At 65.3% G+C, this 114,458-nt stretch carries 100 protein-coding genes, 2 tRNA genes and 1 pseudogene (2 of these 103 only partly in view); 70 read left to right on the forward strand and 33 right to left on the reverse strand.

Annotation, left to right across the window (positions count from 1 at the left end):
• The 22 genes and pseudogenes from AC1DZT_RS04380 to AC1DZT_RS04485 all read left to right on the forward strand — a co-directional run.
• Positions 1-261, forward strand: partial view of a DctP family TRAP transporter solute-binding subunit gene (locus tag AC1DZT_RS04380; protein WP_478005381.1) — the 3' portion only. It extends 759 nt beyond the left edge of the window; the window shows 261 of its 1,020 coding nt (coding positions 760-1,020); its start codon lies beyond the left edge, outside the window; its stop codon occupies positions 259-261.
• Between the two features lie 82 nt (positions 262-343).
• A complete protein-coding gene (locus tag AC1DZT_RS04385; protein WP_478005382.1) occupies positions 344-838 on the forward strand; it encodes a TRAP transporter small permease in 495 nt (164 codons plus the stop codon).
• The gene (locus tag AC1DZT_RS04390) at positions 835-2,106 is read left to right on the forward strand and encodes a TRAP transporter large permease (protein WP_478005383.1); all 1,272 of its coding nucleotides are present in this window, start codon (positions 835-837) and stop codon (positions 2,104-2,106) included. The genes AC1DZT_RS04385 and AC1DZT_RS04390 overlap by 4 nt, the downstream gene beginning before the upstream one ends.
• Positions 2,103-2,591, forward strand: coding sequence for a gluconokinase (locus AC1DZT_RS04395; protein WP_478005384.1), 489 nt, complete (start codon positions 2,103-2,105; stop codon positions 2,589-2,591). Before AC1DZT_RS04390 ends, AC1DZT_RS04395 begins: the two co-directional genes overlap by 4 nt.
• A 159-nt stretch (positions 2,592-2,750) precedes the next feature.
• Complete coding sequence (locus tag AC1DZT_RS04400; protein ID WP_478005385.1) at positions 2,751-6,284, forward strand: calcium-binding protein; 3,534 nt, start codon at positions 2,751-2,753, stop codon at positions 6,282-6,284.
• A 180-nt stretch (positions 6,285-6,464) separates the two neighbouring features.
• Positions 6,465-9,011, forward strand: a complete 2,547-nt coding sequence (locus tag AC1DZT_RS04405; protein ID WP_478005386.1) for a calcium-binding protein — start codon at positions 6,465-6,467, stop codon at positions 9,009-9,011.
• Positions 9,012-9,247: 236 nt separating this feature from the next.
• Positions 9,248-9,451, forward strand: coding sequence for a Flp family type IVb pilin (locus AC1DZT_RS04410; protein WP_478005387.1), 204 nt, complete (start codon positions 9,248-9,250; stop codon positions 9,449-9,451).
• Between the two features lie 271 nt (positions 9,452-9,722).
• Positions 9,723-10,547 (forward strand): Flp pilus assembly protein CpaB, encoded by an 825-nt coding sequence (gene cpaB, locus AC1DZT_RS04415; protein ID WP_478005388.1) that lies wholly within the window; start codon positions 9,723-9,725, stop codon positions 10,545-10,547.
• A 76-nt stretch (positions 10,548-10,623) separates the two neighbouring features.
• Positions 10,624-12,114 carry a pilus assembly protein TadG-related protein gene (locus AC1DZT_RS04420; protein ID WP_478005389.1) on the forward strand — a complete coding sequence of 497 codons (1,491 nt, stop codon included), beginning with the start codon at positions 10,624-10,626 and terminating at the stop codon, positions 12,112-12,114.
• Complete coding sequence (locus tag AC1DZT_RS04425) at positions 12,089-12,604, forward strand: TadE/TadG family type IV pilus assembly protein (RefSeq protein WP_478005390.1); 516 nt, start codon at positions 12,089-12,091, stop codon at positions 12,602-12,604. Before AC1DZT_RS04420 ends, AC1DZT_RS04425 begins: the two co-directional genes overlap by 26 nt.
• A complete protein-coding gene (locus AC1DZT_RS04430; RefSeq protein WP_478005391.1) occupies positions 12,601-13,257 on the forward strand; it encodes a TadE/TadG family type IV pilus assembly protein in 657 nt (218 codons plus the stop codon). Before AC1DZT_RS04425 ends, AC1DZT_RS04430 begins: the two co-directional genes overlap by 4 nt.
• A gap of 46 nt (positions 13,258-13,303) precedes the next feature.
• Entirely contained in the window at positions 13,304-14,611 is a 1,308-nt protein-coding gene (locus AC1DZT_RS04435; RefSeq protein WP_478005392.1) for a CpaE/TadZ family protein, read from the forward strand.
• A 3-nt stretch (positions 14,612-14,614) separates the two neighbouring features.
• Complete coding sequence (locus tag AC1DZT_RS04440) at positions 14,615-16,009, forward strand: CpaF family protein (RefSeq protein WP_478005393.1); 1,395 nt, start codon at positions 14,615-14,617, stop codon at positions 16,007-16,009.
• Positions 16,006-16,974, forward strand: a complete 969-nt coding sequence (locus AC1DZT_RS04445) for a type II secretion system F family protein (protein ID WP_478005394.1) — start codon at positions 16,006-16,008, stop codon at positions 16,972-16,974. The genes AC1DZT_RS04440 and AC1DZT_RS04445 overlap by 4 nt, the downstream gene beginning before the upstream one ends.
• An 11-nt stretch (positions 16,975-16,985) precedes the next feature.
• Entirely contained in the window at positions 16,986-17,987 is a 1,002-nt protein-coding gene (locus AC1DZT_RS04450) for a type II secretion system F family protein (RefSeq protein WP_478005395.1), read from the forward strand.
• A 262-nt stretch (positions 17,988-18,249) separates the two neighbouring features.
• Positions 18,250-19,104: a helix-turn-helix transcriptional regulator gene (locus tag AC1DZT_RS04455; RefSeq protein WP_478005396.1), complete on the forward strand. Its 855-nt coding sequence runs from the start codon at positions 18,250-18,252 to the stop codon at positions 19,102-19,104.
• A 10-nt stretch (positions 19,105-19,114) separates the two neighbouring features.
• Positions 19,115-19,582, forward strand: coding sequence for an A24 family peptidase (locus AC1DZT_RS04460; protein WP_478005397.1), 468 nt, complete (start codon positions 19,115-19,117; stop codon positions 19,580-19,582).
• Positions 19,583-19,690: 108 nt separating this feature from the next.
• The gene (locus tag AC1DZT_RS04465) at positions 19,691-21,643 is read left to right on the forward strand and encodes a hypothetical protein (RefSeq protein ID WP_478005398.1); all 1,953 of its coding nucleotides are present in this window, start codon (positions 19,691-19,693) and stop codon (positions 21,641-21,643) included.
• Positions 21,633-22,619, forward strand: a complete 987-nt coding sequence (locus AC1DZT_RS04470) for a hypothetical protein (protein WP_478005399.1) — start codon at positions 21,633-21,635, stop codon at positions 22,617-22,619. Before AC1DZT_RS04465 ends, AC1DZT_RS04470 begins: the two co-directional genes overlap by 11 nt.
• A gap of 472 nt (positions 22,620-23,091) precedes the next feature.
• Positions 23,092-28,059, forward strand: coding sequence for a M10 family metallopeptidase C-terminal domain-containing protein (locus AC1DZT_RS04475; RefSeq protein ID WP_478005400.1), 4,968 nt, complete (start codon positions 23,092-23,094; stop codon positions 28,057-28,059).
• 510 nt (positions 28,060-28,569) lie between these two features.
• Positions 28,570-30,336, forward strand: coding sequence for an adenylate/guanylate cyclase domain-containing protein (locus AC1DZT_RS04480; RefSeq protein WP_478005401.1), 1,767 nt, complete (start codon positions 28,570-28,572; stop codon positions 30,334-30,336).
• Positions 30,337-30,440: 104 nt separating this feature from the next.
• A pseudogene (locus AC1DZT_RS04485) lies at positions 30,441-30,602 on the forward strand (IS5/IS1182 family transposase); the annotation flags it as partial.
• Between the two features lie 92 nt (positions 30,603-30,694).
• On the opposite strand, the gene AC1DZT_RS04490 reads toward AC1DZT_RS04485, so the two are convergent.
• Positions 30,695-31,729: a LacI family DNA-binding transcriptional regulator gene (locus AC1DZT_RS04490; protein WP_478005402.1), complete on the reverse strand. Its 1,035-nt coding sequence runs from the start codon at positions 31,727-31,729 to the stop codon at positions 30,695-30,697.
• Positions 31,730-32,034: 305 nt separating this feature from the next.
• On the opposite strand from AC1DZT_RS04490, the gene AC1DZT_RS04495 reads away from it, so the two are divergent.
• The 8 genes from AC1DZT_RS04495 to iolG all read left to right on the forward strand — a co-directional run bounded on the left by AC1DZT_RS04495 (position 32,035) and on the right by iolG (position 39,052).
• Positions 32,035-33,042: a sterol desaturase family protein gene (locus AC1DZT_RS04495; RefSeq protein WP_478005403.1), complete on the forward strand. Its 1,008-nt coding sequence runs from the start codon at positions 32,035-32,037 to the stop codon at positions 33,040-33,042.
• A 146-nt stretch (positions 33,043-33,188) separates the two neighbouring features.
• Positions 33,189-34,154 (forward strand): substrate-binding domain-containing protein, encoded by a 966-nt coding sequence (locus AC1DZT_RS04500; protein ID WP_478005404.1) that lies wholly within the window; start codon positions 33,189-33,191, stop codon positions 34,152-34,154.
• A gap of 60 nt (positions 34,155-34,214) precedes the next feature.
• On the forward strand, positions 34,215-35,222 hold the full coding sequence (locus AC1DZT_RS04505) for an ABC transporter permease (RefSeq protein ID WP_478005405.1): 1,008 nt from the start codon (positions 34,215-34,217) through the stop codon (positions 35,220-35,222).
• Complete coding sequence (locus AC1DZT_RS04510; RefSeq protein ID WP_478005406.1) at positions 35,222-36,043, forward strand: ATP-binding cassette domain-containing protein; 822 nt, start codon at positions 35,222-35,224, stop codon at positions 36,041-36,043. Before AC1DZT_RS04505 ends, AC1DZT_RS04510 begins: the two co-directional genes overlap by 1 nt.
• Positions 36,044-36,135: 92 nt before the next feature.
• The gene (locus AC1DZT_RS04515) at positions 36,136-36,447 is read left to right on the forward strand and encodes a MocE family 2Fe-2S type ferredoxin (RefSeq protein ID WP_478005407.1); all 312 of its coding nucleotides are present in this window, start codon (positions 36,136-36,138) and stop codon (positions 36,445-36,447) included.
• A gap of 1 nt (position 36,448) precedes the next feature.
• On the forward strand, positions 36,449-37,222 hold the full coding sequence (locus AC1DZT_RS04520; RefSeq protein WP_478005408.1) for a TIM barrel protein: 774 nt from the start codon (positions 36,449-36,451) through the stop codon (positions 37,220-37,222).
• 2 nt (positions 37,223-37,224) lie between these two features.
• On the forward strand, positions 37,225-38,034 hold the full coding sequence (locus tag AC1DZT_RS04525; protein ID WP_478005409.1) for a 3-methyl-2-oxobutanoate hydroxymethyltransferase: 810 nt from the start codon (positions 37,225-37,227) through the stop codon (positions 38,032-38,034).
• A gap of 16 nt (positions 38,035-38,050) precedes the next feature.
• Positions 38,051-39,052, forward strand: coding sequence for an inositol 2-dehydrogenase (gene iolG / locus AC1DZT_RS04530; protein WP_478005410.1), 1,002 nt, complete (start codon positions 38,051-38,053; stop codon positions 39,050-39,052).
• Between the two features lie 68 nt (positions 39,053-39,120).
• Here iolG and AC1DZT_RS04535 read toward each other — a convergent pair whose 3' ends face one another.
• Both AC1DZT_RS04535 and AC1DZT_RS04540 read right to left on the reverse strand, forming a co-directional pair.
• A complete protein-coding gene (locus AC1DZT_RS04535; RefSeq protein WP_478005411.1) occupies positions 39,121-40,764 on the reverse strand; it encodes a bifunctional AfsR/SARP family transcriptional regulator/alpha/beta hydrolase in 1,644 nt (547 codons plus the stop codon).
• A 513-nt stretch (positions 40,765-41,277) separates the two neighbouring features.
• On the reverse strand, positions 41,278-42,177 hold the full coding sequence (locus tag AC1DZT_RS04540; protein ID WP_478005412.1) for a LysR family transcriptional regulator: 900 nt from the start codon (positions 42,175-42,177) through the stop codon (positions 41,278-41,280).
• Between the two features lie 113 nt (positions 42,178-42,290).
• Here AC1DZT_RS04540 and AC1DZT_RS04545 point away from each other — a divergent pair, with 113 nt between their 5' ends.
• From AC1DZT_RS04545 to AC1DZT_RS04555, 3 genes are all read left to right on the forward strand, one after another.
• Positions 42,291-42,749, forward strand: a complete 459-nt coding sequence (locus AC1DZT_RS04545) for a VOC family protein (RefSeq protein WP_478005413.1) — start codon at positions 42,291-42,293, stop codon at positions 42,747-42,749.
• Between the two features lie 70 nt (positions 42,750-42,819).
• Positions 42,820-43,773 carry an SDR family NAD(P)-dependent oxidoreductase gene (locus AC1DZT_RS04550; RefSeq protein WP_478005414.1) on the forward strand — a complete coding sequence of 318 codons (954 nt, stop codon included), beginning with the start codon at positions 42,820-42,822 and terminating at the stop codon, positions 43,771-43,773.
• Between the two features lie 39 nt (positions 43,774-43,812).
• Positions 43,813-44,739, forward strand: a complete 927-nt coding sequence (locus AC1DZT_RS04555; protein ID WP_478005415.1) for an oxidoreductase — start codon at positions 43,813-43,815, stop codon at positions 44,737-44,739.
• A gap of 31 nt (positions 44,740-44,770) precedes the next feature.
• On the opposite strand, the gene AC1DZT_RS04560 is transcribed toward AC1DZT_RS04555, so the two are convergent.
• The 3 genes from AC1DZT_RS04560 to AC1DZT_RS04570 are packed head-to-tail and all read right to left on the reverse strand — an operon-like array spanning position 44,771 to position 48,020.
• Positions 44,771-45,379 carry an Isoquinoline 1-oxidoreductase subunit gene (locus tag AC1DZT_RS04560; protein WP_478005416.1) on the reverse strand — a complete coding sequence of 203 codons (609 nt, stop codon included), beginning with the start codon at positions 45,377-45,379 and terminating at the stop codon, positions 44,771-44,773.
• Positions 45,376-47,544 carry a xanthine dehydrogenase family protein molybdopterin-binding subunit gene (locus tag AC1DZT_RS04565; protein WP_478005417.1) on the reverse strand — a complete coding sequence of 723 codons (2,169 nt, stop codon included), beginning with the start codon at positions 47,542-47,544 and terminating at the stop codon, positions 45,376-45,378. The genes AC1DZT_RS04560 and AC1DZT_RS04565 overlap by 4 nt, the downstream gene beginning before the upstream one ends.
• Positions 47,544-48,020: a (2Fe-2S)-binding protein gene (locus AC1DZT_RS04570; RefSeq protein WP_478005418.1), complete on the reverse strand. Its 477-nt coding sequence runs from the start codon at positions 48,018-48,020 to the stop codon at positions 47,544-47,546. Before AC1DZT_RS04570 ends, AC1DZT_RS04565 begins: the two co-directional genes overlap by 1 nt.
• 258 nt (positions 48,021-48,278) lie before the next feature.
• Here AC1DZT_RS04570 and AC1DZT_RS04575 point away from each other — a divergent pair, with 258 nt between their 5' ends.
• Complete coding sequence (locus tag AC1DZT_RS04575) at positions 48,279-49,184, forward strand: LysR substrate-binding domain-containing protein (RefSeq protein ID WP_478005419.1); 906 nt, start codon at positions 48,279-48,281, stop codon at positions 49,182-49,184.
• Positions 49,185-49,582: 398 nt separating this feature from the next.
• On the opposite strand, the gene AC1DZT_RS04580 is transcribed toward AC1DZT_RS04575, so the two are convergent.
• On the reverse strand, positions 49,583-49,780 hold the full coding sequence (locus AC1DZT_RS04580) for a hypothetical protein (RefSeq protein WP_478005420.1): 198 nt from the start codon (positions 49,778-49,780) through the stop codon (positions 49,583-49,585).
• Between the two features lie 172 nt (positions 49,781-49,952).
• Between AC1DZT_RS04580 and AC1DZT_RS04585 the strand changes: the two genes are divergently transcribed.
• The 3 genes from AC1DZT_RS04585 to AC1DZT_RS04595 all read left to right on the forward strand — a co-directional run bounded on the left by AC1DZT_RS04585 (position 49,953) and on the right by AC1DZT_RS04595 (position 51,942).
• A complete protein-coding gene (locus AC1DZT_RS04585) occupies positions 49,953-50,723 on the forward strand; it encodes an AraC family transcriptional regulator (protein ID WP_478005421.1) in 771 nt (256 codons plus the stop codon).
• 93 nt (positions 50,724-50,816) lie between these two features.
• The gene (locus AC1DZT_RS04590; RefSeq protein ID WP_478005422.1) at positions 50,817-51,209 is read left to right on the forward strand and encodes a cupin domain-containing protein; all 393 of its coding nucleotides are present in this window, start codon (positions 50,817-50,819) and stop codon (positions 51,207-51,209) included.
• A gap of 43 nt (positions 51,210-51,252) precedes the next feature.
• Entirely contained in the window at positions 51,253-51,942 is a 690-nt protein-coding gene (locus tag AC1DZT_RS04595) for a GNAT family N-acetyltransferase (RefSeq protein WP_478005423.1), read from the forward strand.
• Positions 51,943-52,008: 66 nt separating this feature from the next.
• Here the strand turns inward: AC1DZT_RS04595 and AC1DZT_RS04600 are convergent, their stop codons facing one another.
• Both AC1DZT_RS04600 and AC1DZT_RS04605 read right to left on the reverse strand, forming a co-directional pair.
• Positions 52,009-52,104, reverse strand: coding sequence for a recombinase family protein (locus AC1DZT_RS04600; RefSeq protein ID WP_478005512.1), 96 nt, complete (start codon positions 52,102-52,104; stop codon positions 52,009-52,011).
• Between the two features lie 78 nt (positions 52,105-52,182).
• Positions 52,183-52,665 (reverse strand): ParB/Srx family N-terminal domain-containing protein, encoded by a 483-nt coding sequence (locus tag AC1DZT_RS04605; protein ID WP_478005424.1) that lies wholly within the window; start codon positions 52,663-52,665, stop codon positions 52,183-52,185.
• Between the two features lie 257 nt (positions 52,666-52,922).
• Here AC1DZT_RS04605 and AC1DZT_RS04610 point away from each other — a divergent pair, with 257 nt between their 5' ends.
• Positions 52,923-53,447, forward strand: coding sequence for a serine hydrolase domain-containing protein (locus tag AC1DZT_RS04610; RefSeq protein WP_478005425.1), 525 nt, complete (start codon positions 52,923-52,925; stop codon positions 53,445-53,447).
• A 1,200-nt stretch (positions 53,448-54,647) separates the two neighbouring features.
• Here AC1DZT_RS04610 and AC1DZT_RS04615 read toward each other — a convergent pair.
• Both AC1DZT_RS04615 and AC1DZT_RS04620 read right to left on the reverse strand, forming a co-directional pair.
• A complete protein-coding gene (locus AC1DZT_RS04615) occupies positions 54,648-55,547 on the reverse strand; it encodes a DUF2189 domain-containing protein (RefSeq protein ID WP_478005426.1) in 900 nt (299 codons plus the stop codon).
• 648 nt (positions 55,548-56,195) lie between these two features.
• Positions 56,196-57,170, reverse strand: a complete 975-nt coding sequence (locus AC1DZT_RS04620; protein WP_478005427.1) for an SDR family NAD(P)-dependent oxidoreductase — start codon at positions 57,168-57,170, stop codon at positions 56,196-56,198.
• A gap of 115 nt (positions 57,171-57,285) precedes the next feature.
• Between AC1DZT_RS04620 and AC1DZT_RS04625 the strand changes: the two genes are divergently transcribed.
• The 3 genes from AC1DZT_RS04625 (at position 57,286) to AC1DZT_RS04635 (ending at position 60,522) form a co-directional block, all read left to right on the forward strand.
• Positions 57,286-57,924 (forward strand): TetR/AcrR family transcriptional regulator, encoded by a 639-nt coding sequence (locus tag AC1DZT_RS04625; RefSeq protein WP_478005428.1) that lies wholly within the window; start codon positions 57,286-57,288, stop codon positions 57,922-57,924.
• 772 nt (positions 57,925-58,696) lie between these two features.
• Entirely contained in the window at positions 58,697-59,521 is an 825-nt protein-coding gene (locus AC1DZT_RS04630; protein ID WP_478005429.1) for an oxidoreductase, read from the forward strand.
• Positions 59,521-60,522: an AraC family transcriptional regulator gene (locus AC1DZT_RS04635; protein ID WP_478005430.1), complete on the forward strand. Its 1,002-nt coding sequence runs from the start codon at positions 59,521-59,523 to the stop codon at positions 60,520-60,522. The genes AC1DZT_RS04630 and AC1DZT_RS04635 overlap by 1 nt, the downstream gene beginning before the upstream one ends.
• A 43-nt stretch (positions 60,523-60,565) precedes the next feature.
• Here the strand turns inward: AC1DZT_RS04635 and AC1DZT_RS04640 are convergent.
• Positions 60,566-60,653 (reverse strand) — tRNA-Ser (locus tag AC1DZT_RS04640).
• A gap of 571 nt (positions 60,654-61,224) precedes the next feature.
• Between AC1DZT_RS04640 and AC1DZT_RS04645 the strand changes: the two genes are divergently transcribed.
• The 7 genes from AC1DZT_RS04645 to AC1DZT_RS04675 are packed head-to-tail and all read left to right on the forward strand — an operon-like array spanning position 61,225 to position 67,694.
• Positions 61,225-62,103 carry an SPOR domain-containing protein gene (locus AC1DZT_RS04645; RefSeq protein WP_478005431.1) on the forward strand — a complete coding sequence of 293 codons (879 nt, stop codon included), beginning with the start codon at positions 61,225-61,227 and terminating at the stop codon, positions 62,101-62,103.
• A 12-nt stretch (positions 62,104-62,115) separates the two neighbouring features.
• Positions 62,116-63,267, forward strand: a complete 1,152-nt coding sequence (locus AC1DZT_RS04650) for a D-alanyl-D-alanine carboxypeptidase family protein (RefSeq protein WP_478005432.1) — start codon at positions 62,116-62,118, stop codon at positions 63,265-63,267.
• Between the two features lie 4 nt (positions 63,268-63,271).
• On the forward strand, positions 63,272-63,931 hold the full coding sequence (tmk, locus tag AC1DZT_RS04655) for a dTMP kinase (protein WP_478005433.1): 660 nt from the start codon (positions 63,272-63,274) through the stop codon (positions 63,929-63,931).
• Positions 63,928-65,049 carry a DNA polymerase III subunit delta' gene (locus AC1DZT_RS04660; RefSeq protein ID WP_478005434.1) on the forward strand — a complete coding sequence of 374 codons (1,122 nt, stop codon included), beginning with the start codon at positions 63,928-63,930 and terminating at the stop codon, positions 65,047-65,049. Before tmk ends, AC1DZT_RS04660 begins: the two co-directional genes overlap by 4 nt.
• Positions 65,050-65,052: 3 nt before the next feature.
• On the forward strand, positions 65,053-65,895 hold the full coding sequence (locus AC1DZT_RS04665) for a TatD family hydrolase (RefSeq protein ID WP_478005435.1): 843 nt from the start codon (positions 65,053-65,055) through the stop codon (positions 65,893-65,895).
• Positions 65,896-65,905: 10 nt separating this feature from the next.
• Positions 65,906-66,712 carry an MBL fold metallo-hydrolase gene (locus AC1DZT_RS04670; protein WP_478005436.1) on the forward strand — a complete coding sequence of 269 codons (807 nt, stop codon included), beginning with the start codon at positions 65,906-65,908 and terminating at the stop codon, positions 66,710-66,712.
• Positions 66,713-66,758: 46 nt separating this feature from the next.
• On the forward strand, positions 66,759-67,694 hold the full coding sequence (locus tag AC1DZT_RS04675; protein ID WP_478005437.1) for an AEC family transporter: 936 nt from the start codon (positions 66,759-66,761) through the stop codon (positions 67,692-67,694).
• An 85-nt stretch (positions 67,695-67,779) separates the two neighbouring features.
• Here the strand turns inward: AC1DZT_RS04675 and speB are convergent, their stop codons facing one another.
• From speB to AC1DZT_RS04715, 8 genes are all read right to left on the reverse strand, one after another.
• Positions 67,780-68,736, reverse strand: a complete 957-nt coding sequence (gene speB, locus AC1DZT_RS04680; RefSeq protein WP_478005438.1) for an agmatinase — start codon at positions 68,734-68,736, stop codon at positions 67,780-67,782.
• Positions 68,736-69,656, reverse strand: a complete 921-nt coding sequence (locus AC1DZT_RS04685) for an ABC transporter permease (RefSeq protein WP_478005439.1) — start codon at positions 69,654-69,656, stop codon at positions 68,736-68,738. The genes speB and AC1DZT_RS04685 overlap by 1 nt, the downstream gene beginning before the upstream one ends.
• 11 nt (positions 69,657-69,667) lie before the next feature.
• Positions 69,668-70,933, reverse strand: a complete 1,266-nt coding sequence (locus AC1DZT_RS04690; RefSeq protein WP_478005440.1) for an ABC transporter permease — start codon at positions 70,931-70,933, stop codon at positions 69,668-69,670.
• Positions 70,934-70,988: 55 nt separating this feature from the next.
• Positions 70,989-72,062: an ABC transporter substrate-binding protein gene (locus AC1DZT_RS04695; RefSeq protein ID WP_478005441.1), complete on the reverse strand. Its 1,074-nt coding sequence runs from the start codon at positions 72,060-72,062 to the stop codon at positions 70,989-70,991.
• Between the two features lie 99 nt (positions 72,063-72,161).
• Positions 72,162-73,298, reverse strand: a complete 1,137-nt coding sequence (locus tag AC1DZT_RS04700; RefSeq protein WP_478005442.1) for an ABC transporter ATP-binding protein — start codon at positions 73,296-73,298, stop codon at positions 72,162-72,164.
• Between the two features lie 203 nt (positions 73,299-73,501).
• A complete protein-coding gene (locus AC1DZT_RS04705) occupies positions 73,502-77,530 on the reverse strand; it encodes a Hint domain-containing protein (protein ID WP_478005443.1) in 4,029 nt (1,342 codons plus the stop codon).
• 316 nt (positions 77,531-77,846) lie between these two features.
• Positions 77,847-77,933 (reverse strand) — tRNA-Leu (locus AC1DZT_RS04710).
• 60 nt (positions 77,934-77,993) lie between these two features.
• On the reverse strand, positions 77,994-78,380 hold the full coding sequence (locus AC1DZT_RS04715; protein ID WP_478005513.1) for a VOC family protein: 387 nt from the start codon (positions 78,378-78,380) through the stop codon (positions 77,994-77,996).
• 66 nt (positions 78,381-78,446) lie between these two features.
• Between AC1DZT_RS04715 and soxR the strand changes: the two genes are divergently transcribed.
• From soxR to ctaD, 4 genes are all read left to right on the forward strand, one after another.
• On the forward strand, positions 78,447-78,935 hold the full coding sequence (gene soxR, locus AC1DZT_RS04720; RefSeq protein WP_478005444.1) for a redox-sensitive transcriptional activator SoxR: 489 nt from the start codon (positions 78,447-78,449) through the stop codon (positions 78,933-78,935).
• 64 nt (positions 78,936-78,999) lie between these two features.
• On the forward strand, positions 79,000-79,677 hold the full coding sequence (lipB, locus tag AC1DZT_RS04725; RefSeq protein WP_478005445.1) for a lipoyl(octanoyl) transferase LipB: 678 nt from the start codon (positions 79,000-79,002) through the stop codon (positions 79,675-79,677).
• 148 nt (positions 79,678-79,825) lie between these two features.
• A complete protein-coding gene (locus AC1DZT_RS04730) occupies positions 79,826-80,251 on the forward strand; it encodes a c-type cytochrome (protein ID WP_478005446.1) in 426 nt (141 codons plus the stop codon).
• Between the two features lie 298 nt (positions 80,252-80,549).
• The gene (ctaD, locus tag AC1DZT_RS04735; RefSeq protein WP_478005447.1) at positions 80,550-82,220 is read left to right on the forward strand and encodes a cytochrome c oxidase subunit I; all 1,671 of its coding nucleotides are present in this window, start codon (positions 80,550-80,552) and stop codon (positions 82,218-82,220) included.
• Positions 82,221-82,355: 135 nt separating this feature from the next.
• On the opposite strand, the gene AC1DZT_RS04740 is transcribed toward ctaD, so the two are convergent.
• Positions 82,356-83,057, reverse strand: coding sequence for a gamma-glutamylcyclotransferase (locus AC1DZT_RS04740; RefSeq protein ID WP_478005448.1), 702 nt, complete (start codon positions 83,055-83,057; stop codon positions 82,356-82,358).
• Between the two features lie 424 nt (positions 83,058-83,481).
• Between AC1DZT_RS04740 and AC1DZT_RS04745 the strand changes: the two genes are divergently transcribed.
• Together AC1DZT_RS04745 and AC1DZT_RS04750 are read left to right on the forward strand one after the other, a co-directional pair.
• On the forward strand, positions 83,482-84,045 hold the full coding sequence (locus tag AC1DZT_RS04745; RefSeq protein WP_478005449.1) for a hypothetical protein: 564 nt from the start codon (positions 83,482-83,484) through the stop codon (positions 84,043-84,045).
• A gap of 70 nt (positions 84,046-84,115) precedes the next feature.
• Positions 84,116-84,601 (forward strand): DUF2244 domain-containing protein, encoded by a 486-nt coding sequence (locus AC1DZT_RS04750; protein ID WP_478005450.1) that lies wholly within the window; start codon positions 84,116-84,118, stop codon positions 84,599-84,601.
• Between the two features lie 182 nt (positions 84,602-84,783).
• Here AC1DZT_RS04750 and AC1DZT_RS04755 read toward each other — a convergent pair whose 3' ends face one another.
• Entirely contained in the window at positions 84,784-85,236 is a 453-nt protein-coding gene (locus tag AC1DZT_RS04755; RefSeq protein ID WP_478005451.1) for a GatB/YqeY domain-containing protein, read from the reverse strand.
• Positions 85,237-85,423: 187 nt separating this feature from the next.
• Here AC1DZT_RS04755 and carA point away from each other — a divergent pair, with 187 nt between their 5' ends.
• The gene (gene carA / locus AC1DZT_RS04760) at positions 85,424-86,581 is read left to right on the forward strand and encodes a glutamine-hydrolyzing carbamoyl-phosphate synthase small subunit (protein ID WP_478005452.1); all 1,158 of its coding nucleotides are present in this window, start codon (positions 85,424-85,426) and stop codon (positions 86,579-86,581) included.
• A gap of 220 nt (positions 86,582-86,801) precedes the next feature.
• Positions 86,802-88,676: a glycosyltransferase gene (locus tag AC1DZT_RS04765; protein ID WP_478005453.1), complete on the forward strand. Its 1,875-nt coding sequence runs from the start codon at positions 86,802-86,804 to the stop codon at positions 88,674-88,676.
• 3 nt (positions 88,677-88,679) lie between these two features.
• Here AC1DZT_RS04765 and AC1DZT_RS04770 read toward each other — a convergent pair whose 3' ends face one another.
• The gene (locus AC1DZT_RS04770) at positions 88,680-89,315 is read right to left on the reverse strand and encodes a GntR family transcriptional regulator (protein WP_478005454.1); all 636 of its coding nucleotides are present in this window, start codon (positions 89,313-89,315) and stop codon (positions 88,680-88,682) included.
• Positions 89,316-89,414: 99 nt separating this feature from the next.
• Here AC1DZT_RS04770 and AC1DZT_RS04775 point away from each other — a divergent pair, with 99 nt between their 5' ends.
• From AC1DZT_RS04775 to AC1DZT_RS04785, 3 genes are all read left to right on the forward strand, one after another.
• Entirely contained in the window at positions 89,415-90,056 is a 642-nt protein-coding gene (locus AC1DZT_RS04775; protein WP_478005455.1) for a pyrimidine 5'-nucleotidase, read from the forward strand.
• A gap of 66 nt (positions 90,057-90,122) precedes the next feature.
• Complete coding sequence (locus tag AC1DZT_RS04780; RefSeq protein ID WP_478005456.1) at positions 90,123-90,341, forward strand: hypothetical protein; 219 nt, start codon at positions 90,123-90,125, stop codon at positions 90,339-90,341.
• Positions 90,342-90,395: 54 nt separating this feature from the next.
• Positions 90,396-91,592, forward strand: coding sequence for a UbiH/UbiF family hydroxylase (locus AC1DZT_RS04785; protein WP_478005457.1), 1,197 nt, complete (start codon positions 90,396-90,398; stop codon positions 91,590-91,592).
• A gap of 148 nt (positions 91,593-91,740) precedes the next feature.
• Here AC1DZT_RS04785 and AC1DZT_RS04790 read toward each other — a convergent pair whose 3' ends face one another.
• From AC1DZT_RS04790 to AC1DZT_RS04800, 3 genes are all read right to left on the reverse strand, one after another.
• A complete protein-coding gene (locus AC1DZT_RS04790; RefSeq protein WP_478005458.1) occupies positions 91,741-92,874 on the reverse strand; it encodes an aminotransferase class V-fold PLP-dependent enzyme in 1,134 nt (377 codons plus the stop codon).
• A 71-nt stretch (positions 92,875-92,945) separates the two neighbouring features.
• Positions 92,946-93,404 carry an Lrp/AsnC family transcriptional regulator gene (locus AC1DZT_RS04795; RefSeq protein ID WP_478005514.1) on the reverse strand — a complete coding sequence of 153 codons (459 nt, stop codon included), beginning with the start codon at positions 93,402-93,404 and terminating at the stop codon, positions 92,946-92,948.
• A 37-nt stretch (positions 93,405-93,441) separates the two neighbouring features.
• On the reverse strand, positions 93,442-93,900 hold the full coding sequence (locus tag AC1DZT_RS04800; protein WP_478005459.1) for an Lrp/AsnC family transcriptional regulator: 459 nt from the start codon (positions 93,898-93,900) through the stop codon (positions 93,442-93,444).
• A 124-nt stretch (positions 93,901-94,024) separates the two neighbouring features.
• Between AC1DZT_RS04800 and ilvC the strand changes: the two genes are divergently transcribed.
• Entirely contained in the window at positions 94,025-95,047 is a 1,023-nt protein-coding gene (gene ilvC / locus AC1DZT_RS04805) for a ketol-acid reductoisomerase (protein WP_478005460.1), read from the forward strand.
• Between the two features lie 167 nt (positions 95,048-95,214).
• Here ilvC and AC1DZT_RS04810 read toward each other — a convergent pair whose 3' ends face one another.
• Complete coding sequence (locus tag AC1DZT_RS04810; RefSeq protein WP_478005461.1) at positions 95,215-95,613, reverse strand: hypothetical protein; 399 nt, start codon at positions 95,611-95,613, stop codon at positions 95,215-95,217.
• Positions 95,614-96,031: 418 nt separating this feature from the next.
• Here AC1DZT_RS04810 and AC1DZT_RS04815 point away from each other — a divergent pair, with 418 nt between their 5' ends.
• Both AC1DZT_RS04815 and AC1DZT_RS04820 read left to right on the forward strand, forming a co-directional pair.
• Positions 96,032-96,325 carry a PepSY domain-containing protein gene (locus AC1DZT_RS04815; protein ID WP_478005462.1) on the forward strand — a complete coding sequence of 98 codons (294 nt, stop codon included), beginning with the start codon at positions 96,032-96,034 and terminating at the stop codon, positions 96,323-96,325.
• Positions 96,303-96,896, forward strand: coding sequence for a cytochrome b/b6 domain-containing protein (locus AC1DZT_RS04820; protein WP_478005463.1), 594 nt, complete (start codon positions 96,303-96,305; stop codon positions 96,894-96,896). Before AC1DZT_RS04815 ends, AC1DZT_RS04820 begins: the two co-directional genes overlap by 23 nt.
• Before the next feature lie 60 nt (positions 96,897-96,956).
• Here AC1DZT_RS04820 and AC1DZT_RS04825 read toward each other — a convergent pair whose 3' ends face one another.
• Positions 96,957-98,741, reverse strand: a complete 1,785-nt coding sequence (locus AC1DZT_RS04825) for a serine protease (protein ID WP_478005464.1) — start codon at positions 98,739-98,741, stop codon at positions 96,957-96,959.
• Between the two features lie 189 nt (positions 98,742-98,930).
• On the opposite strand from AC1DZT_RS04825, the gene AC1DZT_RS04830 reads away from it, so the two are divergent.
• The 8 genes from AC1DZT_RS04830 to glmM all read left to right on the forward strand — a co-directional run bounded on the left by AC1DZT_RS04830 (position 98,931) and on the right by glmM (position 109,626).
• A complete protein-coding gene (locus tag AC1DZT_RS04830) occupies positions 98,931-99,872 on the forward strand; it encodes a glycine--tRNA ligase subunit alpha (protein WP_478005465.1) in 942 nt (313 codons plus the stop codon).
• Positions 99,869-100,357 (forward strand): DUF6446 family protein, encoded by a 489-nt coding sequence (locus AC1DZT_RS04835; protein WP_478005466.1) that lies wholly within the window; start codon positions 99,869-99,871, stop codon positions 100,355-100,357. The genes AC1DZT_RS04830 and AC1DZT_RS04835 overlap by 4 nt, the downstream gene beginning before the upstream one ends.
• Positions 100,358-102,670, forward strand: coding sequence for a glycine--tRNA ligase subunit beta (gene glyS / locus AC1DZT_RS04840; RefSeq protein ID WP_478005467.1), 2,313 nt, complete (start codon positions 100,358-100,360; stop codon positions 102,668-102,670).
• A 121-nt stretch (positions 102,671-102,791) separates the two neighbouring features.
• Positions 102,792-105,350 (forward strand): putative PEP-binding protein, encoded by a 2,559-nt coding sequence (locus AC1DZT_RS04845; RefSeq protein ID WP_478005468.1) that lies wholly within the window; start codon positions 102,792-102,794, stop codon positions 105,348-105,350.
• Between the two features lie 198 nt (positions 105,351-105,548).
• Complete coding sequence (locus AC1DZT_RS04850) at positions 105,549-106,223, forward strand: cell wall hydrolase (protein ID WP_478005469.1); 675 nt, start codon at positions 105,549-105,551, stop codon at positions 106,221-106,223.
• A gap of 96 nt (positions 106,224-106,319) precedes the next feature.
• Positions 106,320-107,228 carry a dihydroneopterin aldolase gene (locus AC1DZT_RS04855; protein ID WP_478005470.1) on the forward strand — a complete coding sequence of 303 codons (909 nt, stop codon included), beginning with the start codon at positions 106,320-106,322 and terminating at the stop codon, positions 107,226-107,228.
• A 44-nt stretch (positions 107,229-107,272) separates the two neighbouring features.
• Positions 107,273-108,283: a dihydropteroate synthase gene (gene folP, locus AC1DZT_RS04860; RefSeq protein WP_478005471.1), complete on the forward strand. Its 1,011-nt coding sequence runs from the start codon at positions 107,273-107,275 to the stop codon at positions 108,281-108,283.
• Positions 108,280-109,626: a phosphoglucosamine mutase gene (gene glmM / locus AC1DZT_RS04865; protein ID WP_478005472.1), complete on the forward strand. Its 1,347-nt coding sequence runs from the start codon at positions 108,280-108,282 to the stop codon at positions 109,624-109,626. Before folP ends, glmM begins: the two co-directional genes overlap by 4 nt.
• Positions 109,627-109,704: 78 nt before the next feature.
• On the opposite strand, the gene AC1DZT_RS04870 is transcribed toward glmM, so the two are convergent.
• The 5 genes from AC1DZT_RS04870 to metZ all read right to left on the reverse strand — a co-directional run.
• On the reverse strand, positions 109,705-110,640 hold the full coding sequence (locus tag AC1DZT_RS04870; RefSeq protein WP_478005473.1) for a DUF1152 domain-containing protein: 936 nt from the start codon (positions 110,638-110,640) through the stop codon (positions 109,705-109,707).
• 174 nt (positions 110,641-110,814) lie between these two features.
• Positions 110,815-111,903 carry a GTP cyclohydrolase FolE2 gene (folE2, locus tag AC1DZT_RS04875; RefSeq protein ID WP_478005474.1) on the reverse strand — a complete coding sequence of 363 codons (1,089 nt, stop codon included), beginning with the start codon at positions 111,901-111,903 and terminating at the stop codon, positions 110,815-110,817.
• Between the two features lie 147 nt (positions 111,904-112,050).
• The gene (locus AC1DZT_RS04880) at positions 112,051-112,860 is read right to left on the reverse strand and encodes a DUF2182 domain-containing protein (protein WP_478005475.1); all 810 of its coding nucleotides are present in this window, start codon (positions 112,858-112,860) and stop codon (positions 112,051-112,053) included.
• Between the two features lie 9 nt (positions 112,861-112,869).
• A complete protein-coding gene (locus AC1DZT_RS04885) occupies positions 112,870-113,511 on the reverse strand; it encodes a DUF1326 domain-containing protein (protein ID WP_478005476.1) in 642 nt (213 codons plus the stop codon).
• 107 nt (positions 113,512-113,618) lie between these two features.
• Positions 113,619-114,458, reverse strand: the 3' portion of a protein-coding gene (gene metZ, locus AC1DZT_RS04890) for an O-succinylhomoserine sulfhydrylase (RefSeq protein ID WP_478005477.1). The gene runs 342 nt beyond the window's last position; the window shows 840 of its 1,182 coding nt (coding positions 343-1,182); its start codon lies beyond the right edge, outside the window; the stop codon is at positions 113,619-113,621.

The following is a 114,458-nucleotide window of genomic DNA, read 5'->3' on the forward strand; positions in this document are numbered from 1 at the left end:
GCTTGGGAGAAGATCCCGGCCGAACATCAGGCCGCCGTCCAAAGCGCGGCCACCGAGATGATCGCCGACCACGACGCCGGCGAGATCGCGCAGGAGGCAGCGATCATCGACAAGCTGCACGCGGCGGGCATGCAGGTGAACCAGCTGGCCGAGGGCGAGCTGGCCAAGATCCAGGCCATCGCCCGCGGCATCTATCCCCAGTTCGAAGCGCAGATCACGCCCGAGTTCATGAAGAAAAGCATCGACTTCGTGGCCGCCTGACCCCAGTGCAGGGGCGCCGCGCGCGCCCCTGCCCCGCGCATCCCTTGCGCGGACCTGCACCAATGACATGGGAGGATTCCTGATGAATTCCATCGACAGATGGATCTGGCGGCTTGTCGATGCCGTCCTTTTGCTTGCCATCCTTGGCATGATCGTGCTGATCGCCGTTCAGGTCATCTCGCGCCAGACCGGCCATTCGGTGCCCTGGACCGAGGAATCCTCGCGCTTCCTCTTCATCTGGACGATCTGGTTCGGCGTGGCGGCGAGTTTCCGCAACGGGCAGCACCCGGCGGTCACGCTGCTGACCGACCTCGTCCGCCACCGCGCCACACGGCGGGTGCTTGACCTGCTTCCGGCGCTGGCGGCCGCACTTCTGTTCTTCCTCGTCGCCTATCACGGCTGGGACCTGATGCTGCAGCAGATCCGCTTTGGCGAGACCTCGCCCATCCTGCAGGTCGGCATGTGGCTGGCGACGCTGCCGCTCGTCCTCGGCTCGGGCCTCGCGGTGCTGGGCGCGCTGGTGCATGGCCTCGGCGGCGGCACCCCTTCCAATTCGATCGAGGAAACCCTGTCATGAGCCTGACCCTCATCCTGTGCTTTGCGGGCCTTGCCGCCCTTGGCGTGCCGCTCGCGGTGGCGCTGGGGCTTGGCACCGTCATCACGATGCAGCTTTACGGCCTGCCCCTGTCGATGATCACGCAGACCCTTGCCACCTCGATCAATTCCTTCCTGCTGATCGCGGTGCCGCTGTTCATCCTCGCCGGCCAGATCATGGAGCGGGGCGGCCTGTCCGAACGGATCTTCGATGCGGCCGAGTCGCTGGTCGGGCGCTTTCGTGGCGGGCTGGGACATGTGAACATCGTGTCCTCCTTCGTCTTCGGCGGCATCTCGGGGTCGTCGGTGGCCGATATCGCCAGCCTCGGGCCGATCACCATCAAGTCGATGACCTCGCGCGGCTATCCTTTGTCCTATGCGGCGGCGCTGACGCTGATCACCTCGACGCTGGCCACGCTGGTGCCGCCGTCGATCCTGGTCATCGTGGCGGCGGCAGCGGCGGGCCAATCGGTGGGCGGCGCCTTGGCCGGCGGCCTCGGGCCGGGCATCCTTCTGGCCGTGGCGCTGGCCATCTACAACTATGTCATCTCGCGCAAGCATGGCTATGGCAGCGTGGTCAGCTTTGACCACAAGCGGATCACCCGGGCCATCCTGCGCGCGATGCCCTCGGTCGGTGCGCCGATCATCATCCTGACCAGCATGTTCTCGGGCATCGTCACCCCGACCGAGGGCGCCGGTCTGGCGGTGCTTTACACCATGCTGGTCGGCGGGCTGGTCCACCGCGAGATCGGCTGGCGCGACGTCATCACGCTGTCGATCAAGGCCGGGCAACTGGCCGGCACGGTCCTGCTGATCCTGATGGTGGCCTCGGCTGCGACCTTCATTTTCACCGTCGACCTCTTGCCGCAGAAGGCGGCGGGGCTTCTGTCGCTGATCAGCGGATCGCCCTTCATCACGCTGATGATGATGGGGCTGATCTTCCTGATCGTCGGCATGCTGATGGATATCGTGGCCGGCGCACTGATGCTGATCCCGGTCCTGATGCCTGCGGCGGTTGCGGCCGGGGTCAACCCGATGCACTTCCTGATCTTCATGGTCACCTGCCTCGCCATCGGTCTTGCGACACCCCCGGTCGGCACCTGCCTCTTTGCCACCGCCTATGTCGCCAAGATCCCGACCGAGCGCCTGGTGATCGCGAGCCTGCCCTTCTATGCGATCAACATCGGGGTGGCCGTCCTCGTCGCGGCCTTCCCGCAGATCGTGATGTGGCCCATAGCGCTTCTGACATGAGGGCGAGGCGGATCGTCGTGATGGGCGTGTCGGGCTGTGGCAAATCCACCCTCGGGCAGGAACTTTCGCAGCGCCTTGGCTTTGGCTTCCTCGAGGGGGATGGCTTCCATCCCCCCGCCAATATCGAAGCCATGGCGGCGGGCAGGCCGCTGGATGATGCGATGCGCGCGCCCTGGCTTGCCGCCCTGGCCGAGGCGCTGCATGGGGCGCCCTCCGGCGTGGTGGCAAGCTGTTCCGCCCTGCGCCGCAGTTACCGCGATGCCTTGCAGAGCGGCGGGCCGGTGGTCTTTGTCCACCTCGCCATCGCCCTGCCCGAGGCCCGCGCCAGGATGGAAGCCCGCCCCAGCCATTTCATGAACCCCGCCCTCGCCGAAAGCCAGCAGCAGAGCCTCGAGCCGCTGGAGGCGGACGAGACCGGCTTCACCCTCGATGCCACCGCCGCCCCCGCCGCCCTGCTGGCCGAGATCCTGCGCCGCCTGGGCTGACGCGCCCCGATAAGCCCCCCGAAGGCCGGCCCGGTTCAACCAGACGCAGAGCGGGCGCTTTTTCGGACAGCCTGAAGATAAGTTTGTTGCGAAATGTCGCGAACCTGATCAGGTAGGCGCAAGGGTTTTGGTTGGAACGAGTCTTGCGAGGAATAAGTGATGTCGACGCTTTACACCCATGGCAAATGGGCGGTCATTTCTGCGGCGAAATTCGACACTTACGACACCATCCAGGTCTCGAGCAGCGACAGCCTCTCTTCCGTGCGCCTGGCGCTCAGCACGGCGGGCACGATCGATTTCACCACGAAGCTCGGCCTGCGCGCGGCAGAGATCTACGGCACCGCGGGGCGCGACAACATCACCTCGGGCGATGGGGCGGACACGATCTGGGGCTTTGGCGGCAAGGATACCCTGGCGGGCGGCAATGGCGATGACCTTCTGTTCGGCGACTCGGGCAACCCCACGGTCCTCGGCGACGATGTGCTTTACGGCGGTTCGGGCAATGACATCCTGGTCGGCGGCGCCGGGCGTGACGGGCTTTATGCCGGAGCGGGCGACGACTTCTTTCTGATCACCAACCCCACGCCGGGGCAGGATTCCTTCTTTGGCGGCACCGGTCGTGACATCCTGGTGGTCAGCGACGACTTCAATCTGGGCTATGACAAGGTCGTGTTCACCTCCCTGATCCTCGATTCCGCGGCATCGGTGGAATATTTCCTGATGGACCTGACCAAGCCGGTCACCCTCTTCGGGACGGCGGAGAACAATTTCTTCGACCTTTCGGGCACATTCGTCGGCAATACCGGCTCGGGTGGTCTGGGCGTATCCGTGCTGTTCGACCTGAGCACCGGCAGCGACACCCTGTTTGGCGGCGACGGCAAGGAGACGGTCGTGCTGCACGACGGCAACGACCGGGTCGAACTGGGCGACGGCGACGACAGCCTGATCGTCGCCGATGGCAATGTGGCCGGCGATACGCTGAACGGTGGCGGCGGCAGCGATCTGATCATCTTCCAGACCACCAATCCCGGGGACGAGCTGATCTTCCAAAGGCTCGACCTCTCCTCCGGCGCGGGGTTCGAAGGCGCGCAATTCGCCACGGACTCCCTCTACGGCACCGCCGGGGCGGATGTCTGGGACATGACCGGCCTGGTGTGGAGCGGAACAGGGACGGGCTATTTCGTCTATGGCATCGAACTGCGCGACGGCAATGACCTGTTCAAGGGGGCGATGTCCGGCGAACATGTCGAGGGCGGCGCGGGCAATGACACGCTCTACGGCAATGATGGCAGCGACGGGCTTGACGCCGGCACCGGGATCGACGCGCTTTATGGCGGCGATGGCGACGACTGGCTGTCCTTCGACGACTGGCAGGTCGGCGACACCTTGGATGGCGGCCGCGGCAACAACGGGCTGACCATCGGGCGCGCGCTTCTGCCCGGCGGCACGATCACGACCCTGAACTATGAAGCGATCCGCGGGTTCTCTGCGGCGCATATCAGCGCGCTGACGGTGCTGGGCGATATCCGCATCATCGGCACGGCCGCCTCCGAACAGATCGACCTTTCCTTCATGACCCGCCTGCGCATGGAAAGCGCCATGCAGCTGCTGGAGGGCAACGACCGCTACACCGGTTCGGCAGATGGCAACAATGTCGACGGCGGGGCGGGCAATGACACGCTTTACGGCGGCGCGGGGCTGGACACGCTGCTCGGCGGCGCGGGCGACGATCTGATGGTCGGCGGCGAGGGCGGCGACACCTACGAGGTCAACTCTGCCGGCGATGTGATCATCGAGACCGGGACCCAGGGCATCGACGTGATCCGCACCCCCTTTGCGACCTGGAAGATCACCGGCCCCTTCGAAGGCGTGCAGGCCGAAGGCCCGGGCGGCCTGCGCGCCACCGGCAATGCCGAGAGGAACTGGATGGCCGGCGCCGAAGGCGATGACAAGCTGATCGGGCTGGACGGCATGGATACGCTGGTCAGCAGCGGCGGCCATGACACCCTGATCGGGGGCGAAGGCCGCGACCTTTATATCCTAAGCAACCTTGATGCCGTGATCGTCGAAGTGACGGGCGGCGGGCGCGACACGGTGTCCACCTCCATTTCGGGCTATGTTCTGGGCAAGTATCTGGAAGACCTGATCGGCGGCGCCGACGGGCAGGATTTTTTCGGCACCGGCAATGGGGCTGCCAACAAGCTGATTGGCGGCGCGGGCAATGACACCCTGGTCGGCATGGGCGGCGATGACACGATCGACGGCTCTGGCGGCGATGATGTGATGAAGGGCGGCTGGGGCGACGACGATTACTATGTCTGGCAGACCGGAGACGTGATCGTTGAAGCGGCAAATCAGGGCATCGACAAAGCTATCGTCCGAAACGCACCCAGCTATGTCTTGCCCAACTTCGTCGAGAACGCCGAACTCGGGTCGCGCTATGCGGAAAATGACACGTTCCACGATCACCCGCTCGGCGTCGCCCTGACCGCAAACACGATGAACAACTTCATCAGCGGTTCGGAGGCGGCAGACACCATCGATGCCAGGACCGGCGCGGACAGCGTCTATGCCGGGGACGGCGACGACCAGATCTATTTCGGCGACTGGACCCCTGGTCTTGACCTTCTCTACGGCGGCAATGGCACGGATACGCTGCATTTCGGCGATCCTTCCGGCCAAGGCGCGCCGGTGACCTTGGTGCTGCACGATCTGGCCTTCCTCGAGAAGTCCAGCATCGAGCGCCTTGTCATTGAAGACAATGTCGTTCTGACCGGCACGGAGGGCAATGATGGCTTCTATTTTCCCAGTGTTTCGGGAGAGGTCTTGGCCTCTACAATCGATCTTCTGGGCGGCAACGATGGCTTCAGCGGCGGAGCGGGGGATGACAGGGTGGACGGAGGGGACGGCAATGACGTTCTTGGCGGCAATGACGGCAACGACCTGCTGATCGGTGGCGATGGATACAATACGATCTTCGGCGGCCAGGGCAACGACACGCTGGACGCCAGCGCCGCGGACTGGGACCAACTTTACGGCGGCAATGGCGACGATGTGTACATCGTCGGGCCCGGTACGGTGCAGATTTTGGAAAGCTATTCGGGCGTCGGCGACACGAGCTTTGACACTGTCGTCACCTCACGCAGCATTTTCAGCCTGAGCGACGGGCTGGAGGCGGTGGTGGCCGTCGGCTCGGGTGGTTTGTACTCCTGGGGCACGTCTTTCGACAATCTGATGCAGGGCGCCGAGGGCAACGATTACTTCAGATCGCTGGAGGGCACCGACACCCTGATCGGGGGAGAGGGTCAGGACAGCTTGTTCAGCGGCGAGGGCAACGACATCTGCGAGGGCGGTCTGGGCGCCGACCTGTTCGTCTTCGACACGGCGCCGGGCAGTGCCAACGTCGATCACATCCGCGACTTCACCCATCTTGAAGACAAGATCGTGCTCTACGCCCCGATCTTCACCGCTCTTTTGACCGGAGCCACCCTCGCCTCCTCCGCGTTCCGGAACATCTCCGACACCGTTCATGCCGGGGCCGACAGCCGTATCCTTTACGAGGCGACATCGGGCAGGATTTTCTATGACAGCGACGGCAGCGGCGCGACCCAGCGCATCCTGATCGCGGTGCTGGACACCCACCCCACCCTGTCCGCGGCGGATTTCGTCGTCACCGACAGCACTTTCGACTGACAGTCGCGACCGAAGGCGCCCGCGCGCAGCAGGCGGGCTTTCTTGGGCTCCGGACTTGCGGCGTGAGCAGGCGCAACAATCCACATCCTCTGGTGGAAATCATTTGCCTTGCAGGCCCTTGCTTCCTAACCTTCCCCCATTCCACGCCTGCGGGCTGGGGGCGTTTTCATCGGGGTTTGCATGCCTGTTCTTTACACCTATGGCGCCACGATCACCGCCAGCATTGCCGAGTTCCAAAGCTATTCCGCCATCCGCTATTCGCCCACCGACAGCACGACGCCCGTCTCTCTCGTGGTGACCGGCACCGGCTGGATCGATCTCTCCAAACTGCTGGGCCTTCAGGCGGCCCATATACAGGCCGGCGAGGGCGTCTATACGATCACCGCGGGCGGCGGCAATGACGTGATGGTCGGATCCTCGGGTTTTGACGACCTGCGCGGAGTTGATGGCGACGACAGGCTTTATGGCGGCGAATGGCAGGACTTCCTGAGGGGCGGCCTCGGCAACGACCTGCTTTACGGCGGCGCGGGCAACGACACGCTGGATGACAAGGATGGCTCCAACCGGCTGTTCGGTGGCGAGGGAGATGATCTGCTTTTCGTGGGCGAAGAGGCCGGTCTTCTGCGCGGCACGTCCACGCTTTATGGCGGTACGGGCAACGACCGGATCTCGATCACGCAGGCATATGGCTCGCTGGATCACATTTTTGGCGGCAAAGGCTGGGACACGGTGACCCTCGTCGCCACCCACGAGCCGTGGCATGGCTTCGTGGTGCCTGCGGGGATCGACATCGAGGTCTTTACCGGGGGCTTGTCGGGTTCCGCCGAACTGGTGAACGATGTCTACGACTTCAGCCGGACCATCGTTGACCACATCATCGTTTCCGGCGGAGGCGGCGACGATGTGATCCGTTTTGGTCGCGGCTATGGTTCGGCCTATGGCGGCGATGGCAATGATACGATTTTTTGCGCCGATGAGGGCGGCGGCATTGATCCCGGTGCCGGGCGGGACGTGATCCACGGCGGCGCGGGCAACGATGACCTTTACGAGACTGTCAGCGACTTTCTCGAGGACAGGTTTTACAGCGGTGGCGGTCACGACATCCTTTATATCTCCGGCAGCGAGACGATCCTGACCGGATTCGACTTCGGCAGGCTTGGTCGCTGGTCCGAGATCTGGATGAACGGGCGGCACCTCGGCGACGAGAATGCCAATCTGATGGATGCTTCGGCCGTACACAGCGAAGGCGACGAGCTTTGGATTCTGGGGAATGGCGGCAATGACACCATCACAGGCTCGCGCTATGACCATAACGCGCTGAACGGCGGCGACGGCGACGATGTGCTGACGGGAGGACGCAGCGACGATTTCTTCTGGGGCGGCACCGGCGCGGACCGGATGGCCGGCGGCAGGGGCGAGGATTCCTATGTTGTGGACAATTCCCGCGACGTGATCATCGAAACGGCGCAGGGCGGATATGACATCGTCAAGATCTCGGCGAAGTTCTATCGCCTGTCGGCCAATGTCGAAGGCTGGAACCTGATCGGCGACCAGAACACGACCCTGATCGGCAATGATGGCGCGGAATATGTCACGCTGGAGTCCGGCACCGGATCTGACCTGATCCGTCTGGGCGGCGGCAATGACACCTTGATGAGAGGCGCGCGCGGCGGCGATGGCCTGGTGGCCTATGGTGGGCTCGGCGATGACCGGATGCTCGGCAGCCTCTCGGCGGCGACGCTGTATGGCGGTGGCGGCAACGATTCCCTCCTCGGCGGTGCGCACGACGCTTTGCTGTTCGGCGGGGATGGCGATGACACGATCGACGGTTCCGGCGGCAATGACGTGCTGCGCGGCGGGGCCGGTCACGACCTTCTCTACGGCGGAGGCGGAGATGATTTCTATTTTCTCGATGCCGACGACACGATCTTCACCGATTTTCCCGACCCCGGCATCGACACCGTAGAGGCCGATTTCCGCAGCTGGACCATGGTGGGGGGGATCGACAGCTTCATCTCGTCCGCGAAGGGTGCCGTCACCATCACCGGCAATGATCTGGCCAACCGGATCGAGACCACGAAATATGCCGATACGATCTTTGGCGGCTCCAATGACACGATGGCGGGCGGCGCGGGCAACGATTTCTATTACGTCAACGGCGGCGGCATCAAGGTGATCGAGGAGGCCGGGGGCGGCTATGACCATGTCGTGATCTCCGGCCCGGGCTACAGGATGAACCCCAATGTCGAATGGCTGACCTTCTCGGACTGGGCGCGGCCCGGCACCCGCGTCGACATCGTCGCGGGCAACCGGCTGAACAACCTGATCGAGATCCAGAACTGCGCCTTTCTCGTCAAGCTCGATGCCGGCGCGGGCAACGACACGCTGCAGATCGGCGTCGGAGAGGTGGAGATCACCGGCGGCGCCGGGGCGGACGAGATCGCGATCCTCGATCTCTTCGTGGACCAGATGCACTTCACCTTCACCGATTTCGAAACGGGCACGGACAGGATCATCCTGCAGGGCAGGTATTTCGGCTTGCAGAAGGGTCGGCTGGATTCCGACCTGTTCCACCTTGGCACCGGCACGCGGCATGGCTTTGTCTATGATCAGGACTCGGGCCTGTTGTATTTCAATTTTCCCGGCAATGACCCGGATTACAGCTTTGCCGTCGCCCAGTTCAGCGACCATGCGGCGCTGTCGGCTTCGGATTTCTCCGTCGTCTGACCGCGGGGGCCCTGCCCCGCTTGATTCGCAGCCACGGTGATTTGGCCTCGCCGCCCCGAAACATTGGCGCGGCGCGACGATAAATCAACCCATGCGCGAATTTCTCATCTGTTTCGACGATGCGGAAATGCGGAAATTAAGGAAAGTTAATGGGGAGCCGTGAGACTGCCCTTTCGGTTCGGCACCGCCGGAATTTCCCGGTTCATCCATTAAACCTGCCTCATGGAGATTTGGAAATGTTCACTAAAGTCCGCAGCCTCATGTCCCGCTTTCATCGCGACGAAGAAGGCGTCACCCTCGTCGAATATGGCATCGCGCTGGTCCTTGCCATCACCCTCGGCACCGGTGCCCTGATCGCCCTGTCCGACAGCGTCGGTGGCATCATGGGCACCGCCAGCGGCCAAATGGATACGGCCGTCACCACCGCTGCCGGGGGCTGATCATCGCCCGGATATCCTCACCCGCCGGCAACATCGCGCCCCGGATCGGCGATTGGAATTCTGGCGAAAGCCAGTACTTGACCGAAGCAAGGTGCGCATGACGGCTCTGAATAATCAGTTGGATATTTTAAGCTGTGATGTTCTGTCAATTTCGAACTTCCACCGACTGCCGGGGCGTGGCTCTGCGCCCCGGCAATTTCCACCAGAAGCTTGAGAGATCAAGCCTCGGGGCGAGTCTGTCCTGCCAGACCGCGTCAAAAGGAGACACAGCATGAATTTCCGCTCTTTCCTTGTCTCCGTGCTTGGCTTTGCAATTGCCGGGGGGTCGGCCTATGGCGCCCGGCAATATCTGGCCCAGCAATCGGCGATGACGGCCGCCCATGCCGCCCCGTCCAATCCGGCGATGGAATTGGTCAATGTCGTCGTGGCGTCGCAGGATCTCGGCTATGGCCAACTGGTCGAAGCCCAGATGCTGCATTACCAACCCTGGCCGCGCCTTGCGGTGCCGCCGGGGGCCTTCACCAAGATGGAGTCGCTCCTGCCCAAGGCGGGGGGCGAGCCGCGCCGGATGAAATTCCCGCTGGCGAGCGGGGCGGTGGTTCTGGCCTCCGAGGTCTCGGGCTTTGGCGACAAGGTGACGCTGGTGCAGAACCTTGGCCCCAATGCGCGGGCCATGGCGATCAAGGTCGATGCGGTGACGGCGGTGGGCGGCTTTGTCACCCCCGGCGACAAGGTCGATATCCTGCTGACCCAGGGCGCCAATGACGACCTGCGCTCGGTCACCATCCTGCAGGCGATCCGCGTGCTGGGCGTCGATCAGGACAGCGACATGCAGAAGGACAAGCCCACCGGCACTGCGCGCACCGTCACGGTCGAGGTCTCGCCCGAGGACAGCCAGAAGCTCGCCCTCGCGCAGAGGGCCGGCACGCTGAGCCTGACGCTGCGCACCCTGGACGGGGTCAGCGACAAGCAACTGGATTACACCAGCCTGCGCGACCTGATGCAGGACAAGAGCCCGGTGCCGGTGAACACGCCCAAGCGTACCGTCACCGTGCGGCGCGGCACCACGACCGAAGTGGTCGAAGTCAACAACTGAAGCGATCCGCCTTCGGGCCTGCCGCGGGCACCCGCCTGCCTTGGGCTGCGCTGCGGCGCTCAACCGGGAAAGTGTCATGCGAAGCCTGCGCCAGATCACAGCCATCCTGCCGGAGGAAGAGGGTGTCATCCTCGTCTTCTGGGCGGTGGCGCTGGTGGCGGTGCTGGGCATCGTGGCGCTGTCCTTCGATTTCGGCCAGAGGGCCGCGACCCAGTCCGAACTGCAGTCCCATGCCGACCAGGTGGCCCTGGCCGCCGCGGGAGAGCTGGATGGCAAGTCCGACGCAATCACCCGGGCCACGGCGGCGGCGGCCTCATTGATCGAGGACCAGCAAACCTTTGCGACCGGAAGCCGGGCGCTGGACTCGAGCGCCGATTACACCCTGACCTTTTTCAAGAGCCTGCCGGCCAGCGACAGCGCCAGCATGGCAGCCGGGGTGACCACCGACCCGGCCAAGGCCGTCTATGCCCGGGTGGTGATGACGCCCCGCACCGTGCCGCCGATGTTCCTTGCGGCCTTCGACGCACTGCGTGGCGCCACCACGGCCAATCCGGCACTTGGTGCCGCGGCGGTGGCGGGTTTCACGCAATATGCCTGCGACATCACCCCCCTGATGTTCTGCATCCCCTCCTCCTCGTTCAAGGCCAAGGACAATATCGGCAAGATGATCCTCTTGCGGTCGGGCGGCCAGGGCGCGGCCTGGGGGCCGGGCGATTTCGGCTTTCTCGACCTTGCCACGGCGGGGCTGGACAGCGCAGGCCCCTGCGCCGGGCTGAACGGGGCGCAGCAGACGCGCTGCCTGATCGGATCGCAGGGCGCCCTGACCCAGTGCTTCTCGCAGCGCGGGGTCGATACCGAGCCGGGCCAGAAGGTCGGGATCGAGAACTCGGGCTACAATGTCCGCTTCGACATCTTTGCCGGGGGGATGAGCTCGAAGAAGAACGACGCCAGTTATCCGGCGGCGCCCAATGTCATCAAGGGCATCGTGCCCAACGGCGGCGGGTCCAGCTGCATCGGCAACAATTCCAAGACCTCGCCCAATACCGTGGCGCTGCCGCGCGACGACTGCTTTGCCACGGCCAGCTGCGCCAATGGCAACCGCTTCGGCAATGGCGTCTGGACCAATGCGACGACAGGGCGGCCGAATTATGTGGCCAAGAACTACGGCGCCAGCGTCGCCGATCCGCATCCGACCGCGACCACCCGCTATCAGTATTACAAGGCCGAGATCGCCTCGGCCGGCGGCGGTGCCTCGACCACGGCGATCCTGCCCGCTGGCCGGGCCGAGACCGGCCGGCCGCAATGCACCAACAAGCAATCCTCCGATCCCGACCGCAGGGTGGTGATCGCGGCCGGCATCGATTGCAGCGCCAACCCGATCAATGGCCGCGCCAGCAACGTGCCGGTCAATGAATTCGTCCGCCTCTTCCTGACCGAGCCGGTCGGGGCCGGCACCGGCAACAGCTTCGACATCTATGTCGAGGTCGTGGGCTCGGCCGAAAGCGGCAGCAGCGGCAGCAGTGGCGCGGGAGGGATCTTCCATGATGTCGTCCAGCTTTACCGCTGAGCCCCTGTCCCGCCGCCTCGCCGCCTTCTGGCGCGACGAAAGCGGCGTGGCGCTGGTCGAATTTGCCCTGGTGCTGCCGATGATGCTTCTGGTCTTCGCCGTGATCATCGAGGGCAGCCGGATGATGCTGTCCTATCAAAGCACCATCATCGGCACCCGCGACGCTGCCCGCTACCTCGCCCGCACGGTCAATGCCGATATCTGCACCACCGGCGGCACGGTCGGTGGCTATGCCACCAAGCTCAGGACGCTGATCCTGCAGGGCGCCACGGCCTATTCGGTCTTTCCGCAGGATGTGGTGGTGGGCACCGTCACCCCCAGTTACCGCTGCGTCGCCGGCAGCTTCCGGGCAAGCCCGGTGGCCATCGCCGAAGTCTCGGCCGAGGTCACCATCCGCTTTCCCTTCGCCGGTCTCTTCATCCTGGCCGGGTCCAGCCGGGCCGACATCACGACGCGGGTCAGCAATCAGGCGCGGGTGTTCGGATCATGACAGGTCTCCCCCCCCTTCGCCGCAAGATCGTCGCCGCCGGGCAGCGGTTCCTGCTGCGCGAGGATGGCACCACGCTGGTCGAATTTGCCGTGGTCATGCCGATCTTCCTGCTGCTTTTCTTCGGCCTCATCGACTTTGGCCGGCTCGGTTATGAATATGTGATGGCCAACAAGGCGATGCAGATGGCCGCCCGCACCGCCGTCACCCGCCCGCCAGCCTGCCCCGGGGTGGCGCAGACCAATCTGCGCGGCGCGCTGGTCGCCGGGGCGGTGCCGCCCTATTTCGGCACCAACTGCCGCGCGGGCGCCACGGTCTGCGCCGATCCCGGCACGATCACCTGCGCCGGAAGTGCCGCCAATGCCACGGCGGCCGAGATCTGGGCGTCCATCTCGGTCCTGATGCCCAGCGATGCGAGCGTGGCCAACCTGCATTTCACCTATGCCTTCAACCCCGACCTCGGCTTTCTGGGCGGGCCTTACGAGCCGATGGTCACCGTCTCGATCCAGAACCTCGACTTCCAGTTCATCACGCCCCTCGGCGCGCTGGCCACGCTGGCGGGGGCCGTGGGCAATGACCTGCCCTCGAGCCTGCCCTTCCCGGCGCTCAGCGTCTCCTTGCCGGCCGAGGATCTGGCCCTGGGCGAGGCCGGATGATGGCGCCCGTTTTCCCGCATTCGTTTTTTGAGAGAAAGAGCCTGACATGACCGCGACGGACAAATCGATCCTGCTGATTTCCCCCGATGCTGCGGTGACCGATGAGATCGGCGTCTCGCTTGCCGGGATGGAGGGGGTGCATCTGCGCACCGAGCCGTCGCGTCTTGCGGCGCTCAATGGCAAGGCCGCGATCATGGCCGCCGACAAGGATGTCATCATCTTCGAGACCAGCGACGATGTCGGCGCCGACATCGCCTCGATCCGGGCGCTGAAGGCCAACCGCAAGGCGGGGACGCTGCTGCTTGCCGTGGCCGATGGCGAGATCACGCTGAGCCGGATGCGCGCGCTGAGCCAGGCCGGTGTGGATGACGTGCTCCCCAAGGAGGGCGCCGGGGCCGAGGTCGAGCTGCGGGTGGCCGAACATTACCGCGCAAGGCTGGCCGCGGCGAAGGACGCCGCACCCTTGCGGCGCGGGCGCATCCTCGCCGTGGCTCAGGCGCGCGGCGGTGTGGGCGCCACGACGGTGGCGGTCAATCTGGCCAACGATCTGGTCGGGCGCAGCGGGTTCCTGCGCCGGGTCGAGCCGAACGCCGTGGCGCTGGTCGATCTGGATGTGCAGTTCGGCTCGGTCGGGACCCTGCTGGACCTCGGGGAGCAGAATGCCCTGCACCAGCTGGCGCTGGATGGCACGATCCCGGATGCGACCTATCTGTCCTCGACCATGGTCCGGCTGCCCAACGGCTTGTCGGTGCTGGCCGCGCCGTCGAAATTCATGCCGCTGGATTCGCTGCAACCGCGCCAGATCGGCGCCATCCTGGATACGTTGCGGGCCGACAATGACTTCGTCGTGGTGGACCTGCCCCATGCGCTTGGCCGCTGGATGGAGCCGGTGCTGCACCGCGCCGACGAGTTGATCATCGTCAGCGATACGGCCGTGCCCTCGGTGCGCCATTGCCGCCGCCTGATCGAGTTCTTCACCGCCGACAATCCCGACCTGCCGGTGCGCATCGTGATCAACCATGAAAAGCGCGCGCTGCTGCAGACCGGCGCGCAGAAAGAGATCCAGAAGGCGCTGAACCGCAAGCTTGACCACTGGCTGCCGCATGACCCGGTCGCCGCCCGCACCAGCGCCGACCGTGGCCAGCCGCTGGCCACCGTCGCCCCGCGCTCGGGCCTTGGCAAGGCGATCGCCCGGCTGGCCCGCGACACGCTGGCCGAATTTCCTTCCACCCACGCCCCGGGGACCGGCAAGGCCCAGGCCCTCAAGCCCCCCATCCTGAAACTCGGCGCCCCCCAGGTCGCTGTCGCCCGCCTTGCCGCCCCCGCCGCGGCCTCTGGAAAGCTGGAGAAATAACCCATGTTCGGACAATTCACTCGGCCCACCAAACCCGCGGCGGACAATGTGATCGGGATCGGCAAATCCCCGGCCCCCGACCCCGCCATCGCCGCCAAGGCCGCCAGCATCGCCGAGGCGGAGCTGATCGCCCGGCTCGACCTCAAGAGCCGGCTGCATGACGTGCTGCTGGACCGGCTGAACCTTTCGGCCATCGACAAGGTCAACCGCGAGGATCTGCGCCGCGAGGTGGCGGGGCTGGTGACCCAGGTCCTGGCCCAGGAAAACACCGCGATGCGGATCGAGGAATTCAAGCGCCTCGTCGACGAACTGCTGGACGAGGTGCTGGGCCTTGGGCCCCTGGAGCCCCTGCTCGCCGACCCTTCGATCAACGACATCCTGGTCAATTCGCACAGCTCGGTCTTTGTCGAACGGCACGGCGTGCTGGAACGGACCAAGGTGCGCTTTCGCGACGAACGCCACCTTCTGCGCATCATCGACAAGATGGTGTCGCGCGTCGGGCGGCGGGTGGACGAATCCCAGCCCTGGGTCGATGCGCGGCTGGAGGATGGCAGCCGGGTCAATGCGATCATCCGGCCCTGCGCGATCGACGGCCCCTCGGTCTCGATCCGCAAATTCTCGGCCACACCGCTGACCATGGCGCGGCTGGTGGAACTCGGCGCGCTGTCGGCCCCGGCGGCGGCCTTGCTGAAGGGCCTCGTCGAGGCGCGGCTCAACGTGCTGATCTCGGGCGGGACCGGGTCGGGCAAGACCACGATGCTGAACGCGATTTCCTCCTTCATCGGCTCGCGCGAAAGGATCGTCACCATCGAGGACGCGGCCGAGTTGCAGCTGCAGCAGGCCCATGTCGTCCGGCTTGAGACGCGCCCCCCCTCGCCTTCGGGCACCGGGGCGGTCACCCAGCGCGACCTCGTGCGCAACGCGCTCCGGATGCGGCCCGACCGCATCATCGTGGGCGAGGTGCGCGGGGCCGAGGCCTTCGACATGCTGCAGGCGATGAACACCGGGCATGACGGCTCGATGACCACGATCCACGCCAACACCGCCCGCGACGCCCTGAGCCGGATCGAGCAGATGGTCACGATGATCGGCATGGATTTCCCGATCTCGGCGATCCGCCAGCAGATCGCCTCGGGCATCCATGTGGTCGTCCAGCTCAACCGCCACAGCGACGGCAGCCGCCGCGTCACCTCGGTCTCGGAACTGGTGGGCATGGAGGGCAACATCATCACGATGCAGGACATCTTCGTCTACCGCAAATCCGGGCGGGCAGCGGATGGCACGATCCTGGGCGAGTTCGTCGCCACCGGCATCCGCCCGCGCTGCACCGAGGCGCTGCTGCAGGCCGGGGTCGACCTCAGGGATGACATGTTCCTCAAGGAAAGGCAGAAGCCATGATCAGCATTCCGCAATTCGGCCTTGGCTCGATCCTTTATGTCGGCGTCTTTCTCGGCGTGCTCCTGGTCTTCGAGGGCCTCTGGCAGATGCTGTTCCGCGGCGAGGCGCGGGTCGATGCGCGCAACCGTCGCCTGCGGCTGATCGCGGGCGGCGCCTCGACCGAACAGGTGCTGCAGATCCTGAAACCGAAGGAGGCGGCCTGGGCCTTTCACGCCCTGCCGCTGATCGGCAGCCTGCCGCAGGACATGCGCCGCGCCGGTTACCTGATGAAGCCGGGGGTTCTGCTGACCCTTTGCCTTGGCGTCACGCTGACCCTGGGCATGGCCCTGTCGCTGCGGCTCAACCCGGCGCTGGCCGCCGCCATCGCCTTTGCCCTCGGGATCCTGCTGCCGGTCTTCATCCTGCGCCGCAAGCGCGACAAGCGGATCAAGACCCTCGTCGCCCAATTGCCCGACGCGCTGGACCTGATGGCGCGCGGCTTGCGCGTCGGCCATCCGCTCAACGCGACGATCTCGGCGGTGGCGCGCGACATGGTGGACCCGATCGCCTCGGAGTTCGGCATCATGGAGGACCAGATCGCCTATGGCGACGATCTGGTCGGCGCCTTCCGCGACTTCGCCGACCGGATCGGGGTGGAGGATGTCGCCTATCTGGCCACCGGCGTGGCGATCCAGAACGGCACCGGCGGCGATCTGGCGCGGATCCTCGGCACGCTGGCCAAGGTGATCCGCGGCCGGATCACCATGCGCAGACGTATCCTCGCGATTTCCGCCGAGGGGCGGCTGACCGCGGTCTTCATGTCGCTCTTGCCGGTCTTCATCTTCGGCATGACCTCGGTCACCTCGCCGACCTATTACATGGGGGTCAGCGATGACCCGATGTTCCGCCCCATCGCGATTGCCGTCATCGTGCTGGTGGTCAGCAATTACCTCGCCATGCGCCGGCTTGTCGCATTCCGGATCTAGAGAGGCTGCCGATGTTCACCTCCTTGCAAACCCTGCTCTCGGCCTATGGGCTGTCGATCCAGAGCCTGATGGCCATTGGCGTCGGTCTTGGCGTCCTCCTGGCGCTTTACGGCATCGCCGGCAGCTTCACCGCGCGCAACCCGGTGTTGAGCCGCCTGTCGCAGCAGGCGGTCCATCGCCCCGGTTCGGCCTTCGAGGCGGGCCTGCTGCGGCCTTCGGATGCCGATCCCACGGGGCTGATGCGCAGCCTGATCCCGGTGGACCGCAAGGAGCGCACCCAGATCCAGCGCCAGCTTGCCGATGCGGGGATGAACGGGCCGCATGCGGTGCGCAACTTCTACCTCGTCCGGCTTTGCATCGGCATCGTGCTGCCCTGCGCGCTCTTTGCCCTGATCGCCGCCTCGCGGGCGAGCCTGATCACCCTGCCCGCGCCCCTGGCCCAACAGTTCGGCGGGATGAGCCAGCTGTTCCTGTTGCAGATCCTCTGCGCCCTGGTCGCCGTCGGGTTCTTCGGCCCGGTCTACTGGCTGCGGGCCCAGGTCACCAAGCGCCAGCGCGCGATCGAGGAGGCCTTCCCCAATATCCTCGACCTCCTGCAGATCTCGGTCGAAAGCGGGCTTGGCCTTGACGCCGCGATGATCCGGGTCGCCAACGAGACCGCCGCCACCGCCCCCGCCATCTCGGAGGAATTCACCATCACCCAGCGCGAGATCCAGGCCGGGCGCAGCCGCGACAAGGCGCTTTTGGACATGGCCGCGCGCACTGGGGTGGCCCAGGTCAATTCCTTTGCCAATGTCGTGCTGCAATCGCTCAATTACGGCAGCAGCATTTCCGATGCCCTGACCGTCTATTCCGAGGAAATGCGGCAATGGCGGGAATTGCGCGCCCAGGAAATGGCCAACCGCCTGCCGGTCAAAATGTCGGCCGTCATGGCCACGCTGATGCTGCCCGCGCTTTTGATGCTGGCCCTTGGTCCGATCGTGATTCGCTTCATCCATTTCATGCACCGCTGAGCGCAAGACGCCTGTCGGCATTGGTTTCATTTGCGAAACAATCCGGCATCACCGGGCCGGACGTCGATCCACCGGCACCGCGGGCTTTTCGCGAACTCCCCTTCAGATTGTAATTTCAAACGGAAGATGGCGAAAATATGACATTCTCTTGACTAAATTTGAGGCTGTGGAAAAGTTTGAATTCCAAGGTGCCGGCAAAGAGCACCCCTGTTTTTGGTCGTCCGTCTGGTAGCTGGTCGAATTGATTGGGGAGGATTGAAGGATGCGGCGCGAGATTGAATGCGACAGTGAGGGCCATTTCGGCCACGGGATCACCAATTCCAGCATCATCCACGCCATCGTCACCTGGTCCGAAGCGCTGAACGGCAAGATCTCGCTGCAGGACGCACTGGTCGACCTCGCCACTGGCCTCGGCGCCGAGGTCGCCACCATCGTGCGCACCCAGATCGCCGATCAGAAACCGGTGCGGATTGCGGCCTGCGATCTGGCGAAGGATGTGGCGGGAAAGCGGCCGCTGCGCCGCACCTTTGCCGATGCCTTCTTCGGCGCCCCGATCCTGCATGCCCGCGCCGCATCGCTCTGGCAGGCCAGCAGCCATCTCGACGATGCGACCGGCGATCCCTCGCTGTCCGAATGGCAATCCGCGCGCCGCCTGAAAGAGTTCCTCGTGCTGATCCTCGCCTCGGGGCAGAAGACGCGCGACCATATCGAGCTGCATTTCCGCGAACCCCTGGCCCCGCAGGCCGAGGCTCTGCTTCACGCGATGCTGCCCGACATGGCGCGGGTCTGGTCCAACCGCAAGGTCGGCCTCATCACCCGCACCATTCTGAACCACCGCAGCGACCCCTGGGAATTCCGCCACACGACCAAGGCCAGGATCCTCGATTCCGACAATCCCCTGCGGTTGAGCCGGGCGGAGTTCCGGGTTTGCCTGCTGCTCAGCCAGGGTCTGGTCATTCAGGCCGTGGTGCGCGAACTCGGCCTGTCCGAGCCGACGATCCGCACCCATCTGCGCAACATCTATGCCAAGGTCTCCTGCGGTTCGCTGGCCGAACTGGTCTTCCACCTGATGGACAGTGACAAGAGGCAGGACGCCCCCTCCGTCCGCTTCGCCTGAGGAGGAGGCCATGACCCTGCTGCCGCTGATCCTTCTGGCGCCGGTGCTCTTCGCCGTGGCCTATTGCGATCTGCGCTTCATGCGGATCCCCAATCTGATCAGCCTTCTGGCCATCGCCCTCTTCGTGCTTTGCGCGCTGGCCTTTCCGCCGGCCGATCTTCTGACGCGCCTCGGCGGCGCCTCGGCGGTGCTTGCCCTGGGTCTTCTGGCCTTTGCCTTCCACCTGGTCGGCGGCGGTGATGTGAAATTCCTCGCGGCGCTGATGCTCTTCATCCCGACCAGCGCCCTGGTTCTCTTCGCCAATATCTTTTCGGCGGCGCTGTTGACCGGGATCGTGCTGATCCTCGGCTTGCGGCGCATCCCGGCCACCCGGACCTGGGGCTGGAAATCCTTCGACGGCACTAAGAAGTTTCCGATGGGCCTTTCGATCGCCCTGGCCGGCCTCGCCACGCCGATCACCCTCTTGTGCCTGACCTGACGGCATAGCGCGCCACCGGCCCGGCGCGGTTGGACGTTGCCTTTGAAGGGGCTAGTCCATATGATCCTTGCAACTGCAAGTGATCCATTGACGCGGGGCCGTTGAGCAATGGGCATCAGAATTGGCCAGGCACCCAGCCGGTTCGAGCTGATGGGGTGGCACGAAGCTGAGGCGGGCCGCGTTCGCCGCCGGTTCATCAACCGTGAGGAAGCCCTGCGCTTCCTGCGCAGCCAGACCCTCCCCGACGAGGTCATGTCGAACGCGCGGCGGTGGGCGCGCGATTTCGGCGTCTCTCATCCGACGCATCGGGGCTTTCTGCAGCTTCTCGCCGCAGCGATCGTCGATGGCGAGGTCTGGGTCGCCGAGCTCGACCATCCTGCCGCCGACCATGGTGGCGGAGGGGGTGGCGGCGGCGGTGGTGGCGGGGACAACCCGCCTGCCCCGCCCCCGGGCCCGACCCCGCCACCGCCCAAGCCCAAACCCGTCTGCCCGGCCAGCGTCTCCATCGAGGCCAAGTGCCGCATCCTGATGGTGGGCGAGGCGAAGACCTTCAAGGCGATCGATCCGGACGGGTCCAGCTCTGGCAGCTACAAATGGACCTCGACCAGCGGCAAGGTCACGCTCTCCAACGACAGCACGCCCACGGTCACGGTCACGGCCGGCGCCAATGCCTCTGCCATCCACGAGGGCGAGACGCTGAAGGTCGTCCGCTCGCAGGCGGGCTGCCCGGATGTGACGGCAGAGGTGAAGCTGACTGTCTTCAAGTTCACCAAGATCAAGGTCACGGTGAAGCCGACGCCGCCCAACACGGTGCGCGCCGGTTTCGCGGCCCCCGCGGATCATGTGCTGGAGATCACCAGCGCCTCCACCGACTTTGCGGCCAACCTGCCGATCGTGCTGATGAAGACCAAGGACCTTCAGGCCAAGCTGGAATTGACCGCCGCCCCGGCGGGCCTGCCGATCCACTGGCATGTCGAAAGGAACGCCGCCGATCACGCCTCGCTGGGCGCTGCCGGCTCCTTGCCGACCGTCACGCCGGAGGGCGATGTGACCAAGGCCACGCTGAAGGCCGACAACAAGGGGTCGTTCCACATCCGGCCCTTCGTCTCCTGCACCGGCGATGCCAAGTTCGACCCCCAGCACGCGCCGATCTGCCTGAACCTGGTTCTGGCCAATGCGACGGTGGTTCAGGACAAGTCGGCGGCCTATACGGCGAACCTGAATGTCGTCCGCGGCAACACCAACCTGCGGGTCGACAATGGCGCCTGGGGACCCGCCCCGCTCAGCGCCGCGACGCTGGCCGCGGCGGGCTGTGCGATGGAGCTGATTTCGGATGTGACGGGGGGTGGCGCCGATGGGCGGCTCGGGCTGGACCAGGTCTTCTGCGGCCTGATCAACAATGTGGCGATCCGCAACGTCCTGTTCATGTACCGCGACACGACGGTGGCGCCGCCGACCGATCACCGCTACAGCCTGAATGCGGTGTCGAACCCGGGGGCCGCGACCGGCGCCGGGGGGACCTTCCTGCCCGGCGACCCGGCGCCCGTGCTGTTTGGCCTGCCGCTTCTGGACAGCGGCCTGACCCCGCATGGTGAGGGCGCCGACACCGCCTTGATGACCCGAAGCCAGGCCGATCCCTCGACCCGCGTCAACCGGCCGGTCGGCATCCGCTTCACCACGCGCTGCATCGACTCGCCCGGCACGCCGGCGCCGCGCACCCATGCCGCCAATGCCAATGCGGTGATGAACCGGATCGACTATCAATACCGCTTCGTCGCCTGTTTCGCCTTCTGGACCAACCGCGACAAGGCAAGGGGCAAGTCCGACAAGATGGCCGAACGCGTCTATGCCGCGCAGCGCATGTTCACATGGGAGATCCGCGGGGTCTGGGATGTCGTCTGGCCGGCGGGGTCCCCCGCGACCCTGACCGTGACCACGCCCCATACCATCACGATCTCGGGCGCCAGCACCAAGGACCCGATGGAAGACGCCCAGGCCAATCACGTCGAGGTGCGCCCGCCTTCGGGCGTCGCAGCAGGATTGTCCTGGAATGCGCAGTAATATTCTGGCGGCCGCCGCCCTGGCATTCCTTGCCGGCGCGCTGGCCTCCGATCAAGGGAGAACGGAAGTCGTGCCCGCAGCAAATACCCATTGGCAAAGCCCTGTCGATCCGGCGGCAAGTTCGGCGCTGGTCTCGGCGACCCATCTCTTGGAGTTTCAACTGACCGCGCTCAACACCGAAGAGACGCAGGACCCCGCAGGCGGCCTTGTGCGCGAGATCATCCTGCGGGTCGCCATCACGCGGATCTTCAAGTCGGACGCGCCCCTGCCCGCGCTTGGCCATGCCACCGTGACGCTGCGGCAGACCGGCCTCGACCCGCTGGGCATGTCGGCGCCCCCGCCGATCGACCCCGAGATGCTGGTGCGCGGCCAGACCTACCTGCTGGATGCCGTGGCCCCCGCTGCCGCCTCGCTCGACGCGATCTTTGCCGGTGCCCGCGGCGTCTATCCCGCCGATTTCGCCGTGGACGCGGCCATGGCGCAGAAGGTCGAGGCGGAAGAGACGCCCCAGGATGCCGCGCAGCTGTTGCAGATGACCGAGGAAGCACGGCACAGCGCGCATGACCTCTGGGGTGATTATTTCCTGACCCGGTACCGCGACCAGATCCATGAAACCCCGCAAGAGGCGATCCCCGCCGTGGCCCGGATCGCGCTGGACCCCGACACCAACTCCCGCCTCGCCATCACCCTCCTCGCCGACATCGATATGGAGATGCTTGACCACGCCGATGATGCAAAGCTGGTGGCGAGGCTGGGCCAGACCCTCCTGCGCGCCCTGCCGCATATTCCCGACCCAAAGGTCAGATCCTACGTCGCCAGCCGCAACATCCATGGCCTGGTCTTCGATGGCGATCAGCTGCGCCCGGGCCTCTCCAGCCACTTCGGCGCCGATGCCCCAACCCTCGCCGCCGCCCGCGAAGCGATTGCAACCTCACCCGACCCGCGGGTCCAGGCGGTCTATCGCTGGCTGCGCTAGAAACGTCCTTTCTCCCATGGGGCTGGGGGCATTGGTTTCCCGAGCGGAGCGCAGCAGGCGCGATCCTCTGGCGCGCGTGCCTTGGTGCAAAGACCCCATGCCCTGACGCCGCATGGTGAGGTCTCGGACCTCTCACCGAATCGTGACCAGAACGTCGCCAGCCGGCGGCGAGCGCGATGGGCGCGGTCCATGTGACGCTTGGACGCAGCGCCGCTGACCGGCGGGGCCGACCCTCTCGGGCCAGTGCCTGCGAGGGGAAGGCGCCTGCAACCCCATGATAAGAAATCGTTCTTCGGGCATAAGCATCTGCTTAGGGCGGATCAGCACGGATTAGGCCGAAAGGTTAGGCGGCCCGGTCAACCCCGGGGCCACGGACCTCTATCCGGCGTTGATTGACCGGCAACAGGGCCGTTCCGCATCTGGCGCAAAGGGTCGTGATCACAGGACCCGATCGGCTGTCACAGGAGTCGCCATGCCCATCCCCGACAACAAGGTCCAACTTGCAACCTCCCTCGCGCAGGGCGGCGGCACCTCGATCCTGATCGCCGCGAAGGGCGATCTGACCGCGACGCCGCTGGGCGTGGTGGGGCCCGCCTCGATCGGCGCGGTGAGCGATCTGAACGGGGATGGCGTGGCGGATCTGATCATCGGCACCCCGGGAAGCGATGACAAGGCGGTGGATGCGGGGCGGGTTTTCGTCTCGCTCGGGGCGGCATTGCCGGGCAGCACGCTGGACCTGTCGCACAGCTCGGCGGATGTCTATGTCATCGACGGGGTCGCGGCGGGCGACATGGCCGGTTTCGCGGTCGGCGCCATTGCCGACCTCAACGGCGACGGGCTGGGCGAGGTCCTAGTCGGCGCGCCGGGCATGGCGGCGGGAGGCAAGAGCGATGCCGGGGTCGGCTTCGTCGTCTGGGGCAAGGCTCTGGGCGGTGCGGCGAGCGGGGTGGACCTTGCCGACCCCTTCAGCGGCGCCGGTGGCGGCTATGCGATCAAGGGTCAGGCGGCGGGCGATCTGGCGGGCTATTCCATGACCGCGGTCGGGGATCTGAACGGCGACGGCAAGGCCGATATCCTGATCGGGGCGCCGGGTCAGGATGCCGGCGGGGCCGATGCCGGGGCGGCCTATGTCGTCTGGGGCAAGGGCACCGGGTCCAGCACGCTCCTGGCCAATGTCGCCGCAGGCACCGGCGGTTTCCGCATCACCGGGGCCGCGGCGGGCGACGGCATCGGCAAGGTCATCGCGGCGCTCGGCGATCAGAACGGCGATGGCAAGGCCGAGATCGTTCTGGGCAGCGCCACCGCGCATGGCGGGGCGGGCGCGGTCTATGTCGTGGACGGCAAGGCGACCGGCAGCGCCATCGACCTTGGCACGCTGACCGCCGGTTACGAGATCACCGGGGTGGCCGGCGATGGCGCGGGATCGTCGGTCGCCGATATCGGTGATGTGAACGGCGACGGGCGGCATGACCTGTTGATCGGGGCCGCGGGGTCGAATGCGGCCTACCTCGTCTATGGCCAGGCCGGCCATGCCGCCGTCAGCCTCGCCGATGTGGCAGCGGGGATCGGCGGGGTGAAGATCACCGGAGGTGGCAACCTGTCGGGCATGGTGGTGCTGGGCGGCGCCGACCTCAACCACGACGGCATCGCGGATCTGGTGATCGGCACGCCGCATGACGGCGAGGGCGGCGTGGATGCTGGCGCCGTCTATGTGATCTGGGGCGATCAGACCTATCGCCCGATCTCGCTGTCCGAGGTCGCACAGGGCATTGGTGGCGCCAAGATCGTCGGCAGCGCCGGCAGCCTGGCCGGATCGGAGCTCGCGCTTGCCGGCGACCGCAATGGCGACGGTACGGTCGATCTGATGATCGGGGCGGCGGGGACCGGCGAGTCCATCAAGGTGCTCTACACGCCCGCGAGCTGGCTTGCCGACGGCAATGTCTATGGCTCTTCCGGCGCGGATCTGATCGGCGCGGGCTATGGCGGGCCTTTCCATGCCATCGGCGCCGGCAATGACGCCATCCTCGGCCTTGGCGGTGCGGATACGATCGACGGCGGCGCTGGCAATGACCAGATCGAGGGCGGCGCGGGCAATGACAGCCTCCTCGGCGGGCTTGGCGACGACCTGCTGGACGGCGGCACCGGCACCGATGTGATGACGGGCGGCGCCGGCGATGACACCTATGTCGTCGACCGCGGCGCCGATACGGTGGTGGAACTTGCCGGCGGCGGGCTCGATACCGTGCAGGCCTCGGTCGACTATACGCTCGGGGCCGAGGTCGAGACCCTGATCCTGACCGGCGCGGCGGTGTCGGGCACCGGCAATGCGCTGGCCAATGCGATCACCGGCACCGATCTGGCCAACCGGCTGGATGGCGGCGCGGGTAATGACACGCTCACCGGTGGCGCGGGCAATGACGATTACTACGTGGCCGATGCCGGCGACACGATCGTGGAAACCGCCACCGGGGGTCTGGACAGTGTCCATGCCGCGCTGAACTGGACCCTCGGCGCCAATCTGGAGACGCTGATCCTGACCGGCACCGCGCTGCAAGGCACCGGCAACGGGCTGGCCAACACGCTGATCGGCACCGATGGCAACAACCGGCTCGACGGGCGCGGCGGCGCGGACACGATGCAGGGCGGCCTTGGCGACGATACCTACCTCGTCGACACCGCGGGCGATCAGATCATCGAGGCGGCCGGCGGCGGCAATGACACGGTGCGCGCCAGCGTGGATTACACCTTGGGCGACGGGGTCGAGACGCTGATCCTGACCGGCGCGGCACGGCATGGGGTGGGCAATAGCCTCGACAACGCGATCACCGGCACCGCCTTCGCCGATACGCTGGACGGGGCTGCCGGGGCCGATGCGATGACCGGCGGCAAGGGGGCCGATCTCTACCTCGTCGACAACCTCGGCGACAAGGCCGTCGAAGCACTCGGCGCCGGCACCGACACCGTGCGCGCCGCACTGGACTGGACGCTGGGCAGCAACCTTGAAAACCTCGAACTGACCGGGGCGGCGCGGCATGGCACCGGCAACAAGCTGGCCAATCACCTCACCGGCACCGATTTCGCCGACACGCTGGACGGTGCCGCCGGGGCCGACACGATGACCGGCGGCGCCGGGGACGACACCTACCGCGTCGACAATGCTGGCGACACGGTGGTCGAGCTGGCGGGTGGCGGCAAGGACAGCGTCCTCGCCTCGGTCAACCATGTCCTGGCCGACGGGGTGGAGAACCTGACCCTGACCAAGGCCGGGCTGACCGGCACCGGCAACAGCCTCGACAACCTGCTGACCGGCAGCGCCGGCAATGACAGCCTGCTGGGGATGGAGGGCAATGACACGCTCGACGGCCATGGCGGCGCGGACACGCTGATCGGCGGGCTAGGCGACGATACCTATGTGATCGACGACGCCGGGGATGTGATCGTGGAGCTTGCCGGCGGCGGCCATGACATCGCCGTGGTGATGCGCGACGGCTTGACCGTGACCGGCGATGTCGAGGTGATCCGCTTAGGCGGCACCGCCCATACCGCCACCGGCGATGCGACGGACAACGTGCTGGAGGGCGGCAGCGGCGGCGATACGCTGGATGGCGGCGCGGGCAACGACCTTCTGCTGGCCGGGGACGGCAACGACCTGCTGGTCGCCACCTCGGGCCAGGACCACCTCTCGGGCGGGTCGGGCGATGATGTCTACCACATCCACGGCGCATCCGCCGATATCGAGGATTTCCTCGGCCATGACCGGATCGACGCGACCGACGGCACTGCCAATCAGCGCATCGACCTCTCCGGCGAAACCGACAGCGAGATCGAGAACGAGATCGTCCATATCACCAAAGGCGGCACCACGGCGGGGCCGCTGGACGTGCAGTTCCTGCAGGACCTCACCGGCTCCTTCGGGGATGACATCGCCACGGTGCGCGGGCTGGTGCCGCAGATCGTGACGGCGGTGGATGCCATCCAGGCGAATTCCACCTTCGGCGTCTCCTCCTTCGTCGACAAGCCGGTGTCGCCCTTCGGCGCGGCGGGCGAATGGGTCTATCAGCAGGAACAGGCGCTTTCCGCCGATGGTGCCGCGCTGGCCGCGACCTATGGCCGGCTGGTCAATCTGAACGGCGCCGATGCGCCGGAGGCCCAGCTCGAGGCGCTGATGCAACTGGCGCTGCATGCCGCCGATGTGGGCTTCCGCGCGGATTCGGCGCGCTTCGTCGTGCTTTTCACCGACGCGCCCTTCCATGTCGCGGGCGATGGCGCCCTGGGCGGCATCCTGACGCCGAACAATGGCGACGGGCTGACCCCCGGCAACGGCGCTTTCGAGGATTATCCCCTGATCGCGCAGGTCCAATCGGCGCTGGTCGCGGCCAATATCATCCCGATCTTCGCCATCGCCGGCGGGTATGAGAGCACCTATCAGGGCCTTGTCGACCAGCTTGGGCGCGGGACGGTCGTCACCCTCACCGCCAACAGCTCCAACATCGTCAGCGCCATCACCGCCGGCATGACCGCCGCCACGACGACCCATATCGAGGACGCCAGCGCCGGGTCCGGCGATGACACCGTCACCGGCGGCCTCGAGGACAACCTGTTGCGCGGCAATGGCGGGAACGACAACCTCGATGGCCGCAGCGGGGCCGACCGTCTGGAAGGCGGCGCCGGCGACGACCTTCTGACCGGCGGCGCGGGCAATGACCTGCTGATCGGCGGCGCGGGTCATGACCGGGTCGCGCTGACCGGGGCCTTTGCCGATTACGCCATCACCGTGACGGCGGAGGGCCTCCGGATCACCGATCTGCGCATCGACAGCCCGGATGGCACCGATACCGTCACCGGGGTCGAGTCCTTCGGCTTCAGCGATGGCGACCGGGCGGGTTCGGCGCTCTGGGGCGTGGTGGTGACGACGACGCTGACCAGCGCGGGGAATGTCGTGACGGTCAGCGATACCGACCACCACAGCATCGCAGGCCTTGGCGGGGCCGACAGCCTGACCGGAGGCGACGGTTTCGACACGCTTCTGGGCGGGGCTGGTGCGGACACGCTCTCCGGTGGCGGTTCGGATGACATGATCAACGGGGGGGCGGGCAGCGATGTGCTGAGCGGCGGAGCGGGCTCCGATGTCTTCGTCTTTGCCAGCACAGCCGACAGCCCGCGCCTCGCATCGGACCTGATCGTCGATTTTGCCACCGGCTTCGATGCGATCGACCTGTCCGCCATCGACGCCGACAGCACGACCCTGGGCGACCAGGCTTTCACCTTCCTCGGATCTGCCGCGTTCGGCCACCATGCCGCCGAACTGCGCCTGGCCACGGCGGGGGCCGGCGTCGTGCAGCTTCTTGGCGATGTGAACGGCGACGGCATCGCTGATTTCGCGCTCCGCTTCGACGTGACAACGGGCACCGCACCCAGCCTCGCCGACCTGATCCTTTGAGGCAGACCCCGGGCAAGGCCGGAAGAAATCCCGGCCTCACCCACCCCTCCCCACGGGTGCGGGCCAAAGATCACCACCCGTGCCGATGCGGCCGCCATCCGCCGACCGTCGCCAGGATGGCGATCTCGGACCAGAGGCTTTCCCAAATCGGTAGCGAAAGGGCAAATGGCCGAACACGCTCCTGTGGCCAGAGCAACCTCGCCCCTCTCCTCCCCCGGCAAAACAGCGCAGAATCCGAGCGCGGGCGGATCAAGCTTGAGTTTTCACGGGATGTGCTGGCCGAGGGAACGTGACTGCGGTCGAACCTTCTCTGCCCGTACCGAAGGTCAAATCTTCCGCTCCTGGCTGCGCCTTCTGTCGTCAAGATATCGCAAATCCTTCCGTCGAAGGGATCGCACGGGTGGGACCTCATCGAGACCAGCCCCAACTTGCGTAGGGAAATAATGGTATTCGACAGGAATTGGCGAGATGCTGTAGTTTCCGACCCATCGGATCGGGAGGCCGCGCCGCATGCCAGAGCCCAGGACCCAGCGCCGCCTTGCCGCCATTCTGGCCGCCGATGTCGTGGGCTATTCAAGGATGATGCAGGTTGACGAGGCCGGAACCCTCGCGGCGCTGAAACTGCGATGGCGGGACGTGCTTCAGCCGGGCGTTGCGCGGCACCATGGCCGGGTCGTCAAGGTGATGGGCGACGGGGTTCTGGTGGAGTTCGGCTCGGCCGTGGATGCGGTGGACTGCGCGCTCGATCTTCAGGCACGGTTTGCGCAGGCCAACGCGGATCTGCCCGAGGCAGCCCGGATCGTCCTTCGGATCGGGATCAACCTTGGAGACGTGCTTGTCGAAGGCGGCGATATCTTTGGCGACGGCGTCAACATCGCCGCGCGTCTGGAAGGGATTGCCGCGCCCGGTGGCATCAGCGTCTCGGCCAAAGTCCATGCCGAGGTGCAGGGCAAGGTCCGGGCGACCTTTGCCGATGCCGGCCCCGTGGCGCTGAAGAACATTGCCCAGCCGATGCAGGTCTTCACCGTCACGCTGCCCGCGCAGGGGTCCGCGGTCGCAGCCAGACCAGCTCGGTCACCGCCGGGAAAGCCGTCGATCGCAGTCTTGGCGTTTCAGAACATGAGCGGCGATCCCGGCCAGGACTACTTTGCCGATGGCGTGGTGGAGGACATCACCACGGCCTTGTCGCGCCGCAAGCAGCTGTTCGTCATCGCCCGGAATTCGAGCTTCAGATACAAGGGCCAGGCGGTCGACATCAAGCAGATCGGGCGCGAACTTGGCGTGCGCTATGTGCTGGAAGGCAGCCTGCGGCGCTCGGGCGACCGGTTGAGGATCACCGCACAACTGATCGACGCCACAACCGGCGCGCATCTCTGGGCCGAACGCTATGATGGCGTTCTGGCCGATGTCTTTGACCTGCAGGACCAGATCACCAGTCGCGTGGCCGGTGCCATCCTCGCGAAGGTCGAACTCTGTGAAGTCGAGGAGGCGCAGCGCAGGGCCCCCGGCAACCTCGACGCCTACGACCACTATTTGCGTGGGTTTGCCTGCCACCACAAATGGACATTTGAGGCCAGCGCCGAGGCGCTGTCGCATTTCTATCGGGCCATCGCACTCGATCCCGGCTATGCGCCTGCCTATGCATTCGCGGCGCAATGCTATGTGATGCGCAAGATCGTTGCCTGCGGGATCATCAGCGAAGAGGATGTCGCCGAGGCAGAGCGCCTGGCCTTGCGGGCGGTGGCCCTCGACCCGGCAGACGACGTCGTGATGCAAATGGCATCGAGTGCCATCGGCTATGGTGTTGGCGACGTCCGCCGTGGCCTGCTTCTGGGCGAGCGCGCGCTGGAGCTGAACCCCAATTCTGCGCAAGGGTGGTTCATCCAAAGCTGGAACCGTCTCTATGCCGGTCAGTTCGATGCCGCCATCGAACATTGCGAGCAGGCAATGCGTCTCAGCCCGCAAGACCCCCTGCTCTTCCAGATGGATGTCTGCATCGCCCATGCCCATTTCACGGCTGGACGAAATGCCGAGGCGCTCGCCTGGGCCGAACGCTCCCTGAGCAAGCGCCCCGCAAACCCCGACGCCCTGATCGTCCAGGCCGCCAGCCTTGTCGATCTGGGCCGGCAGGAGGAGGCGCAGGCCGCTTTCCGGCACTATCTTGCTCTGGACCCAGGCTGCAGGCTGGGCGAAGTGCCCAAAGGCATGCCCTTTACCGACCCACGGCATCTGGCGCGGTGGACCTCTGCTCTGCGGCGGGTTGGCATGCGCGAATGATCCAGCGGGGCATGGCGGGTCCGACAAAGACGCCTATTCTGCGCAAGCGGCTCATCGACGGGATCTGAACCGCATCCTATCGCGCCGCAGGTTGGGGCGGGAGGCTCCCCGGCAAGGGGGTGCCGTGTGGCAAGACCGCCGCCGACTTTCGGCGCGACAAGGGGCCGCCCATCTGCAAGGTAAGTGCGCAGTTCGTCGAACTTTGCCGGCGGATCGGCGCGCTTCGCGGGGCGGGCGAGGCCATCGACGGCAGCATATTCAAAGCTGAACGTTCCACGGCTCAGGACCCCGAACGACTCATGTTCGCAGCAGACTTCCACAAAGCCCCCCGTCACGACGTTCCGCCCGAACGACGGCTTCAGATGTTCTCGCGCGTGTAGATCTGGAACGGCACGATCCTTGTGTGGTTGACCCCGTCCTGCGGTGACCTTGCGGCGCGGACCATGCCTCGGATCAACTCCTCGGCCAGTTGCCGCAGGGGATGCGAGATGACGACTTTCAGCGTGCCGTCCAACAGCCCGGCCCGCGTGCTGTCCATCAGGTCATAGCCCACCACCACCAGATCCTGCGCCCGCCCCGAGGCCCGCAGGGCCGCCATCGCCCCGGTGATCCCGCCGCCCGAGACGAAAAGCGAGGTCAGGTCCGCGTGCTGGGCCAGCAGCTTTTCCGTCATCTCTTCCGCCACGGCGCTGGACTCGAAGGTCGACAGCGGCTCCAGCAGGGTGAAATCCGGGGCATGTTCGCGAAAGTAGGAGCGAAAGCCGCTTTCGTTCATCTCCTGGTTTCGGTAGCGCGGGTTGCCCATCAGGATGCCGATCTTGCCGGGTTTCCTCCCCAGCCCCTCGATCGCCCAGGCGGAGGTGCGGCCCACTTTCCAGTTGTCCAGCCCGATGTAATGCACAAGCCCCGCGGTCGAGAGTTGCGCGATCAGGGCAAAGACCGGCAGTCCGCGCGCCTGCAGAGTTTCAACCGCCTGGATCACCACCGGATGAACGGCGGAGGTGATGCAGATCGAATCGCATTCCGCCCCGAGGGCCAGCGCACGGGCGGCGGTGTTCTGCGGCGAAAGGTCGTCCAGAAACTCGATCCGCAATTCGATGTCGACGCCGGTGTCGCGGGCGGCGGCGGCAGCCTCGCGGATCGCGGCGGCGCAGTTCTGATAGAATTGCCGGTGCGGCTGCAAGAGAAGGACGCCGAAGCGATAATGCGGGAGGCTGGCCGCGACCTTGGCCTGAATGGTGCCAAGTCCATAAAATCCAATGCGTTCCGCCGCCTCCTGCACCAGATGTCGCGTCTGTGGGCGGACATTCCCGGCCCCCGCCAGCACGCGGTTGACGGTGGCGACCGAGACTCCGGCGGCGAGGGCCAAATCGGGGATGGTTGGGCGGGGCATGGCGGATAATCTCATTTCATATCATCTTCCGCCTCATTTCTGATACGTTGAGACGAAATACTTGCGACATAATATCTCATCTTGATCAGGCAGGCGTCAAGCTGGCATGTTCTGCCCTGTGAGGAGGCAGCCTTGGTCCAAGGGTCGGGATCTGCCTCGGGGGAAATCTGAAGACAGGTCGAAGAGCCGTACCGCCCGGAACCTCTGTTCCGGCGCCAGGATGGTCATGCCCGCCGCAACCTGCGGCGGCCTTCGAAGACCTGTCCGAACGGGATGCGGCGTGAAAACCGGGTGTGAGGGATGCGATGGACGATTTGAAATTCGGGACGCGCAACAAGCGGGGCGACTGGGCACCCAGCACGCCGCTCCAGACAGCCTCCAGCTGGGCCTGGCCGTTCAGCCCGTTGAAATTTTTGCACTTCCTGATCGGCTATGTCTGGCCGTGGAATGCCTTCCACATGGCGACGACGCTGCTGTACTGGGCCTATGTCGTGCCGCCGGTCGCGGTGATGCAGAGCCTGTCCTGGGGCTGGGCCCTCTGGCTTTACGCGGTCAATGCGGCGGCGATCTTCGTGATGTATGGCTCGGTCGAGTTGTTCTGGTATGTCCGCCGCAAGCAGGGCACCCGCTTCAAATACAACGGAAAGTTCCCGTCTGACCAACCCTCGGACGTGTTCTGGTTCAAGAGCCAGAACATCGACAACTTCCTGCGGTCCTTCTGCTTCTCGATCCCGCTGTGGACGCTGGTGGAGGTCATCTTCCTGCATGCCTTCGCCAAGGGCTATGTGCCCTGGCTGACCTGGGCCGACCATCCGGTCTACCTCGCCATCCTGACCCTCATGGTCCCGGCCATCCACGAGGTGCATTTCTTCTGCATCCACCGCCTGATCCACACGCCGTTCCTGTATAAATGGGTGCATTCGGTTCACCACAACTCGGTCAATCCCTCGCCCTGGTCGTCGCTGTCGATGCATCCGGTGGAAGGCTTTCTCTACCACGCCGTGGCCTTCTGGCACCTGATCATCCCGTCCAACCCGATCGTGGCGCTGTTCCAGTTGCATTCGGCCGGCTTCGGCGCGGTCAACGGGCACATCGGTTTCGACAAGCTGGAGATCACCGAGGACACCCCGCTGCACAGCCACGCCTATGCCCATTACCTGCACCACAAATACTTCGAGGTGAACTACGGCGGTGACGGGCTGATCCCGCTCGATAAGTGGTTCGGCTACTGGCACGACGGCAGCAAGGAAGGCGAGGCCCGGATGGAGGCCCGCTTCCAGAAGAAGAAGGCCCGGCTGAACGCCGCCAAGTGAAGCTGGGGCCAACCCCTGAAATTCAAAGATCCGTCGGCGTCCTGCAGGAGACAGGGTGCTGCTGGTACGGGCGATCCGGGAGCGGACGCCCTCGCCTGAAACCAAGGTTTCAAAAACAGCCGCAAGGCAAATGGGAGGAGACAGACATGACACGCGTGAAGACCCTCATCAAGGCAACTGCCGTGATGGCCCTGATGGCCACCACCGCCAATGCCGCCACCATCGCCGTGATCGGCGGCTCCAATGACGACGCGTTCTGGAACATCATCAAGAAGGGGATCGACGATGCGACCCCGGCGGTTGTCGCCAATGGCGGTTCGGTCAACTACCTGCGCCTGGTCAACTACGACAATTTCGCCCCGGACGTGGTGCAGCTGATCCAGACCGCGATCAGCCAGAAAGTCGACGGGCTGGTGATCCCGGACTGGGTGACCGACGCCGAAGATCCGGCGATCAAGCAGGCCGTCGCGGCTGGCATCAAGGTCATCCTGATGAATGCGGGCGGCGCCGACAAGGCCAGGGAATTGGGCGCGATCAACTATGTCGGGTCGGATGAATATGTGGCCGGCCAGGCCGGTGGCGCCTATTTCGGCAGCCATGGCCAGAAGAACGTCCTGTGCATCAACACCCTGCCCGGCACCGCCAATATCGAGGCGCGCTGCAAGGGCGTGATCGACGGCATCACCGCCGCCGGGGGCAAGGGCGCGCAGCTGCCGCTGCCCTCGACCTCCTTCGGCGACCCGACCGCCGTGGCCGAGGCGATCAAGGCCGAGATGATCAAGGATGACACGATCGACGGCGTCATCACCATCTCGGCCGGCGATGCCGACAGCGCCGCCATCGCCATCGAGCAGGCCGGCAAGACCGGCAAGACCATGCTGGGGACCTTCGACCTCAACCAGGCCGGTCTGGACCGCATCAAGGGCGGAACCCAGCAATATGCCATCGACCAGCAGCCCTACCTGCAATCCTACCTTGCGGTGAGCCTGCTGGCCTCTGCCATCGACTTCGGCACCTCGCTGCCGACCTTCCCCGTACTGACCGGCCCGGGCATCGTGGACGCCTCCAACATCGACGCCACGCTGGCCGGTGTGAAGAAAGGCGCCCGCTAAGCCTCTGACCCTGGCCCGCCGCTCGGGCGGCGGGCCGCATCCGAAATCCGGGGGAGCTCCATGAACAGCAATTCCTTGTTGGGCGGCCTGTTGCGCCGTCCCGAAGCCGGGGCCTTCCTTGGCCTGATCGCCGTCCTCGCCTTCTTTGGCGTCTTCGGTGGGCTGACCTTTCTGCAGCCCGCGGGCATGGCCAGCTGGTTGAACGTCGCCGCCAACCTGGGCGTCATCGCCATCCCGGTCGGCCTTCTGATGATCGCCGGAGAGCTCGATATCTCCGTCGGTGCCATGGTCCCCTTCGGTGCCATGACCGTCGCGGTGATTTCCGGCCATTACGGCATGCCGATCTGGCTTGGCATCGCCGTGACCCTGACCTTTGGCGTCCTGATCGGGCTTTTGAACGGCTATCTGGTGATCAAGACGGCCGTGCCCTCGCTGATCGTCACGCTGGGCAGCCTCTTTGCCGTGCAGGGCGTCGTCCTCGGTCTGACGGTTCTGATCACGAAATCCACCAGCGTCGCCCTCAAGGTCGAGGGCCCGGCCAAGGCGCTGTTCGGCAATTTCGTCTGGGGGGGCCAGGTGCAGGCCATGGTCCTGTGGTGGTTGGTCATCGCGGTCGCCTATATCTACTTCGTCCATTTCTCGCGCTTCGGGAACTGGATCTTCGCGATGGGGGGCGACAAGGTTTCCGCCCGCAACGCCGGCATCCCGACCGAGCGGATGACGATCATCCTCTTCGTGCTGTCCGCCACCTCTGCCGCCTTTGTGGGGATGTGCCAGGCGATGCTCTACAACTCGGCGCAGGTCGCGGGCGGGCAAAGCTTCATCTTCAACGCCATCATCTCGGTGGTGGTGGGGGGTGTGCTGCTGACCGGGGGTTTCGGGTCGATCATCGGGATCTTTTTCGGCACGATCACCTTCGCCATCGTCAACCAGGGCATCTACTATACCAATTTCGACCGCAACTGGTCGTCGCTGATCATCGGCGTGCTGCTACTTGTCGCGGTCCTGATGAACAACACCTTCCGCAAGATGGCGCTGTCCTATGCGCCCAAGAAAGGGGCCAAGTGATGGGCGCGACGATCCTTTCCCTGCAAGGCATCAACAAGAGCTTCGGCCCGATCGATGTGCTGCATGACATCAACCTCGAGGTGAAGGCGGGCGAGGTTCTCTGCCTGCTGGGAGACAACGGCGCGGGCAAGTCCACCGTGATCCGCCTGCTCTCGGGGGTTCACCAGCCGACCTCGGGCCAGATGGTGATGGACGGCAAGCCGGTCCTCTTCCGGAACCCCAGAGAGGCCGCCGACCACGGCATCGCCACCGTCCACCAGTTCGGCGGCACCTTTCCCCTGATGTCGATCGGCCGCAGCTTCTTTGTCGGCCGCGAGCCGACGCGCTGGTTCGGGCCCCTGAAGATCTACGACCGCAAGAAGGCCAACGAGATCGCGGTCAAGGCGGTGCAGAACTTCGGCATCACCCGCATCGACGACGGCGACCGGCTGGTGGGCGGCTTGTCGGGCGGCGAACGCCAGGCGCTTGCCATTGCCCGCGCTGTCCACTTCGGCGCCCGCGTGCTGATCCTCGATGAACCGACCGCCGCCTTGGGGGTGAAGCAAGCCACCCATGTCCTGCGGATCGTGAACGAGGCGAAGAAGCGCGGGCTTGCGGTGATCTTCATCACCCATCAGGTCATGCATGCCATGGCCGTGGGCGACCACTTCGCCGTGCTGATCCGTGGCGCCGTCGCCGCCGATTTCCGCAAGGGCGAACGGACGCGCGAACAGATCACCGACCTGATGGCCGGGGGTGAGACCATGGCCGACCTCGAAGCCCAGATCGAGACCTACATGGCAAGCCATGACGGTCATCCGCCTGTCGCTGCAACCGCCTGAACCCTCTCCCCGCCAGAAGGATCGCCCCGACTGGCCCTGCCTTGGCCCCCCGAACCCCGGGGGCCACGGCGCCCAAACCCAAGGAAAAGACCATGCCCACCTGGATTAATGCCTGTGCCACCGATGCCATCGATCTTGAGGATCTGATCCGCTTTGACCACGGCGGCCAGTCCTTCTGCATCTACAGATCGCCCGAGGATACCTTCCATGCCACCGATGGCCATTGCAGCCACGAAAAGGTGCATCTGGCGGACGGGCTCGTGATGGATTTCACCATCGAATGCCCCAAGCACAATGGTGTCTTCGACTACCGCACCGGCGAGGCCAAGCGTGCCCCGGCCTGCATCAACCTGCGCGCCTATCCCGTCAAGGTCGAAGACGGCCAAGTCTATATCGAGGTGTGACATGACGTTCCAACTTGCCGCCTGCGCCGAAATGCTCTGGCGCGACCGCCCGATCGACTGGCGCGCCGCCCGTCTGAAAGAGATGGGTTTCGGCGTCGGCCTGTGGAACTGGCCGACCTGGGACCTGGCCAGGCTCGAAGCCACCGGCGCCACCTTCACCATCATGAACGGGTATCTCGAAGGCCGTCTGACCGACGCCGAAGGCTGCGAGATGCTGCTCGCCTCCGCCGCCGAGACGGCGAAGGTCGGAAAGCGTCTGGGCGTCCATCGCCTGAACCTGCATGGCACCGGCCTTGGCGACAGGGGCATCCCGATCCCGCATATCGGCGCCTTTGCCCCCGGGATGGAGCAGCGCGCCCGCGACACCCTGCACCGCCTCTGCGATCTGGCCGAGGCTTCGGGCCAGGTCTTCACCCTGGAAAACCTCAACCCCATCGATCACCCCGGCTGCCCCTTCGGGTCCACCGCTGCCGTTCTGGGTCTGGTCTCTGCGGTCAACCGGCCTCAGCTTCGCATCAATCTCGACCTTTATCACACCCAGATCGGCGAGGGGGACTTGGTCCGCTGGTGCGAGGCCTGTTTGCCCTGGATCGGCGAAGTGCAGGTGGCCGACAATCCGGGCCGCTGCGAACCCGGTACCGGCGAAATCAACTATGCGGGCGTGGCCCGGGCGCTGAAGGCCCTGGGATACACCGGCCCGGTCGGGATGGAGGCCTTCGCGGCGGGCGATGACGAAGCCGCCCTCGAAGCCTTCCGCAGCGCGTTTTCGGTGTAATCATGGTCCAGTTCCACAAACGCCCGAACGTCGCCGACATCCGCGCCATGAAGGCGCGCGGCGAAAAGATCTCGATGCTTTATGTGACCACGCTGGAAGAGGCCGCAGCCGCCGATGCGGCAGGCATTCACATGCTCTCGATCGAAAGCCGCTTCTTCTCACCCGAAATGCGCGAGGCGGCGGGACGCTGCTTTGTCCAGGTCGGCTTGCCGTTCGGCCCCTATGGCGGCCTTGCCACCGCCGAAGACTATCTGCGCGCCGCCTTCAAGTTCACCGCGATGGGGGGCGACTGCTTCTATTGCGCGGCCTCGCTCGAGATCCAGAAGGTGCTTTGTGACAACCATGTGCCGATCGTGGCCCATGTCGGCCTGATCCCGAGCTATATCACCTGGACCGGCTGGCGCGCCGTCGGCAAGACCGCCGAGGAGGCCCGCGCCGTCTGGGACCATGTCAAACGGCTGGAAGCCATCGGCTGCTTTGGCGCGGAACTGGAGGTCGTGCCGGATCGCCTGGGTGAGCTCATCTCGAAACACACGCCGATGATCATGCTCGGGATGGGGGCTGGCCCCGGCGCCGACGCGCAGTACCTCTTCGCCGAGGATGTTCTGGGCTGTACCTCCGGCCACAAACCGCGCCACGCCAAGACCTACCGCAACTTTGCCGCCGAATATGCCCGCCTGCACCAGGAACGGGTCGCAGCCTTCAAGGAATTCATCGCCGATGTGAACACCGGCGCCTATCCCGAAAGGCAACACAACGTCCCCTGGCCCGACGCCGAATTTGACGCCTTCAAATCCGCGCTTGGCCTTTGATCTCCAAGGAAATCCCATGCTGAACACTGCCCTCCTCGGCGCCGGCCGAATCGCCGGCGTCCATGCCACCGCCATTTCCACCAACCCCGGCAGCCGGCTCGTCGCCGTGTCGGACATCAACACCGAGGCCGCCGCCAAGCTGGCCGCCCAATACGGGGCCGAGGCGCGCACGACCGAGGCCATCCTGGCCGACCCAGGCATCGACGCCGTCCTGATCGCCACCTCCACCGACACCCATTCCGACCTGATCGAGCGCGCCACCGCCGCCGGCAAGGCCGTCCTGTGCGAAAAGCCGGTCGATCTGTCGCTGGCCCGCGCCCAGGCCTGCCAGAAGGTCGTGGCCCAGAACGGTCGGCCGGTGATGATCGGCTTCAACCGCCGTTTCGACCCCAACTTCGCCGCCCTGAAAGCCGCGCTCGACAAGGGCGAGATCGGCAAGCCCGAGCTGCTGGCGATCACCTCCTTCGACCCCGCGCCGCCGCCGGTCGCCTATATCAAGGTCTCGGGCGGTCTCTTCCGCGACATGATGATCCACGACTTCGACATGGCGAATTTCCTGATGGGTGCGGCTCCGGCCCAAGTTTCGGCGGTGGGCGCCTCAATCGTCGATCCGGCCATCGGCGCGGCCGGGGACGTGGATACCGCCGTGGTCACCCTGACCTATGACGATGGCCGCATCGCCGTCATCAAGAACTCGCGCCGGGCGGTCTATGGCTACGACCAGCGCGTCGAGCTTCTGGGGTCCGAGGGCCTGCTGCAGGCACAGAACATGCTGGAAAACACCCTGGTCAAATCGACGACCGCAGGGGTCACCGGCGCCAAGCCCACCTATTTCTTCCTGGAACGCTACATGCCCGCCTACAAGGCCGAATGGGCGGCCTTCGTCAGCGCCGCCGATGCCGGCACCGCCTTGCCCGTCACCCTCGCCGATGGTGTCGCAGCCCTGGCCATGGCCGAAGCCGCCACAAGGTCGCTGAAACTGGGCGCCCCGGTGCGTCTGCAGGACGTCCTGGCCTGACGGAAACGACGAAGCGGTCGTAAGGGTTTCGACGCCGAACGACCGCTTTGCGCCCGGTGATGCTATGCTCACACCTCCCTTGCCCCAAGATCCTCGATGAACCGCGCGACTGCATCGAGGATCGCCCGGTTGTCCCCGGCCCAGATCAGGTGATCGACGCCCTGAAACTCGGCATAGCTTGCGCCCGGAATCCTCTCGGCAAGATAGCGTCCCTCTTCGACCTTCACCCAACGGTCGCCGCTGCGATGAAGCACGAGCGTTGGCACGCGGATGGCGCTCAGCATGTCGCGAAGATCGGTTTCAGCCCCCCAGCGCCAGAGGACGACCGCGTCCTGCAGGCTGGCCGCAGCCCGGCTGAACGCGGCGAACCAATCCCGCTCGGCGGCATTCCCGTCCAGGCTTGGCGCCCCGTTGCCCAGATCGAACGGCCCACCCCATTCGCGCGCAAGGGCTGCGAGCTCGGCCTCCAGTTGGGCCGGCGTCTTGGCCCAGGGGTAGTCTTCCGCCCAAAGCCCCCTGGCATAGGCCCCATAAAGAACGAGCCCCGCAATCCGGTCGGGATAGGCGCTTGCGCACAACATGGTCAGAGCGCCCCCTTCCGAGGTGCCCAGAAGCACAGCCCGCCGCGACCCGGCCGCATCCATGACCGCGACCAAGTCTTCCATCCGCTCGGTCAGGTCCGGCAGACCCACATCGCGGTCGGAAAGCCCGGTCCCGCGCTTGTCGAACCGGATCAGCCGGGCGATGCTGCCCAGTCGGTCAAGGAACTGGACGATGGCGGGATGGGTCCAGGCAAAATCGAGATGGGAAACCCAACCCTGAACGAGGATAAGGTCAACCGGCCCCTCCCCGGTCACCTGATAGGCGATGTTGTGACGCCCGCTGCGGGCATAGCGCGTCGGAGGCGGGGCGCGACCCGCAAGGCCCGGCGGATGCGACGAAGAGGGCCCTGCGCCGGCGTCCGCCCTCCCCCGTTCCTGCCGCTTGGCGCGGATGGACCTTGCCAGGTCCTGCGTCGCCTGCTCGGGCGCTTCGGCCAATTCCTCCTGCAGCATCGCCCGAAGCCGCTCGTAGTGGCGAAGCGCCTCGGCATGCCTTCCTTGGGCGGCGTGAAGCGCCATCATGCGGCGGTGAGCCGCCTCATCGAAAGGGTCGATCTGCAAGGCCTGCCCCAGAAGCCGCGCCGCCACGCCGAACTGACGCCGCCCCGCAGCCTCTTCCGCCAAAGCGCCAAGCCGCTGGCGCAAGAGGTCGGACACCGCGGCCTGCTCGGCTGCGCGCCAGGCATCGAAGTCTGTGGAAAAACCGGTCAAGCCTTCAAGGAGCGTCACCTCGGCGGGCAAGCCCTCCGCGGACCTCTCGTGCAACAGGCCCAGGTCGGTTTGCACGCCTGAGGCCTGAAGTGCCACAGTGTCCCGCGTGGCAAGGACCAGGGCCGCGACCTCTGGGCCAAGCGCCCGCCTCAGGGTGCTCAGGGCCTGTCGAAGGCTGGCGCGCCCGGCGCCCGCCGCCGCATTCGGCCAGAACAGATCGACAAGCCGATCGCGCGACACCGGGGCGCCCGGATGCAGCGCCAGAAACACCAGGAGCGCCTGATGCCGACGCTCTGCGATCCGCACCAACGAGCCGTCAATCCGCCGGAACTGCGGCACGCCCAGAACGCGCATTTCAAGCAGCGGTCCGCCCGCGCGATCCCGATATTGCGTTTCCATTACGGCCCCATGCCGCCCGCCTTGCGCAACCGGCTCAAACTGGCCGCACCAAGGAATCGAGGCCCGGAAAATGTATCCCACATACGACATGAACCCAATTGCCATCGAACATATGCAGCGCGCGCGTCTTGAGACGGATATCAGATTCGTCGACGGGGCCAGGACATCGGGTCCCGGCCTTTTGTCGCGCCTGCTTCGCATGTCGCATGGCATGGGAATGCGCAGGCCCCTCGGCGCCCTGCACAACATGCGCGATCCCGCTGCAGACCCATTGCCTGACGAGTAGACGGCCAAGGCGGATGTGCCCTGTCCCAGTGTGGATCGCGTGCCGTGTGACGGCGCCGGTCCAAGTCGGCGAAGACCTGATGTCGCAGGACATTTCTCCGCGCACCAATGTCAGGCAGCCTTCCGCCCTTTGCGAGGCCACTCCTGAGCCAACCGCGCCAGAGGATTCCTGACGATCACCGCCTGCCACTGCCTGACCCTCCCGGCGGGCAATCGCGGGTCGGCCGTTCATCCTGCGCCCGACCCTGCGCGCAAGGCCTCGACCACGGCACGGAGGCCAGCCGACATATGCCGGCGCGATGGATAGTAAAGATACAGCCAATCCTCCGCCTGACACCAGTCTGACAGACACTCGACAAGGCGGCCGCTCTCCAGATGGGGCCGTGCCCTCTCGTGCCAGACATAGGCCAAGGCAGAGCCGGAGAGTGCCGCCGCGACCATCAGCTCGTGGTCGTCCAGGGCCAGTGGCCCGGTGGAGTCGAAATCGACCACCTGCCCCCCTTTGGAAAAACTCCAGGCATAGGCAGCCCCGCTTGGATAAATATTGCGGATACAGCTGTGCAAGCGAAGGGCCGCAGGATGCGGCGGTGGCGGATTCTGCGCGAAATAGTCTGGCGAACCCACCACCGCAAACCGCAGACCCGGCTTGATCCGCACGGCGGTCATGCCGTCGCGCAGGCTTTCGCCCAGACGGATCCCGGCATCGAACCCCTCGGCGACGATATCGACCAATCGGTCAGTGGCGACGATCTCCAGTTGCAAGTTCGGGTTTCGCGCCAGAAGCGGGCCCATGACCGGACCGAAGACGAAGGGAGCGATCGAGTTGGGCGCATTGATCCGCACCTTGCCGAAGGGCGTGTCGCGGAACTGGTTCAGGGCATCCATTGCCCCGTTGATATCGGCAAACGCGGGCGTCAGCCGTGCCATCAGCATCGCGCCTGCATCGGTCAGCGACACGCTGCGCGTGGTGCGGTGCAACAGGCGGATGCCGACACGCGCCTCGAGGTTGCTGACCGCATGGCTGATTGCCGAGGCTGTGACACCCCGCTCCTCTCCCGCACGGCGAAAACTGCGCAGGCGCGAGACGGCGTCGAAAGCGGCAAGTTCGGTCAGGTCAGATGCGCGCATTGCTGATTTTTGCTCATGAGTGACTGGAACACTATTGCGCTAATAAAACGAGTCGAGAAAGCGCAAATTGTGATCACCGGCCACCAATGGCCCGAAATTTACAGGAGATCACGATGCCCGACTTCGTCCCCCCCACCGCCAACACGGCTTCGGCCTTCGCAGACATGCGCGGCCATCACGTGGCGATCCGCACCCCGGAACTCGCCGCGGCGAAAGACTTCTACGTCGGAAAGCTGGACTTCCGCATCGTTGCCGAATGGGACTATGCCGATGAAAAGCTGGCCTATCTGGCGCCGCCGAATGACGATCACTTCTACATCGAAATCCTCGGCGGCGGCGAACCCGCGCCTCAGGACACGCGCCCCTATACCGACCTGGGCGACAGTCTGAAATATGCGGGCTACCACCACTTCTGCCTGAACGTGTCCGACGTGGAGGCGACAGTCGCCAAGCTGCGCGCGCGCGGCGTCACCATCGTCACCGAACCCTTCGTCCTGCCCGCGATCAGCCGGAAGCTGGCCTTTTTCGCCGACCCGTTCGGCAACTTGATCGAGCTGGCTGAAGTCCTCTGACCGAGGCCCCTCCCCTGGTCGAACCCGCCACACAGCGGGCGACCAATCCTGTCACGAAAGGAATCTCTCGATGAAGAATTCGATCATGATCATCGGTGCTGGCCCCGGCATAGGCCAGGCCGTCGCACGGCGGTTCGGTCGCGAGGGCTGGACCGTGGTCCTGACCAGCCGCAGCGCGGCGCACCTCGCGCCGCTTGTGGCGGACCTTGCGGCCGAGGGGATCACGGCCCACGCCGTCCCTGCCGACGCCACCGACCCTGCAAGCCTGCAAGCCGCCATGCGCACGGCCGAAGAGCTGACGGGTGGTCTGGGAACCGTCCACTTCAACGCGGCCGTCGTGCGGCAGCAGGATCTGTTCAGCATGACGCACGCGCAGATCGACAGTGATCTGGCGATCAACGTGGGCGCAGGGCTGTACAGTATCAGGGAAGCCGTTTCCCTCTTCGGCCAGCGCGGCGGTACGATCCTTGTCACCGGCGGCGGGCTGGGCGTGGTCCCGCATGCAAGCTATGCCAGCCTTGGCGTTGGAAAGGCCGCATTGCGCAATATCGTGCAGGCCCTCGCCGAGCCGCTGGCCGCGTCCGGCATCCGCATCGCGACGGCCACCGTGGCCACTTTGGTCGGCCAAGGCTCTCGCGAGGCGGCCGAAGTTGCCGATGTCTTCTGGCGCCTCGCCACCGAGCCTGATGCAAGCTGGGAGGCGCACTACCCGCCTCCCTCCCCCCAGGCTGAGGCCTTGACCGTCGTCGCCCGCCTGACGGCAAAACCCGGAATGTCCGAGATCCTCGGCGACGGCCTTCGCGCATTGATTGCTCCCAGCCTCAAGGAAGAAGGCGCCATCGCCTACCGTTTGCACCGCGACAACGCCGATCCCGACGCCTGGATCCTCTACGAGACCTGGCGCAGCAAGGCCGACCTCGAAGCGCATTTCGCGCAAGACTACACAAGGGCGATGCTCGACCGCTTTCCCCAGCTGCTTGCTCGCGACATGGAGCTGCGCTTTGCCACGGAGTTCGGCGCCTGACCGACGTCTCCCCTTCGACCAACAGGCCGCAACAGCCAGTTGAGCGGCAATCTCGAGGCCTGGTCAACAACCCTGCCGGTGCCGGACGATCCCGGCACCAGCGCATCCCGAAATCAACAAAGGAATGCCGGAATGAAAACCTGGTTCATCACAGGGGCGTCGCGTGGTTTTGGCGCCTTGGTGGCGCAGCGCGCGCTTTCTCGGGGCGACACGGTTGTCGCCACCGGCCGCAACCCCAAAGCCGTCATCGACCGGCTGGGGACACATCCCAACCTGCTGGCGCTTGCGCTGGATGTCACGGACGGTGCAGCCGCCCTTGCCGCCGCTGACGCCGCCGTGCAGCAGTTCGGCTCCGTCGACGTCTTGCTGAACAATGCGGGCTACGGTCTGATGGGCGCCGTCGAAGAGTCCACCTCCGCCGAGGTCGAGGCCGTCTACCGTACCAATGTTTTCGGCCTTCTGAACGTGACGCGGGCGATCCTGCCGCATATGCGGCGCGCCCGGAACGGGCGTATCCTGAATATATCCTCGATTGGCGGATATCGCGGGGCGGCGGGGTTCGGGATCTATTCCTCGACCAAGTTCGCCGTCGAAGGCCTGTCCGAGGCCTTGCACGACGAACTCGCGCCCTTGGGAATCCATGTGACGGTCGTCGAACCCGGCTATTTCCGCACGGATTTTCTCGATGCCTCGTCGTTGAGCGTCAGCCCGTCGCGGATCGCCGACTATGATGCGACCGCTGGCCGGGTGCGCGGGATCGCGGCAGAGCTCAGCCACAACCAGCCCGGGGACCCGGCACGGCTTGCCGAAGTTCTTGTTGCCTTCGCCGAAGCCCCGAACCCGCCCGTCCGACTGCCGCTTGGCAGCGACACGGTTGCCGCAATCGAGGCTAAACATGCCTCGGACCGCGCCATACTGGCGAAATGGCGGGACCTTTCCGTTTCCACGGATTTCCAGCAGCCGTGAAGATGTGAGGGCCATCGTGGCCCTCACGCCGTCAGCCCTTCGGACAGGCAGCCCCGGTTTCGATCCATGCCTCGATCAGGGCGCCGAACTCTTTCTGCGTCCCCGGAGCAGGGTTCCTGCCCTGTCCCGGGTCCCAAGCCCAGCCCACCAGCGGGTCCTCGGCCAAGTGGTGCTTGATATCAGCCAGGGAGCGGTTGCCGTTGCGCGCCCTGTCCTTGATGCTGTCGCAGATCTGACTGACCGACAGACCCTGCCACGCCATGCTGGGCGGCGCGAGACGCCAGTGGTCATTTCCGGGGACGCTTCCGATCGACGCGCCGCGCAGCGGGAGGTTGTCCGATCCATGACAGGCCGAGCATTGCAACCCCGGCACCCCCAGCCCGCTCTCTCCCGCCATGACCGGCGGCACATGGGGGTGTAGGTCATCCCCCTGCGTCGGTGAGCGGGTCGCGGGATGGCAGTTCATGCACCTTGGACCGGTGATCACCCGCCCGGCTTCCATGAAGATCGCGGCCGAACGTGCGGCCTGATCTTCGATGGAGGCAAAGTCGGACGGGCTGCGCAAACTCTCTTGCGCCATGCTGACGGATGCGTGGCAAGCCAACGCAAGGGATGCGCCAAAACGGAAAAGACGTCTCATGCTTGCCCCTCCAGACGGATGCTTGGCACTCTCCGGGGATCGATCGGCAAGGTTCGGATACGCTCCCCCGTTGCATCGGCAATCGCATTCAGGACCGCCGGCATGATCACCGCCGTTCCCGGCTCTCCAACGCCACCGGGTTCCCCCGTCGCGTCGAGGATGACGGTTTTCATGCCCGGCATCTCTGCCATGCGCAGAAGCCGATAGTCGTGGAAGTTCGACTGGTCGATCCGCCCGCCATGCACCGTAACCTTGCCGAACAGGACAGCGGTCAGACCGAAAACGATACTTCCTTCAAGCTGTTGGGTCACGAGGACCGGGTTGATCGCGAGGCCGCAGTCGATGACGCAGGTGACATGGCTGACGCGAACGAACCCTTCAGGGTCGACGGTGACTTCGGCCACGGCACCGATGTGGCTGCCGAAACCGGAGCCCAGGGCGACCCCGCGCCCAAGGCCCGCGACCTTTGGATTGCTCCAGCCGGCTTCAGATTCCAGCCGGTCAAGCACCGCCCGAAGGCGCGGTTCAGTCAGCCGTTGACGACGCCACGCCAGAGGGTCGGCTCCTGCCATCCGCGCGATGTCATCGACCACGCCTTCCGTGATGACCCAGTTCCGGGTTGGCCCAACACCACGCCAGTTGCCCGTCATCAACCCCGAAGGCGCTTCGCTTCGCACGAAATCCACGCGTTGATTGGCAATAGTGTAGGGCGCGGCTGCGCCGTCCACCGCATCGAGGTCCACCCCGTCCCGGGTATAGCCCGGCAGAAAGCGGAACATCACGCCGGGCGCCGCCACATGGTGATGCCATGCCACGGCTTCCCCCGCGGCGTCGAGAGCGACCTGCACACGGCTGTGGTTGTGGAAACGATAGGCATCGTTGCGCATATCTTCCTCACGGCTCCACATCACCTTGACCGGCGCACCCACCGCCTTGCCAATCTCGACGGCCTGCGCAATCCAATCGGTCTCCAGCTTCCGGCCGAACCCGCCGCCGATGAGATGCGAGTTCACGCGCACATTCTCTTCCGGCAGGCCAGCGGTTGCGGCGGCCACCTTGCGCACATGTCCGGGCACCTGAGTGCCCAGCCAAAGCTCGCAAGATTTCTCCCCCACCGCGACCGTGCAATTGATCGGTTCCATTGCGGCGTGCGCCAGCATTGGCAACCGATAGGTCGCATCGTAAATCTTGGCCGCGCTGTGCATTGCCGCAAGGACATCGCCCTTTTCAAGGGCCTGGACGGATGGCCCCGTCAAGGCACGGTCACTCGCCGCGATCAGCGCTTCGGTCGATATCGCACGGCCTGCGGTCTGGTCCCAAGTCGGGGAGAGCGCCGCCAATCCCTTGAGTGCTGCCCCGGTATGGCTGGCAACCACGGCGACGGATGTGTCCAAGGGTATGACGCGCAGAACATCCTTCACCACCAAGGCCGGGGCAGGATCGACGGAGATCAGCTTGCCAGCGATGACCGGCGCATTGGCGACCGCAGCGAATACCATGCCGGGCAGGCGGACATCGCAGCCATAGATGGCGCTTCCGTTCACCTTCGCCGGGGTGTCAAGGCGATGCGCAGATTGCCCGAGAACGCGCCAGGGCCCCGTTTTCAGCGCAACATCCTGCGGAACCGGGATGGCCGCGGCGGCACCGAGCAGTTCCCCATATTTCAGCACGCGCCCGTCGGGATGCAGAATTTGCCCAAGCTCAGCACGGCAGGTTGTTGGATCGACCGTCCATTTTTGCGCCGCCGCAGCGATCATCATGCTGCGCGCTGCAGCGGCGGCCCGGCGCAGCGAAATCCATCCCCCCATCATCGAGCCGGAGCCGCCGGTGATCTGATCTCCGAAAAGCGGGCTCCCATAAAGCCCGTCATCGCCCGGCGCGAGTTCGACCCGCACAGACGCGAGGTCGACCTCCAATTCCTCTGCAATCAGCATGGCGCAACCGGTCAGAATGCCCTGACCCATTTCGGCAAATGGCAGGATCAGCGTGACAGATCCGTCGGTCTCCATGCGCAGAAACTGGTTCGGCGCGAAGGCCTTCGCATCCTGGGCCGCGGCCGGCGCCGCCGGTATGATGCCCATCACCAAAGCTCCGGCCGCGAACCCGGCCGTGAACAGGAAACCGCGTCGGCTGATCCTTGATCCGTTCCCGTGCTGGATGTCCATCAATTTGACCCCTTGGTTGCAAGATCGGCGGCGGCAAGATGAATCGCCTGGCGAATGCGCCCATAGGTCCCGCATCGGCACAGGTTTCCAGACATCACGGCATTTATCGTGGCATCATCCGGGGTGGGTTCGGCTGCAAGCAGGGCCGCGGCCTGCATGAGTTGGCCAGACTGGCAATATCCGCATTGAATGACCTCAGCCTCCAGCCAGGCCGCCTGCACCGCGCGCCCTTCGGTCTGCTCCGACAGCATTTCGATCGTCGTGATCGCAGCGCCAGCGACGCTACCGGCCGGCGTCACGCACGACCGTTTCGCCTGGCCATCCACATGGACCGTGCAGGCTCCGCACATCGCAATGCCACAGCCATACTTGGTCCCGGTCAGACCGATGATGTCGCGGATCACCCAAAGAAGCGGCGTATCGGCGTCCGCGTTCACCTCGTGCATCGAGCCATTGACGTTCAAAGTGAAGCTCATTCATATCCTCCCACCACGAAAATTGAGATCTGCACACCAGCGACCCTGATCGGAATCCGGTCATCGGACTGCGGCTTCCGGCTGTTTTTGGAATGGTTCACTGGACGCATTGAACTTGCCTTCTGATCATGCAATGCGGTTCGCCGCACGCGTCAAACCCTGGATTTCACAGTGATCCGGGGGCCATCTGGCGTCCAATACTTGTTGGATGCCGATGACAGACGCATTAGGTATGGAAGCGTAAGCCAGGAGCAAATGATGGAACATCGGCACTTGAGGTTCTTTATTGCTGTCGCCGAAGAATTGAGTTTTTCGCGGGCTGCAGAACGATTGAACACGGCTCAGCCGCATCTGAGCCGGGAGATCCGCCGTCTGGAAGAGGAAATGGCCGTCACTCTATTCAACCGGGATCAAAGGCGCATCTCCCTCACCCCCGCCGGGACGGTGTTTCTTCACTATGCCCGAAGGGTGGTTGAAGCGACATCAGAGGCCATTTCCGCTGCCCAGAGGGCACATATCGGCGAAGCGGGAACGATCCGGGTCGGATGTTCGAGTTCGGCCATCTTCGGATTTCTGCCGAACGTCGTTCGTGATTTTCGCCAACAACATCCCGAAGTGGAACTTAAATTGACCGAGCTGAACAGCGATATGCAGCCGGATCTGATTTACAAGAAGAAATTGGACGTGGGTCTGCTCTATGCGCCCAGAAACATTTCTGGCGGGCTGAACCAGGCGGTCGTCGCAATGGACACGCTTGTTGTGGCCTTGCCCAATGGGCATCCCCTGACATCACTTGAAATCATTGGACCGGAAGCACTGCGATCCGAGTCATGGGTATACTTCCCGCAACCGATTGCCTCATTGCTGCACGAGACCATCCGTAATTTCTGTGCACGCGCCGACTTCACGCCATCCATCGCGCAGGAAGCGTCAAAACTGTCCACCATCGTCAGCCTCGTCGCGGCCGGTGTGGGCATTGCGCTCGTTCCTGTTGCCCTGCAGCGACTGGCGCTTCCCGGTGTGGTATTTCGCCCCTTGGCGGCTCCCGCGGTGACAATTCCCTTGAGTATTGTCTGGCGCAAGGACGATCAAAACGTGGCTCTGAAGGCGTTTCTCGATTCAGTGCTGGGCTCCGCCGATCTTTCCGCAGGGCATGTCATTTGAGGCGAGGTCCAGCCGCACTGTCCTGTGCCCGAAGGCACCGGCAAAATCGACCTGGACAAGCACACGGCACGCATCGAGACGCATGACGACTGTCCCGCGCCGAAGCACAAAGCACTAGCGCACGTGATCCACAAGATCATCGATGGCCGAAATTCTGTCCGAGGCGCCTGATCGCTTGCCGTTCCACAAGGTGGGTCTTTCACGAGAGACCAGTGGTCAGTTCTGCTCGTGTCAGCCTCTCCATAAGGTTTCGGACATTCGGCACCTGCCAATGGCTACCACGGGTTTTCACGCGCCGCCGGTTGAGCCCGGCAGCCACCGCCCGAAGCACGGTCTGCTCCTTCGCCCGGATATCCGCCAACACCGGCACCAGCCCCTCCGCAAACCGATAGGCGTTGTCACTGACAGCCTGCCTGAGCGCCACAGCGCCCTTCCCAGTGCGTTTGAGGGCGTCCGGCGCCGTTCGGGTTGCCGAGCTTGACCCCGCGCGCCTCGGCCACGGCCAGCGCCTCCTTGGTGCGGCGGGAGATTGCCTCACGTTCGGCCTGGGCCTCGGGGGCCATTAAGCCCGCAGCCAGGTCGTTGGTCTCAGGCATCTACCCTGCGTGGGCATTGAACGTCGCTTTCGGCCCAAAACCAACAGTCGCACCCCTTGCGCAGCGATGCTTCCACGAGCCAGTTCCGAGCGCAATTGCCAAGGGTCCAGTGGGCGATTACTTTTGCAGTATGACGCCAGAACCTATGTTCTTATCGCCAGAACGACAGACGATGATCGACCGATACGAGCGCGCGGATCGTGCTGCGGTCGGCTTTTCGATGGATTATCCCGACGGGCTGTCGTCGGGCATGCACAGCCACCCCAAGGCGCAGCTTGTCTATGCGATTTCGGGAATGATGCGTGTCGAAACTGCGGAGGCCAGCTTCCTGCTTCCCCCCACGAAGGCGCTGTTTCTGCCCGCGGATGTCGCGCATTCCATCTGCATGGAAGGCGAAGTCGCGATGCGTGAGGTGTTCATCGACCGCCGCCTCGCCGATGCCATCCCTTCGGCTCCCCGGGTCGTGACGGTCGGTTCTCTCATGCGCGAACTCATCCTTGCGATCTGCGCCGAGCCGGTCGACTGGCCCATCGACGGGCGATCCCCACATCTTGTAGCCTTGATCATCGACGAGATCCGACGTGCCAAGACCGTGATGACGCGCTTGCCGCAGCTTCGCGAACCGCGCCTTGCGCGCCTTGCCCGCGCCATCACGGATGACCCTGCCGATCCGCGCACCCTCGACGACTGGGCAGAGGTGTGCGGCGCATCGGCGCGGACGCTGGCACGCCTGTTCGTTCAGGACACCGGCATGACCTTTGGACAGTGGCGTTTGCAAGCGCGGCTGAACGCGGCCTTCGTCCTCTTGATGACAGACGGTGAGATTGCCCGCATTGCGCGCAAAGTCGGCTTTGGCAGCCAATCGGCCTTTGGCGTCGCCTTCCGCCGCACCTTCGGGCTGACTCCGGCGCAGGTGAGGACGCTCCACCTCGATCCGTCGTGAGTTTGTCCGTTTCGCGACAAAACTTGTCCTCCTGTTTTTCGAATAGCTTGCAATAATGCGAGGCGGATCACCATTGCTGCAAAAAGACACCGGATGGGCAAGGCACTGTTTACGGAAATCGGCGTCGTGCGGGCGGACGAGCTTGAAGAGGGGCCGATCACGCCCGGCCAGATTCGGCGCAAGGCGCTTGCGGTGGGCGATCTCTGGGTCGGCGAATGCCATGTGACCGCGCTGGACCAGCCGAGCCAGTGGCACCACCACAAGGATTTCGACAGCGTCATGTATATGCTGTCGGGCCGCATCCGGGTTGATCATGGCCCGGGCGGGACACAGTCATTCGAGCTTGGCGCGGGCGATTACGCCTATTTCCCCCGCCGCGTGATCCACCGCGCACAGATCCTGCAAGGTGGGGATGACGTGCGATATGTCTTCCTCCGCGTGGGTCAAGGCGAAACGCTGGAAAACGTCGACGGTCCCGACGCCTGAGGGCTGCCGGGCCCGTCATTTGAATTGCAAGAAGGAGCCTGAAATGGCCGAAGACCTGTCCCAGTGGACCCCGCGCCTCAAACCCCGAACCCCGCCGATGGAAGGGCGTTTCGTCCGGCTGGAAAAACTCGATGCCGCGCGCCATGCCGAAGGCCTGTTTGAAGCCTCGGCACAGCCGGACGGGGACGCGCGGTTCCGCTGGTTGCCCGATGTCCCGCCGACCGACAGAGACGTGTTTCGCAACTGGGTGGAACAGTCCGCCGCCAGCGAGGATCCGATTTTCTTTGCTGTGATCGACAAGATCACGGGCAAGATCGCGGGGCGGCAGACCTTCATGCGCATGGATACGGCGAACGGGGTCGCCGAAATCGGCCATATCTATTGGGGCCCCCTGGTGTCGCGCAAACCTGCGGCGACCGAGGCGCTGTTCCTCTTTGCCCGCCATATCTTCGACGATCTTGGCTATCGCCGCTTCGAATGGAAGTGCAACAACGAGAACCTGCCGTCCAAACGGGCGGCCTTGCGCTTCGGCTTCCGGCACGAGGGGGTGTTCCACCAACATATGATCATGAAAGGCCGAAACCGCGACACTGCATGGTTCGCGATGCTCGACAAGGACTGGGCAAAGCTCCGGCCGGCCTATGAGGCATGGCTGGCACCTGGGAACTTCGATGCAGCGGGAGCCCAGCGACGCAAGCTGGAGGAATTCCGCGCGGGCATGGGAGCTGAATAACCAACTGAAAAAGCGGCCCCGCCGGCTGGGGCGAAGGGCCGCTTTCCGCCCTTTGCAACGCGCATTCTAAGCTAGCCGCTTCAGAAGATTTGTCACATTCGACACCTGCCACGTCCCGCCGCGACGCGTCCTCATCCCACGGCGGTTCAGTTCCGCCGCCATCGCACGCAATCTGTGTGTCCTTTGGCCCGGATATAGGCCAAAACTGCCACCAATCGGTCCGCAAACCGATCCGCGTTGTCACGGACAGCCTGCCTGAGCGTCACAGCGCCCTTCCCAGCTCGTCTGAGAGCCTCGGCGCCGTTCGGGTTCCCGAAGCAGATCGTCCAGCTCCCTGCCGGTGAACCCGAGATCCAGCATGTCGACACCAAGGCTCTGCAGATCCCCGACCTCCAGCGCCAGCATCTCCAGATCCCAACCGGCCCGCTCGCCGAGCTTGTTGTCGGCCAGCACATAGGCCCGCTTCTGCGCCGCGCTCAGATGCGACAGTTCAATCACCGGCACAGATCCAAGCCCGAGCTTGCGCGCCGCCATGACCCGCCCATGGCCGGCAATTATGCCATTCGCCCCGTCGACCAGCACCGGATTGCTAAAGCCGAACTCCCGGATCGAGCCAGCAATCAGCTCCAAATGACCCTCGTCATGCGCGCGCGCGTTGCGGGCGTATGGGATCAGAGCGCCGAACGGGCGGGAGGGAATTACCAGTTGGTTCGCGCCGTCCATGCACACCTCCGTAGCGGCCAATTTGGCCGCACGGGCTTTGCAACACACGACTAAGCCATTGTCTTACCGAAATAAATTATACGAGGCGACAGGTTTGGTGCGCGCCCCCGATTGCTTTTTGAGCAAGAGGTCCGAACGGCGATCCATGACAGCAAGCATTTTTTATGAGATATTGATCGGGAACATATGGGACGTCGCCGGGACCGCGACTTCAATAGCCTTCAGCGACTGCCCAACCGGAAAGGGAGTGGCATGTGATGGGCCAGGTTGCACCAGAGCCGGTTCGCGATCCCGCACGGCTTGGATTTGATCCGGAACGGCTCTCGCGGTTGAAGCCTTGGATGCAGCGCTACGCGGACAGCGGGCTTTGGCCCGGGGGCGCGGTGCTGGTTGCGCGACATGGCGAACTTGCCTACTTCGCCTGCGCCGGGGTGTCGGATATTGCGACCAGGAGCCCTTGGCGAAGGGACCTGATCGCACGCATCTGGTCCATGGCCAAGCCGATCACGGCCGTCGCGGCGCTGATGCTTTACGAAGAGGGCCGGCTGCACCTCGACGATCCGGTGTCGATGTATCTGCCGGAGTTCAAGGATCAAAGCCTGCTGGTTGAGGGCGCCACATCGCTGGACCAGGTGATCCCCGTGAACAGGAAGATGACAATTCATCACCTTCTGACCCACCGGGCGGGATTGAGCCTGTTCACCAATCCGCGCAGCCCGGCGACTATGGCTGGGGCGGAGCCGCTGGCACCTTCTTCTGGGTCAGCCCGGTCGAAGACATGATTGTCATTCTCTTCACGCAAATTTGGCCTTCCAGTGCGATCCCCGTACGCAAGGAACTCAGGGCTCTCGTCTATTCCGCACTGGTTGGACCTTGATCCAAAGGCGAATTATGCGTAACCCGCCTCTTCGCGTCAAAGACGTCCTATCTGGACATGTTGAATTTCGAATGCCGAATTGCCGTAACAGCAATTCCGAACCAGTGGGAAGCAATCTGTTTGACAGGCCGCGCCGCGATGAGGATGCGGTGGAAAATTGTCCTGAGAGACCTCTGGCTACTTTGCTGTGCGATTGGCATTTGCGGGGCCAGCGGCGGAAAACGGTGTGTCATTGGAACCTTGAACCTTACAAATAAACGATGCCACAAGCGGCAGACTCGGCAAACCGAGCCCGGTTCTGCCGGGCTCGATGCAACAGATTTTAGATCGCCAGCCTTGGCTTCTTAGGTCAAGGCTGGCTTCTCACGTGCACTCCACCCGCAAGAAAATGGGGAGAGTCAACAGTAACGCACTCGCACTACACACCCACAATCAATCGCAACTTTTTCTTATGTACCATTAGCACATCTTAATGTGGCAAAAGCAAGGCAGTTTTCATCCGAATTATCAATGTTGAACGGACGGTCTGTTGCCCGAGCGGAAACCCACCGAGAGCTCCCAAACGGGGTGTCCGCAACCTCAGCGCAGTGAAGCGTGCCCGGGCATTGGCCAAGCCTGCTGGCGGCCCTCGTCAAGCGTCCTTGCCATGCATGGATATGGGATCAGATCGCCGATTGGGCGGCAGGTCATTGCCAGGTGCTGTCCGCCGTCCATGCACGCCTTAGCTCCGCGAGCGATCTGGCCGCAAGAGCGGTACGCGATCGAGATAACACATTGTCTTTACGACACGAAATGACAGGGAGCGTCTTGGGAGAGCCCTTGGGTGCTTTCAGACAGTCAGACTGATCAATTCGAAGGAAGAAGCTCAATCATTTTAGCAAAAACGTGCCACGCAGGCGTGTGGCTGCGTTGAGCACCCGCGACCTCAACCACCCGAACCGATCCGCCCCAGTGATTTGGCTGCGCCGGTAGGGCAAGTTTTCCATCCTGAAAGACCGGTTCGCAACTCGTCTGCGGACATCAGTTTCCCGATGGCCTTATGCCGGCCAGACGTACCAACTCCGTTGATGTGGCTCCGCAACCAGCCGATTATGTTTGACCGACCTCAGGAATTTTGAGGCACCGCTTGCGTCGATGTGGTCCTGACCGGGGCGGCCACAGCACGGCGATAGAGATGCCAACTGGCATGGCCCAGGACCGGAAGCACGAAGATCAGGCCCACGAACAGGGTGGCGACACCCAAGCCCAATGCAACCACCACGATGGCTCCCCACGCGGCGACCGCAACAGGACTGCGGCGCGCAATGGTGATCGAGGTCACCACGGCTTTGACGACACCCACATGGCGATCCAGAAGCAGCGGGAAAGAAACCAGGCTCATCGTAAGTACGGCACAAGCAAAGACGAAGCCGACAGCGCAACCCACGATCAGCATGACCCAACCGGCCTGCGTGGTGAAGGTTTCCCGCAGGAAGGCCGCGGTCGAAACTGGCGGCTCCGGGCCAAGCGTCAGGTTGTAGATCGAGTTCGCGAAGAGCAGCCAGACCATGAAGGCCGCGAAAAGATAGAACCCGAGCGTCAGGATCGGAAAGATCGACGGCGACTCGAAAACCCCAAAGGCATCGCCCCAAGAGGTCTTCAAACCCAGTTCGCGCCGGCGGCTCATTTCGTAAAGGCCAACCGCAGCCACCGGCCCGATCAGGGCAAATCCTGACACCATCGGCAGGATCAAGGGCAGCAATCCGTGGTTCACCGCCAACCCCATCAACATCAGGCCGACGATCGGATAGATCACCACGATGAAGATCACATCGGTGCGCAGGGCCATGAAATCGTCCAGACCGTATTGCAGGGCGAGGCGCAGGTCGGCGAGGCGCAGGCCCGTCACGACAATGGGCGCAGTGTCTTCGCCAGCAATTTCCTTGGTACCTTCCCCAACCAGGCGCGCGCCAACCCCGACCTGCTTCGCGACCCATGAAATGGGGTTGCCGATTGTCTCGACCATCACATTTCCTCCACCAGTTTCGGTGCACTGCACGCGGCGAGGCGGACAGTTTCCAGGACGTTCACGTCCATGCATCATATCACGAATTCCGCAGCGAGTCCCGTTGCAAGCGGCCAGGCGGCAGCATGTTGCAGGCAGGGGGCCGCCTGCCTCGATGGAGCACGATCCCCCTGTTCCGCATAATCTTTGGTGAAACCCTCTCCACTGGCTGTTGGCAGCCCGTCCAACGTCCGTGCGCTTGCGAAACGATGCAGCGGTGTCGATACCTGATCAGGCACCCGGTTGGCCGGTGACCCGACAGCTGCTTCTAGTAGGGATCGGGTCTGTTCGGCAGAACCTCTGATTCAAAACACGCGTTGCCAGCCCCAACCACCTCCGCCGACCCGATCTGCAGCCGATTCAACCGTCATTCCCCTATATCAATTCCTTATAGGGTTTTGACGGTTAAATCCCTCTCGCCGATGCTCGGGGAAAAGCACCGTCTGGCCTCGGTCGATCCCCTCGATGTAACCCGCCATCATCGCCCTCCATCTTCAGAGAAAGCGTATCATAGTAGGGGTTTCCACACAGCCTCGGCGGAAAGCGGTCGTTCGCCGCACGAGTCCCCAAGGTCTGTTGTGCGGACGAAGCTGCCATTCGCTTCGGCGCTTAGGAGACCGCGCCCAAAGACGTTGGCTGAGACATGTCGACGCCGGAGACCTTGACGACGGCCCGCCACGCGGCTTCCTGGCTGGCGCGATCGTGAAGGTGAGGCTCGCGCTGGAGCTCCATCGGGCCCGAGAACTTCCCCTTGGCCGAGGCGAAGAAGTGCCCTGAAAGGTCGGTTCCGAACTCCGACGCCTGGATGTAGCGACGGGCCGCGACCGCCGGCGCCTGGTTCATGCCGGGAATGAGGTTCACGATGGGAATCATCAGATACTTCAACAACGGGCCCGCGTTTCGCGCCACGTTGGTGGCGTTCGACGCGCCGGGCGAGACGGCGTAGACAGCCATGCCGGAGGGCAGACGGCGTGCCAGCGCCTCGGCCCACCATGCGATCATCAGCTTCGCGTCGGCATAGGCGGTGTTGGGGGAGTATTTCACGCTTCGTCCGCTGCGGATCAGGGCTTCAGCCGCCGCGGTATGGTCGCCCCCGTGGTATTTCGCCGCGAAAGCCGGCAGGTCGGTATATTTGAACATGGGCACGCCCCCGCGGGCAGGCTCTGCGCTGGTGATCACAATCCGCGCGCCGGAGCTCAGCAGGTTGGCATTGAGCAGCCCGACAGCCAGGTGATGATGTCCGATCAGCGGAGCCTGAGACGCCTCTACGCCCTCCACAGTGATCACCCGCGCCTTGGTTGGGACCAACCCCGCATTGAGCAGCAGGAAATCGATGGGTTCGCCCCGCTTGACGAGATCTGCAAGCGCGGACTGAACGCTCCCGGAAGAGTTCAGATCAATCTCCAGCGGCGTAAAGACCTGTTTTTCGGTTTCCGCCGCAAGCCGAGCGGCCGCTTCCTTGGCCTGGGCCAGGCTGCGCCCAGTAACGATCACCTCCTGCCAGTCCCCGTCGGCGAGCAAAAGTGCAGCGGCATAGCCGAGCCCCGAAGTGGCGCCCGTGACCAGGGCGATTGCATGTTTCATGTTTGGTTCCACGATGAAAGAAGTTCGGGTCGCAAGGCCGGGAGCCCGCTTGCTATTTTTGGACTGTTTCCTCATATATTCGCGAGGGTCACAGGGTCAAGGATTTTTGGACTAAATGCTAAATAATTCGAACAGACCGCGCGGGCGGCCGCGAAGCTTCGATGAAGGCGAAGCGCTGGACAAAGCAACGCAGATCTTCTGGTCGAAAAGCTACGACGGCGTCTCGATCGATGATCTCATCGCGGGCATGGGTGTGGGTCGGCAAAGCCTGTATTCCGTCTTCGGGGACAAGCGGACCCTCTTCCTGCGTGTCCTCAGGGCCTACGCCCAGCGTAAGGGTGCCGGCGCGGCGGAGGCGCTCTTGTCGCCGCCTGCTCTTCGCGACGGGGTAGCCGGTTTCCTGAGGCACGCCGTGGAATTTGCCACCCAGGAAGGGTCTGTCCCGGGGTGCCTTATGGTGTGCGTCGCGCCCCTGGTGGACGACGCTGAGGTCCGGCGGTTCTTGAAGGACACGGCAGCTGGCGGCCTGGCGCTCGTGGAACGCCGTTTCTGCGACGGGATCAGCGCGGGAGAAATCCCGTCAGACTTTCCTGTCGCCACGCGCGCGCGCCAGGTCCTCGACCTTGCCCGCGGTCTGACGATGCATGCGCAGATCGGCGCGCCGCGCATGGCGCTTCTGGAAGATGCCGAAGAAGCAGCCGACCTGGTGCTCCAGCCGCCGCAAATTGCGGGGCAGAAGTTTGGCGCTGGATGACAGGGGCGCATTGAGCTGGCGGCGAAATCGGCGCCGACCTATTGGTTCCACAGTCGCGGGCGGGATCAACTCAGGCGCTCTGGGCGAAGGCAATCGCGCACGCCCCCTACCGTCTGAGGTCGGCAATGACCTCAGAGCGGACCTTCGCTGCCAATGTCATGAAAGTCCAGTTTGGGCCGACCGCCTAGCCGCTGTGCAGATCAAGGTACGGTTGACCTCGGCTGCGCCGCATCATGTCGAATATGTGGATAGACCCCAGTACTGCCTGTTGCTGGTCACCGAGGTAAAGAAGCATTGCAGAGCGGCCTTGACGTGGATGCCACCAACAGTTGTTCGATGCCAGTCGCGCCTGCTAAGCGGGCGGCAACCACAAACCGCAAAAATGTTCGACAAATTTTCCTGTTCAAAAGCAATGCCTTGGAAGTTGAACACCAAATCCACGCAGTCATCAGCTCCAGAGAGAAAGTGTCGAGGGAGAGCGTTTGGAGCATTATGGCAGAGACAGAAGTGTTCAGCCTTCTGCCTATAACCCCCGAATATAACGGCAAATTTCGGCTGTCAGGCAGAGCGGAGAATGTTTGCTTCAGGCAAGTGCCGGAGGAAGCGCGATCGCGGTCGAACCTTATCTGGCTATGGGGCCCCGCCCCCGATGTGATCTTGGTTTCGCTTGGCGTGATCCGATTGAACATTGGCGCGATCCGGTTTAGCGTTGGCGCATATCCCCCTTATCTCCATCCCATCGGCAATGGGCCGGCAAACATGGAGAATGGAAATGGCACGCAAACAGACCGCCCTCGTCACCGGAGCGTCTTCCGGGATGGGCAAGATCATCGCAAAAAAACTGTTGCAGGATGGCTATGAAGTCATCGTCGCGGCCCGCAGGGTCGAAAACATGCAGGACCTCGAGGCTTTGGGCGCTCATCCCGTCTCGCTCGATGTCTCGGATGAGGCGAGCATCATCGCGGCCCATGCCCAGATCGAAGGCCAGTTTGGCGGCGTCGATGTCCTGGTGAACAATGCCGGTTTCGGACTTTATGGCGCGGTCGAGGACGTGCCGATGGCCGAGGTGCGCTATCAGTTCGAGGTCAACCTCTTTGGCATGGGCCGCCTGATCCAGCTGTTCACGCCCCATATGCGGCAAAGGAAGTCGGGCAAGATCATCAACATCGCCTCGATGGGCGGCAAGATCTATACCCCGCTGGGCGCATGGTACCACGCCACCAAACACGCTGTCGAAGGCATGTCCGACGCTTTGCGGCTGGAACTGGCGCCCTTCGGCATCGATGTGATCGTGATCCAGCCCGGCATCATCCTGACCGATTTCGGCGCGGTTCTGGATGGCCCGCTACAGAAGTTTTCGGGCAAAGGCGCCTATGCCGATCTTGCGGCCAAGGTCGCCCGCGGCACGGTTGAAACCTATGCCAAGGGGGACGGATCGTCGCCGCAAGTCGTGGCCGACGCCGTGTCGGATGCGCTGAAGGCGCGCCGACCCAAAACGCGTTATGCCGTGGGTAAATATGCGAAGCTTCTGATGGGCATCCGCAACTGCCTGGGAGACCGCATGTACGACCGCGTCATCATGAGCCGGGTCCGCTGATGGAGGCGCGCTACACCATCGACATGGGCTGGGGTCTGATGTTGGGAAACCTTGGCATCAGACCCGCCGATCTTCTGCGTCATGCGCGTTTGCCTCTGGACCTGTTTCAGCGCAAGACCGCCCAGGTGACCAGCGAGGAATATTTCCGCCTCTGGCAGGCGATTGAGGCCGTCTCGGGCGATCCGCTGGTGCCGATCCGGCTGGTGGGCCAGATGACCGCCGAAACCTTCAGCCCGGCGCTGTTCGCCTGCCTGTGCAGCGAAACGCTGGACGCGGCCCTGATGCGGCTGGCGCATTTCAAGCCGCTCGTCGGGCCGATGCGGCTGCAGATCACCAAAGGGGCCAGGGAAACCGTGGCCGAGATCACCGGCCCTCCGACCGACATACCGCCCCCTGCCGTCATGCTGGCGGGCGAACTGGCGTTCTTTACACAGCTTGCCCGGCTTGGGTTGCGCGACCGGATCGTGCCCGCCTGGATCGAGGGTCCGGCGATATTTCCCGATGCAGCCGCCTATGCCGAATGGTTCGGCTGCCGCCCGCGCCGGGGCGACGTCACCCGCGTCGCCTTTCGCCGTCTGGATGCCGAACGTCCCTTTCTGACCGCCCATCCGGCCATGTGGGCGGCGTTCGAGCCGTCGCTGCGGCAGCGGCTTTCGGATGCGACGCGCAGCGCAACGACAAGCACGCGCGTCAACGGCTGGCTGATCGAGACCATCGCCTCGGGTCGCACCGGCATTGACGACGCCGCGCGCGGCCTTGGCGTCAGTACGCGGACGCTGCAACGGCGACTGACGGGCGAGGGCACCAGCTTTCAGACCCTGCTGGCCGAAACGCGCCTGAAGCTGTCGCGTCACTACCTGACCCAGACCAACCTGAGCACGCCAGAAATCGCCTTTCTGCTGGGCTATTCCGAACAGAACTCCTTCTACAGATCATTCCGCGACTGGACCGGCCTGACCCCCGACGAGGCACGACAGCGTCCAACCAAGGCATTCGCCTGAGCAGGACTGGCAATCTCGTCCAGAATTGCGATGACGGTCGAGTTGGCGGAAGGGGTGGGATTCGAACCCACGGATGCTTGCGCATCGCCGGTTTTCAAGACCGGAGCAATCGACCACTCTGCCACCCTTCCGGAGGGGCTTGGGGCCGAGGTCCCTTGCCGCCTGGTCGCTGTCTGCCGGGGGGATTTGCGAAAGGAGCGGGATGTCGTCCCGGGTTGCGCAAATCTTTGGCCCTCTGGCAGGCCTGAGGGGCATAGCGAAGGCTTCGCGATTCTGAAAGGGGCAGTTCTGTTTGGGGTTGGGCCGCCCCTTTGCAGCGATCGGGTGACGGGAGTCCGGGCGCTGGCGAGGGGTATTGGCTAAGGGGCTTCGGGCCCTCGGACTTCGACCTTTCGGGTGGCGGGTGATTTCCGCCATGCGGGCGGTGGCGCCAAGAGCCGCCCTTCCCTGCACGACTTTCTGCCGCTATGATGCGGCAGGAGACGGGGGTCCGGGTGCGGGCGCCCGGATTGCGGCCCGGATCTCGGGGTTGGGGCTTTGTCGGGATGTCCGGGCGGGAACGGCCCGTGGCAGGACGCGGGGGCCAAAGGCGGATGGGGGCTCAAGCCCTTGATCCGTCGACCAGATCTGGTTCGGACGAGTGATGTGGCAGGTAAGCGCGGCGACAGACTGCGCGAGAGCATGGGGCTTGGAATGGCAGGAATGATGCTGAAATCATGGATCGTGGCAGGCGTGGCCCTGTGGGGACTTGCGGGCTGCGAGCTGGGCACCGGGAACACCCCGGCGACCGAAGACATCGGAGAGGGCAGCGCAAGCTCTGCCACCTCGGTCCGGCTGGTCGACCGCGATGTCGAGGCGCCGGATGTCTTTCAGGCCACCGACAAGGCGCTCTGGGATGGCCGCCCCTCGCTCGGCGGGGTCTGGGTCGCCTCGCCGAATGCCAAGAACCCCGAGCGCGTCATCATGCGCAACCCGGCCAATGGCAAATTCGTCATCGGCGGGCTGTTCCAGCGCGATGCCACGCTGCCGGGACCGAAATTGCAGCTGTCCTCCGATGCCGCCGATGCGCTTGGCCTGCTGGCCGGCCAGCCGGCCGCGATCAGCGTGACGGCGCTGCGCCGCGAGGAGGCTTCCTCCAAGGCGCCCGATGCCACGAAGCCGCTTCTGGATGCCAATGAAGCCGTCCAGCTTGGCGCGGGCGATGTGGTGGCCACGGCCTCCAATGCCATCGACGCCGCGACGGCCAAGCCGGGCAAGGCTGCTCAGCCCGGGCAGAAGCCTGCGGCCCAGCCTGTCATCACCGAACCCGCAGCCGCCGCCCTGCCGGCGCCTGCCGCACCCGCCGCCAAACCTGCCGCCACCGCAACCGGCGGCAGCCTGATCCAGGTCGGCATCTTCTCGGTCGAGGCCAATGCCAAGCGCGCGACCTCGGTCCTCTCCAAGGCCGGGATCACCGGCGCCACCTCGCAAGAGGTCAGCCATGGCAAACCCTTGTGGAGCGTCACCGTCCGCGGCGATGCTTCCATGCTGGCCAAGATCAAGGGCGCGGGCTTTGCGGATGCCTTTGTCCTGAAACGCTGAAAGGACTTTCCCATGACCTTCTTCCGACGCTTCTCCTGCCTTGTGGCCTTTGCCGTCCTGGCAACCGGCCCGGCCCGCGCGTTCGAAACCGCCGCGACCCATGCCTGGGTCTATGACATGACCACCAACACCGTGCTTCTGGACAAGAACGGCGAGGAGGCGGTGCCGCCCGCCTCGATGTCCAAGCTGATGACGGTCGAGATGCTGTTCGAGGCGCTGCAGGATGGCCGGGTCCAGATGGACACGACCTTTGGCGTCTCGGCCAAGGCGGTCAGCTATACCGCGCTCGGCGGTTCGACCATGTATCTGCAACAGGGCGACCGGCCGACGGTGCAGGAACTGATCCAGGGCATGATCGTGAACTCGGGCAACGATGCCTGCACGGTTGTGGCCGAGGGGTTGGAAGGCTCGGAAGAGGAATTTGCCCGCAAGATGACCGAAAGGGCCAAGACCCTCGGGCTGGAGAACTCCTCCTTCGCCAATTCCTCCGGCTGGCCCGACCCCGGCCAGCGGATGAGCATGCATGACCTCGGCATGCTTTCGGTCCATATCATCGAGACCTACCCCGAGCTCTACCCGACCTTCTCGGAGACGGATTACAACTACAAGAACCGCTCGCCGGCCAATGCCAACAACCGCAACCCGCTTCTGAAGCTGGGGATCGGCGCGGACGGTCTGAAGACCGGCCATACCGAGGAGGCCGGCTATGGCATGGTCGGTTCGGTCAAGCAGGGCGAGCGGCGGATCGTCTTCGCCTTCAACGGCGTGACCTCGGACAAGGACCGCGCGCAAGAGGCGGAGCGGATCGCCAACTGGGCCTTTCGCCAGTTCGCGCTGAAGACCGTGGTCAAGGCCGGCACCGAAGTGGCGCAGGCGCAGGTCTTCCTCGGCAATGCCGGCACGGTCGGCCTGGTTCCCGCCGCCGATCTGCGCCTCTTGATCCCGGCGGGGGCCGCCGATGGCGTCTCGGCCGATGTGGTCTATACCGGGCCGATCAAGGCGCCGATCGCCAAGGGCACCAAGCTGGCCGATCTGGTCGTCCACCTGCCCGACATGCCCGATCACCACGTCGACCTTCTGGCCAGCGCCGATGTCGGGGCCGCAGGCTTCATGGACCGCGTCATGGTGGCCCTGACCCAGCTGCGCAGCCGCTACGGCGTGTGACGGGATGGGCGGCAGGTTCATTTCCTTCGAAGGCATCGACGGTTCCGGCAAATCCACCCAGGCGCGGCTTCTGGCCGAGGCCTTGCGTGCCGCGGGCCACGAGGTCGTCCTGACCCGCGAACCGGGCGGCAGCCCGGGCGCCGAGGAGATCCGCCGCCTCGTCCTCGAAGGCGCCGCGGACCGCTGGTCGGCCGAGACCGAGATCCTGCTCTTCACCGCCGCCCGCCGCGACCATCTGGAAAAGACCATCCGCCCCGCCCTCGCCCGGGGCGCCGTGGTGATCACCGACCGCTTTGCCGACAGCACGCGGATGTACCAGGGCATCTCGCGCGGCGATCTGGCCGAGGTGGTGGACCGCCTGCATGGCCTGATGATCGGCGTCGAACCCGACCTGACCTTCCTCATCGACCTGCCCGCCGAACTGGGCCTTTCCCGCGCGCAAAGCCGCGCCGGGGCCGAGATGCGCTTTGAGGACATGGGCCTCGACCTGCAGAAACGGATGCGCGCCGGCTTCCTGATCATGGCCAAGGCGCCGCGCTTCCGGGTCATCGACGGCAACCGCCCGCAGGGCGAGATCGCCGCCGAAATCGCTGCTCTCGCCCAGTCGCATCTGGCCCAATCGCATCTCGCCCCGTCGCATCTGGCCCCGTCACCAGCGCCATGAGCGATACGCCAGAACCCGACCGGCTGGAGGGCGCCCCCCACCCGCGCGAGACGCGCCACCTTTTCGGCCATCAGGCCGCCGAGGAGACCTTCCTCGCCGCCTTCAACTCCGACCGGCTGCATCACGCCTGGCTGATCTCGGGCGCCAAGGGGGTCGGCAAGGCCACCCTCGCCTGGCGTCTGGCGCGCTTCCTCCTGGCCACGCCCGAGGGCGACGGCGGCTTCTTTGCCGCGCCCAAGCCCGAAACGCTCGACATTCCCGACAGCGACCCGGTGGCGCACCGGATGCTCGCCATGTCCGAGCCGCGGCTGTTCCTGCTGCGTAGGCCCTATGACGAGAAGGCCGAGCGTCTGCGCGCCGATATCACGGTGGACGAGACGCGCAGCTTGCGCAACTTCCTGGGCCTGTCTGCCGCCGACGGCGGGCGCCGCGTGGTGATCATCGATTCCGCCGACGAGATGAACCGCTCGGCCGCCAACGGCATCCTGAAGCTGCTGGAGGAGCCGCCCGCCAAGGTCACCTTCCTGATCATCAGCCACCAGCCCGCCGACCTTCTGCCCACGATCCGCTCGCGCTGCCGCGACCTGCGGCTGGCCCCCCTGTCGCCCCCCGATCTGGCCGAGGCACTGGCCCAGGCCGGGGCCGACATCTCCCCCGAAGACCGCGAGGCGCTGGCGCAGCTCGCCGGCGGTTCGGTGGGCGCGGCCTTTCGCCTCTCCAACCTCGACGGGCTGAAGCTTTATGCCGCCATCGTCCGCCTGTTTTCCACCGTGCCGCAGATGGACCGCAGCCTTGCCCGGATGCTGGCCGAGGCCGGGGCCAACCGCAAGACGCCCGAGGCGTTCGACCTGACCGTGACCCTGATGGATGCCTTCCTCGCCCGCCTCGCCCGCGCCGCAGCCATTCGCGCCCTGCCGCCCGAGGCCGCAAGGGGCGAGGCCGCGCTCATCGAACGGCTTGCCGCATTTCCGGGCGCAGCCGGGCTCTGGGCCGATCTGGCGCAGCATTTGGGCCTCAGGGCGCGCAAAGGCAAGGCGGTCAATCTTGACCCTGCCGCCCTTCTCATGGATATGGTCCTGAAGGTCGACGAGACGGCGGCAATGGTCGCCCAAAGGTGACAGATGAATACCCCGATTGAACGTGTCGCCCCCTTTGAACTGGTCGCCCCTTTTGAATTGGTGGACAGCCACTGCCACCTCGACTTTCCGGACTTCGACGGCGAGCTGGACGCGCTGATCACCCGCGCCCGCGCCGCCGGTGTCACCCGGATGGTGACGATCTGCACCAGGCTGCACAAGGAACCCGAAGTCCGCGCCATTGCCGAGGCCTATGAGGGCGTCTTCTACGCCGCGGGCATCCACCCGATGAGTGCCGCGACCGAGCCGCCGGTGACCGTCCAGCAGTTGGTCGATTATGCCAAACACCCGAAATTCGTGGGCCTCGGCGAGACGGGGCTTGATTATCACTACACCGCCGACAGCGCCGAGGTGCAAAAGACCTCGCTGCGCCTTCATATCGAGGCGGCGCAGGAAACCCAGCTGCCCTTGATCATCCATGCCCGCACGGCGGATGAGGATATCGAGGCAATCTTGACAGAGGGCATGAAGATCGCCCCCTATCCTTGTGTCCTGCATTGCTTTTCCTCGGGCCCGCGTCTGGCGCAGGCGGCGCTGGAGATGGGGTTTTACCTCTCGATGTCGGGGATCGCGACTTTCCCGAAATCCTCGGAACTCCGCGAGATCTTCGCCGCCGCCCCGCTGAACCGCATCCTGGTGGAAACCGACAGCCCCTATCTCGCCCCGATCCCCTATCGCGGCAAAAGGAACGAGCCCGCCTATACCGCCTTCACCGCCAGGACCGGCGCGCAGGTCTTCGGCGTGACCGAGGCCGAGTTCGCCGCCGCCACCTCGGCCAATTTCGACCGGCTCTTCACCAAGGCGGCGCGCGCTGCCCATGCAGCGTGACGGGGGCGTGATGGCGACCTTGCGTTTCACCATCCTCGGCTGCGGCTCTTCCGGCGGGGTGCCGCGTCTGGGCGGCGACTGGGGCGACTGCGACCCGACCAATGCCAAGAACCGCCGCCGCCGCTGTTCGATGCTGGTCGAGCGGATCGTCGGCGACCTGCGGACCCGCGTCCTGATCGACACCTCGCCCGACATGCGCGAGCAGTTGCTGGATGCCGGGGTCGGCCTGCTGGATGGCGTGGTCTTCACCCATGCCCATGCCGACCATACCCATGGCATCGACGACCTGCGCCAGATCGTCTTCAACACCCGCCAGCGCCTGCCGGTCTGGGCCGATGGCCCGACCGAGGCCGCGCTGATCTCGCGCTTCGGCTATGCCTTCGTGCAGCCCGAGGATTCGCCCTATCCGCCGATCCTGGAACTGCGCAGCATCGGCCATGGCCCCTTTGCCGTGCCGGGGCCGGCGGGCGCGATCAGCTTCACCCCCTTCGTGGCCGACCACGGCGCCATCGACGCGCTGGGGTTCCGCATCGGCCCCCTCGCCTATCTGCCCGATGCCGTGGCCCTGCCCGAGGCGGCCTGGGCGCATCTGCAGGGCCTTGGCACCTGGGTCGTCGACGCGCTGCGCCGCAAGCCGCATCCGACCCATGCCCATCTGGACATGACCCTCGGCTGGATCGCCCGCGCCCAGCCCGAGCGCGCGGTCCTGACCAACATGCACCTCGACATGGATTACGAAACCCTGCGCGCCGAACTGCCGAAAGGCATCGATCCGGCCTATGACGGCATGGTCCTGACCTTCGAGAACCAAGCCTGAGACCCTGCCCTGACTTTCGGGCCAAGCCAAGAAACGGACCTGCCCCATGGGATTGCTGCTGGACGTCATCCTCCCCGTCTTTCTGGTGATCGGGGGAGGCTATGTTCTGGCGCGCTGGGGCGGGATGAGCGACGGGGCGGTCGACGCGCTGATGCAATTCTCGCAAGGCATCGCGGTGCCCTGCCTTCTGTTCCGCCAGATCTCGCAGCTGGATCTGAAGACGAGCTTTGACCCCGGCTTGCTGATCAGCTTCTACGCCGGCGCCTTCCTGTGCTTTGCCGCCGGTTTCTTCGGCGCCTGGAAGCTGTTCAAGCGGCCCCTGGAAGAGGCGGTGACCACCGGGTTCGCCTGCATGTTCTCGAACTCGCTGCTGATGGGTCTCTCGATCACCGAGCGCGCCTATGGCACCGCGGCGCTGGCGGGCAATTACGCGATCATCGCGATGCATTCGCCGATGTTCTATGCCTGCGGCATCGCCCTGATGGAGATGGTGCGCAACCACGGCAAGGGTCTCAGCGCCTCGGCGCTCAGCCGCAAGGTGGTGAAGGCGATCTTCTCGCAGTCGCTGGTGCTGGCGATCTCGCTGGGCTTCGTGGTCAACCTCCTGCATTTTCCGATGCCGCAGGCGGTGGATGCGGCGACCGACATGCTGGGCAAGGCGGGGCTGCCGACCGCGCTCTTCGGCCTCGGCGGGGTTCTGTTCCGCTACCGGCCCGAGGGCGACAAGGGGCTGATCGCGCTGATCGTCGGCGTGTCGCTGTTCCTGCATCCGGTGGCGACCTATGGGCTGGGCCGGCTCTTGCAGCTGGACGTGGCGGCCCTGCGCTCGGCCACCGTCACCGCCGCCATGCCGCCCGGGGCCAATGCCTATCTCTTTGCGCATCTTTATGCGGTGGGGCGGCGGGCCAATGCCTCGGCCGTGCTGATCGCCACGGCGCTGTCGGTGGTGACGGCGTGGTTCTGGCTGCAGGTTCTGCCGTAGCGCCTTGTTCCGGCGTGGAAGCGGGGGTTTCACACCCCCGCACCCCCGTGGGATATTTATGGACCAATGAAGGGGGGCGCGGTTGTTAGCGGCGGCCCTTGGCGTGGAAGATGAAGCCGAGGAAGTTCAAGAGGATCTGGGCGGTGAGGATCGCAGTGGATTGGCTGTGGTCGTAGTCGGGGGCGACCTCAACCAGATCCATGCCGACGACCTCGTGGCTTTGGGCCACGGCCTGCAGAAGCTCGAGGACCTCGTAGTAGAGGAAACCGCCGTGGCTTGGCGTGCCGGTGCCGGGGGCGATCGAGGGGCAGAAGCCGTCGATGTCCAGCGTCACATAGACCCGCGCGCCTTTGGGGATGCGGGCGGCGACGGCTTCGGGGCCAAGGGCACGGAACTGGCGGACCGAGAGGATATCCGAGCCCATGGCGCGGGCGGCGTCGTAGCCGTCCTTGGCGGTGGAGGAGACGTTGCGGATGCCGACCTGCGTCAGGCCCGTGACATAGGGCTTTTCCGCCGCGCGCCGCATGGGGGAGCCGTGACCGGTGCGCACGCCGTGGCGTTCATCAACGAAATCGAGATGGGCGTCGATCTGCAGGACATGGATATCGCCCTGGCCCGCGAAAGCCTCGATACAGGGGATGTTCACCGAATGGTCGCCGCCGATCACCACCGGCAAGGCGCCGGCCTTCAGGATCGCCTCCACCCCCGCCCGGATATTGGCGTGGCTTTTGGCGGTGTCCGTATGGACGATATCGGCATCGCCGATGTCGACGATGCGGACCGATTGCGGCAGATAGGTCGCGTCATCCTCGTGGTCATAGGCCCCGGCATGGCCGAAGGAGAACAGAGTCGAGGCCTCGCGCACCGCGCGGGGGCCGAAGCGGGCGCCGGCGCGGAACTGGGTGCCGAAGTCGAAGGGCGCGCCCATCACCGCGACATCGGCGGCGATCGCCGACCAATCCTCGACATAGGGCCTTTTGCCGAAGGTCGCGATGCCGACGAAGGGCAGGTTCAGGCGGCCGGTGTCGTAGGAATTGGCCATTATTGCGGGCTCATCCCGCGCAGGCGTTCGGAGCGGCGGCGCAGCAGTTCCAGCGTCGCCAGAAGCGCGATCGAGATCACCACGAGGATCGTCGCCACCGACAGGATCGCCGGGCTGATCTGCTCTCTGATGCCGTTCCACATCTGGCGCGGGATGGTCTGTTCGTCATTGCGGCCGACGAACAGCACCACCACCACCTCGTCAAACGAGGTGACGAAGGCGAACAGCGCGCCCGAGATCATGCCGGGGGTGATCAGCGGCATGATCACCTTGAAGAAGGTGGTCGAGGGCGAGGCACCGAGGCTCGCCGAAGCGCGGCTCAGCGAATGGTCAAAGCCCAGAAGCGTCGCCGTCACGGTGATGATGACGAAGGGGATGCCCAGCGTCGCATGGGCCAGGATGACGCCCAGATAGGGCACGCCCCATTTGTTGATCTCGATATCCGAGTAGAAGAAGAACAGGCCCAGCGTGATGATGATCAAGGGCACGATCATCGGCGAGATCAGGACCGCCATGATCAGCTTGCGGTAGGGCATGTCGGGGCGCGACAGGCCAAGTGCGGCCAGGGTGCCGAGGACGGTGGCGATCAGCGTCGCGAAGAAACCGATGATGACCGAGTTCTGCGCCGCGATGACCCAGGCGGCGCGGTGCCAGACCGTGCCCCACCAAGCCCAGTCGCGCGCCACATCGGTGGGAACGTCCGGGAAGGTCAGGATCAGGTCATACCATTTCAGCGAATAGGCCGCGGGATCAAACTCCAGCATGCCCTTGGTGAAGGTGAAGAAACTGTCCGCGTTGAAGCTGAGCGGGATGATCACCAGGACCGGCGCGATCAGGAACAGGAAGATCGCCGCGCAGATGCCGCGGAAGGTATAGTACCAGACCCGTTCGAGGGGCGAGGCATAGATCGGAAGTGCCATGGTTGTTCCCCTTACCCGAGCTTCATCTTGTCGATGCCGACGATCCGGTCATAGAGCCAGTACAAGAGCATGATGGCGACCAGCAGGATCGTGGCCAGCGCCGCCGCCAGCGACCAGTTGTTCGACTTGTTCACATGGAAGGCGATCATGTTGGAAATCAGCGTGCCGGTCGAACCGCCGACCAGGGCCGGGGTGATGTAATAGCCGACCGAGAGGATGAAGACCAACAGCGTCCCCGCCCCGATGCCCGGCACCGTCTGCGGGAAATAGACCCGGCGGAAGGCGGTCCAGGAGCTGGCACCAAGGCTGCGCGCGGCGCGGACGTAAGACGGCGGGATCGGCTTCATCACCGAATAAAGCGGCAGGATCATGAAGGGCAACAGGATATGCGTCATCGCAATCGTCGTACCCATCCGGTTGTTGATCATCTCGAGCCGCCCGTCATTCGAGATGATGCCAAGCGCCACCAGGATCGAATTGACCACGCCGCCGCCCTGCAACAGCACCATCCAGGCGGTGGTCCGCACCAGAAGCGAGGTCCAGAAGGGCAGAAGCACCAGGATCATCAGAAGGTTGGAGGTGCGGATCGGCAGCACGGCCAGAAGATGCGCAATCGGATAGCCGAGGATCAGGCAGAGCGCGGTGATCAGCGCCGACATGGCAAAGGTGCGGATGAAGAGGGTGACATAGACGCGCTCCTCCGGCGGGGCCTGCACGATGGCGCCGCTGGCGTCACGCTTCAGGTCAACCGCGTTCAGGAAGAAATCGGTCGTATAGGCATGCGAGGCCTGGCGCATTGCGCCCCAGAGATCGGGGCTGCCCCATTGCGGGTCGAGCGCGGTGAGCGATTCCTTGAAGGGCGGGGTCAGGTTCTTGGCCTCGCGCCCGGCCTTGGTGAACAGGGACCGCGTGCCTGGCAGCGCGTAATTGACCCGCTCGCCCGCGACGGCGACGGTCTTGGCGGCGGCGGCGGCCTTCAGGTCATCGACCAGCACGGTATAGGCGGCCTCGTCCGGCTCGGTTCCGACCGGGTGGCTGGCGAACCATGCCGTCATCCCCGGCATGTTTTCGGCAAATCTCGGGTTGTAGACCGATTGCTGCAGGACCTGCACGATCGGCGAGACGAAGGTGATCAGGATGAAGGCCAGAAGCGGCAGCACCAAGAGGAAAGCCCGCCATTTCGCCCGCCGTTGCGCCGAGGCCAGCGCCTCTTTCAACGGGCGGCCGTCGGCGGTGGTCAGCACCTGAACGCTTGAAGCCTCGATCGCAGCCATCATCATACCTTCATCAGACAGAAAAAGGGCGGGCGCCGCAGGGGCGCCCGCCGGAAAATCAGTTCGCGGCCAGCCAGGCGTTGAAGCGATCGTTCAGTTCCGCGTCATGGTCGACCCAGAATTCGTAGGAGGACGCCACGGCGTTCTTCAGGTTGTCCGGGTTGGTCGGCATGTAGGGGGCCATGTCGGTCTTGCCGTCGTTGAACTTGCCGACGAGCGCCGAGGAGGACTTGCGCGCCGGACCATAGGAGATCCAGGCGGCCTGATCGGCCAGCGCCTTGGTGGAGGTCGCGAACTTCACGAAGTTGATCGCGTCTTCCTTGTGCGGCGCGCCTTTCGGAACGACGAAGAGGTCATATTCGTAGACCTGGCCATCCCAGACGGTCTTGAAGGGCTTGCCATCGGCGATCGCGGCCGAGAAGAGGCGGCCGTTGTAGGCGGTGGTCATGGCAACTTCGCCGTCAGCCAGAAGCTGCGGAGCCTGGCTGCCGGCTTCCCACCAGACCATGTCCTTCTTGATGGAATCGAGCTTCTTGAAGGCGCGGTCCACGCCTTCCGGGGTGCCGAGGGTCTTGTAGACATCGGCCGCCGGAACGCCATCCGCCATCAGCGCCATTTCCAGGTTCGCCTTGGCGCCCTTGCGCATCGCGCGCTTGCCCGGGAACTTGGTGGTGTCGAAGAAGTCGGCAATGGTGGTCGGGCCGCCATTGGGGAACTTGGTGGTGTCATAGCCATAGACGGTCGAGAAGACGATCGTCGAGACGGCGCAATCGGTCACGGCGCCCGGCAGGAAGTCGTCCTTGGCGGGGGTGCCATCGTCACCGGGGGGCAGCGCGTCGATGCCGATCGGCTCCAGCATGCCTTCGTCGCACAGACGGATCGCGTCGGAATATTCCACGTCGGCCACGTCGACCGTGACGTTGCCGGCCTCTTCCTGGGTCTTGACCATCGGCGCCGGGTTATCGGCATCGACCGAGACGACATTGATGCCGGTCGCGGCGGTGAAGGGCTTGTGATAGGCTTCCACCTGGCTCTTGGTGTAGGCACCACCCCAGGACACGACCGTGATATCGGCGCGGGCGGCAAAGCCGGCCACCGACAGAGCGGTCGAGAGGATAAGAAGCTTCTTCATAGAGACGTCTCCCGTTGTTGGTTTTCTTGTGTTGGTTTTCTTGAGTTGGTGTGTCTGGCCCGTGCCTTCTGGACACGGCACCCCGGTTGTCCGGGGGTCCTATAGATCGAGCGCGCGCGCATCCGCGGGCGCCCAACCAATCCTGATCTTCTCGCCGGGCTTCAGCACCTGCTGGCCCTGCGAGTTGCGCGATTTCATCACGAAATCATCCGCGCCGGCAACTGACAAGACCGTGCGGAGCAGATCGCCCATGTAAATGACCTCGCGCACCGTGGCGTCGATCATCTGCGCGCCCGGCGGCAGAAGCTCGGTCTTGAACTCCACCCGTTCGGGGCGGATCGAGACGACGGTCTCGGCCCCGGTCGTGGTCACATTGACCGGCGTGGCATCGATCAGCTCGCCCGTCACCAGACGCACCTTGCAGGTATTGCCCGAGATCGCCTCGATCTTGCCGCGCAGCTTGTTGTTCTCGCCGATGAACTGGGCGACGAAGCTGTTCTCGGGCCGCTCGTACAGGTCCTGCGGGCTGGCCAGCTGCTGGATGCGGCCATCGTTGAAGACGGCGACGCGGTCCGACATGGTCAGCGCCTCGCCCTGGTCATGGGTGACGTAAACCACGGTGATGCCGAGGTTTTCATGCAGGTGCTTGATCTCGAACTGCATATGCTCGCGCAGCTGCTTGTCGAGCGCTCCCAAGGGTTCGTCCATCAGAACCAGCGCCGGATCGAAGACCAGCGCACGGGCCAGGGCGATCCGCTGCTGCTGGCCGCCCGAAAGCTGGGCCGGGCGGCGGTTGATGAAATTGCCCATCTGCACCATGTCGAGCGCGCGCTTGACCTTGGCCTCGCGCTGATCCTTGCCCATGCCGCGGACTTCCAGCGGGAAGGACAGGTTCTCGCCCACCGTCATATGCGGGAAAAGCGCGTAGTTCTGGAACACCATGCCGATGCCGCGCTTGTGCGGCGGCACCTGGTTGATCGGACGGCCGTCGAGGGTGATCTCGCCATGGGTGGCGGTCTCGAAGCCTGCGAGCATCATCAGGCAGGTCGTCTTGCCCGAGCCCGACGGCCCGAGCATGGTCAGAAACTCGCCCTTGCCGATCCGCAGATTCAGGTCTTTGACGACCAGAGCGACGCCATCATAGCTTTTCTGCACATGGTCGAAGACGACGAATGCGTCATTCGCGACCGCGCCAATGCTTGCCGCTGCGCCAGTGGATGCCCCAGTGGATGCCAAGCCGTTCTCCCCGTTTTATCTGGTCGTTCGCCGACCTTGTTGCTCAAGACTTAAGCCGTTGCCTGAGTTGATTGCAATTGCCTTCTTGAGCGACAAGTCTAGGCGGAGGAAACCGGGAGAAATGTGGAATTTTCCGCCGGAAATGGCCAAAATAACGACAAGGCGGGTACAAAAGTGGCACGTCGCACCTGCGTTCCTGCCCCTCAGGCGGGCTGGGTGGCGCGAATCTGCCCCGGCAAACCGGTCGGATTCTGTCCCTGAGCCGACAAAAACGACTCCTCCTTGCGCCCGAGCGCCCTGCGTGCCGCCCGCCCGGTCAGAAGCGGCAGGCAGCGCGGGCCATAAAGGGCGGACAGCTCTGCCGCCGGACCGGGGGGCTGTGGCCCGGCCCCGGCGCGGATCACCTGCGCAAGCGTCAGGCGGTCGGCCCAGCCCAGCGCGCGCAAGGCCTCGGTCCCGGGGTAGAAGCTTTCGCTCCAGCCGCCCTCGGCCCGCAGGAGCGCGTGGCGCGGCAGAAGGATGTGGTGATAGGTGACGGCGCGGATGCCGCGGGCGACATGGGCGCCACGCCCCGCCTCGGCCAGATGGCGGGCGCGGATCAGCACCTCTCCCAGAGGAACGCCATGCTGCGGTGACAGGATCAGGTCACGCTCCAACCCGAAATGCCCCTGCTTCAACCGGATCGGGCGCAATTCCGGCCGCGCCTCCAGATCGGCAGGCGTCAGATGGCGCTGCCCGTGCCAGAGCACCGGTGCCGTGCCGTCCACGGTCAGGACCAGATCGCCGGGGCGCAGATCCTCGACAAGGGTCAGGCCGCCGGGCGTGGCGATCCTTGTGCCGCTGGCAAAGCAGGGCACCCCCATCGCCTGCAACATGCCGGGGGCGGCCACCGTCGCCGGGCTGATCCCGCTCAGCAGCAGGGTCTGGCCATCGGGGAAGGTCAGCACCGCATTGCCATGCCCGTCGTCCGAGATCGCGATGTCATAGGCCTTGACCGGCGTGCCATCGGCGTTGGTCAGGCCCGAGACATCCAGCTGGTCGGCGGTATGGCCATTGGTCAGAGCCATGCCAAAATCGCTGATCTGATCCGCCCCGCCCAGCGCGGTGAAATGGAACAGGTCGTTGCCGTCGCCGCCGCTCAGCGTGTCATTGCCGGTGCCGGCGTCGATCGTGTCATTGCCGGTGCCGCCGAAGATCGCGTCATTGCCCGAGCCGCCGGCCAGGTTGTCGTCGCCGAGATCGCCGTAAAGACTGTCCTCGCCCGAGCCGCCGGTCAGAACGTCGTTGCCGTCGCCACCGGCCAGCAGGTCATTGCCGCCGCCGCCCATCAGCGCATCGTCGCCGAGGCCGCCATAGGCGCTGTCGCTGCCCGCCCCGCCCGAAAGCGTGTCCTTGCCATCGCCGCCATAGAGCAGGTCGTTGCCGGCATCGCCGTTCAGGCTGTCATTGTCGGCGCCGCCGAACAGCGTGTCATTGCCATCGCCGCCCCAGATCTGGTCATTGCCGGCATCGCCCGTCAGCTGATCGTCACCCGCCGCCCCGTACAGCTGGTCCGCGCCATCGCCGCCGGTCAGAAGGTTCGCCCCGCCGTCGCCGGTCAGCACATCGGCAAAGGCCGAGCCGGTGACATTCTCGATCCCGCTCAGCGTGTCGCCCGCCGCATCGCCGCCCGTGCCAAGGCCGGTGGTCAGGTTGACCGTGACCCCGGCGCCCGAGGCCGTGTAATCGGCCAGGTCGGTGTCGGCGCCGCCGTCCAGAAGATCGGCCCCGGCGCCACCGACCAGCGTGTCATTGCCCGCCTCGCCCGCCAGATAGTCATTGCCGCTGCCGCCGCTCAGGCTGTCATTGCCATCCCCGGCGAGCAGGCTGTCATCGCCAAGCCCGCCGCCCAACAGATCGGCGCCGGTGCCGCCATAGATCAGGTCATTGCCATCGCCGCCGCTGACGAGGTCATTGCCCGCCCCGCCCAGCAGGGTCAGCGCGCCGCCGCCACCGCCGGTGATCGTGTCGTTGGCACTGGTGCCCGAGATGACCTCGATCTCCCAGAACTGGCCCGAGCCGCCGCCGGCATAGGTATAGGTGCCATATTCCCAGCCGTTGAAGGTGACGTTGACCCCCTGCCCCGTCCCGCCATCCGAAAGGCTGAGCGTGTCCGAATCGAGCCCGCTTTCACCGCCGAAAAGCAGATCGCTGCCCTCGCCCGCGGTGACATAGATCAGGTCGGAATCGCCGCCGCCCTGCACCATGTCATTGCCCAGCCCGCCCGACAGCGTGTCATTGCCATCATCGCCCCAGAGCGCGTCATCCCCGGTGCCGCCGTCGATCAGGTCGGCGTCGTTCTTGCCCGAAAGCTGGTCATTGCCGGCCCCGCCGCTCAGGCTGTCATTGCCGTCGCCGCCGTAAAGCTGGTCGTCGCCGGCATCGCCCGCCAGCGAATCCTGGCCAAGGTCGCCGTAAAGCGTGTCATTGCCGATGCCGCCGCTCAGCGTGTCGTCCGCGTCGCCGCCCGACAGCAGGTCGTTGCCGTCATCGCCGCTCAGCACATCGCTTTCGGTGCCGCCGTAGAGCGTGTCATTGCCAAGCCCGCCGTAAAGCGTGTCATTGCCCGCGTCACCGCCAAGCGAATCGTTGTCGTTCGCACCATAAAGCTGGTCATTGCCCAGCCCGCCATAAAGCGTGTCATTGCCATATTCGCCGTAAAGCTGGTCGTTGCCATCGTCGCCGCTCAGGCTGTCATTGCCATACCAGCCCCAGATCAGGTCATTGTCCGCCCCGCCATAAACCGTGTCGTCGCCCTCGTCGCCGGCCAGAGCGTCATTGCCGGCCTCGCCGAAGATCAGGTCATTGTCGGCATTGCCGGTGACCGAGGTTTCGAAGGCATAGCCATGCACCGTGTCATCGCCGTCGCCGGCATAGATGACGTCATTGCCCTTGCTGCCATAGATCTCGTCCTTGCCACCGCCGCCATAGATGCTGTCATTGCCGCCCTCGGCATAAAGCAGGTCGTTGCCGAGGCCGGCATAGATCACCCCGTTGCCGTCGCCCGCCCAGATCGTGTCATTGCCGTCGCCCGCGTCGATCGAGACTTCGCCGGTCAGGACCGCGCCGTTCTGGTCGTCGATCAGGTCATCGCCGGTGCCACCATAGACCGTGTCATTGCCGGCGCCGAAATAGATCGTGTCGTTGCCGGCGTCGCCCATCAGGCTGTCGCTGCCGATCCCGCCGGCGATGCTGTCATTGCCCAGCCCGCCATAGATCGTGTCATTGCCGTCATCGCCGCTCAGGCTGTCGTTGCCATCGCCGCCGTAAAGGCTGTCATTGCCCAGCCCGCCGTAGAGCGTGTTGTTGCCGGTGCCGCCATAAAGCGTGTCGTTGCCGTCCTCGCCATAGAGAAGGTCGTCATTGGCGCCGCCGTCCAGCAGGTCATTGCCCGCCCCGCCCAGAAGCGTGTCATTGCCCGCATCGCCGTAAAGCGTGTCGTCGCCCAGCTCGCCCAGCAGGGAATCATTGCCGTTGCCGCCATAGACCAGATCGTTGCCGTCGCCGCCATAGACCGTGTCATTGCCCATATTGGCATAGACGCTGTCACTGCCCGCCCCGGCGCGGATGATGTCGTCATTGCCGACGACGCCGACCCCGGCATCGTTGTTGTCGACCTTGTCGGTGCCGCCCGCCACGGGTTCGACATAGCTGCCATTGATCAGATCGCCGCCCGCCGTGCCATCGACATAGCCGTCGTCGAAGCCGGTCATCAGCCGGTCGTCGGTCATGTTGTAGGCGGTGCTGTCGTTGGCCGCCGTGATCGACAGCGACACGATCGGCTTGGCCTCCAGCAGCGTGGTCAGGCTGCTCGCGCCGGTATCGGGGGCAAGAAAGAGCTTGCCCGTCGAATCCTGCACGATCTTGAACGAGCCCGTCGCCGTGGTGCCATCGGCATAGGTGATCGTGCCGTCGACCACGACCATCGTGTCGAAATTGTAGGTCGCGGTGCCGGTGCCGATGTTGGTGGTGAAACTGTCCCAGGTCAGGGCATTGTCGGCATCGAGCGAGCCGCTCGCCCCCGAAAGATCGTTGACCGTGACCGAGGTCACATGGTGGTAGAGCGGGTCGCCCACCGCGCCATAGGTCTTGCCGACCAGAGAGCCGACGTTTTCGGCAACGGTGTTCAGCTCCAGCGGGTCAAGCTGCGTGCCAGAGCTGCCAAGGTAGATCCAGTTGAAGGTTGTGGCCATGACCTAGCGCCCCGCCATCAGCGCGCGCAGCGTCACGGGGCCGGAAAGCCCCTCATCACCACCGCAAGCCGCAAACGCGTTGCCACGCGCCATTGGCACGCCAAACCCCGAAATCCCCGCCATCGCACCCTTCCCCAACCGGGCACACCCCCCGGCGGGGAAAGACTGCACCGACAGCCGCTAACAGCCGGTTAAATGGCGGGTTTTATTCAGATTTTAGGGTGTTTCGGAAGGAGGTCGGCCGCTGCGGCCCTTGCCCCGAGGGGCGTTGCGAGCGTCCCGCATCGCGGTCTCTCGTCAACATGCCCAGCCGGATTGGTGCGGATGAAAAGACTCGAACTTTCACTCCGGTTAAGGAACAGCGACCTCAACGCTGCGCGTCTACCAATTCCGCCACATCCGCACTAATCCGGCTTGGGTGCGGGGTTATTAACGAAGCCCAAAGCGGAAGGAAAGAGGCAATTTACACCTTCGTGTAAGAGATCACCTCAATCTCCACCCCGTTCGCTTCGGTAAAGTAGAAACGGCGGCCCGGTTCGTAATCGGCATGGTTTTCCGTGACATATCCGGCGGCCTTGATCCGGGCTTCGGCCGCGTCGAGATCCGCCACCACAAGGCCGATGTGGTTGAGGCCAGAGAGAATCCCCCCTGGGTCCGGTGCCGCAGCCGGCACGTCGAGCGGCGTGTAGAGCGCCACATAATGCTCGTCCGAGCCGACATGCACCGTCCAGCCGCCGGCCTTGGCCCTGCCCTGCCAGCGGATGTGCCAGCCGAAGAGATCGCAAAGCACCCCGGCGGTGGCCACCGAATCCCTCACCGTCACGTTCACATGTTCCAGTCGCGTCATGATAATCTCCTTGTTTCATGCGGCGACAGACTGTCTAATTCCTCAAGTTAACTTGAGATCAAGCACAAAATGCAGCCGCCTCCCGAATCTTCGCAGCCCGAATCTTCGCTACCAAAAACAGCGCCGAAATCCCTCACCATCGGCACCCTGGCTGCGAGGACCGGCCTCGCCGTCTCCGCAATCCGATTCTACGAGACGCATGGCATCCTCGCCCCCGGCCGCAATGCCGGCGGGCATCGCCGTTACAGCCGGGCCGATCTGCGGCGGCTGTCCTTTGCGATGGCGGCGCAGCGCCTCGGCTTCCCGCTCGCCACGATCGCGGGGCATCTGGCCAGCCTTCCCGCCGACCGCGCCCCCGACCGAGCCGACTGGACGCGCATCGCCACCGGCTTTCGCGCCGAGATCGGCGCCAAGATCGCCGCGCTCGAAAGGCTGGGCGATCTGCTCGACGGCTGCATCGGCTGCGGCTGCCTGTCGCTCGACCGCTGCGCGCTTTATAATCCGCAGGATGTGAAGGGCCGCGAGGGGCCGGGCCCGCGGCTTCTGGACCGGGGCTGACGCCCCGGGCAAAGCCCCTCCCCAGGCGCTTGCCCTGAACGGCCCGAATCCCTAGATAGGCAGCATGCCCGAACTCAGCCATCTTCCCGGTCTTGCGCCCTATGCCGAAACCCTGGCCGCGATGGAGGCGAGGGTCGCCGCAATCTCGGCCGGCACCGCGCCCGAGGCGCTGTGGTTCCTGGAACATCCGCCGCTTTACACCGCCGGCACCTCGGCCAAGGGCGAGGATCTGACCGATCCGGGCCGGTTTCCGGTCTTCGTGGCGGGGCGGGGCGGGCAATATACCTATCACGGGCCGGGCCAGCGGGTGGCCTATGTGATGCTGGACCTCAACCAGCGCGGCCGCGACGTGCGGCTTTTCGTGCGTGCGCTGGAGGATTGGGTGATCGGCACCCTCGCCCGCTTCAACGTCACGGGCGAAAGGCGCGAGGGGCGGGTCGGCGTCTGGGTCACGCGGCCCGACAAGGCCCCCAACCCCGACGGCACCCTGCGCGAGGACAAGATCGCCGCCATCGGGGTGAAGCTCCGAAAATGGGTCAGCTTCCACGGCATCTCGATCAATGTCGAACCGGATCTGTCGCATTTCTCGGGCATCGTGCCCTGCGGCATCCGCGAGCATGGGGTGACGAGCCTCGTCGATCTCGGCCTGCCGGTGACGCTGGAGGATCTGGACGCGGCCCTCCTCGCCGAATTCCCGCTGCATTTCCCCGAGCCTGCTCCCCGCGACGCGGACCCGCGCTGAGGCCCCTTCTGCGGCACATGCGACGTTCCGCCCCCTTCTGCACTCTTGTCTTGCCCGACGCTTCGGATCACTCTGGCCCTGACCGCGCCGCATTCTTCCGGCCGGACGCTGACCCGTGCAGCCCGGCCCTTTCCGAAAGGTTTACCCGATGAAAACGCTGCTTTCCGGACTGGTCCTGACCGCCGCCCTCGCCAGCCTCGCCCTTCCTGCCCTTGCCGGCGATGCCAAGCTCGGCGAGGAGACCTTCAAGAAATGCAAGGCCTGCCATTCGATCATCGCCGATGACGGCACCGCGATCCAGAAGGGCGGCATCATCGGGCCGAACCTGTACGGCGTGGTGGGCCGCCAGATCGGCACCTTCCCCGGCTTCAAATATGGCGAGGATACCGTGGCCGCCGGCGCCGATGGCACCAAATGGGACGAGGCCGAGATCGCCGCCTATGTCATGGACCCGACCGCCTGGCTGAAGAAGAAGACCGGCAAGGACAGCGCCCATTCCAAGATGAGCTTCAAGCTCGCCACCGGTGGCGAGGATGTCGCGGCCTACCTCGCCTCGGTCAAGCCCGCGCAATAAGCCCTCCCAGGCCCACAGACCGGCGCCGCCAGACCGGCGCCGGTGCCTTCGGCCACGGCGCTTAACCCGCTGGAACCGCCCCCAAATCCTGCCCCTTGCCCCCGCCGCGCCACGGCGGCTGTCCGGGCTGTCGGTCAAGTTTTGCTGAGCCGCTGTGTTGTGAAGACCAGAGCCCTTGATTTCCTGTGCTCTTATTCCATTGACCATTGCCCAATGGCTTTGTCGGCACTAGAACCCGGTTAGGCGGAACGGGGGGCGACTCCGGTTCCCAATGAGGCAATGACAACGGGAGATGCCAATGGCCGACGCAGCCATCCATGGCCACGACCATGAGCAGAAGGGGTTCTTTACCCGCTGGTTCATGTCGACGAACCACAAGGATATCGGGGTTCTCTACCTTTTCACCGGCGGTCTCGTCGGTTTCATCTCGGTCGTCTTCACCGTCTACATGCGGATGGAGCTGATGAACCCCGGCGTGCAGTATCTGTGCGCCGAAGGGCTGCGGCTTGTGGCTGACGCCAGCCAGCCCTGCTCGCCCGACGGGCACCAGTGGAACGTGATCATCACCGCCCATGGCGTGCTGATGATGTTCTTCGTGGTCATTCCGGCGCTGTTCGGCGGTTTTGGCAACTATTTCATGCCGCTGCACGTCGGTGCGCCGGACATGGCCTTCCCGCGGATGAACAACCTGTCCTACTGGATGTATGTGGCTGGTGCGACGCTGGGCGTGCTGTCGGTCTTCGCCCCGGGTGGCGAGGGCGGTCACGGCGCGGGCGTTGGTTGGGTTCTCTACCCGCCGCTCTCGTCCAAGGAAGACGGCTATGCGATGGACCTCGCGATTTTCGCGGTCCACCTGTCGGGTGCCTCGTCGATCCTCGGCGCCATCAACATGATCACCACCTTCCTGAACATGCGTGCCCCCGGCATGACCATGCACAAGGTGCCGCTGTTCGCCTGGTCGATCTTCGTGACCGCCTGGCTGATCCTTCTGTCGCTGCCGGTTCTGGCTGGCGCCATCACCATGCTTCTGACCGACCGCAACTTCGGGACGACCTTCTTCGACCCGGCCGGCGGCGGTGACCCGATCCTCTACCAGCACATCCTGTGGTTCTTTGGCCACCCGGAAGTCTATATCATCGTGATCCCGGCTTTCGGCATCGTAAGCCATGTGATCTCGACCTTCTCGAAGAAGCCGGTGTTTGGCTATCTGCCGATGGTCTATGCGATGGTCGCGATCGGTGTCCTGGGCTTCGTCGTCTGGGCGCACCACATGTACACCGTCGGCATGTCGCTGACCCAGCAAAGCTACTTCATGATGGCCACCATGGTCATCGCGGTGCCCACCGGTGTGAAGATCTTCTCCTGGATCGCCACGATGTGGGGTGGGTCGATCGAGTTCAAGACGCCGATGCTCTGGGCTTTCGGCTTCCTCTTCCTCTTCACCGTGGGCGGTGTGACCGGGATCATGCTGTCGCAGGCCCCCGTCGACCGGATCTATCACGACACCTATTATGTGATCGCCCACTTCCACTATGTGATGAGCCTCGGCGCCGTCTTCGGCATCTTCGCCGGGATCTACTTCTGGTTCGGCAAGATGTCGGGCCGCGAGTATCCGGAATGGGCCGGCAAGCTGCACTTCTGGGCCATGTTCATCGGCGCAAACCTGACCTTCTTCCCGCAGCACTTCCTGGGTCGCCAGGGCATGCCGCGCCGCTACATCGACTATCCGGAAGCCTTCGCCTACTGGAATAAGATCTCCTCCTACGGCGCCTTCCTGAGCTTTGCCTCATTCGTATTCTTCCTCGGCATGATCTTCTGGTCGCTGCGTTACGGCAAGAAGATCACCGTGAACAACTACTGGGGCGAATATGCCGACACGTTGGAATGGACCCTGCCCTGCCCGCCGCCCGAACATACCTTCGAGCAGCTGCCGAAGCGGGAAGACTGGGACCACTCCCACGCCCACTAAGACCGCGAGGCCCCGGGAAACCGGGGCCTTCTGCTTTTGCGAAGATGGGCAGATTGCCCATCCTACCGCCCTGGCGGAGTGCCCCTTGCCCCTGCCCCCGTCTACCCCTGACCCAGCTCCCCACCCGCGCGCCGGCTAGAGCGCCTCGATCTCGGCCGCGACCAGCGCCTGCATCCGCCAGAGATAGCGGTCATGCAGGCCGAGCCTTTCCAGATGCTCGACCGTGTTCAGAAGATATTCGGCGCAGCTGCCCACATGCCCGACCGCGCGGGCAAGCCGCGCCGCCTGCTCGGCGGGAGCGATGCGCACGAGATCGGGGTCCGGCGTCCTTGGCGCGCACCAGAATCCGAGGGCGCGGAAGCTTTCGCCGCCAGAGCGCGCCGTGATCCAGCGCTGCCAGGGCAGATCCTCATGGGCATCCACCTCGCGCTTCAGAAGCCGCACCATCCGTTCCTGCGGCGCATCGCCCGGCATCAGATAGGCCATGCCCTGGCAGGATCCGCCGCGGTCAAGCGCCAGCATCAGCCCCGGCACCTCGGGCGTCGCGCGCCAGTTGGTGAGGTTGAGACAGAAGGACCGCCGCCAGCCCGGCACGACGCAGGGCCGCGCCGCGATATGGTCGAAGGCCGGTTTCCAGATCAGCGAGCCATAGGCGAAGACCCAGAAGGGCGCGCCGCGGTTCTCGGCGAGCAGCCGGGCCGCCGCCTCTTCGAAATCCGCGTCGGTCAGGCCGCGCAGACCGGCCCGACGCTCCAGCCGCGGCATCGGGCGATGGACCTTGGCGACATGCGCCGGGGTGAGGGCGAGGTTGCGCTGTCGCGCAGCGGTTTCGGGCATGGGGCCCCGCGGAGATCAGAGGTTTGAGGATCGGACAAGCGGCGGTTCAGGTCAAGCCGGATCGCCGCGGGCCGGACGGAACCTTTGGTGCGGCGCCGGGAAGATGGGCAGATTGCCCATCCTACCGTCCTCTGCAGCGCTGGCCTGCGCGGTTGCGGTGAAGGGTCTTAACAAATTCCTAATTCCGCCACGGAATATCCATCGTTATCAGAGGTTTATCCTGTATTGCACGCGTGCAAAGCCGGCTTTTTTCACGGCTGGTGCAGGCAACATCCTCCTTTGAAACGGGCCTGCCGCGGCCCCGCCCGCGATCACGCAAGTTTGCGCCGACAGCTTCGAACAGAAGGGAACCGGATCACGCCTCCGGCGCTTTACCCGCGCATGTGGCGCCGCCACCTCCGCCTGCCAGCGAAAGGAAGTGATCATGACCCTGTTGAGCGATGAAGGCCACCATCTCGTGGCGGAAGCCGCGATCCGCCACCACGTCTCGGAGACCACGGTGACGCAGATGCTGGAGGCTCTGGCGCGCGGCAACGGCTATCAGGCCCAGTTCGACATTGCCGAGCTCGGCGGCATGGGCCAGTGGCAGGGCGGCATGGTGATGGTGGGCGACATGTTCAACGCCGACCTCAAGGCCAAGGTCGACGCGCTTTGTGCCGATCTGGCCAGCGCGGTCCGGGAGGGCCATCTCTTCGAAGCCGAGCCCGAGTCGACGGCGGCCTTCTTTGCCCAGAGCACCGCCGACTGGCCCGAGGCTCTGGGCCATCCGGCCAGCCAGGGCGCGCAGAACGACATGCGCTATGCCTATTTTCCAGAGAAGCAGCGGCTCGCGGTGGCACAGGGCGGGCGGGTGACGGTCTATGATACGGCGGGGTACCTGATCTCGGGCTTCGGGCAGGCGCAGGGCGGCGGTCAGACGCTGACCTTTTCCAGCCAACACGGCACCATGCCGCTGAACACGCTGGCTGTGGTCCATACTCAGCCCTGATCGCGGGAAGCCCCCAGAAAGCCGCGCGGGAGCCTCTTTCCTTTTGCCCGGCACGGGTTATCCTGCCGACATGCCCTATCGCTGGTCCACTTCCGCCTTGCCCCCGGCGCAGACGCTGACGCTTTGGCCGCACCAGGCCCTGGGTCCGCGCGGGCTGGTCGGGTTCATCTCGATCACGGCGGTGATGTTCCTCTTGCCGCTGGCAAGCCAGCTTGGCCATCCCGGGCTCTGGGTCCTGCTGCCATTCCTGACGCTGGCCCTCGCCGGGGTCTGGGCCGCCCTGGCGCGCAACCACAAGGACCGCCTGATCACCGAGGTCCTGACCCTGACGCCCACCCTCGTCACCCTGACCCGCACCGGCCCGCGCGGCAAGCGCCAGTCCTGGGAGGCCAATCCGCATTGGGTGCGCCTGACGCTGCATCCCACGGCCGGACCGGTGCCACAGTATCTGACCCTCACCGGCAATCAGCGCGAGGTCGAACTCGGCGCCTTTCTGACGGAGGAGGAGCGGGTGGCGCTGAAGCAGGACCTCGAACGCCGCCTGGCCCGGCTATAGTCCGGGGCACCCGGGCCCGGCGCTGGAGGGCTTCGCGCCCTCCAGACCTCCCGCGGGATATTTCCGTCTGGATGAAGAGGGAGAAGGCGCAGGGCCCGACGCCGGGGGCGCCGCGGGTCCTGCGGGGTGGGTGGGCGGGAGCAGGGCCCGCGGCGCCTTGGCGCGCCGTCGGGGCCGCGGGTTCAGGCGAGACGGGCCTTGATCAGGGCGCCGACCGCGCCGAAATCCATGCTGCCGGTGTATTTGGTCTTCAAGAGGCCCATCACCTTGCCCATGTCCTTGACCGAGGTGGCACCCACTTCGGCAACGGCTTCGGCAACGGCGGCTTCGACTTCGGCGGCGGTCAGCTGCTTGGGCAGGAATTCCTCGATCACGCGGATCTCGGCCAGTTCCTTGTCGGCCAGATCCTGGCGCGCGCCTTCCAGATAGACCTTCACCGATTCCTGACGCTGCTTGACCATCTTGGCCAGGATCGCCAGCTCATCCGCGGCGCTGATCTCCACCCCATCGGCACGCAGGGCGATCTCGCGCTCCTTGAAGCCGTTCAGCATCAGGCGCAGGGCCGAGAGGCGATCGGCCGCCTTGGCCTTCATCGCCTCCTTGATTTCCGCCATCAATTGCTCGCGCAGCGTCATCGCCTGCCCCCCTGTTCTGGTCTCTGCCCCACCATAGAGGCGCCCCGCCCGCCATGCAACTCTGCGGCCAAAAATCAAGCACTTGATATCCCAAGATATTGTTATTTCATCGCCATCTTGACCCGGCCTCCCCCAACCCTTAGGTTCCGCCCGTTTGACGCCGCCCCAAAGCCGAGAGAGTCGCCCCATGTCCACAGCACAAGAAAAGCCCACCGCCTGCATCGCCCTGGCCGACGGGACGCTGTTCTTCGGGCGCGGTTTCGGCGCCACGGGCGAGACGGTGGCAGAGCTGGTCTTCAACACCGCGATGACCGGCTATCAGGAGATCATGACCGACCCCTCCTATGCGGGCCAGGTCGTCACCTTCACCTTCCCCCATATCGGCAACACCGGCACCACCAGCGAGGATGACGAGACGGGCGAGCCGGTCGCCGCCGGCATGGTGGTGAAATGGGACCCGACCGAGCCGTCGAACTGGCGTGCCAAGGGGGATCTCTTCGACTGGATGAAGGCCAAGGGCCGCATCGGCATCGGCGGGCTTGACACAAGGCGCCTGACCCGGGCGATCCGCCAGCAGGGCGCGCCGCATGTGGCGCTGGCGCATAATCCCGATGGCGTCTTCGACATCGGCGCGCTGGTCGCCAAGGCGCGGGCCTGGAAAGGCCTCGTCGGGCTCGACCTCGCCAAGGATGTCTCTTGCGCGCAAAGCTACCGCTGGGATGAGAAAACCTGGGCCTGGCCCGCGGGTTACACGAAACGCGAGGGCGCGGGCCTGCGCGTCGTCGCCATCGACTACGGCGCCAAGCGCAACATCCTGCGCTGCCTCGCCTCGGCCGGTTGCGAGGTCACCGTCCTGCCCGCCTCGGCCACGGCCGAGGATGTGCTGGCGCTCAACCCCGAGGGGGTCTTCCTGTCGAACGGCCCCGGCGATCCCGCCGCGACCGGCGCCTATGCCGTGCCGATGATCCAGGGCGTTCTGGCCGCCGACCTGCCTTTGTTCGGCATCTGCCTTGGTCACCAGATGCTGGCCCTGGCGCTTGGCGCCACCACGGTCAAGATGAACCACGGCCACCACGGCGCCAACCACCCGGTCAAGGACCTGACCACCGGCAAGGTCGAGATCACCTCGATGAACCACGGCTTCACCGTGGACAGCCAGACCCTGCCCAAGGGGGTCTCGGAAACCCATGTCAGCCTGTTCGACGGCTCCAACTGCGGCATCGCGGTGGATGGCAAGCCGATCTTCTCGGTCCAGTACCACCCCGAGGCCTCGCCCGGGCCGCAGGACAGCTACTACCTCTTCGAGCGATTCGCCGCCGCCATGCGCGCCCGTCGCGCCGCCTGAGCCGCGTGTACGGGGCCGGGGCGGGCCCAGCCCTGCCCCCTTTCGCCCGCCCGAGGCCGAAATGTCCAAATCGCGCCTTATTTTACCCTCTCCGTTAATCCCGAATTAACTCTTTGCCGCTGATCCTGCCGGAAAGGCCCCCAGCGGGCCGGCCTGGCGGGGAGCCTCGGGGCGGATGACGGTTGTCGCGAACAACGTCGCAATGTGGCGGGACCGCCGGATGGCCGAGGCCACGGCCGCCGGTGCGGGCGTGCTGCGGCCGTTCCGGCCCGGCCCGCAGCCCCAGCCTGCACCCGCCCCGCCGCAGGAGGATCAGCGTCTGGCCATCCGCCTGCTGCAAGAGGGGGTGATTGCGCCGCATCTGCTGCTTCAGGGGCTGGCGCGGCATTCCGAACGCCGGGGCAGCCCCTTGGCCGATCTTCTGCTGGAACAGGGGCTGGTGGGCGAGACCGCGCTTTACGCCGCCCTGCAGCGCCAGACCGGGATCAGCCCGGCGGATCTGTCGGCCAGCGGCGATCCGCGGCTGATCGACCGGCTCGACCCCGACTTCTGCCTGGCCGAGCGCATCCTGCCCTTACGCCATCTTGGCCATGCGACGCTGGTGGCCGCCGCCGACCCCGGCGCCTTCCTGCGCCACAAGACAAGGCTGGAGGCGCGGCTCGGCCCGGTGCTGCCCGCCCTCGCCCCTCCGGCCGGGATCGAAAGCGCCATCCTCGCCGCCCGCGGCTTTGCGATGGCGCGTCGGGCCGAAACCCGGGTGGCCGAACCCGAAAGCTGCCGGACCTACCGCAAGGCCAGCCAGGCGACGCTGCGGATGCTGGTTCTGCTCGCCTGCCTGAGCCTTCTGGCGCTGCGCCCGATCCTCGCGGTGCTGTCGGTCTGGGCGGTCTTCACCCTGGCCTGTTCGACGGCGATGAAGACCACGGCCCTCGTGGCCTCGCTGCGAAGGCCCGCGCCCGAGCCTGCCAACCCGGCCCGTCTGGCGCGGCTGCCGGTGGTTTCGGTCATGGTGGCGCTCTACCGCGAAAGCGACATCGCGGCGCGGCTGGTCAAGCGGCTGGGCAAGCTCGACTATCCGCGCGATCTGCTCGACGTGGTGCTGGTCGTCGAGGAGGAGGATCACCTGACCCGCAAGGCGCTGGCCGCGGCCGATCTGCCGTTCTGGATGCGGCTGGTCGTGGTGCCGGCCGGGCGGGTCAAGACCAAGCCGCGCGCCCTGAACTTCGGGCTGACCCAGTGCCGGGGCAGCATCATCGGCGTCTATGATGCCGAGGATGCCCCCGACCCGCAGCAGATCCGCAAGGTCGTTGCCCGCTTTGCCCAACGCGGGCGCGAGGTGGCCTGCCTGCAGGGCATCCTCGACTTCTACAACCCGACCAAGACCTGGCTCGCCCGCTGTTTCACCATCGAATACGCCGGCTGGTTCCGCACCGTCATGCCGGGGCTGGAGCGGCTGGGCATTCCCCTGCCCCTGGGCGGCACCACGCTGTTCTTTCGCCGCGACGTGCTGGAGGAACTGGGCGGCTGGGACGCCTACAACGTCACCGAGGATGCCGATCTGGGCATGCGCCTGGCCCGCCACGGCTACCGGACCGAGATGCTGCCCTCCACCACGCTGGAGGAGGCCAATTGCTACGGCGTGCCCTGGGTCAAGCAGCGCTCGCGCTGGATCAAGGGGTACATGATGACCTACCTCACCCATATGCGCGATCCGGCGCGTCTCTACCGTGATCTGGGGTTCCGGGCCTTTGCCGGCTTTCAGATCCTGTTTCTGGCCAGCCTGAGCCAGGCCCTGTTCGCGCCGCTGCTCTGGTCCTTCTGGGCCTTCTTCCTCGGCCTCGGCCATCCCCTGTCCGCGATGATCGACCCGCGGCTTCTGGTGAGCCTGACCGCCGCCTTCATGTTCTGCGAGGTGCTGAGCCTCGCCGTCGGCAGCCTCGGGCTGCAGAGGTCGGGCCAGAAGCTCAGCCTGCTCTGGGTGGCGACCATGCCGCTTTACTATCCGCTTCTGGTCTTTGCCGCCTACAAGGCCGCCTGGGAGATGCTGCACAAGCCCTTCTACTGGGACAAGACCACCCATGGCGCCTTTCACTAGGCCTCAGCGGATGCGCAGCTCTCCCGCCTCGACGCGCAGGCGGGTCTCGTAGGCCTTGGAGATATGGGCCTTCAGCGCGCCATAAGCCGCATCGCCATCGCGCGCGGCAATGGCGGCGACGATCTTGTCATGTTCCTCCAGCGCCGGCCCGTCACGGCCCTCGGCGGCAAAGGAGGTGTTGGTCATCAGCGCCATCGAGCGGTGCACCAGATCGAGCTGCTGGACGAGAAAGCGGTTGTGGCTCGCCAGATGGATCTGCTTGTGAAACCGCTTGTTGGCCCGCGACAGGGCACCCGGATCACCACCCAGCAGCGCCTTGTCCTCTTCGACCATCGAGCGCAGGACGCGGATCTCTTCCTCGGTCGCATGGCGGGCGGCGAGGCGGGCGGCAAGGCCCTCCAGCTCGGTGCGCACGGCGTAAAGCTCGGACAGCTGGTTGTGGTCCAGCGAGGCCACGATCAGGCTGCGCCCGTCGCGGGTCAGCATGGCCTGCGTCTCCAGCCGCTGCAACGCCTCGCGCACGGGGGTGCGGCTGACGCCGAAGCGTTCGGCCAGCTCCGATTCCACCAGCCGGTCACCGGGCTTGTAAACCGCGCTCTCGATCGCTTCCAGGATCAGCGTATAGGCGTCCTTGGCCATGTATTCCCCCTCTGTCGCGGCAAACCCTAGCGCCGCCCGCCCGCCCTATCAACCCATGCCCCAATGGACGCAAGGCGGCAAGACGGCTAAGTTCGCGCCATGCGCCAGCACTTCTCACATGTCTCCACCTGGGTCTTCGACCTCGACAACACGCTTTACCCGCCGCAGTACCGGCTCTTCGACCAGATCGAGGTCCGGATGACCGCCTGGGTCATGCGCGCTTTGGGGGTCGGCCAGACCGAGGCCAACCGCCTGCGCCAGCATTATTGGGAGACCTATGGCACCACGCTCGCCGGCCTGATGCGCGAACATGATGTCGATCCCGGCCCCTACCTCACCGAGGTCCACGACATCGACTTCTCCCTCCTGCCCCGCGACCCCGACCTCGCCGCGGCCATCGCCGCCCTGCCGGGGCGGCGGATCATCTACACCAATGCCTGCGTGCCCTATGCCGAAAAGGTGCTGGAGGCGCGGGGCCTCTCGGGCCTGTTCGATGCGGTCTATGGCATTGAAAACGCGAACTTCCTGCCCAAGCCGGAACGCGGCGCCTTCGAGGCGATCTTTGCAGCCGACGGGGTGGATGCGACCCGCGCCGCCATGTTCGAGGACGACGCCCGCAACCTAGCCGCCCCGCACGAGATGGGGATGCGCACGGTCCATGTCGCGCCGAAACCGCTGAAATCGCGCCACATCCACCACCATACCGATGATCTTGCGGGCTTCCTTTCGCAAATCATCTGACTGCGACACCGCGTCCCGCTGCTTTGGACCGCGATCCGGGGTAAGAGCGGGAAAAAGGAGTTTCCCATGTCCAACACCTCGGTCGCCTATCAGCAATTCCCCCTCGTCACCCCGATCGTCCGCCTGGTGACCAGCCGCATCTTCCCGCTCGTCGCGCTGGTCCTTGTGGCGCTGGTGGCGCTGGTCGCGGCCATCGTCACCTTCGGCCCGGTGGTCCTCGGTTTGACGGGCCTGGTGCTGACGGCCGGGATGCTGGCCATGATCATCGCGGTCGCCGGGCACTAGGCCCTTCGCTTTCGCCGGCGTCCGTCCTACATTCCGCCGGGAACGGAGGCTGACATGCGCATTTCGACCGATATCCTGATCTCCGGCGGCGGGGTCGCCGGGCTGACCGCCGCGGCGGCCTTTGGCAGCGCCGGGTTTTCCGTGCTCTGCGTCGAGCCGACGCCGCCGGTGACCGAGGCCACCGCGCCCGGCGCCGACCTGCGCACCACGGCCTTCCTGACCCCCTCGCTTGCGGTGCTGGAGGCAGCCGGCCTCTGGACCCGCCTGCGCCCGCAGGCCTCGGCCCTGCAGATCATGCGGATCGTCGATGCCGGCGGAACCGAGGCGGAACCCCGCCAGATCAAGGACTTCGACGCGAGCGAGCTTTCCGACCAGCCCTTCGGCTGGAACCTGCCCAACTGGCTGTTGCGGCGCGAGATGCTGGCGCGGCTCTCTGAATTGCCCAATGTGACCTTCCGGCCCGGCGTGGCCACGACCACGCTCCTGACCCGGCAGGACAGCGCCATCGTCAGCCTGTCCGACCAGACCCAGGTCGAGGCGCGGCTGGTGATCGCCGCCGACGGGCGCAATTCGACCATGCGCGCGGCGGCGGGCATCCCGGTGCGGACCTTCCGCTATGGGCAAAAGGCCGTGACCTTCGCCGTCACCCACAAGATCCCGCATCAGAACATCTCGACCGAGGTCCACCGTTCCGGCGGGCCCTTCACGCTGGTGCCCCTGCCCGACCTCAACGGCATGCCCGCCTCGGCCGTGGTCTGGATGGAACAGGGGGCAGAGGCGCAGCGCCTCGCCACCCTGCCCGAGGCGGCGTTTGAGGCCGAGATCAACGCCCGCTCCTGCCAGATCCTCGGGCCCCTGACGCTCGCCTCGCGGCGGATGGTCTGGCCGATCATCTCGCAGCTGGCAGGGCGGATGTCGGGCCAGAGGCTGGCGCTGATGGCCGAGGCCGCCCATGTCGTCCCGCCGATCGGCGCGCAGGGGCTGAACATGAGCCTCGCGGATCTCTCGACGCTCCTCGACCTTGCGCGCGAGGCGCCCGACCGGCTTGGCGATGCGGCGATGCTGCAGGCCTATCACCACCGCCGTCATGGCGAGGTGACGGCCCGGGTCATGGGGATCGACGCGCTCAACCGCGCCTCGATGGCCGAGGCGCCCCTCTTGCGCAACCTGCGCGCCCTTGGCCTGAACGCGCTGCACGGCTTCGCCCCGGTCCGCCGCGGGCTGATGCGGGCGGGATTGGGCCTGCGCTGATCCTGCAGCCTTTGCGCCCTGCATTGGCCGGGGCCTCCGGCGGGAGTATTTGGCAAGGAGCAAATGGGGGGTGCGGGGGGATTTGCTCCTTGTCAAATACTCCCCGCGGAGCGAGCGCCGCTGATCACGCGCGCGCCGGGATGGGTGCCTAGCGCGGCGGCAGTGCTGACTCCAGCCCGGCGGTCAGGCGGGCGAGCGTGGCGGGAATGTCCTTGAGCTTGTCGAGACCGAAGAGGCCCAACCGGAAGGTGCGGAACTCGGCCCCCTCGCCCACTTGCAGCGGCACGCCGGCGGCGATCTGGTATCCGGCGCTGCGGAACTTGGCGCCGTTCTGGATCTCGGGGTCTTCGGTGTAGCTGACCACCACGCCCGGCGCCTCGAACCCCGGGGCCGCGACCGAGGCGATGCCGAGACCGGCGAGCAGGCAGCGCACCTCGCCGCCAAGCGCCCATTGCGCGGCCTTGGCTTCCTCGAAGCCCATGGCCTTGGTCTCCAGCATCGCATCGCGCATGCCGAGGATCGCATCGGTGGGCATGGTGGCGTGATATGCATGGCCGCCGCCTTCATAGGCCGCCATGATGCTGCGCCATTTCTTCAGGTCCAGCGCGAAGGAATTGGTGGTCGTGGACGCCAGACGCTCCTCGGCCCGCGGGCCCATCACCACGATCCCGGCGGCGGGCGAGGCCGACCAGCCCTTCTGCGGCGCCGAGATCAGCACATCCACCCCGGTCGCCGCCATATCCACCCAGACGCAGCCAGAGGCGATGCAGTCGAGCACCATCAGCGCGCCGACCTCATGCGCCGCGGCGGCGAGTGCGGTCACATAGCCATCGGGCAGGATGATGCCGGAGGAGGTCTCGACATGCGGGGCGAAGACCGCTTCGGGCCGGGTCTCGCGGATCCTGGCCACCACTTCCTCGATCGGCGGCGGGGCGAAGGGGGCGCGCGGCTCGTTGCCGGAGCGGCGGGCCATCACGACGTGGGTCTCGGCGGCAAAACCGCCCGCCTCGAAGATCTGCGACCAACGGAAGGAGAAGAAGCCGTTGCGCAGGATCAGCACCTTGCCCTGACCGAACTGCCGGGCGACCGATTCCATCGCATAGGTGCCGCCGCCGGGGACCAAGGCCACCGCCGTGCCCTTGTAGACCTCTTTCAACAGGCCCGAGACATCGCGCATCACCGTCTGGAACCGCTGCGACATGTGGTTGAGCGAGCGGTCGGTGAAGACCACCGAAAATTCCTGCAGGCCATTCGGATCGACGGTGTCATGCGGCAGTTTCATCGGACTCTCCCCTTGCGTTGCGGGCAGACTAGCGCAGGACTTGCCCCTTGTGTACCGCCAGAAGCCAGATTTCACCCGATCGGGCCAGAGCGGCGCTCCTCGGTCAAGAGCACATTGGCCTCGACCCCGCCGACCCCCGGCAGGGTCATGATCCGCCGCCGCAAGACGCGCTCGAAATCGGCGATGTCGCGGGCGACAACGCGCAGGCGATAGTCGAACAGGCCAAGGACATGCTGCACCACCTGCACCTCGGGGATGGCTGTCACCGCGCGCTCGAAATCATCGAGCGAGACCAGACCCTTGGTGGCCAGCTTCACGCCAAGGAAGACCGTCACGCCAAAGCCAAGCGCTGCCCGGTCGACCGCGACACGCCGGCCCTTCAGGATCCCCGCCTCCTCCAGCCGCTTCTGCCGGCGCCAGGCGGCGGGTTGCGACAGGCCGAGCCTGCGGCCGAGCTCGCCCGCCGACAGCGCGCCATCCAGCGCCAGCGCCCGCAGCATGGCGCGGTCGAGGTCGTCAAGGTCGATCAGCGGCGCGCTCATCGGACGCGGCCCTCGCGCTGCGCGTTCACAGGGGCACCCCTTCGCCGTCCTTGATGGTCGAGATCAGCATCAGGGCCTCGAGTTCCGCGATATGCGGCAGGGCAAGGATGCGGGTCCGGTAGACCTCTTGGTAATGCGCCATGTCGCGGGCGATGACGTTGAGGCGGATATCGACCCTTCCGAGGAAGGTCTCGATCCCGATCACCTCCGGCACGGTGCGGGCGGCCGCGATGAACTCGTCAAAGGCGCGCGGATTGGTCTTGTCGAGGGTGAAGCGGAGCGAAACCTCCACCTCGTAGCCGAGCTGCCGCCAGTCGATCACCGCATGCAGCCCGGTGATGACGCGGGCTTCGGCCAGCCGCTCCAGCCTGCGCCAGAGCGTGGCCTGCGTGACCCCGGCCCGGGCGGCAAGCTCGGCCCGGGGCAGGTCCGGCTCGGTCAGATAATGCCGCAGGATCCGGCGGTCGGTTTCGTCAAGCGGCATGATTTTTCCGGCATATCAGGAAATGGCGCATGATTTTTCGCAGAAAAATCGTCTGGCGTCAAACAATGCACGGGAAACCACGGAAATCTCCCTATGCTGCCGCCATCAATGAAGGAGAACGCCAATGCGCGTCTATTATGATCGTGACTGCGACATCAACCTGATCAAGGACAAGAAGGTCGCCATCCTCGGCTACGGCTCCCAGGGCCATGCCCATGCGCTGAACCTGCGCGACTCGGGCGCCAAGAACCTGGTCATCGCGCTGCGTCCCGGCTCGGCCTCGGCCAAGAAGGCCGAAGGCGAGGGGCTGAAGGTCATGGACATCGCCGCCGCCGCCGCCTGGGCCGACCTGATCATGTTCACCATGCCCGACGAGCTGCAGGCCGAGACCTACAAGAAATACGTCCATGACAACATCCGCGACGGCGCCGCGATCGCCTTCGCCCATGGTCTGAACATCCACTTCGGCCTGATCGAGCCGAAACCCGGCGTCGACGTGATCATGATGGCGCCGAAGGGCCCGGGCCACACCGTGCGCGGCGAATATGTCAAGGGCGGCGGCGTGCCCTGCCTCGTGGCCGTCCACCAAGACGCCTCGGGCAAGGCGATGGAGCTGGGCCTGTCCTATTGCTCGGGCATCGGTGGCGGCCGTTCGGGCATCATCGAGACCAACTTCCGCCAGGAATGCGAAACCGACCTCTTCGGCGAGCAGGCCGTGCTCTGCGGCGGTCTGGTCGAGCTGATCCGCATGGGTTTCGAAACCCTCGTGGAAGCGGGCTACGAGCCGGAAATGGCCTATTTCGAATGCCTGCACGAAGTGAAGCTGATCGTGGACCTGATCTACGAAGGCGGCATCGCCAACATGAACTACTCGATCTCGAACACGGCCGAGTATGGCGAATATGTCTCCGGGCCCCGGATCCTGCCCTATGCCGAGACCAAGGCCCGGATGAAAGCCGTTCTGGAAGACATCCAGTCGGGCAAGTTCGTCTCGGACTTCATGCAGGAAAACACCGTCGGCCAGCCCTTCTTCAAGGCGACCCGCCGCCGCAATGACGAACACCAGATCGAAAAGGTCGGTGAAAAGCTGCGCGCGATGATGCCCTGGATCTCCAAGGGCAAGATGGTCGACCGCGCCCGCAACTGAGGACGCGTCTGGAAGATGGGCAGCATTGCCCATCCTACCGGAGATGTCGTGACAGAAGGCCGGATCTTGCGATCCGGCCTTTTCTCTTGCCGTCAGGGGATTGGACTGGCACGGGGCGTCAGGCCCTGATCATCGCGCGGGGGCTGCGGCACCCCGCGCGGGAGGGCTCACTGCTCGCCGCAGCCTTCGCCATCGCAGCCGCCACCACCGCCGCCGCCACCGCTCTCGTGCTTGCGGCTGTTGACGGCACCGCCGCTGACACCCCAGTCGATCCCGCCGCCGCCGAGGCCATAGCCGAGGTCGAGCCCGACATAGGCGCCATGCGCCAGATAGGCCGCCCCCACCGTGCCGCGCCACATCTGGCTTTCCATCACATAATCCGCGCCAAGGCTGCCAGCGAACTTGTTGCGCTGGTTGTCCGAGAACAGGCGGACGCCAAAGCCGGTCTGCGGCTTGCCCGCGCCGAAGGAATAGGACAGGCCCACCCCGATCGTCGGGTCAGCCAGGGCTGGCGTGGCGAGGGAAAGGGCGGTTGCCAGGGCAAGCGCGGCCTTCACAAGGGACATGGATAAACTCCTCTCAAAATGGATTGGCCGAATCGTACCCTTGTGCAACCGCTTGCGACAAGCACAAAATCTATGGCCTGCGCGGTGCGGCGCCCCGCGCACGGCAAAGCGGCGCCATTTCGCCGAAACCCGGCCAAACCGCCAGCAGTACCCCGCCCGCCAGTGGCGCGCCCTGCCCCCAGGGCCAAGGGCGCAAGCGGCAGATTGTAGGATGGGCAATCTGCCCATCTTGCCTGAACCCTCCCGTCCCCGGCATTGCGCCAGACCCCTCACGACTTCGTGTCAGAAGGCGCAAGACCGTTCAGGCGCCTGTCAGCTTGGCCCCCTAGGAGGGCTTCAGGCCGGTGGCAGCGCTTCTGCCCCCGCGCCCCGCAAAACCTTCTTGCGAAACCAGCCCCTGAACCCTCCGGAGACCGCCATGCTCGTCAAGCTTTCCGTCGCAGCCCTCGCCCTGACCCTTGCCCTTCCGGCCTTTGCCGACACCACGGCCAAGCCCGCCGTCACCTGCTCCAAGAACGCGGCATCGACCTTCAAGACCAAGGAGGATCTGACCGCCCTCCTCAAGACCCAGGGCCTGAGCGTGGTCAAGATCAAGACCGAAAACGGCTGCTACGAGGCCTATACCAAGGACGCCAAGGGCAAGAAGGCCACGCTCGGCTTCAACGCCGAAACGCTGGAGCCGGTCGCAAATGCCGAAGCCGGCGAAGGCTGACCCGGCCCCGCGCCCCGGCACGGCCAGGGAGAGGCGCGCCACCGTGCCGGTCTGGGACCGCATCGTCCGCCTCTTCCACTGGAGCCTCGTCGCGGGCTTTGCCCTGGCCTGGTTCAGCGCCGACCGGGCCGAGGATCTGCACAGCTGGACAGGCTATGCGGCAGGCGGCTTGATCCTCTTGCGGCTGGTCTGGGGCTTTGCCGGCACGCGCTATGCGCGGTTTGCCAGTTTCGTGCGGGGTCCGCGCGGCGTTCTGGCCTATCTTCTTGCGATCCTGCGGGGAGATGAGGCGCGCTACATCGGGCACAACCCGGCGGGCGGCGCCATGATCCTTGCCCTGATGGCGGGGGTGCTGGGGCTGGTCGTGACCGGCTGGATGCAGTTCACCGACACCTGGTATGGCGCGGATTGGGTCTCCACCCTGCATGGGCTGATCGCCGATGCGATGCTGGGACTGATCGCGCTGCATCTGGGCGGGGTGGCCCTCGCCTCGCTGCGCCACCACGAAAACCTGGTGCGGTCGATGGTCACCGGCCGCAAACCCGCGCCGCAAGGCAATGATATCGCATGAAAAAGGGCGCCGGTGCCGGCGCCCTTTCCTTAAACCCCGGCCAAGGCCCTGCCCGAGCCGTTACTCCCAGCAGGAGACCAGAACCGTCATCGCCCGCGCCCCGGCGTTCAGCGCATCCGGCGTGGCCTTGCCTGCGACATAGGCCGAGTTCAGCGTCAGCGCCGGACCCGCCGGATTGCCCAGAACCTGGGTCAGCGCCGCCGCCGTCGCGGCAAAGGCCACGCCTTCGGGCATCTGCTTTGCAGCCCCGGCATCGGAGGGCAGCAACATGCCGACCACGGCGCCGCTGGCGTCCAGCACCGGCCCGCCCGCATCGCCCGGCATCGCCTGCAGCGACAACCGCACCAGACCCGTCTCGCCGTTCAAGCCCGCGCCTTCCTCCAGCGTGCCGCGCGTCATCACCGGCGCGGGCAGCCGCCCGCCATAGGAATAGCCCGAGACCGAAACCGGCGCCCCGACCTTCGGCGGCTCGGCGACGAAGGCCGCGAAACTCGCCGGCGCCAGGGGCACCGCGGGCGTCAGCACGGCCAGCCCGCTTGCCTTGTCGGTGAAGCTCACCTTGGCCTCGACCCCGTGATCCAGCGTCACGGTCTTGCACTGGGCGACCCCCGCCGCCGCCGTCAGGACCGAGCCCTTGCCGTCCACGAAGAAGCCGGTCTGGGCGAGCTTGGCCTTCTTCACCGCCAGCCCGTCGAGGAGGCCACGCTTGGCCGCGGCCTCGAGCGGCACCAGCCCGGGGTCCAGCGCCTTGTCGCCGCTGGAGCGGAAGCTGGACTGCACCATCGGCAGAACCCGCTGCATCTGGCCCGACAGGCTCAGGTTCCACGACAGAAGATAGCCCTTCACATTGGAGCCCGAGACCTCGGCATAGGCCAGAGTCTCGATCTTGTCATTGCGGCCATGAAGGGTGAAGGACTTGTCGCCCAGGCTGCGCTCGCCGTCGGCGGGCATGATGTCCAGCGTCTGCAACACGTTGTAAAGCCCGGCGAGGCTCGCCTTCGTGCCGGGTTCGGAGATCAGCATCGCCGTCAGGCCCGAGCCGCCCTTTTCGGCATAGCGCGCGAAGGGCGGGGTATAGCGGTCGAAGGCCAGCATCGCCATCGGCAGGGTGATCTCGATGCCGGATTCGGCATCGGTGACGGTCTGAAAGCCGAAGCCCGCCTCTTCGCTGCGATAGCCCTCGACCAGTTTCTTGCGCTGCGCCGTGGTCAGCACGCCGGTCGGCTCGAAGCCCTCGGCCTCCTGCCAGCTGGCCATCGACCCGCGCGAGCCGGAACCGATGTTGCCATCAACCTTGCCCGTGTAGAAACCGTACCATTTGAGTGCCGACTGCAGATCCTGCTTGTCGCCATTGGTCAGGGCCGCTTCGGCGGCGCGCGCCTCGGCCACCGTCTCTTCGGGTTGGGCTTCGGGCAGGGTCGAGACTGTCGCGTCCGGCTGGGTCGCTTCCGGCAGGCTCGCATCCGGCGCAGGCGTGGCGGGCGAGGTATCTGCGGGCGCCTCGATCGTCACGTTCGGCTCTCCGGCCACCGGCCAGAAGGGCGCGCGGTAGCTGGCCCCGTCCGAGATATAGCTGTCATCCGGGATCATGTGCTGCGCCATCAGCGCCTGCAGCTGTTCGACCGCCTGATCCGACCCGAAGGGACCAAGGGCGATGCCATACCACCCTGAGTCGAGCTTGAAGCCGCGCACCTGCGGGAAGATCTCCGCATAGGCCTTGGCCCGCGTCAGCGCGGTCGCCAGGTTCGGCTGCGCCTCGATCTGCACCCAGGCCTGATCCTGCGCCATCGCAGGGGTCACCATCATCAGGGCCAAAAAGCCCAAGACCAAACGCAAAATCCGCATCGTCGCAATTACCCTTTTCTCATGCCCCACCGAACGCCCCCCGGCCCGAGGCGGCTTTTTGCAGACTCTAGCATGGCGCTGCGCGGATGCACCCCCCAAAAGCCGCGAAAATCCCAGCCTCGCCCCCTCGTCGCATTGACCCTTTCGCCGCCCTTGCCTATGGAGAGGGCGCATTGACCCGAGGCTGAAATGACCGCAACCGCCCCCACCCCGCCGCGCAGCTTTCAGGAGATCATCCTGCGGCTGCAAACCTATTGGGCCGCGCAAGGCTGCGCCATTCTGCAACCCTATGACATGGAGGTCGGCGCCGGCACCTTCCACCCGGCGACCACGCTGCGTTCGCTCGGCACCAAACCCTGGACGGCGGCCTATGTCCAACCCTCGCGCCGCCCGACCGATGGCCGCTATGGCGAGAACCCGAACCGCTTGCAGCATTACTACCAGTATCAGGTCATCATCAAACCCTCGCCGCCGAACCTGCAGGAGCTGTACCTTGGCTCACTCCGAGCCATCGGCCTTGACCCGAGCCTGCACGACATCCGCTTTGTCGAGGATGACTGGGAAAGCCCGACCTTGGGCGCCTGGGGTCTGGGCTGGGAGATCTGGTGCGACGGGATGGAAGTCAGCCAGTTCACCTATTTCCAGCAGGTCGGCGGCCATGACTGCAAGCCGGTCTCGGGCGAGCTGACCTATGGGCTGGAACGTCTGGCGATGTATGTGCTTGGCATCGACCATGTGATGACCATGCCCTTCAACGACCCTCAATCGCCGATCGCCCTGACCTATGGCGACATTTTCCGCCAGACCGAGGAAGAATATTCCCGCCACAACTTCGATGGTGCGACGACCGACATGCTCCTCCGCCATTTCGAGGATGCCGAGGCCGAATGTCAGCGCCTGCTGGATTTCCCGCCGGAGGACCCGAAGACCGGCAAGCGGATCATCATGGCCCATCCGGCCTATGACCAGACGATCAAGGCGAGCCACCTCTTCAACCTCTTGGACGCGCGCGGCGTGATCTCGGTCACCGAACGCCAAGCCTATATCGGCCGTGTCCGCGCGCTGGCCAAGAAATGCGCCGATGCCTTCCGCCTGACCGAGGCGGGCCGCGACGCAGAGGTTACAGCGTGAATGGCAAACTCGTCGCAGGTTCCATCGTGCTGATCGCGGTCCTTGCGGGCATTGGCGGCTACTGGCTGCAGGAATATGCCTTTTATGAAAAGGTCACCTTCACCCCCGGCTCGGAAATCGTGCTGACCCCGATCTCCTCGGCCTTGCCCGAGGCGATTCCGGTGCATGACCTGCAGGGCATCGACGCCACCTCTTCGCCGCTGCGGTTTCGCGCCTGCTTCACCTCCGAAGTCAGCCTTGCGACCCTGACCGAGACCTACAAGGTCTATGAGGCGCCGACGCCGCTCAACGCGCCCTCGTGGTTTTCCTGCTTCGATGCCGGCAAGATCACCGATGCCCTGGCCACGGGCGAGGCTGTCGCCTTCCTCAGCCAGACCAATGTCGTCCCCAACACCAACGATGTCGAAGTCGACCGCGTCGTTGCCGTTTTCCCCGATGGCCGGGCCTATGCCTGGAACCAGCTCGCCCCCGGCGTGGAGCCTTAGATGCCTGACCTTCTGATCGAACTCTTCTCCGAGGAAATCCCGGCTCGCATGCAGGCCAAGGCGCGTGAGGATTTGCGGAAACTGGTCACCGATGGCCTGGTCGAGGCCGGTCTGACCTATGCCTCCGCCGGCGTGTTTTCCACGCCGCGCCGCCTGACCCTGTCGCTACATGACCTGACCGCCGAAAGCCGCCCCGTGCGCGAGGAGCGCAAGGGCCCGCGCGCCGACGCGCCCCCCGCCGCGTTGGAAGGTTTCCTGCGCTCCACCGGCCTGACGCTCGACCAGTTGGAACGGCGCGAGGACAAGAAGGGCGGCGTCACCCTCTTTGCCGTCATCGAAAAGCCCGGTCGCAAGGCTGCCGAGATCGTGGCCGAGGTGCTCGAAGCCACGATCCGCAACTTCCCCTGGCCGAAGTCGATGCGCTGGGGCTCGGGCAGCCTGCGCTGGGTCCGCCCGTTGCACTCGATCCTCTGCCTCTTGATCGACGAGGCCGGCGCCGCCGTGGTGCCCCTGTCGGTGGACGGGATCGCAGCCTCCAACACGACCGAGGGCCACCGCTTCCTCTCTCCCGGCCGCTTCGCCGTCACCTCCTTTGACGATTACGTCGTCAAGCTGAAGCGCGCCCATGTCGTGCTCGATTCTGCCGAGCGCGAGGCCCATATCTGGCAGGATGCCAAGAACCTCGCCTTTGCCGCCGGTTGGGACGTGGTCGAGGACAAAGGCCTTCTGTCCGAAATCGCCGGCCTCGTCGAATGGCCGGTGCCCCTGATGGGCAAGATCGCGCCCGAGTTCCTGCACCTGCCGCCCGAGGTTCTGCAAACCTCGATGAAGGAACACCAGAAGTTCTTCTCGGTCCGCAACCCCAAGACCGCCCGCATTGAAGGCTTCATCACCGTCGCCAATACCGAGACGGCGGACCATGGCGCCACGATCCTCAAGGGCAACCAGAAGGTCCTTTCCGCCCGCCTGTCGGACGCCCGCTTCTTCTGGGAAAACGACCTGCGCGTGGCCAAGGCCGGCATGGGCGAATGGCTCGAAGGGCTGAAGGCCGTCACCTTCCACAACAAGCTCGGCAGCCAGGCCGACCGCATCGCCCGCATCCAGAGCCTCGCCCACCAGATCGCCCACCTGATCGACGCCAACCCCGATCAGGCCACCGAGGCCGCCCGCATCGCCAAGGCCGACCTGCGCAGCGCCATGGTCGGCGAATTCCCCGAGCTTCAGGGCCTGATGGGCATGTACTACGCCAAGGCCGCAGGGCAACCCGACGCCGTGGCCAATGCCGCCCGCGACCACTATTCCCCCCTCGGCCCGACCGACACCGTGCCCTCCGATCCCGTCTCGGTCGCCGTGGCTCTGGCCGACAAGATCGACACCTTGACCGGCTTTTGGGCGATTGACGAGAAACCTACGGGGAGCAAAGACCCCTTCGCCCTGCGCCGTGCGGCACTGGGGGTTATTCGGTTGGTGTTGGGGAATGTGCTGCGCGTCAAACTATTGGAAGTCTTCATCAGCGCAGCCCTTGACCGCGAAGACAAGCTGCGCAAGCGACTGATGGCTGACCTAGTCGCGAGTTTGATTGCTGACTATGAAAACGGCCGCGAGATATCTGAGCAATTCCGAATTGCCGAAGACAAGGAGGCAATACACGCTTTTGACATGTTCACCAGCGCACCGAAGCAAGGGGTCTCACTTTCGAGAATTCTCCCGCTGGCGGAAAAGATAGCCGACGCTGTGATCGGACATCAGCGAGGTGTCGTATGGCGAAATGCGATTTTGCCCGGCCTCGACGACCTCCTCTCCTTCTTCCACGACCGCCTCAAGGTCTTCCTGAAAGACCAGGGCATCCGCCACGACCTGATCGACGCCTGCCTCGCCATGCCCGGCAATGACGACCTCACCCTCCTCGTCAAACGGGCCGAGGCTCTGGCGGCGTTCCTCAAGACCGAGGACGGCCCGAACCTCTTGCAAGGCTTCAAGCGCGCCAACACGATCCTGACCCAGGCCGAGGCCAAGGACGGCGTCGAATATTCCTACGGCCCCGATGTCAAATTCGCCGAGAACGACGCCGAGCGTGACCTCTTCGCCAAGCTCGACCTCGCCGAGGCCACCATCGCCCCTGCCGTCGCCAACGAAAACTTTGCCGAGGCGATGTGGGCCATGGCCGCCCTGCGCGCGCCGATCGACGCGTTTTTCGAGGCGACCCAGATCAACACCGACAACGCCGTGGTGCGCCGCAACCGCCTGAACCTTCTGCACCGGATCCGCACCATCTGCTCCGGCGTGGCGGACCTCACCAAGATCGAAGGGTAATCCCTTTCATCCAGACGAAAATATCCCGCAGGGGGCCCGGGGGACGCGAAGTCCCCCGGCCTCTCCGCTTGCGCCACGGCCCGCAACGTATATCCTGCACGCGCAAACGAAAGGCGCCGCAGTGCAGAACTTCCCGATCGAATATGCCGAGATCACGCCCACCGCGGCGATCCGCACCGCGCAGCATGGCTGGCGGGCGAAATGCCTGCAGCGTCTGGTCCGGCTCGACATGCCGGTGCCGCGGACCGTCGCCCTGCCCTCGCTCACCGTCCGCTCGATCGCCCAGGGCACCGCGGTCGACACCGCCGCCATCCTGTCGCATTTCGGGCCTGACCCGCTCGTCTCGGTCCGGCCCTCGCCGATGGACCCGAACTGGGGCGGCCCGGGCACCATCCTCAACGTCGGGCTCAACGCCGCCCGCCACCGCATCCTGCGCGACACCCATGGCCAGACCGCCGCCGATGCGATCTATCTGCGCTTCGTCCAGTCCTATGCCACCCATGTCGCCCGCCTCGACCCCGATATCTTCGAGGCCGGCCAGAACACCGCCGAGGCCCTGCGCGAGGCGTTGCGCACCTATGAGCGCGAGATGGACGAGCCCTTCCCCGAGGACCCGGCCCGCCAGCTGACCGAGGTTTTGCGCTCGATGTCGCGGGCCTGGGAGGGGACTTCGGCCCGGCTTTTGCGTCAGGCCAAGGGCGCCCCGGCGGAGGCGGCGCTTGGCCTCGTCGTGCAGCAGATGGCCCAGGGCATCGGCCAGGGCCTGTCGGGCGCTGGCGTCATCCAGTTCGTCGACCCGGTCACCGGTGCGCCACAGGTCACCGGGCGCTACCTTGGCCAGGCGCAGGGCCGTGCCGCGCTGAAGGAAACCGATGCGCTCTACCTGACCCGCGACAAGCGCGGCCCCTCGCTGGAGGAGCTGTCGCCCAAGGTTTTCGCCAGCCTCCTCGCCTATGGCACCGCCTGCCGCGGCAAGCTGCGCGAAGAGATGCAGATCGAATTCACCATCGAGGATGGCCGGTTGTCGGTGATCGACGCGGTGCGCGTCTCGCGCTCGGCCCGGGCGGGTCTGCGGATCGCGGTGGCGATGGCCGATGACGGGATCATCACGCGCGACGAGGCGATCCAGCGGGTCGAGCCGCGCAGCCTGACCGAACTCCTCCACCCCCAGGTCGACCCGCGCGCGCCGCGCGATGTGGTGGCCAAGGGCATCGCCGCCTCGCCCGGGGCTGCGACCGGGCGGATCGTCTTCTCCTCCTCGGCCGCGCAGGCCAGCCAGTCGCGGGGCGAGCCCTGCATCCTCTGCCGCAGGGAGACCCAGCCCGAGGATATCCGCGGCATGCATTCGGCGGCAGGCGTCCTGACCGAACGCGGCGGCACCACCAGCCATGCCGCGGTGATCGCGCGTGGCATCGGTGTGCCCTGCGTGGTGGGCGCCTCGGGCCTCAGGCTTGATTCCAAAGAGAAAAAGATCATCGCCCCCGATGGCCGCGTCTTTGGCGAGGGCGACCAGATCACCGTCGATGGCACCACGGGCGAGGTTCTGGCCGGCTCTGCCGTCATGCTGGCCCCGGCGCTGGACGAGGCCTTCCGCAAGCTTCTGTCCTGGGCCGATGCGGTCCGTGACATCGGGGTGCGTGCCAATGCCGACACGCCGGCCGACGCCGCCACCGCTCGGCGGTTCGAGGCGCAGGGCATCGGCCTCTGCCGGACCGAGCACATGTTCTTCGACGAAGACCGCCTCGTCGTCATGCGCGAGATGATCTTCGCCAATACCCCGCAGGACCGCGCCGCCGCCCTCGCCCGCCTGCTGCCGATGCAGCGCGCCGACTTCGTGCAGCTCTTCTCGATCATGCAGGGCCTGCCGGTCTGCATCCGCCTCTTCGACCCGCCGCTGCACGAATTCCTGCCGCAAAGCCGCGAGGGCCTGCGCGAACTGGCCGAGGCGCTGGACCGCCCGCTTTCCGAAGTGATCCGCCGCGCCGAGGCGCTGTCCGAGGCCAACCCGATGCTCGGCATGCGCGGCGTGCGCCTTGGCGTCGTCCTGCCCGAGATCTACGACATGCAGGCCCGCGCCATCTTTGAAGCCACGGTGGAGATCGGCAAACAGGGCGCCACCGTGGTGCCGGAGATCATGATCCCCCTCGTCTCGGCCCGGCGCGAGGTGGAGCTGGTCAAGACCCATATCGACTCGGTCGCCGCCGCCGTGCGGGTGAAGACCGGGATGAATTTCCAGTACAAGCTCGGCGTCATGGTCGAAACCCCGCGCGCGGCCCTGCGGGCGGGCGAGATCGCGCAGCACGCGACCTTCCTGTCTTTCGGCACCAATGACCTGACGCAGATGACCTATGGCCTCAGCCGCGACGACGCCGGGCGCTTCATGTCGACCTATGTGGCCCAAGGCGTTTTCCCCGAGGACCCCTTCCATTCGCTCGATGTCGACGGGGTCGGAGAGCTGCTTCTGATCGGGGCGGAACGGGGTCGCGCAACCCGCGCCAACCTCGTGCTTTCGATCTGTGGTGAACACGGCGGTAACCCCGAATCAATCGACTTTTGCCGCAAGGCGGGCTTCGATTATGTGTCCTGTTCGCCCTATCGGGTGCCTCTGGCCCGGCTTGCGGCGGCGCATCTGGCCTTGGCCGATCGTGTGGATAACCAGAATTACGACACAATATCATGAATTTGCGCAGGGTTTCTAAAGTATAAACTTAAGAGTTTCGGCGGAAATCCGCGCAAATACCCCCGGATTCCGTGGTATTTAGGCCACGCGGGTAGACCGATGGTTTTTTCCGCTTTAGCCCGGTCAGCCGTCGTCTGTCGCAACCCGGAATAGGGGGCGAAAGGCGGCGTTTGGGGAAACAACCGGGAACACCTGACAATGCGCTTGCACCTCTGCCGGACGCTGGCCACCCTGGCCATGACCGTCCTGACGGGCGCGGCCTTCGCCGATGTGACGGTGAGCCAGTCCAACGATCCGACCACGCTCATGGGGGCACAATTCGCCTCGCTGTTCGGGGCCGAGCATGACACCGTCAATGCCCTGCCCGAAGCCCGCCTTGCCGCCCTGGCAAAGGGGCCTGAAGTTGCCGCACCACGGGGCAAGGGCGCCAAGCCCGTGCTCATCGACTATACCGACGCCTGGCTTGCCAGCCTGCCCGTCCCGCAGGGCGATGGCGAATGGGATTGCCTGCGGCGCGCCATTTATTTTGAATCGCGCGGCGAGGGACTGCAGGGGCAGTTCGCCGTGGCCGAAGTCATCCTGAACCGGGTCGATGACCCGGCCTTTCCGAAAAGCATCTGCGGCGTCGTCCATTCCTCGGGCGGCGGGGCCTGTGCCTTCTCCTACATCTGCGACGGCATCGCCGACACGATGCGCGACCCGGTCGCCACCGACCGCGCCGGACGCATCGCCCGCGCGATGATGGATGGCGCCCCGCGCGCCCTGACCCAGGGGGCGACCTTCTTCCACGCCCGCTGGTCGCGTCCCGGCTGGGGCAATCTGGTCCAGACCGCCGCCATTGGCGGGCATCTCTTCTACAGGACCGCCTCGTAATCCCGCGTCGTGCCGCTTGCACAAGCGGTCGGCTTCGGGCAAGGCATCGGCAGGGTCAGGCGCTAGTCTGGCCCTGTTCACTTTTGGGGGGGCACCATGACCTCAGACATCCGCCTTGCCTTCGCCCATCCCGAAGAGCGCAGTCTTGCCAGCGCCAGCGCCGATCCGCGCGACCGCATCTCGCTGCGCGACCATGTGGTCGAGGTCGATATCGGCGCCTTCCAGAAGGAACGCGGCCACCGCCAGCGCATCATGTTCAACATCGTGGTCGAGGTGCGCCCCGCGCCGCAGCCGCTCAATGACGATGTGGACCGCATCCTGTCCTACGACCGGCTGACCGAGGCGATTGCCGAGGAATTGGCCGCCGAACGCCTGAATCTGCTCGAGACCCTGGCCGAACGCGTGGCCGAGCGTATCCTTGCCGAGCCGCAGGCGATGCGCGTCTTCATCCGGATCGAAAAGCTCGACATCGGCCCCTACAAGCTGGGGGTGGAGATCGTCCGCTCCCGTGCCGAGGCGGCGCTGAAGGTGGTGGGCCACGACGGGCTGGAATCGGCGCTGCATCCGCTGGTGGTCTTTCTCGACAATGCGGCGATTGCGAGCCCCGACCTCGCCCATCGCCTGGATGGCTGGACGGCCACCGGCCTGCCGGTGATCCTGACCGTGGGCCTGCCCGATCTGGCGCAGCCGCAGACCCACCACCGCCCGACCCAGCGCCGGGTCGATCTGCTGGCCATCGAACAGAACGCCTGGGTGCTTGCCGCCCGCGACCCGCGCTGCGTGGTGATGGAAACCCGGACCGAGATCGACTGGGCGATCAAGCGCGGCCAGATGATGGTCTGGGCGCCCTCCAAGATGGTTTTGGACGCGACCGACGGCCCGCAATCGCGCGATCCGGTCACGCTGGCGCTCTGGCTCGCCGAAACCATGGCGGCCGAACGGCTGATCGTTCACGGCTCTGTTGCACTTCCGGCAGGAAGCCGCGTGAAGGTCGAACAGGCCTGAGGCGCGGACTTGCCCCCTGCCCGCATAGCACCTAGTCAAACCCCATGAAATACCTGCGCCCCATCGCGATGAGTGACCCCGCCCGCCCGCCGGAGGCCCTGGCCCTGGCCGGTGGCCCCTGCTGGTTCGACCGGGTCGAGGTGCTGGACCGCAAGGCCGCGCCCCGCATCCTCGCCGCAAGCACCCTGCCGACGGAGGATCTCGCCCGCCTCTCCGCCCCGCGCCCCGCTTTCGGCAGCCTGAGCCTGTCCCAGCCGCGGATCATGGGCATCCTCAACATCACGCCCGACAGCTTCTCGGACGGCGGGCTGTTCCTGCGCCCTGAGGCCGCGGTGATGCAGGCCCGCCTGATGGCCGCCGGGGCCGAGATCATCGACATCGGCGGCGAAAGCACCCGCCCCGGCGCCGCCGAAGTGCCGGTGGAGGAAGAGATCACCCGCACCGCCCCGGTGATCGCCGCCCTGCGCGAGGGTGGCCTCGATCTGCCCATCTCGATCGACACCCGCAAGGCCGCCGTGGCCCGTGCCGCCCTTCGGGCCGGCGCCTCCTGGGTCAATGACGTGACCGCGATGAAGTTCGACCCCGGGATGGCCGCCGTCGTGGCTGAGACCGGCGCGCCGGTGATCCTGATGCATTCGATCGCCACACCCGAGACGATGCAGCACGACCCGCGCTATGACGACGTGCTGCTCGATGTCTACGACGCGCTGGAGGCCCGCGTGGCCGAGGCCGAGGCTGCCGGCATCAAACGCCAGAACATCGCGATCGACCCCGGCATCGGCTTTGGCAAGACCCTGGCCCATAACCTCGCCCTGTTGCAGCGCCTGAGCCTCTTCCACAACCTTGGCCTGCCGGTCCTGCTCGGCGCCTCGCGCAAGCGCTTCATCGGCACCATCGGGACCGAGGCAGAGGCCGCCCGCAGGATGCCCGGCTCGCTCGCCGTGGCCCTTTGGGGTGTGGCGCAGGGCATCCAGATGATCCGCGTCCATGACGTCAGCGAAACACGACAGGCCCTGTCCCTCTGGCAGGCCTCAAGCTCAGGAGTTCCGGCATGACCCGCAAGCTTTTCGGCACCGACGGGGTGCGGGGTCGCGCCAACACCCATCCGATGACCGCCGAGATGGCGCTGAAACTCGGCGCTGCGGCGGGGCGCTACTTCCGTCGCGACGGCGGCTCGGCGCACCGGGTGGTGATCGGCAAGGACACGCGTCTGTCCGGCTACATGCTGGAAAACGCCCTGACCGCCGGGCTGACCTCGACCGGGATGAACGTGCTGCTGCTTGGCCCGGTGCCGACGCCGGCGGTGGGCTTCCTGACCCGCTCGATGCGGGCCGATGTGGGCGTGATGATCTCGGCCAGCCACAACCCGCATCAGGACAACGGGATCAAGTTCTTCGGCCCCGACGGCTTCAAGCTGTCGGACGAGGCCGAGGCCGAGATCGAATCCATCGTGGCGGGCGAGATCACCCCGGCCCAGCCCGAAAACATCGGCCGCGCCAAGAGGATCGAGGATGGTCGCGGCCGCTATCAGGAATTCGTCAAGACCACCTTCCCCGCCGGCCTGACGCTGGAGGGCCTGAAGGTGGTGATCGACTGCGCCAACGGCGCCGCCTACCGCGCCGCCCCCGAGGTCCTGTGGGAGCTTGGCGCCGAGGTGATCCCGGTCGGCGTCACCCCCAATGGCACCAATATCAACGACCGCGTCGGCTCGACCTATACCCAGACCGCGGCCGAGGCCGTGGTGGCGCATGGCGCGCATATGGGGATCTCTCTGGATGGCGATGCCGACCGGGTGATGATCATCGACGAGACCGGCCGCGTCGCCGATGGCGACCAGATCATGGCGCTGCTCGCCTCCCGCTGGGCCACGGATGGCAGGCTCAACGGCGGCACGCTGGTCGCCACCGTGATGTCGAACCTCGGGCTGGAGCGGTTTCTTGCCGCGCGCGGGCTGCATCTGGAACGCACCGCCGTCGGCGACCGCTATGTGGTCGAGGCGATGCGGCGCGGCGGCTGGAACCTTGGTGGCGAGCAATCGGGCCATATCGTGATGACCGACTATGCCACGACCGGCGATGGCCTGATCGCGGGGCTGCAGTTCCTGGCCGAGATGGCGCGCACCGGCCAGCCGGCCAGCCGCCTCGTCACCCAGTTCGAAACCGTGCCGCAGCTTTTGAAGAACGTCCGCTTCGCCGCGGGGATGAAGCCCTTGGATTCCGCCAAGGTTCAGGCCACGATCGCCGCGAACGAGGCGCGGATCGCCGGCAAGGGCCGCATCCTGATCCGCAAATCCGGCACCGAGCCGCTGATCCGCGTCATGGCCGAATGCGAGGATCAGGGACTTCTGGCCGAAGTGGTCGATGAAATCGTCTTTGCCGTCGAACGGGCCGGAACCTAGGCTTGCACGCGTGCAAGCCTGACTTTACCGCGTGATTTCAAAACCTTGCGATCTGGCCTTAACCTTTCTTTAACCCGGTCACAGGGGCAAAGGTCGGCGCGGACGCAAGGGTACGCCGTCATGATGCCCCTCGATGACGCGTGAGGCCTGGCCGAAAGTATCCGTCCGCGCCAGCGCATCGGCAAAGCCCATCTCTTCCACCACCGCGCTGGCCTGAAAGGTCCAGTATTGCGCCATCAAGGGGTTGATGAACAACTCCGACCCCGCGGTGCGCGCCGTGGCCTGATGATTGCCGAACTCGCCCCGCAGGGCACTGGCGATGGAATTGGCCACGATGCTCTGATGCCGGGGCTGACGCTGATTTGCATAGGCCACAAGGTCGAGAAACGCCTCCGTCTCTGGCGTCCCCGAGGCAAGCCCGAAACTGCCGAGATAGCCGCCCGCCCGCACGATCTGCGCCGCGTTCTCCAGAAAGGCATGATGCGAGATGCCGTGGAAATGATCGACGCCAAAGCCGATGCAGGCCAGAAGGCAGCGCTCTCCCGCCGCCCCCACCGCCGCCAGGAGCGAGACGACATCCTCCACCACCGTGCCCAGACCGGGCTCGTCGCCAAAGATCAGCGCATCGGTGCCACCATCGACCAGGATCACCAGATCGGGGTCGAGCCTGGCCAACAGCCCCTCATAGGCCGCCTGCAGGGGCCGCACCCCCGTCTTGGCCAAGCCGTAGACCGGCTCCGCCCAGCCCTGCCGCGCCAGCCACTCCGCCAACCAGCGCTCGGGAAAATAGGGCAGATCGCGCAGATTTTCGCTGACGACCCAGGTCACCGGGTCGAGCGGCTCCGCCCCCGAATCCTGCAAATGCGCAAAGGACAGGTTGGCAAAGTGCACCGCAACCCCGCGCCGGCGCAGATGCACCGCCAGGGGGATGCCCGCGTAAACATCGAAGCCGCCGCCGATCCCGGCGATCAGAACCCGGGACGCCGCCTGCAACCGATCCAGAAAGGGAAACATCAAGAGCCCCGCGCTACCGCCACGGCGCCACTGAACCCGTTTTCAGGCCCAGGTGCAAACTTGCCCTTTCACCTTGACAAAAATATCCCACGGAAGGGTCCGGGAGGGTGTGAAACCCTCCCGGCGCAGGGGGGTTCGGGGGGGCGGCGGCGCCCCCCCGATTTCCCGGCCGACCTACCCGACGTGATACAGCGAGGCGAACAACCGCGGGTCCAGGCTTTCGGCGGCGAAGGTCGGGCCCTCGGTCAGGACCGAGACCGCGTCGTGGCTGTGCAGGCTTTCCTGATGGCTTGCCACGATGCGGAAATCGCGGATCCGGGCATCGCCTTGCAGGGCGAGGCAGAAGCTGCGGGCGGCATCCTCGACGAAGATCGGGTTGGCGGCGTTCAGCTCGGCAAAGGCCTGTTCATCCTCGCGCTTGACCATGACCTGCGTCTCGGTCGGCACCGCCTCGCGGGCGAGGTCGATCAGGTCTTCGAACCAGAGCACCTGGTCGCCCACCACCTCGACCGAAATCCGCGCCACGGAACGTTGCGAATGCGGCGTCGCCAATTGCCCCCGCGTGCGGCGGGCATGTTCGGACAGTTCCAGCGAGCAGGGGCAGGTCGAGGAATAGACGAAGTCCAGATGCACGATCCGCTTGCGCACACCGGCGGTGTCGACCAGTTCCAGCGCGATGTCATAATATTGCCAGCCCGAGAGGCCCGAACGCAGCGAACCCACCTTCACCGGGAAGGAAAACCGCATCTGGATGCGGGCGTCGAAGCTGCCCAGATCGCGTTTGTAATCCTCCAGCGCGTGTTCGATCACATGGAAGGAAAAGTCGCGCTCGGCATGTTCGTAGAAGGACCGCATGATGCGGCTCATGTTGATGCCCTTCTTTTCCGCCTCGAGGCTGACCGTGCCGGTGACCGAGGTTTCCAGCATCACCTCGCCCGCATCGCGGGTACGGTAGCGGATCGGCAGGCGGAAGTTGGAAATGCCCACATGCTGGATGACCTGCTTGGCCCCGACGATCAGGCTGGCGGGGCCGTTCTGCAGGTCGGGCAGGCTGTCCTTGTAGGTCTCATCAACGCGGAACGCCTCGGGATAGGCACGGCTCATCACCGGATAGCCCTGCCCCAGCAGGGCCCCCACTGCCGGGTCGAGCGCGACGATATCCGCCGCACTGGAGCGGTCCGCCCAAAGCTTCAGCACCGCCAGAGCGGCCTCTGCCTCGTCTCGGCCCGGCTTGCGGTCCAGTTCGGGGTCATGGATGTTCATGGCGGCGCTCCCTCGTTCACTACGGTCGCAGAAGGCGGAATATAGGTGATCCGGCCCGCCTTCCCAAGCCCTACCGACATCATACGGCCAAAAGTGACAGTTGGATCAAAGGCGGATGAAAATCGCCACCGGCTGGCGCAGCCCCGCCTAGAGGCGCCCCGCCAGATGCGCGGCAGCCAGCACAAGGCCCGCCGCCAGCAGAACAAAGGCCATCACCCGGGCAAGGGCGGGGCCGGCGGGCGCCAGTTTCTCCAGCGCGACATAGGCCGTCAGGCCGAGAATCCACCAAAGGTTCATCACCCCGCCGACAAACAAGAGCGCCATCAGCGCCCAGCAGCAGCCGAGGCACAGGATGCCGTGCTTGAGGCCGATGCGGAAGGGGCCGAGCTTGCGGAAGCGGGTCAGCATCTCCACCGGGCCGCGGCATTGGGTGAGGCAGGCGGCCTTGGCCGGGGTCAGCTGGTAAAGCCCGGCCCCGATCAGCACCGCCACGGCAAGCCAGGGGGCGGCGAGGCTCATGTACATCGCAGAGATCAGGCCGAAGGCGGCCAATCCGGCCTGGGCCAGGGTGGCCAGAAGGCTCATCCCGGCCCAGATCGCGAGGTAGCCGGCCAGAAAGGCCAGCATCCCGGCAAGGCCGCGCGCCGGGTTCAGCGCGCCGTAGAGAAGGACCGCCGGCGCCGCACTGGGCAGCATCATCGCCACCATCATCAGGAACCACATGTCAAGGATGACGATGCCGTAATCGAGCGTCCAGACCTCGACCCAGACCATGTCCGGCGTGCCCGCCAGCAGTGCGCCGCGCGGTCCGGTCGCCGCCGTCATCTGCAACAGGGACATGCCGGTGCCCGCGCCGGTCAGGATGTAGAAACTGCAGATCAGGACGATCAGCCCCAGGGCCGCCGACATGACCAGCCTGTCGCGGTGCAGCAGATCCCGCAGCCTGTCCTGCGCCATCACGGCACCTCAGGCCGCGTGGTCGATCACGCCCTGGCCGTTCATGTAGACGCGGCACAGATGCGCATGGGTGCCCTTGTTATGGTCGAGCGGGATCGCGCCAAAGGTCGTGGTGGTGCCGCTGGCCATTTCGGCCTGCCGGTATTCGAAGCCATGCGGCAGGTTGATGCGGGCCTGATGCGGGGCGCCGGTCACCGGGTTGCGGATCGGCTCGGTCTTCAGGGTGAAGACGCCGGGCACCTCGACATGGCCCTCGCGGGTCTGCATGTCGGCCGAGGCGGTGATCGGCTTGACCAGAGTCTCCAGCCGGGTCGAGGTCATCTTGTCGAAGATCCAGAAGATCGTCGCCATGTCCTCGGTATCGCCGCCGGAAAAGATCGTCTCCAGCGCGTGGCGCTGCGCCGGCGTGGCGGAGCTGTCGACGACGAATTGCACCGTGCCCTGCCCCATATGGATCGGTCCCGGCCAATGCGCCACCATGGCAACCTTCTGGCCGTCGAGGATCACCTCGCCGTAATGGCCCTTGTGGATGATGAAGGCCACGGCCGCCTCGCAGTTGCCTTTCGTGGGCAAGGCGTTGAACTGACACGGACATCCGTAGGCGCAATTGCAGTTTGCAAGCTCGGTCGCGTCGATTTCCCAAGGCGTCATGATATCCCCCCTTGCGAGGCCGGAAGACCTCGCGGCAAGACTATCACAAATGGGTCCGGATCGGAACCAATTTTGCCCCCGGGTCGCGACGGGCCGGGGGCAAGGGGTCAGATCGCGTCGAGCCCGGCGCGCAGGTCGGCGATCAGGTCGCCCGCATCCTCCAGCCCGACCGAGAAGCGGATTAGGCCGGGGGTGATGCCGAGCTTGTCCTTCTGGTCCTGCGGCAGGCGCTGGTGGGTGGTGGTGGCCGGATGGGTCGCGATCGACTTGGCATCGCCGAGGTTGTTGGAGATCTTGACGATTTCCAGCGCGTTGCAGAAACGGAAGGCCGCGTCCTTGCCGCCCTTCACCTCAAACGTCACCAGGGTGCCGCCCGAACCCATCTGCGCCATGGCGAGCGCGTTCTGCGGATGGCTGGCAAGCCCGGGATAGATCACGCGGGAGACGCGGGTATCGGCCTCCAGCGCCTGGGCAATCTCCAAGGCGGCCGCGGCCATGGCGCGACAGCGCAGGTCCAGCGTCGTCATGCCTTGCAGATGCAGCCAGGCGTTGAAGGGCGAGATCGCGGCCCCGGTGTGCTTGAGGTAAGGCTCGGCCACCTTGCGGATGAAGTCCTTGGTGCCGCAGATGACGCCGCCCAGCGCCTTGCCCTGCCCGTCGATATGCTTGGTCGAGGAGTAGATGATGACATCGGCCCCCTGTTCCACCGCCTTGGAGAAGATCGGCGTGGCAAAGACATTGTCGACGATGACCAGGGCACCCTGGGCATGGGCAATCTCGGAAACCGATTTGATATCAACCAGTTCCAGCGTGGGGTTCGACATCGACTCGAAGAAGACGGCCTTGGTGCCGGGGGTCACCGCCGCGCGCCATTGGTCGAGGTCGGCGCCATCGACGAAGGTCACCTTGACGCCGTAGCGGGTCAGCACCTCTTCCAGGATGTAAAG

The sequence above is a fragment of the Rhodobacter sp. P1_C2 genome, from assembly GCF_056406375.1.

Coding starts and splice junctions, on each gene's coding strand:
- AC1DZT_RS04385 (WP_478005382.1), top strand. CDS start 344: ATGAATTCCATCGACAGATGGATCTGGCGGCTTGTCGATGCCGTCCTT.
- AC1DZT_RS04390 (WP_478005383.1), top strand. CDS start 835: ATGAGCCTGACCCTCATCCTGTGCTTTGCGGGCCTTGCCGCCCTTGGC.
- AC1DZT_RS04395 (WP_478005384.1), top strand. CDS start 2,103: ATGAGGGCGAGGCGGATCGTCGTGATGGGCGTGTCGGGCTGTGGCAAA.
- AC1DZT_RS04400 (WP_478005385.1), top strand. CDS start 2,751: ATGTCGACGCTTTACACCCATGGCAAATGGGCGGTCATTTCTGCGGCG.
- AC1DZT_RS04405 (WP_478005386.1), top strand. CDS start 6,465: ATGCCTGTTCTTTACACCTATGGCGCCACGATCACCGCCAGCATTGCC.
- AC1DZT_RS04410 (WP_478005387.1), top strand. CDS start 9,248: ATGTTCACTAAAGTCCGCAGCCTCATGTCCCGCTTTCATCGCGACGAA.
- cpaB (WP_478005388.1), top strand. CDS start 9,723: ATGAATTTCCGCTCTTTCCTTGTCTCCGTGCTTGGCTTTGCAATTGCC.
- AC1DZT_RS04420 (WP_478005389.1), top strand. CDS start 10,624: ATGCGAAGCCTGCGCCAGATCACAGCCATCCTGCCGGAGGAAGAGGGT.
- AC1DZT_RS04425 (WP_478005390.1), top strand. CDS start 12,089: ATGATGTCGTCCAGCTTTACCGCTGAGCCCCTGTCCCGCCGCCTCGCC.
- AC1DZT_RS04430 (WP_478005391.1), top strand. CDS start 12,601: ATGACAGGTCTCCCCCCCCTTCGCCGCAAGATCGTCGCCGCCGGGCAG.
- AC1DZT_RS04435 (WP_478005392.1), top strand. CDS start 13,304: ATGACCGCGACGGACAAATCGATCCTGCTGATTTCCCCCGATGCTGCG.
- AC1DZT_RS04440 (WP_478005393.1), top strand. CDS start 14,615: ATGTTCGGACAATTCACTCGGCCCACCAAACCCGCGGCGGACAATGTG.
- AC1DZT_RS04445 (WP_478005394.1), top strand. CDS start 16,006: ATGATCAGCATTCCGCAATTCGGCCTTGGCTCGATCCTTTATGTCGGC.
- AC1DZT_RS04450 (WP_478005395.1), top strand. CDS start 16,986: ATGTTCACCTCCTTGCAAACCCTGCTCTCGGCCTATGGGCTGTCGATC.
- AC1DZT_RS04455 (WP_478005396.1), top strand. CDS start 18,250: ATGCGGCGCGAGATTGAATGCGACAGTGAGGGCCATTTCGGCCACGGG.
- AC1DZT_RS04460 (WP_478005397.1), top strand. CDS start 19,115: ATGACCCTGCTGCCGCTGATCCTTCTGGCGCCGGTGCTCTTCGCCGTG.
- AC1DZT_RS04465 (WP_478005398.1), top strand. CDS start 19,691: ATGGGCATCAGAATTGGCCAGGCACCCAGCCGGTTCGAGCTGATGGGG.
- AC1DZT_RS04470 (WP_478005399.1), top strand. CDS start 21,633: ATGCGCAGTAATATTCTGGCGGCCGCCGCCCTGGCATTCCTTGCCGGC.
- AC1DZT_RS04475 (WP_478005400.1), top strand. CDS start 23,092: ATGCCCATCCCCGACAACAAGGTCCAACTTGCAACCTCCCTCGCGCAG.
- AC1DZT_RS04480 (WP_478005401.1), top strand. CDS start 28,570: ATGCCAGAGCCCAGGACCCAGCGCCGCCTTGCCGCCATTCTGGCCGCC.
- AC1DZT_RS04490 (WP_478005402.1), bottom strand. CDS start 31,729: ATGCCCCGCCCAACCATCCCCGATTTGGCCCTCGCCGCCGGAGTCTCG.
- AC1DZT_RS04495 (WP_478005403.1), top strand. CDS start 32,035: ATGGACGATTTGAAATTCGGGACGCGCAACAAGCGGGGCGACTGGGCA.
- AC1DZT_RS04500 (WP_478005404.1), top strand. CDS start 33,189: ATGACACGCGTGAAGACCCTCATCAAGGCAACTGCCGTGATGGCCCTG.
- AC1DZT_RS04505 (WP_478005405.1), top strand. CDS start 34,215: ATGAACAGCAATTCCTTGTTGGGCGGCCTGTTGCGCCGTCCCGAAGCC.
- AC1DZT_RS04510 (WP_478005406.1), top strand. CDS start 35,222: ATGGGCGCGACGATCCTTTCCCTGCAAGGCATCAACAAGAGCTTCGGC.
- AC1DZT_RS04515 (WP_478005407.1), top strand. CDS start 36,136: ATGCCCACCTGGATTAATGCCTGTGCCACCGATGCCATCGATCTTGAG.
- AC1DZT_RS04520 (WP_478005408.1), top strand. CDS start 36,449: ATGACGTTCCAACTTGCCGCCTGCGCCGAAATGCTCTGGCGCGACCGC.
- AC1DZT_RS04525 (WP_478005409.1), top strand. CDS start 37,225: ATGGTCCAGTTCCACAAACGCCCGAACGTCGCCGACATCCGCGCCATG.
- iolG (WP_478005410.1), top strand. CDS start 38,051: ATGCTGAACACTGCCCTCCTCGGCGCCGGCCGAATCGCCGGCGTCCAT.
- AC1DZT_RS04535 (WP_478005411.1), bottom strand. CDS start 40,764: ATGGAAACGCAATATCGGGATCGCGCGGGCGGACCGCTGCTTGAAATG.
- AC1DZT_RS04540 (WP_478005412.1), bottom strand. CDS start 42,177: ATGCGCGCATCTGACCTGACCGAACTTGCCGCTTTCGACGCCGTCTCG.
- AC1DZT_RS04545 (WP_478005413.1), top strand. CDS start 42,291: ATGCCCGACTTCGTCCCCCCCACCGCCAACACGGCTTCGGCCTTCGCA.
- AC1DZT_RS04550 (WP_478005414.1), top strand. CDS start 42,820: ATGAAGAATTCGATCATGATCATCGGTGCTGGCCCCGGCATAGGCCAG.
- AC1DZT_RS04560 (WP_478005416.1), bottom strand. CDS start 45,379: ATGAGACGTCTTTTCCGTTTTGGCGCATCCCTTGCGTTGGCTTGCCAC.
- AC1DZT_RS04565 (WP_478005417.1), bottom strand. CDS start 47,544: ATGGACATCCAGCACGGGAACGGATCAAGGATCAGCCGACGCGGTTTC.
- AC1DZT_RS04570 (WP_478005418.1), bottom strand. CDS start 48,020: ATGAGCTTCACTTTGAACGTCAATGGCTCGATGCACGAGGTGAACGCG.
- AC1DZT_RS04575 (WP_478005419.1), top strand. CDS start 48,279: ATGGAACATCGGCACTTGAGGTTCTTTATTGCTGTCGCCGAAGAATTG.
- AC1DZT_RS04580 (WP_478005420.1), bottom strand. CDS start 49,780: ATGCCTGAGACCAACGACCTGGCTGCGGGCTTAATGGCCCCCGAGGCC.
- AC1DZT_RS04585 (WP_478005421.1), top strand. CDS start 49,953: ATGATCGACCGATACGAGCGCGCGGATCGTGCTGCGGTCGGCTTTTCG.
- AC1DZT_RS04590 (WP_478005422.1), top strand. CDS start 50,817: ATGGGCAAGGCACTGTTTACGGAAATCGGCGTCGTGCGGGCGGACGAG.
- AC1DZT_RS04595 (WP_478005423.1), top strand. CDS start 51,253: ATGGCCGAAGACCTGTCCCAGTGGACCCCGCGCCTCAAACCCCGAACC.
- AC1DZT_RS04600 (WP_478005512.1), bottom strand. CDS start 52,104: ATGGCGGCGGAACTGAACCGCCGTGGGATGAGGACGCGTCGCGGCGGG.
- AC1DZT_RS04605 (WP_478005424.1), bottom strand. CDS start 52,665: ATGGACGGCGCGAACCAACTGGTAATTCCCTCCCGCCCGTTCGGCGCT.
- AC1DZT_RS04610 (WP_478005425.1), top strand. CDS start 52,923: ATGGGCCAGGTTGCACCAGAGCCGGTTCGCGATCCCGCACGGCTTGGA.
- AC1DZT_RS04615 (WP_478005426.1), bottom strand. CDS start 55,547: ATGGTCGAGACAATCGGCAACCCCATTTCATGGGTCGCGAAGCAGGTC.
- AC1DZT_RS04620 (WP_478005427.1), bottom strand. CDS start 57,170: ATGAAACATGCAATCGCCCTGGTCACGGGCGCCACTTCGGGGCTCGGC.
- AC1DZT_RS04625 (WP_478005428.1), top strand. CDS start 57,286: ATGCTAAATAATTCGAACAGACCGCGCGGGCGGCCGCGAAGCTTCGAT.
- AC1DZT_RS04630 (WP_478005429.1), top strand. CDS start 58,697: ATGGCACGCAAACAGACCGCCCTCGTCACCGGAGCGTCTTCCGGGATG.
- AC1DZT_RS04635 (WP_478005430.1), top strand. CDS start 59,521: ATGGAGGCGCGCTACACCATCGACATGGGCTGGGGTCTGATGTTGGGA.
- AC1DZT_RS04645 (WP_478005431.1), top strand. CDS start 61,225: ATGATGCTGAAATCATGGATCGTGGCAGGCGTGGCCCTGTGGGGACTT.
- AC1DZT_RS04650 (WP_478005432.1), top strand. CDS start 62,116: ATGACCTTCTTCCGACGCTTCTCCTGCCTTGTGGCCTTTGCCGTCCTG.
- tmk (WP_478005433.1), top strand. CDS start 63,272: ATGGGCGGCAGGTTCATTTCCTTCGAAGGCATCGACGGTTCCGGCAAA.
- AC1DZT_RS04660 (WP_478005434.1), top strand. CDS start 63,928: ATGAGCGATACGCCAGAACCCGACCGGCTGGAGGGCGCCCCCCACCCG.
- AC1DZT_RS04665 (WP_478005435.1), top strand. CDS start 65,053: ATGAATACCCCGATTGAACGTGTCGCCCCCTTTGAACTGGTCGCCCCT.
- AC1DZT_RS04670 (WP_478005436.1), top strand. CDS start 65,906: ATGGCGACCTTGCGTTTCACCATCCTCGGCTGCGGCTCTTCCGGCGGG.
- AC1DZT_RS04675 (WP_478005437.1), top strand. CDS start 66,759: ATGGGATTGCTGCTGGACGTCATCCTCCCCGTCTTTCTGGTGATCGGG.
- speB (WP_478005438.1), bottom strand. CDS start 68,736: ATGGCCAATTCCTACGACACCGGCCGCCTGAACCTGCCCTTCGTCGGC.
- AC1DZT_RS04685 (WP_478005439.1), bottom strand. CDS start 69,656: ATGGCACTTCCGATCTATGCCTCGCCCCTCGAACGGGTCTGGTACTAT.
- AC1DZT_RS04690 (WP_478005440.1), bottom strand. CDS start 70,933: ATGATGGCTGCGATCGAGGCTTCAAGCGTTCAGGTGCTGACCACCGCC.
- AC1DZT_RS04695 (WP_478005441.1), bottom strand. CDS start 72,062: ATGAAGAAGCTTCTTATCCTCTCGACCGCTCTGTCGGTGGCCGGCTTT.
- AC1DZT_RS04705 (WP_478005443.1), bottom strand. CDS start 77,530: ATGGCCACAACCTTCAACTGGATCTACCTTGGCAGCTCTGGCACGCAG.
- soxR (WP_478005444.1), top strand. CDS start 78,447: ATGCAGCCGCCTCCCGAATCTTCGCAGCCCGAATCTTCGCTACCAAAA.
- lipB (WP_478005445.1), top strand. CDS start 79,000: ATGCCCGAACTCAGCCATCTTCCCGGTCTTGCGCCCTATGCCGAAACC.
- AC1DZT_RS04730 (WP_478005446.1), top strand. CDS start 79,826: ATGAAAACGCTGCTTTCCGGACTGGTCCTGACCGCCGCCCTCGCCAGC.
- ctaD (WP_478005447.1), top strand. CDS start 80,550: ATGGCCGACGCAGCCATCCATGGCCACGACCATGAGCAGAAGGGGTTC.
- AC1DZT_RS04740 (WP_478005448.1), bottom strand. CDS start 83,057: ATGCCCGAAACCGCTGCGCGACAGCGCAACCTCGCCCTCACCCCGGCG.
- AC1DZT_RS04745 (WP_478005449.1), top strand. CDS start 83,482: ATGACCCTGTTGAGCGATGAAGGCCACCATCTCGTGGCGGAAGCCGCG.
- AC1DZT_RS04750 (WP_478005450.1), top strand. CDS start 84,116: ATGCCCTATCGCTGGTCCACTTCCGCCTTGCCCCCGGCGCAGACGCTG.
- AC1DZT_RS04755 (WP_478005451.1), bottom strand. CDS start 85,236: ATGACGCTGCGCGAGCAATTGATGGCGGAAATCAAGGAGGCGATGAAG.
- carA (WP_478005452.1), top strand. CDS start 85,424: ATGTCCACAGCACAAGAAAAGCCCACCGCCTGCATCGCCCTGGCCGAC.
- AC1DZT_RS04765 (WP_478005453.1), top strand. CDS start 86,802: ATGGCCGAGGCCACGGCCGCCGGTGCGGGCGTGCTGCGGCCGTTCCGG.
- AC1DZT_RS04770 (WP_478005454.1), bottom strand. CDS start 89,315: ATGGCCAAGGACGCCTATACGCTGATCCTGGAAGCGATCGAGAGCGCG.
- AC1DZT_RS04775 (WP_478005455.1), top strand. CDS start 89,415: ATGCGCCAGCACTTCTCACATGTCTCCACCTGGGTCTTCGACCTCGAC.
- AC1DZT_RS04780 (WP_478005456.1), top strand. CDS start 90,123: ATGTCCAACACCTCGGTCGCCTATCAGCAATTCCCCCTCGTCACCCCG.
- AC1DZT_RS04785 (WP_478005457.1), top strand. CDS start 90,396: ATGCGCATTTCGACCGATATCCTGATCTCCGGCGGCGGGGTCGCCGGG.
- AC1DZT_RS04790 (WP_478005458.1), bottom strand. CDS start 92,874: ATGAAACTGCCGCATGACACCGTCGATCCGAATGGCCTGCAGGAATTT.
- AC1DZT_RS04800 (WP_478005459.1), bottom strand. CDS start 93,900: ATGCCGCTTGACGAAACCGACCGCCGGATCCTGCGGCATTATCTGACC.
- ilvC (WP_478005460.1), top strand. CDS start 94,025: ATGCGCGTCTATTATGATCGTGACTGCGACATCAACCTGATCAAGGAC.
- AC1DZT_RS04810 (WP_478005461.1), bottom strand. CDS start 95,613: ATGTCCCTTGTGAAGGCCGCGCTTGCCCTGGCAACCGCCCTTTCCCTC.
- AC1DZT_RS04815 (WP_478005462.1), top strand. CDS start 96,032: ATGCTCGTCAAGCTTTCCGTCGCAGCCCTCGCCCTGACCCTTGCCCTT.
- AC1DZT_RS04820 (WP_478005463.1), top strand. CDS start 96,303: ATGCCGAAGCCGGCGAAGGCTGACCCGGCCCCGCGCCCCGGCACGGCC.
- AC1DZT_RS04825 (WP_478005464.1), bottom strand. CDS start 98,741: ATGCGGATTTTGCGTTTGGTCTTGGGCTTTTTGGCCCTGATGATGGTG.
- AC1DZT_RS04830 (WP_478005465.1), top strand. CDS start 98,931: ATGACCGCAACCGCCCCCACCCCGCCGCGCAGCTTTCAGGAGATCATC.
- glyS (WP_478005467.1), top strand. CDS start 100,358: ATGCCTGACCTTCTGATCGAACTCTTCTCCGAGGAAATCCCGGCTCGC.
- AC1DZT_RS04850 (WP_478005469.1), top strand. CDS start 105,549: ATGCGCTTGCACCTCTGCCGGACGCTGGCCACCCTGGCCATGACCGTC.
- AC1DZT_RS04855 (WP_478005470.1), top strand. CDS start 106,320: ATGACCTCAGACATCCGCCTTGCCTTCGCCCATCCCGAAGAGCGCAGT.
- folP (WP_478005471.1), top strand. CDS start 107,273: ATGAAATACCTGCGCCCCATCGCGATGAGTGACCCCGCCCGCCCGCCG.
- glmM (WP_478005472.1), top strand. CDS start 108,280: ATGACCCGCAAGCTTTTCGGCACCGACGGGGTGCGGGGTCGCGCCAAC.
- AC1DZT_RS04870 (WP_478005473.1), bottom strand. CDS start 110,640: ATGTTTCCCTTTCTGGATCGGTTGCAGGCGGCGTCCCGGGTTCTGATC.
- folE2 (WP_478005474.1), bottom strand. CDS start 111,903: ATGAACATCCATGACCCCGAACTGGACCGCAAGCCGGGCCGAGACGAG.
- AC1DZT_RS04880 (WP_478005475.1), bottom strand. CDS start 112,860: ATGGCGCAGGACAGGCTGCGGGATCTGCTGCACCGCGACAGGCTGGTC.
- AC1DZT_RS04885 (WP_478005476.1), bottom strand. CDS start 113,511: ATGACGCCTTGGGAAATCGACGCGACCGAGCTTGCAAACTGCAATTGC.